Here is a 112138-nt window from a genome sequence, read left to right as displayed (position 1 = left end):
GCGCCAGCGAAAGCGCAGCTGTCCTGCGGCTTCGGCCTCGCGCACGCGGCGCTCGAACAGCTCGACGCCGCCGGGACCTGTTCCCCAGGTGATATGAAACCGAGGAACCGAATTGCCTTGAGAGGTTGCGGACCAGCCGCCTCTCGCTCCGCCCATCCGACGACGGGAAGAAGCGATGGCCCATGGCCTGCAGCCATTCTCGCTTCTCGCCGGCGGCGAAGGCGAGATAGGCGTCCGCCCATGCTTTCGGCCAGAAATCCTCTGGGCGATCGAAGGCTGCCGTTCCCAACCAGTCGCGGCGGGCAAGCTCAAGGTTGTCGCGTGCCCATCCGCCTTTGCTCCGGGGAGTCGATGAGGAAGAGGCCGCTAAAGGACCAAAAGGTTTGGGCCCTGAGATTCTGCTCGGGCTCCTGGTCGATGATCACGACGCTCTTGCCCGCGTCTGCCAGTTCCGTCGCCGCCACCAGGCCCGACAGCCCGGCGCCAATCACAATCACATCCGCTGTCTCTGACATTCGTCCTCCCCCTCAGTCACAGGCGATCTCTATCCGCCCTCCGGCATTTGACCGTTCCACCCAACGGAAGGAAAATCACAACCCTTGTCCGCCCCCATACGAAAAGAGCCCATAACGCGGGCTCCTTCAATCCTTGAGAGGATATCGATCGCTTGCTTGACGTAAAGGATCTTGCCGCCACTGGCTGCCGTGTCAATTGCCAGGACATTGTCCAGCTCAATGCTGTTTTCCTGCAGTTCTGCCATGAGAGCAGGATCCGCCTGGACCGGAGCCTGGGCATCCGCCGTCATGTCAGCGGTCGGACTGCGGAACATCTGCGGGATCGGGTTGTTGGCGTCGTCGCTATCAGCGTTGGCATCGACGCGGACGATGCGGATCATGTCGTTCATGTCCGATGTCGCGGTCGTCGATGCTGTCGTCTGGGCGTAGGAAATGCCGCCGAGCGAAGCGGTGGAAAGAGCAGCGGCGATAGCGAGCGTTACGGCGTTTTTCATGGTAAGTCTCCCTGTTCGGGTTCCGACCGACCAGCCTTTGGCTTAGCCGAACAATTCGCTGTCCGCTGGACACTAGAGGAACACGGCAGGGCCGGATCGTTCCAGAACGAATCAGAGAAGACTTCACGTGCACATATCGAAACCGTCATCTTCGGGTTGTTAGCGACCGGAGATGACGGTTGGATCAGAGCGGCTCAATCAGGCCGCTTCGCGCGTCAGTTCGTCGGCAATGACGGTGTCTAGGTTGAGGAAGCAAACCATCGTCTTTTCTAGCGCCACGATGCCGCGGCAGAAGGCCCGCTGCTGTTCCGGAATGATCTCCGGCGCCGGCTGCAGGTCTTCGGAACGGATGGTCATCATGTCAGAGACCTGTTCGACCAGCAGGCCGACAAGCTTTCCAGCAATGTCGGTGACGATGATCGCCGAACGCTCGGAGGGCTCCGTCATTTTCATGCCGAGGCGGCAGGCCATGTCAATCACGGGAATGACGGCGCCGCGAAGGTTAATGAGACCGAGCACATAAGGGGGGGTGTGGGGCATCGGCGTCACCGGCGCCCAGCCGCGAATTTCGCGGATCGCCATGATATCGATGCAGAATTCCTGGTCCCCGAGATGGAAGGAGACGATTTCGAGATAGGCTCCCGATTGCTTGATGGCGTTGCTCATGTCTGTTCCCCCACCTGCCAATGGGCCCGCGGCTCGTGCCGCAGATGCCGCCATTCAGGCTGCCTTGGATTGTCGGATCGTGATGCGCAGGCGAGAAGGTCTCGGTGACGTCATGTCGGCGTGGCTTCGGCTGACGCCTTGCTCTTCGTCGCAGAGCAGACGTACTCTCTCAAATCCACCTTCGCGCGATCAGCGTGCCATGGAGGGGTTAAGCTTCCGCTAATGCCGAGAGAGGGATCTTTGCGCCGATGCCGATTTCGGCTAGGATCTGCCCATGGAACAGGTTTCGCCATCAGGTCATCGCCTGCCGATCGCGCTTCTCGTCGCGCTTGCCATCACGGGGCTTACCGCGGCAGCCTTCTATGGTTGGATCGCCCACGGGTCGTTGATGATGCTGACACTCGGCGATCTTGGACTGTCCGGCTGCCTTTGAGGGCCTCCTTGCTTTGAGACAAATCAGCGCAAACTCCGGCAGGAGCGGGCAAAGCGTTTGCCAGCAGCGGATGTTTCGCCTAAGCGGGCAGCAATAGAACGCCTGTTATCAATGTAAGGTCGGGTCAAACCATGAAAACGCTGCGCATCGTCCTTTGGGCTGCCGTCGTCGTCCTTGGCGGCGTGCTGGCTTGGCTCACCTTCCAGGTTACGCGCACCCAGGAGCAGATCGCCGAGGCGCCCTTCGGTGTGCCCTTCGAGCTGGTCGCACAGAACGGGGAGCCGATCACCGAGCAGGCGTTCCGGCAAAAGCCCACGGCACTCTTCTTCGGCTTCACGCACTGCCCAGAAGTATGCCCGACGACGCTTTTTGAACTGAACGGCTGGATGCATCAGGTCGATCCGGATGGGACCAAGCTCGCCGGCTATTTCGTCACGGTGGACCCGGAGCGCGATTCGCCAGAACTTCTCGGCCAGTACATATCCAACGTCACCGATCGCGTCACAGGGATTTCTGGTCCGCCGGAAAAGGTCACTGAGATGGCCAAGGGCTTCAAGGTATACTTCAAGAAGGTACCGCTCGACGAGAAGGATCCGGACGGCGACTACACGATGGACCACACGGCGTCCGTCTTCCTGCTGGATGCTGAAGGCCGCTTCGCCGGCACCATCTCCTATGGCGAAAACCCGGATACGGCGGTGAAGAAGCTGCAGAACCTGATCAAGAGCTGATCGGTCGTTTCGGCTTACTTGAAGGAGGCGGGCCTTTGTGGCATCCGAGCCTATTTACAATTGCCGAAAGATCCGACCCTTGAGTGAAATCCGCCTCTACGTCACCGCCAGCGAACGGGATGCCGAGCGCATCCTCGCCATCCTCTCGGAAGTCTTCGGCGAGGAAGATTATGTCGTCGGCACCACCGAGGTGGATGAGAAGCGCGACCTCTGGGAAGCCTCCGTCTACCTCATGGCAGATGAAGAGGATGAGGTCCGTCGGCGTGTGGAGGAGGGGCTCGCGCAGACCTATCCGGACAAGGATATCCAGCGGGAAGTGATCCCGGACGTCGACTGGATTGCGAAATCGCTGGAAGGATTGAAGCCAGTCCGCGCTGGCCGCTTTCTCGTCCATGGCTCGCATGACCGCCACAAGGTCAAGGTCAACGACGTCGCGATCGAGATCGACGCCGGGCAGGCCTTCGGGACGGGACACCACGGCACGACGGCAGGCTGCCTGGAGATGATCCATTCGGTCGCGCGCTCGCGGCCCGTCCGCAATGCGCTTGATCTCGGTACGGGCAGTGGTGTCCTGGCAATCGGGCTGCGCAAGATCCGCAATATTCCGATCCTTGCCACCGACATCGATCCTGTCGCCGTGGAGGTCGCGAAGGAAAACGCCCGCCGCAATGGCGTTGCGAGGGGCCTGCGTTTGGTGACGGCGCCAGGCTTCCATTCGCCGGCCTTCGCCGAAGAGGGGCCGTTCGACCTCATCATCGCCAATATCCTGGCGCGTCCGCTGATCAAGATGGCGCCGCAGCTTGCCGCAAATCTTGCGCCCGGTGGCTCGGTCATCCTGTCGGGCATCCTTGCCGCTCAACGGTGGAAGGTCCTGGCTGCTTATAACGGCGTCAAGCTTCGCCACGTCCGCACCCTGTGGCGTAACGGCTGGGTTACTATCCACCTGCAGCACGGCTAGGCCGGTTCTTTTTGCGTTGCAGCATTGTGCCAGTTGCACGGCTGCACCAGTGGATGAAAGCGCTAGGCAAAGAAAAAGGCGGCACCGGAAGGTGCCGCCTTGAGACCAGGTACCCCTGATCTTGTCCGCGAGCCTTGGGAGGAGAGGCTCAAGCGGAGACTTCGTATTCTGCAGCCTGGAACGGAGGAGGGAGGAGAAACCGGCTCCGGGCTGTTGATCAGAACACGGAGGTCGAAACGCCCTTGCGGCGCAGTTCTTCACGGCTGGTGCCCATGCCGTGGAGCGTCTGGTCGTCGAGGTTCATCAGAACGCCGTTGACGTAACGGCTGGCCTGACGTTCACGCGCTGCGACGACGCGTTCGAAGGCAGTGCGGAAGAATGAGGTAGCCATTTTCTTGATCCTTTCATCGCGGGCGCTGTTGTCGTCCCGTTCGATGATGGGAATATAGCTCCACCGATCGTGCTTAGTCAGAGGGCTTGCCTCAACGGTGTTATGCGTCTCGCGCATAGGCCGCCCGTTTAGCCATCAGTGGCAGTTAGCAGATGCACAATCGCCGTGCAGATCGGGCGCCCTCTGGCGAAATCAGCCGCGAATGGTCTAGTGTCTGCTTCCTTCCTTTTTCATCACCATCCGGATCAGCTGCATGTTTCAGTCCTTCGACACCAAGTCCTCTCCTCAGTTTGCAGGTGAGCGCCTGTCGGCGCTGCGCGCCCGATTCGATGATCTCGGCATAGACGGCTTCCTCGTGCCCCGTGCGGACGAGTACCAGGGGGAATATGTGCCGGCGTCGGCGGAGCGTCTCTCCTGGCTCACCGGTTTTACGGGATCGGCGGGTGTGGCGTTGGTGATGCGCTCCCAGGCAATCGTCTTTGTTGATGGACGCTACACCACCCAGCTTCGGGAGCAGGTGGACGTTAAGGTGATCACCGGTGGGGATCTGGTCAACGAGCCGCCGCATCTCTGGCTCTCGCGCAACGGCAGCAAGGGCTTCCGTCTAGGTATCGATCCGTGGCTGCACACGGCGGCCGAAGTGCGGCGCCTCAGAAAGGCGGTGGAGGAGATCGGCGGCTCCCTCGTCTTCCTCGACGCCAATCCGCTCGATGACATCTGGTCCGATCGTCCGGCAGAGCCGATGGGAGCGGTTACGATCCAGAAGGAGGAGCATGCGGGAACGCTTGCAGCCGAGAAGATCGCAGTGATCGCTGCACAGGTGAAGGAGAAGGGGGCCGCCGCCGTGGTGATCACCGATCCGTCGTCGGTCGCCTGGATCTTCAACATTCGCGGCGCCGACGTGCCGCATACGCCGCATCCGCTAGCGCGCGCCATCATCTCGGCGGACGGCAAGCCTCAGCTCTTCCTGGACGAGCGCAAGACCGGCATCGAGGTGCGCGCCTATCTGGCGCAGCTCGCCGAGCAGTTGCCGCCGGATGCGTTCCTGGCGCGCCTGGAGGATGCGGCGAAACGCGGATCGGTCATGCTGGACGCAGATCTCGCGCCGCTGGCGCTCAGCATCGCGATCGAGGCAGTCGGCGGGCGCGTTATGGAGGCGGGCGATCCGGCCAAGCTTCCACGTGCCTGCAAGAATGCGACCGAGCTCCAGGGCTCTGCAAAGGCCCATCTGCAGGACGGTGCGGCGGTGGTCGAGTTCCTCTATTGGCTCGATCAGCAGCCTGCCGGCAGCGTCACAGAAATTGGCAGCGTCCATGCGCTGGAAAACGCCCGCGTCAGGGTCGGCGAGCGCATGCAGAACCCGCTCAAGGACATCTCCTTCGACACTATTTCCGGTGCGGGCGAGCATGCCGCGATCATGCACTATCGGGTGACGACGGAAAGCGACCGGCGGCTGAACGAAGGTGAGCTCTTCCTCATCGATTCGGGCGCGCAATACATCAACGGCACCACGGACATCACCCGCACGGTCGCCATCGGCGAGGTGCCGGAAGACCGGAAGCGCTTCTTCACCCTCGTGCTCAAGGGCATGATCGCCATCAGCACGGCCCGCTTCCCGAAGGGCACGCGCGGCTGCGATCTCGATCCGCTGGCGCGCATTGCCCTCTGGAAGGCAGGGGGTGACTTCGCCCATGGCACGGGTCACGGCGTGGGCTCCTATCTCTCCGTGCATGAGGGACCGCAGCGCATCTCGCGGCTGTCGACGCAGGAGCTCCTGCCCGGGATGATGCTCTCCAACGAACCGGGCTATTACCGCCCGGGGCAATACGGGATTCGCATCGAGAACCTGATTTTCGTGAAGGATGCGACAGAGACCGAGGGCGGCGACATGCCGATGCTCTCCTTCGAGACGCTCACCTGGTGCCCGATCGACCGCCGCCTGATGGTAGTGGATCTTCTGACGGCAGAGGAGCGCGACTGGCTGGATGCCTACCACAAGGAAACGCGCGAAAAGCTGATGCCGCTGATCGAGGATGCGGCTGTGCGCGACTGGCTCGTGAAGGCAACCGAGCCGCTTGGCTGAACGAGCCCTTAAAGGCCGAGCAGGTGGCGGCAGATCACCACTGCAGCCCATCCGGCCGCCAGCATGATCAACCCTGGGAAGCGCAGGGCAGCAGCAAGCGCCACGAGCATCGCGATCTTGACGTCCCAGCCGCCCTCGAAGAAGGCTGGTGCTACCAGCGTCGTCAGAACGGCCGCCGGGACGGCGTTCAGAGCCGCTTCCATACGTGGCGGAATGCTTCTCATCCGCGTTATCAGTACATAGCCGCCAATGCGCGTGAGATAGGTTGCCACGGCGGCAGCCAGAATCAGCAGCAAGGTCCCGGTATCGAGCGATCCGTTCATCTCAGCGCTCCACGCCGGCGACTGCGGCATCCGGCTCATGCCTGGGCTTCAGCGGCAGCAGCGTCGCGACGATGATGCCGGCGGCAGCACCGAGACTGACATGCCAGGGCGAGCCGACAAAATGATAGGCCGCGACCGATCCGATGGCGCTTGCCAGCACCACGGGTGGAAAGCCCCAGCGGCTGCGGAAGGCGAGCACCATGCCGAGGAAATAGACCGGCAGCAGGATGTCGATGCCGATCGACGCCGGGTCGCCGATCATCTTGCCGAACCAGGCGCCGACCATCGTCGCGATACTCCATGACGCATAGATTACGACGCCGAAGCCGAAATACCAGGAGAAGCTGACGCCCTTGCCGCTTTCGCCCCGACGTACGGCCTCGGCAAACTGCGGATCGACCAATAGGAAGAAAGCGAGCGCCTTCTGCAGCGTCGTGAAGCCGCGGATGAATTTTGCAAGGGCTGCCGAATAAAGGATGTGGCGGAAATTGACGGCGAAGACGGAAAGCACCACCAGCCACGGTTCGACGCGCTGGCCGAAGAGCTCGATGCCGACGAGCTGGCTCGCACCGGCATAGACGGTGGCGCTCATCAGCCAGGTCTCCAGGAAGCTCAGCCCGTTGTCGATGGCGACGGCGCCGAACAGGACGCCGAAGGGAGCCGACGAGAGGGCGATGATGGCGCCGCCCTTCAGGCCCTGTTTGAAGTCATAGCGGTTCATGGGAGATCCTTCTTCCACCCAGCCTTAGGAGCGTGCAGGCAGAGGCACAATTCAATTGCGCTGATGGGTGGATCGATTTTCCTGAAGCATCAGAGGTGCGGCGCGGTTAATCCTTCAGGATCTGCCGGCTCTTGACGATGCCAACGCCCTTTTCCCGCATCTCCTCGATCGCCGCCTTCACGCCCTTCGGGTCGATGCCGCGGCTGGCATCCTCGATGAAGCAGACCTGCACACCGGGCAGCATCTCCACGGCATCGAGCGCGGAGAACTTGACGCAGTAATCGGTTGCCAGCCCGCAGATGTCGAGCTCGTTGATCTGCTGGGCCCGCAGATAGCCGGCAAGGCCGGTCACCGCCGCCTTGTCGTTGTCGCGGAAGGCGGAATAGCTATCGATGGCCGGATTCTCGCCCTTCTGCTGAATGTAGTCGACGTCGTCGATCTTGAGGTCCGGATGGAATTCCGCGTCGGGCGTTTCCTGCACGCAGTGGTCCGGCCAGAGCATCTGCGGCTGGCCGCACAACTCGCCCATCTCGAATGGGTTCTTGCCCGGGTGTTGTGAGGCAAAGCTGCCGTGGTCGGCCGGGTGCCAGTCCTGCGAGGCGACGATCACGTGATACCCACCTTCCTCGATTAGCCGGTTTGCCACAGGCACCACCTTGTCCCCCTCCGGAACCGGGAGGTTGCCACCGGGGCAGAAGCCGTTCTGGATATCGACCAGCAGCAAGGCTTTCATAGGTCGTCTCTCCCTTCGCATCTTTTTTCGCAATTAAACACCGAGGAGAGGTGGATGGACAAGCCTAAGCGGGATGGAAGGGCGCGAAGTACCTCAATAACCTTCGTTCAGCGAGGATATGCCCTGGGAGCCGGTGTAGGCTTGTCGCAGGCTGCTGGGCGCGGCGGCGGAACCTTCCTTGTCAGCTGCCGTAGCAGCGGCAGATCGTCAGACGAGTTTGTTGATGGAGGTATCCGCAGCGGTGAATGGTAAGGCGCATCTCGGCGGGCATGACCCGGCCATTCGAGTGACATGGGAGAAACTCAGAACAAGCTTCTGGCTGGTTCCAACTCTAATGGCGGCCGCAGCGGGGGTCCTGGCCATGGCGGCCACATGGGCCGACCGTCTCTTGATCCACGCGGATCCTGCCGGCATGCCGGTGTTCGTCTTTGTTAGCACGACCAACGGCGCGCGGGACGTGCTCTCGACATTGCTGTCATCCATGATCACGATGACCAGCTTGATTTTCTCTATCACCATGGTCGTGCTGTCGCTGGCAGCTAACCAGTTTGACCCGCGTCTGATCCGCAGCTTCATGTCGAGCCCGCACACGCAGTTCGTGCTGGGACGTTCATCATGACGTCCACGTACTGCCTGATCCAACTCGGATCGGTCGGATCGACCATCCACGACAGAATGCAGGTGTTCCCGAGCGTCAGTCTGGGGCTTCTGCTGATGCTGTAAGCGTCCTCGTCCTGGTGTCCTTGCTCCAATTTCTGGCGTGATCGATTGTCTCGGAAACTCTGATCAAGCGGCTCGGCACGGAGGTCGCGGACATGGTCGCCGAACTCGATGACCTGCCCGAGGATCGCAATCAAGGGACGGCAGGGGCGTTGCCAGAGGATTTCGAGCGAGAGGCGATCTCCTTAGGTCCGCGTACGGAGGCTTTGTCCAGAGCATCGACCTGGACGGGCTAAAGGAGCTCGCCGAAGGTGCCGATGTTCTTATCGCATTCGCTTTCCGACCGGGCGACTATGTCATCTCTGACGGGGGCGGCATCAGCGTCTGCCCGGGCCGAAACTGCACGCCGAGCTTCAGGAGCGCGTCTGCAGGATGATCGCGACCGGCTCCCGGCGAACCGCCAGCCAGGATCCGGGGTTCGCCATCCGTCATCTGGTGGAGATGGTGGTGAGAGCCTCGTCGCCGGGCGTCAATGATCCCTATACGGCGGCAGCGGTGCTGGCGCAGCTCTCCGCCGGCCTGGCGCATCTCATGAAGCGCGCGCTGCCGCAATCCTTCATCACAGGCGCAGATGGACGACTGCGGATCGCCGTTCCCAGTTCGACCTATGCCACCGTTATCGGGGCGGCCTTCAACCTGATCCGGCAGGACGCCGCCGGCAAGTCGTTTGTGATCCTGCATCTCATCGAGGCTATTCTCCGCATCGCAGACCATGTCAGGCTTCCGGAACAGTGCGATGCTCTTGGGGTCAGCTTGATGCAGCTCTGGACGCCGCTCACGGCATCGACGAGTTCGACCGGCGGGCAATTTTGGCGCGTGCGGAGGAGGTGAGAACAGCCATCGATGCCGCACGCGGGCGAGCCGCCAAGCATGCTCCCTCGGCACATCGCACTTGAGGCGGAAGACTGCCGTGACGAGGGCTGCGGGACAAGCCTTGGTCTGCAAAGCTGAGCTGCTGCAACGGAATTTCCACAGGCTGCTCATCCTATAGAACGCAGTTCCTCGAAGGCTGCGGGCGGGTGCCCCATATGGGTGTCAAACGATCGGAGTATCCCATGTCCGTTGTATCCTCATCCCTTAAGCCGAGAGCCGGCAGTCTGCCGCCGCTCGGCGTTCCCGGCCTTGCCGCACTCATCGTGCTCATCGGTGGCACATTGGCGCTCGGCGCCGTTCACGGGCCGGCGCATGGTGCGCTCTTCCTCGTCGGCGGCGCGCTCGGCATCTCGCTCTATCATTCTGCCTTCGGCTTCACCTCCGCCTGGCGGGTCTTCATTTCCGAAGGCCGGGGCAGGGGCTTGCGCGTACAGATGATCCTGCTGGCGCTCACCGTCCTCCTGTTCTTTCCGTTCCTCGCGTCGGGCACGCTGTTCGGCCACGAGGCTCGCGGGTTCGTTTCGCCTGCCGGCACCGGGGTGATCGTCGGCGCCTTCATGTTCGGCGTCGGCATGCAGCTTGGCGGCGGCTGCGCCTCCGGCACGCTGTTTACCGCCGGCGGCGGCAATGCCCGCATGCTGGTGACGCTGTTCTTCTTCATCGTCGGCTCTCTGCTTGCCACCATTCATTTCGACTGGTGGACGAGCCTGCCGGCGCTGCCGCCAATGTCGCTGACCAGCCTCGGCCCCGTCACCGGGATCGCCATCTCGCTGGCGATCTTCGCGGCGATCGCGTGGCTGACGCTCAGGGTCGAAAAGCGCCGCTACGGCAGCCTTGAACAGACCCCGGCCGCGCCGCGCGAAGGCCTTGCCCGTTACCTGCGCGGTCCCTGGCCGCTGGTGGCCGGCGCAATCGCGCTGGCGCTCCTGAACTTCGCAACGCTGGCGCTTGCCGGCCGCCCATGGGGCATTACCTCGGCCTTCGCGCTCTGGGGCGCCAAGGGCGCGCAGTTGATCGGCATTGATCCGTCCGCTTGGGCCTATTGGCAGGCGCCGGGCAATGCCAAGGCTCTGTCGCAGAGCGTCTTTGCCGACGTCACCTCGACCATGGATTTCGGCATCATCGCCGGCGCCATGCTTGCCGCAGCGCTTGCCGGCAAGTTTGCGCCGAACCTCAACATCCCGCTGCGCTCCATCCTTGCCGCCGTGGCCGGCGGCCTCTTGCTCGGCTATGGCGCGCGCATCGCCTATGGCTGCAATATTGGGGCCTATTTCTCCGGCATCGCCTCGGGCAGCCTGCACGGCTATCTCTGGGCGGTTGCGGCCTTTGCTGGCAACGTGCTCGGCGTCAAGCTGCGCCCCTGGTTCTTCCTGGAACGCAGTGCCGTCCACCGCGTCGACGGCTGATCCTGCCACCGCTTCCCGCACCGCTCATGTGGTGCGGGAAGGCCGCTTTCTGACGCCGCCACCACACTGCCGCATTTCCGCTAAACTTCCGGCAGGTTTGCCTTCTAGAGGCAAAGCAGCAATTCAGGGGGCGGGGCGTAAAGATATTGGTTACCACATTTCGTCATTCTCTAATCCAATCGCCTGACGGCATGGGCTTCTCGAGCCGCCGTTCAATGCAGATGGACATGGTCGCGGGCGCGGCTTTGGCAGAATGACTGGGTAATGAGTATCATGGCGCTAGAGATCAACACGTTCGACACCTCCTCCGATTTCTCCCATCCGACACCCCGGCGCACGCGCCCCTCGCGCTTTGCGTTCGCCGGAAAGATGGTGCTTTCGACCGCAGCGCTCGGTGGCCTGTGGATCTTTGCCGCCACCTCGACCGTCAGCAGTTTCGTGCCTTCCTTGTCGTCCTTGCCGGAAAAGCCTCGTTACGATCTGGCGCTGTCCCTGAAGCCGGTAGTAGCGCCACAGCCAGCGGAAGTGGACGAGCCAGCCGCGGTTGCCCTGAAGATCAACAAGTTTGAACGCCTTTACCAGCAGCCGGCAGCACCGAAGGCCGCTCGCCTTGAGGGTGCGCAGCTCGCCGCCGTGGTTTCGAAGCGTCCTGACCCGAAGGCGCTCGCCGCTGCCCTTGGTGCCGCATTCGCCTCAGCGGCCGAGGACGAGAAGTTCGAAACGATCGCCGCCCTTCGTCCTGAGGCGGACGTCGTCAAGCAGATGCTGGGCGAGGCGATGAACCAGACGGTGGCGCTTGCGCCGCGCGTCGAGTTGCCGGAAGCCTCCATTGTCACCGCTTCCATTCCCGCCGACATCACCGAGGAAGAGGACCTGTCGGATGAGAGCGCCATCGAGACCGCTGCGATCGAGGCAGAAGAAGCTGGCCGGACCGCGGAAGTCGCGGCCCTGATGGACGATACGCTGCCGATGGAAGGTCCGCTACCGACGTCGCGCCCGCAAACGGCCGCCAAGGCGCTGGAGGCAATGGCCGTCGCCAAGCTGGCCAAACCGGAGGCCGAGCAAGAGGTCGAAGAGTCTGCTGCGACAGTGCTCGCCTATGCCCGGCCGGACAATCCGGTGAAGTCGCTGCCGAAGGCATCGCCGATCCCGGATCTAGGAACCAAGAAGATCGCGATCTACGACATCACCAACGGCGTTGTGCACATGCCGAACGGCACCAAGCTCGAAGCCCATTCCGGAATCGGCAAGATGCGCGACAATCCGAAGTACACGCATGTGAAGATGAAGGGCCCGACCCCGCCCGGGACCTACAAGCTCTCCATGCGCGAAAAGCCGTTTCACGGCGTGGCGGCCATCCGTTTGACTTCCGTTGATGGCACCCATCCGCAGGGCCGCACCGGTCTTCTGGCGCACACCTATCTCCTGCGCTCGCGCCCCGGCGATTCGCATGGCTGCGTTGCCTTCAAGAACTACGACAAGTTCCTGGCGGCCTTCCGCCGCGGCGAGATTACCCACATGGTCATCGTGCCGGAATATAACGACCGTCTGCCAGGCAAGAGCAACAACCTGCTGGTCAAGCTTTTCGGCGGCAAGGACGCCTAGCCTAGAAGATCCCGCGCCGTTCGCATGAAGATGCGGGCGCCGATCGGGATAAGATCGTCCGGAAAATCATAGTCCGGGTTGTGCAGGGCGGGGTGCGCTTCACCCGCACCAAGATAGAACATAGCCGACTTCGAGACGGTGCCGAACAGGCCGAAATCTTCTGAAGCGCGCAGTGCCTCGCCCGCTTCATGAGCGATGCCTTCCGCGTCCAGAGCCGCCCGCAACAGGTCCGCCGCCTCCGGATCATTGTCGCAATGGCTGAAGATCTCTTGATAGCTAATCTCTACCGCCAGCCCGTCCTTCGCTGCCGCTTCCCTTGCCAGCCGCTCGGCGGAATCCACCAGCGCCTGCATCTGGTCGTTCGTCGTGGTCCGCAGCGTGGCCCAAAGTTCCGCATACCCCGGCGCAATGCCGAAGGCCGGCTCGCCGAGCTGGACATGGCCGACAGTCGCAAGCACCAGATCTCCGCCGCTCACCGAACCGCGGCTCAGATCCGTCAGCGCCGGCATCAGGCTCGCGATCGCCCGCATGGGAGACGTTCCGGTTTCCGGCATGGAGGCATGCGCCGTCTTGCCGGCCAGCGCGATCTTGATGCCGCGCGAGGCGCAGTTCGCGATCCCTTCCTTCAGCCAGACATGACCGAGCGGTAGACCCGGCAGGTTGTGGAGGGCAAAGGCATAATCCGGCCGGATCTCCGCGAAACGCTCGTCGGCAATCACCGCTGCCGCGCCGGCCCCAGTTTCCTCCGCCGGCTGGAAGAGTAGAACGACGCGTCCCCGCTTCGGCCGCTCCTTGGCAAAGCCGCACGCCAATGCCGCAATCGTTGCCGTATGCCCGTCATGGCCGCACATGTGACCCTTGCCCGGGAAACGGGAGCGGTGCGGCAGGTCGGAAATCTCCTCGATCGGCAGCGCGTCGAGCTCGCAGCGGAACAGCACAGTCGGCCCTCTCTCCTCACCTTCGAACACGGCCGCGACGCCGGTGCCGCCGAGACCGGAGATCACCCTGTCCGGTGCCGTGTTGGCCAGGAAGGCCTGCACTTCCGCGGCGGTCGCCACTTCCTCGCCGGAGACCTCCGGCATGCCATGCAGCTTCTGCCGCCAGGCGGTCAGCTCAACGATATCGCGGTTGGTGAGAAACATGGCGGCCCTCCATTGCCCGTCAGCAAGAGGTAATGGGGCAGGTCGGGCAGGGCAAGCGGCAGGCTTCGCATTCTACCATTCGATGCCGATCTTGCCGAAATGCGCGCCGCTTTCTTCGTAGCGGAAGGCATCCGTCAGCTGTTCTAGCGGAAAGACGCGGTCAATCACCGGCTTGAAGAGGCCGGTATCGAGGGCGCGGACGAAACCCTTCTGGTGGCGCCGGTTGCCGACGATGATGCCGGTCAGGATCACTTGCTTGCCCATCAGCGTCGCTGTCGGCACTTCACCGCTGCGTCCCGTCAGGACGCCGATCAGCGTGATGCGGCCGCCGAGCGCCACCGCCTGGATCGACTGCGAAAGCGTGCCCGGGCCGCCGACCTCGACCACATGGTCGACGCCGCGGCCGCCGGTCCAGTCCATGATTTTCTTGCCCCAGTTCTCGTCGCGCGTGTAGTTGAGGGTGAACTCGGCGCCCATCCGGCGGGCTCGCTCCAGCTTCTCGTCGGAGGAGGAGCTGATGGCCACGCGGGCACCCATTGCACGAGCGATCTGCAGGGCGAAGATCGAGACGCCGCCGGTGCCGAGCGCCAGCACCGTGTCGCCGGCTTTCAGGTTGCCGAGCTCCACCAGTGCCCGCCAGGCCGTCAGTCCCGCCGTGGTGATGGTGGCGGCCTCGACGTGGGAGAAGTCCTGCGGCGCATGGGTGAAGGCGGTGGCCGGGCGCACGGCGTAGTCGCAGGCAAAACCGTCGATGCCGTCGCCCGGAACGCGGGAGAAGTCGCCGGAGATCGGCGGCCCGTCCTGCCAGTCGGGGAAGAAGCAGGAGACGACGTGGTCGCCGGGGGAGAACTCGCTTACCCCGTCGCCGACCTCTTCCACCACGCCGGCGCCATCGGCCAACAGCACGCGGCCGTCGCTCGGCATCCTGCCGCTTGCGACGCCATGGTCATGGTAGTTGATCGAACTGCCATGCAGCGCGACGCGGATCTCACCCGGGCCGGGCTTGCCGGGATCGGGCAGGTCGACAAGCTTCAGGGCGTCCAGGCCGCCCGGCGCGGTGACGATGGCTTTCATGGGAAACTCCTCGGCAGAAAGATCGAGGGGCCTCACCTAGCGGCGGAGGGAGAGCGGGCAAGGGGCCTGAATACTCTCTCTTTGCCTGCCCTGCGGCATCAATGGTCGAGGCCGCTGACGATCTCGAACATCTTGCCCATGCTGCCGGTCTCGGCGGCGAAGCGCAGCGGCTTGCAGCGCTCGACCACGACTTCCTGCGCCTCCGGCTGGTTGGTAAGGACGTCCATCACCTCGCGGATGAAGTCGGCAAGCGGCATGGCGGTCGGGTCGTTGGCCTGGCGTTCGCTCATCAGGGTGGTCTGCACGTAAGGCGGCACGATCTCGATCACCTCGACACTCGTGTCATTGAGCTGCCGGCGCAGGCCCATGGAATAGGAATGGATCGCCGCCTTGGTCGCGGAATAGGTGGGGGTCGCCGCCATGGGCACGAAGGCGAGGCCGGAAGAGACCGTGAGGATGGTCGCATCCTGCTGCTTGAGCAGATGCGGCAGGAGGGCTGCGGTCAGGCGGACCGGCCCAAGCAGGTTGGTGGCGATCGTTTCTTCCGCCGTCTGCAGGTAGTCGGGCGCCGTCGTGAGATCCTCGCGCTTCATGATGCCGGCATTGTTGATCACGGCATTGAGGTCCGGGTGCTCGCGCACGAGGCGCTCGGCAAAGGCCTTGATGCCCTCTGCATCGCCGATGTCGAGCGTCATGGCGATCATGCCGGGATTGGCGGCGGAGACCTCTTCCAGCGTTTCCTGGCGTCGACCGGTGATGATCACCTTGTTGCCGCGGGCGTGGAAGGCTTCCGCCAGCGCCCGCCCGATGCCGGAATTGCCGCCGGTGATGAGGATGGTGTTGCCTGTTGTCTTCATGCGTCTGTCTCCGTTCGTGGTTGCGTAACGGGAAGATATGGCGCATGCTTTCCCTTAGAAAGAAGGCACCTGGAAGTTCTATACGCACCAAAAGGGAAGTGTCTGTGTCGCAAGGCGCCGCTGGGAAAGAAAGTTCTCGCTCCACCCGCGAAATCCCGGAGGAAGTCGATCCGGCGATCGAGGAACTGGTGCGCGGCATCATCGGCCAGGTGGCAGACAAGTGGACCATGCTGATCCTGGAAACGCTCGAAGAGCAAGGAACGCTCCGCTTCACCGAAGTCGGCCGCCATGTCGGCGGCATCAGCCAGAAGATGCTGACCAAGACCCTGCGCGACATGGAACGCGACGGCCTCGTTTCCCGCACCGTCCACCCCGTCATCCCGCCGCATGTGGATTATACCCTGACCGACCTCGGCCACAGCCTCGGCGAAGCATTCTGCGGGGTGTGGATATGGGCCGAAAAGCACCACGCGACGATCGAGAGTGCGCGGGCGGCGTTTCGCGAGCGGGAAGGGCAGGGCTAGGCAGGCGTTGGCACGTGATCGTCGCGCAGTGGCTGCCAGACCGAGATCTTCCGGTCGCTCGCCAGCAGATCCGGGAGCGCCGCATGCCATTCCTCACGGTAAGAGCGGCCAAGCTGCACCTGCAACACATCGCCATGACTCCGCCATGTCTCGTGCAACAGCAAGCGATTGTCGTTCTCTGGAGCGGCGTGAAGATTAGCGCTGACGAACATCGCCTCGTGGCGCATAGCGTCCAGCACGCCATTCAAGAGTCTCAGGAAACGGTCGAGCTCGGCTGGCTTCACGTCGAACTCGATCAGATAGGTGACGCTCATCGGACGTCCCTCGCTTGCTGTTGCATCAGGGCCGCCCGTGTCTCTGCATCCGCGGGATAGAAGCACTCCAGCGCCAATTCCGAGAGGGTGACGCTGGTAGCGGTGCTGAACAGGGTCGTAGTGGAGATGAAACGCATCACCTGGTCGCTGTCCGGCAGCCGGAGCTCAAGCGGCACTGCGAGCAGCGAATGGCCGCCTGTCTCCTTTGGTGCTGGCGGCGCGGGATAGGTGGAAAGTTCCGCTAGCAACTCCGCAAGCACAGGGTCTCCTGACCCATCCATCTGCACCCGCAATCGCTCCAGCACGTGATGGCGCCATCCGCCGAGATTTGCGATCCGTGGCGCAAGTCCCTGCGGGTGGAGGCTCAGCCGCAGCACGTTGAGCGGGGGTGCCAGCATCGCAGCGTCGATCCCTTCGAACAGGGCCGTTGCCGCATCGTTCGCCTGGAGCAGCGTCCACCGCCATCGACGGCAATGGCCGGGAACGGCATGTGTCCGGCGAGGATCGCCTGCACGGTCTGCCGGATCTCCTTGAGTTCCGGCGCCTTGTAGGACGCTTCTGGATGGCGAGGTGCATAGCCCGCGGCAAGCAGCAGGCGGTTTTGGGCGCGAAGCGGCATGGAGAGCCGCTGGGCTAGCTTGAGCAAGAGGTCGCGGCTCGGTGATGACCGCCCGCTTTCGACGAAGCTGAGGTGCCGCGCGGAGATCTCGGCGTCGAGCGCGAGGTCGAGCTGGCTCATGCGTCGGCGGCTTCGCCATTCGCGCAAGACGGTGCCGACGGGGGAGGGTGGGCTGGTTAAAGGGTCTTCCTTGGTCATGCGTCGACCCTAGCAGAGGCGCAACCGAATGCGATTACCTCCGGGGTAATTGTTCGGTGCCGACAGCCGGGCCAGCCTTTAGATCCTGATCAAAGAAAGGAACACGGCATGACCGACCACCTTGCCATCGCCAATGCCTATATCGCCCTCTGGAATGAGGCGGACCACGCTGCCCGCACCGCGGCGCTTGCCGAGACCTGGGCCCCGGATGCCCGCTATACCGAGCCGCTGATGCATGGCGAGGGCCCCTCCGGCATTTCCGCCATGATCGCAGCCGCCCGCAGCCACTTCCCCAGCCACCGCTTCGACTTCTTCGGCACCCCCGATGGCCACGGCCCTTTCACCCGCTTCTCCTGGACCCTCGTCTCGCCTGCCGGCGACGAGGTCGCGCGCGGGATGGATGTGGCACGGCTGGACGCGGAGGGACGCGTAACGGAGGTGGTGGGCTTCCTGGCGAGGTAGAAATCCCCTTCACACCCGCTCCACAAACCCCTCCAGCACCCGCTTCTGCCCGGCCTTGTCGAAGTCGATGGTCAGCTTGTTGCCTTCGATCGCGGCAATGTTGCCGTTGCCGAACTTGATGTGGAAGACGCGGTCGCCAAGCGTAAATTGCGAGGGTGTTTCGGCGACGGATTTCGCCACCAGTTCGCCCTCGATGGTGCGGCCGCGCGGGCCGTTCTCGCCGTAGCCGATGCGCTCCACCGCGTGGCCGGAGCGGGTGCCCCAGTTGTCGCGGGTGGCATTCGTCTGGTTGGCCTGGGCCCGCTTCCAGCCGGGGGTGGAATAGGTGTTGGCGAAGGGATCTGCCTTGTCGAAGCGTGACTGGCCGTAGCCGCCGCGCCCGCCATAGCCGCCGTAGTTGCTCTCCGAAGCCGCGACATCGACATGATGGGCCGGCAGTTCGTCGAGGAAGCGCGAAGGCATGGTGGATTGCCACAGCCCATGGATGCGCCGATTGGAGACGAACCAGATGTGGCAGCGGCGCTTTGCGCGGGTGATGCCGACATAGGCGAGGCGGCGTTCCTCCTCCAGTCCCGAGCGGCCGCCTTCGTCCAGCGCCCGCTGGTGCGGAAAGAGGCCTTCCTCCCAGCCGGGTAGGAAGACGGTGTCGAACTCCAGCCCCTTGGCGGAATGCAGCGTCATGATCGAAACCGCGTCGAGGTCCTCGTTCTGTTCGGCGTCCATGACGAGCGAAACGTGTTCGAGGAAGCCGCGCATCGACTCGAAGGCTTCCATCGACCGGATCAGTTCCTTCAGGTTTTCCAGCCGCCCCGGAGCTTCTGCCGACTTGTCGTTCTTCCACATGTCGGTATAGCCGGACTCTTCGAGGATCTGTTCGGCGAGCTCGATATGCGGAGTCTTCTCAAGTCGTTCCTGCCAGTTCCTGAAGCTTTGAATCACGTCGAATAGCGCCTTGCGCGCCTTCGGCTTCAGCTCGTCCGTTTCGATGATCTCGCTTGCGGCGGCCAGCATCGGCACGTCGCGGGCGCGGGCGTAGTCGTGCAGCGTGCGTACCGTGGTGTCGCCGAGGCCGCGCTTGGGCGTATTCACGATGCGCTCGAAGGCAAGGTCGTCGGCTGGCTGGCACACGAGGCGGAAATAGGCCATGGCATCGCGGATCTCGAGCCGCTCGTAGAAACGCGGGCCGCCGACGACACGGTAGTTGAGGCCGAGGGTCACGAAGCGGTCTTCGAACTCGCGCATCTGGAAGGAGGCGCGAACCAGGATAGCCATGTCGTTCAGTGCATGCTTCTTGCCGTCCGCGTCGCCACGCTGCAGCCGCTCGATCTCCTCACCGACGGCACGGGCTTCCTCTTCAGAATCCCAGGCGGCATGCACCTGCACCTTCTCGTCGTCCGGGTCGCTGCGGTCGGTGAAAAGCGTCTTGCCGAGCCGCCCCTCGTTGTGGGCGATCAGGTGGCCGGCGGCGCCAAGGATGTGTTCGGTGGAGCGGTAGTTGCGCTCCAGCTTGATCACCCTGGCGCCCAGGAAGTCCTTTTCAAAGCGCAGGATATTGTCTACCTCGGCGCCGCGCCAGCCGTAGATCGACTGGTCGTCGTCGCCCACGCAGCAGACGTTCTGCGGCACGCCCTTCGGCCGCTGCGCCAAGAGCCGCAGCCACATGTACTGGGCGGTGTTGGTATCCTGGTACTCGTCCACCAGGATGTATCGGAATTTCGCGTGATACTCCTTGAGGATGTCCGGGTGGTCACGGAAGATCGCGATCGGATGAAGCAGCAGGTCGCCGAAATCGCAGGCGTTCAGCGTCTTCAGCCGATCCTGGTAGGCGCGGTAGAGCTCGCGGCCCTTGCCGTTGGCGAAGGCGCGGGCATCGCCCTCGGGAATGTCCTTCGGCGTCAGCCCCTTGTTCTTCCAGTTGTCGATCATGCCGGCGAACTGGCGGGCCGGCCAGCGCTTGTCGTCCAGCCCCTCCGCTTGGATCAGCTGCTTGATCAGCCGGATCACGTCGTCGGTGTCGAGAATGGTGAAGTCGGAGCGGAGACCCGCAAGCTCGGCATGGCGACGCAGGAGCTTCACCCCGATCGAATGGAAGGTGCCGAGCCAGGGCATGCCTTCCACGGCGCCGCCGACGAGCACGCCGATGCGCTCCTTCATCTCGCGCGCCGCCTTGTTGGTGAAGGTGACGGCAAGGATCTGGCTTGGAAAGGCGCGGCCGGTTGCGAGGATATGGGCGATGCGGGTAGTCAGCACGCGCGTCTTGCCGGTGCCGGCGCCCGCCAGCACGAGAACAGGCCCGTCGACGGTCTCGACGGCTTCCCGCTGCTCCGGGTTGAGGCCGGAGAGATAATCGGGTGCGGCACGGTTCTGGTCGCGCGCAGCCATGGCGCGGGCGGCGATTCCGAGGCCTCCGGCAGCCGGCGGGGCGGCTGGCTCGGACGCTCGGCGCTGTTCCGGCTCCTCGTCGAAGAACGGAATGTCGTCGAATACGTTACTCATGCGGCCAATGTAGTGATTCTAACCTGAAAGGCCAGAAAAGATGTTCTGCTTTCATTCCTGTGGTCCCATCCGGGCATGGCGCAATGAAGATGGACCACCCTATGCAGCCGCAATGTCTTCTGCACGCGGACGCCGCAATGCTGACATTTGCGTGAAATACCGGGAGGTTACAAATCCGTAAGGATGCAGACCCCGAATTGCATGTATAGTCCGGCCAAGACATATAGCAGGTTCATTTGTTTATTTTCCTCCACCGGAGACATTCATGCGCCTTTGGAAGCAGCTGCTGCTCAGCCTCGTCGTCATTGCCGTCGCCCTCTGTCTCTGGGCCTTACTGGTGCCGGGCGCCGGTGAGACGCTCGCCAAGATGGGCGTGCCGCAGCCAATCTTGGCCGCACTTTCTCCGCAGGTGGCCGATGGAGCGTCTGAAGGCGCGGGGGCTGGACGTGGCCAGGGTGGCGGACAAGGTGGCGGGCAGGGCAGGGGCCCCGGCGGCGGACGGGCAACGACGGTCGTCACCGAAGATGTCGCAACCGGCACGGTCAACGACCGACTTTCGGCTATCGGTAGCGGCGTGGCCATCCAATCCGTCGTTGTTATGCCGCAGGCCGCCGGCACGATCGAGGAGATCCTGGTCGAGGCCGGCGAGAAAGTTGCCAAGGGCGATGTGCTGGCGCGGCTCGACGACGACGAGCAGGTGATTGCCCGCGACCGGGCACAGGTTGCGCTCCGCAGCGCGACCGAACGCTCGGAATCGCTCAGCAATCTCCGCTCCGTGTCGCGCCTCGACGTGCTCGATGCGCAGATCGCGGAGGAAACCGCAAAACTGGAGCTTGCGGCCGCGGAGCTCAACCTGAAGCGCCGCGAGATCCTGTCCCCGATCGATGGCGTGGCGGGCATCGTGCCGGTCAATGTCGGCGACAACGTCACCACCCAGACCGCCATCGTCACCATCGACGATCGCTCCTCGCTGCTCGTTGATTTCTGGGCCCCCGAACGCTTCGCCACCGCAGTCTCGGTCGATCATCCAGTGGAGGCGACGTCGATTGCTCGCCCCGGCCAGGTCTTCACCGGCGTCGTCCATGCAATCGACAACCGCGTCGATCCCGCCAGCCGCACGCTTCGCATCCGCGCCCGCATCGACAATCCGGACGACGTGCTGCGCGCCGGCATGGCCTTCGATGTCGGCATGCGCTTTGCTGGCGATACCTATCCCGCGGTCGATCCGCTCGCCGTGCAGTGGGATGCGGAAGGCTCCTATGTCTGGCGGGTGGTGGACGGCAAGTCGTTCAAGACGCGGGTCAGGATCATCCAGCGCAACCCTGATGTGGTTCTCGTCGATGCCAACCTCTCCACCGGAGACCCGGTGGTGATCGAGGGGTTGCAGCGTGTCCGCGAAGGCGGCAATGTCCAAATCGCCGGGCAGCCGGACAAGGCGGAGGTCGCCAGCCAATGACGAATGACGAAACTCAGAAGGCCGAGACCGCCGGCCAGAGCTTTACCGCACTCTTCGTCCGGCGCCCGATCCTTGCCGCCGTTCTTAACACGCTTCTCGTGGTGGCCGGCCTTGCCGCGCTGTTCGGCGTGGAGGTGCGTGAACTTCCTGATGTAGACCAGCCGGTCATTACCGTGCGTACGACCTATGACGGTGCCTCGCCGCAGACGATCGACCAGGAACTGACCCAGATCATCGAAGGGGCCGTGGCACGCGTCAGCGGGCTCAAATCGATCTCGTCGGAATCGCAGTTCGGCTCCAGCCGCGTTACGCTGGAGTTTTCCGACACGGCCGATCTTGCCGTCGCCGCCAGCGACGTGCGCGATGCGCTCGGCGGCATCACCAACCAGTTGCCGGACGATGCCGATGAGCCGCGGATCGTCAAGGCGGACGCCGATTCCCAAGCGATCATGCGCATCGCCGTCACCTCCAGCACCATGTCGATGGAAGACCTTACGCTTCTGGTGGATAATGAGGTGACCGACCGTCTTGCCGCCGTCGACGGCGTGGCCGATGTTGAGCTCTATGGTGACCAGGAAAAGATCTTCCGCGTCGACATCAACCAAGCGGCCCTTGCCGGCCGTGGCCTGACGGTCGAGGACATCTCAACGACGCTTTCAACGGCCGCTCTCGACGTACCGGCCGGGTCGCTGGAAAGCAATCGGCAGAATATCGTGGTGCGTGCCACCGCCGACCTCACGACGCCGGAGGACTTCGAGAACGTCCTGATCAAAGATAATATCCGCCTCAGGGATGTCGCGACCGTCACGCTCGGACCGGATGACGGGTCGACCGTGCTGCGCGCCAACGGGGTCCAGGGCGTCGGCCTTGGCATCATCCGTCAGGCCCAGTCCAACACGCTCAGTATTTCGGAAGGTGTCCACGCCGCCGTTGGCGAGCTGCAGCAGAATCTGCCGCAGGGGACGCGTATTGCCGTGACGAGCGACGACGCCGTCTTCATCGAGGGTGCGCTGCACGAGGTGGAGATTGCGCTCGCGCTGTCGGCTTCCGTCGTGCTGATCGTCATCTTCCTCTTCCTGCGCGACTGGCGCGCGACGCTGATCCCTGCGCTCACCATGCCGGTCGCGCTGATCGGCACGCTGGTCGCCATCTATCTGGTGGGATTCTCGATCAACATCCTGACGCTGCTCGCCATCGTGCTCGCAACCGGCCTCGTCGTCGACGACGCGATCGTGGTCTTGGAGAACATCGTGCGCCGCCGCACGGAAGGCATGGGGCCGCGGGCCGCCGCGGTGCTGGGCACGCAGGAGGTCTTCTTCGCCGTGCTCGCCACCACGGCAACGCTGGCAGCGGTCTTCATTCCGCTCTCCTTCCTACCCGGCCAGATGGGCGGCCTGTTCCGCGAGTTCGGCTTCGTCCTCGCTTTTGCCGTGGCGCTTTCCTCCATCACCGCCCTCACACTCTGCCCAATGCTCGCGTCGCGCATGCTAGCAAAGCCGATGGAGGACAGCAATCGCGGCGCACTCGGCTGGCTCGGCGGCAAGTTTGCGAGCCTTTATGCCGGGGTGCTGCGCCGCTGCCTCGATGCACCACTCTTGGTGATCGTGGTGTCTGTCATTATCTCGGCCGCCGCCTATGGCGCCTTCGGCCTCGTGCGTAGCGAGCTGACGCCGCAGGAAGACCGGTCGATGGTGATGCTGCGGCTTTCGGCACCGGAAGGCGTCAGCATCGACTATACCCGCGACCAGCTGCAGCGGATCGAGGAGAACCTTCAGCCGCTTCGTGATTCCGGCGAGATTGAGAACATCTTCTCCATCTCCGGCTATGGCAGCAGCACCAATAGCGGCTTCATGGTGCTGACGCTCGCGCCCTGGGACGAGCGCGTGCGCAGCCAGAACGAGATCGCACAGGACGTGAATGCGGCAGCCCAGAAAGTGCCGGCGCTGCGCGGATTTGCCATCCAGTCGAACAGCCTGGGCATCCGCGGCGCCGGCAATGGACTGCAGATGGCTATGGTCGGCAGCGATCATGAGAAGCTGACGGAAGCCTCCATCCAGCTCGTTTACAAGATGGAGGACAGCGGTCTGTTCGATACGCCCCGGCTGTCCAACGAGCCGACCCAGGCGCAGCTTTCCGTCGCCTTTGACCGCGAGCGCGCCTCCGATCTCGGCATTGACATCACCGGGCTTTCAGCCGCCCTTCAGTCGCTGCTCGAGGGCCGCTCGATCGTCGATGTCTTCGTCGACGGCGAAGCGCTGCCGGTGAAGCTCACCTCCAATACCCGACCGATCGACGATCCGACGGATCTTGAAAACATCTTCCTGAAGGCCGGCGACGGCAGGATCGTGCCGATGTCGACCATCGCCACACTGCGGGAAGGCGCCGTTGCGCCCGAGCTTGCGCGCGAGCAGCAGCTGGCCGCCGTCTCCTTCTCCGGCAACCTCAAGGACGGCGTGACGCTCGGGCAAGCGGTGCAGGCGGTGGAGGAAATGGCTGAGCCGCTGCTGCCGCCGGGCTCACGCCTGATGCCGCTTGCGGAAGCGGCGACGCTAGAGGAAAACTCCTCCGGCATGCTGATGACCTTCGGTTTTGCCATCGCCATCATCTTCCTCGTGCTGGCCGCGCAGTTCGAGAGCGTGCTCTCGTCGCTGATCATCATGTCGACGGTGCCGCTCGGCCTTGCCTGTGCCGTCTTCGCGCTGGTGCTGACCGGCTCCAGCCTCAACGTCTACAGCCAGATCGGCCTCGTCCTCCTCGTCGGAGTCATGGCCAAGAACGGCATCCTGATCGTCGAGTTCGCCAACCAGTTGCGCGATCGCGGGGCGGGCGTGCGTGAGGCCATCGAGCAGGCCTGCAGCATTCGTCTGCGTCCGGTGATGATGACGATGATCGCCACCGTCATCGGCGGCGTGCCGCTGATCCTGGCGCAGGGTGCGGGGGCGGAAGCGCGTATTGCGCTAGGCTGGGTCATCGTCGGCGGCCTTGGGCTTGCAACGGCCGTGACGCTTCTGATCACGCCGGTCACGTATCTGCTGATTGCCCGCTTCGCCAAGCCGCATGTCCATGAGGAGCGGCGCCTCCACCAGGAACTGGCGACGGCGACGCGGGCGCAGGCGAACGAAGATGGCGAGCGGCCGCTGCTTGCCGCGGAATGAGTTGATCGGCCGGCGATCACATCTGCGGAACATAGTCTGACCCTGTTGGTTGGCGACAAGCGAACCAACAGGAGTTCTTCATGTCACAGCTGACGGACCAATTCATCGACGCCCTCCACCGGCTGGAAGGAGATCGCGACTTAAACGCCATGGCATCCCTGTTTTCCGAGGATGCAGAGGTGGCTAATCCTCTGATCCATCGCGAAAACGGCGGAGCACGTGCCGCCAAGGAATTTTGGTCGCAGTATCGCGACGCCTTCGATGACATCCGCTCCGATTTCAGGAGCGTCCGCGACACGGATGGCGTCGCCTTCCTCGAGTGGCACAGCGAAGGCTCGATTGACGGCCAATCCTTTCATTATGACGGCGTCAGCGTGATCGAAGAGGCCGATGGCAAGATCATAGCGTTCCGCACCTATTTCGACACCCGCCACATCCCCAACGCCCACACCCGTAGCGGCAATGGCGATGCGGCAGGCTCTACACGGAACGGAAACGCTGCTTCCGCAGGTTCGCAAGGCCAGGGCGGCGAAGCCGGTCGCGACGAGGTGGTGGAAGCGCAACGCGAGGCCGCCGAACAACGCGCCGACGGCGGCTATAGCTGAGCGGGACAAGCGAGGGCAGGTCGCAATGGGCCCGTGCACGCTGGCTGCGTGATTCAGTCAAGGATGCTGCAAGACAGCGGGCGGCATGTGGCGCTACCCATTTCGCCTCGCTTGCCGTCCAACGCTTGTGGACTTAGTATGTCGTAAGCCAAAGGAGCACACTGCAGCTAGTGTGTCCCTTGACGCTTCTCTTCTTTCGGAGGCATAGGCTCTGAAGCTTGATGTCAATCGGGCGGCGGAGGACGGGGTCGCCCGCGCGGCCACTGCTGAAAAGCAACGGCTGTGGAAGAGCAAAAATGCCGCGGGGATCTGCGCGGAAAACGAACACATCGAGAAGCACGGTCTACCGCTGCCCAATCTTCGGCAGTTTTGAGTGGCGCGTTTCGGCGTCTACCGGTCGAAGCACAGCACGCTCCTGTTACTCGACCTGCAGTCCGCTTTTCTAGACGAATTGAAGATGACAATGAGGGTAAGCCAAAACAGCACCCCGACCCGTATATCAACCACTTAACCCCATCCAGATTCACCTCACCTCAACCTGGGCCCATACTCCCCGTCCCGCCGCGGATACACCAGGTGGCGTCCTGGCGAGGTGGGGCCGGCGCTGATAGTGAAGGGACGACGTGCACCTTCATCACCAGGGTCCGCGGAAAATGGTCTCCCTCCGGCGGCCGGGGCGGAAGAAGCGCAGTCGGACCGACGTTCTTCCGATTCCCGTTATCGCGCCGGGCGTGCCTGTGAGGAACACAGGATGACGGGGCCGCGCCCTGCGGCGTTCGACGGGTGGAAACACTTTTACGGTCGCGCGGCGCAGGTGGATGACGAAGTTCAAGGGCAGTCATGGCATGAATTGCGTAAGCTGAGGGCGCCCATGACCCTTCCTCGGAAGGCGGCGTTACTGGTCCCACAAACCCCGCCATCGCAGAGAGACCGAAGTCGCGGGCACAAACCCGCCGAACCGGGCGCTGAGAGGTGCAATATAAAATTATCTTACGAGGCAGCTTTCAGCGCCCCTTCCGATTTGGAATTCGGAGATCGCCAAGGGAGGAGTGTGTCTTGCCGTCATCCTTGGGCGAACGCAGTGAGACCCGAGGACAGGGGACGAGTGTGTCCTGTCCAGCCACAATCAAGAATCCTCCAGGTCCAAATACGGTCACGACGGCATTCGCGCCTGCCCCTGCGCTGTTCTGGACAAACACCCCCACGTCGCCTAACCACTGAGCAGAAGTGCATGCGGGGAGACGATGCGATGGCGGTGAAGGATGTTCGGCCGGGGGTGAGGAACGAGGAGGGGATCGCGACGGTCCTCGGGCTTCTGAAGCAGCAGTTCGGCGAACGCTTCCAGACGGGCCAGTCCTTCCGCGAGCAGCATTCGCACACAACTACGTATCTGCCGTCGCAGCTTCCGGACGGGGTCGTGTTCGTCGAAAGCGCCGAGGACGTGAAGGCGATCGTCCGCGCCTGCGCCACCCATCGCGTTCCAGTGATTGCCTTCGGGACCGGCTCATCGTTGGAGGGGCAGGTCAATGCGCCGAGCGGCGGCATCTCGATCGACTTCTCCCGCATGAATCGCGTACTCGCCGTCAATGCCGAGGATCTCGACGTGGTGGTCGAACCCGGCGTCACCCGCGAACAGCTCAACACCGAACTGCGCGACACCGGCCTCTTCTTCCCGATCGATCCCGGTGCCAATGCGTCGATCGGCGGAATGGCCGCAACACGCGCGTCGGGAACGAACGCCGTGCGCTACGGGACGATGAAGGACAACGTCCTCTCGCTCACCGTCGTGACGGCCGACGGTGAAGAAATCCGCACCGCGCGGCGTGCCCGCAAGTCGTCCGCCGGATACGATCTGACGCGGCTTTTCGTTGGCTCAGAAGGGACGCTTGGCATCATCACCTCCATAACGCTTCGCCTGCAGGGGATCCCGGAGAAGATCGGCGGCGGCGTCTGCGCCTTCCCCACGGTGAAGGCTGCCTGCGACGCGGTGATCATGACGATCCAGATGGGCGTCCCAGTCGCCCGCATCGAGCTTCTCGACCAGATGCAGATGCGCGCCTGCAATGCCTATTCCGGCCTCTCCTATGCGGAGAAGCCGACGCTCTTCGTCGAGTTCAATGGGACGGAGCAGACGGTGGCGTTGCAGTCGGAGCAGTTTTCCGTGATCGCCCGGGAATGCGGTGGCGAAAGCTTCAGTTTCACCGCCAATGCGGAAGAGCGTAGCCGCCTCTGGAAAGCCCGACACGATGCCTACTGGGCGTCGCGGGCGCTGGCGCCGCAGCTGAACGGCCTGTCGACCGACGTCTGCGTTCCGATCTCGCGGCTGGCCGATTGCATGGTCGAAACCCAGGCGGACATCGAGGAGCACGGCTTCCTGGCGCCGATCGTCGGGCATGCTGGGGACGGCAATTTCCACGTGCTGATCCTGTTCGACGACAAGGATCCAGCCGATGTCGCTCGCGCGGAGGCCTTTGTCGCGCGGCTGAACGCCCGGGCGCTTTCCATGGGCGGCACCTGCACCGGCGAGCACGGCATCGGCCAGGGCAAGATGAGCTTTCTGGAACAGGAGCTCGGCGGTGCGGTTGATCTCATGCGGGCGATCAAGAAAAGCCTCGATCCGCAGAACATCTTCAATCCCGGCAAGATCTTTGCGCCGGCCGAGGGCATTGCCGATGCTTGACTCGCCTATGCCTCGGATGAAACTAGTGTTTTCCGGAACACAGGGAGCTTAGGCCTTGCTGGGGCGCATCCTCTTGACCTTCGGCGGACTCCTGGTCGTGGCATTGTTTGCCGCGCTGCTGGCGCCGTTCTTCGTCGACTGGAGCGATTTCCGCGTGGAGTTCGAGCAGCGGGCAAGCCGCATACTCGGCAAGAAGGTGACGGTCCATGGTGAGGTCGAGGCCGGCATCCTTCCATTTCCATCGGTGACGCTGTACGATGTGCGGGTCGGGCAGGACCAGGACGGCCAGCCGCAGGCGTCGGCCGAGCAATTTTCCATGGACATGGAGCTTGCGCCTTTCCTTTCCGGCGAGGCGCGCATCTTCGACATGCGCATCGACCAGCCGAAGGCGCGTGTCCGCATCCTTGAAGACGGGACGCTGGACTGGATGCGCGGCAGCCGGGCCGACATACCGTTGCGCACCGTGGTGATCGAGGATGTGCATATCACCGGCGGCTCGATCGAACTGATCGACGAGCAGAGCGGCCAGACGCGCCAGTTGCAGGGCCTGAACGCCGACCTGTCGGCCGGCTCGCTCGCCGGTCCGTGGCGCGGCGAAGGATATGCATCGCTCGATGGCGAAGAGGCGGCATTCACGCTGTCGACGGGGGAGGCGGACCGGACGGAGCAGAGCGTGCCGCTCAGGCTCAGGCTCCTGCCGGACGCGGCACCCATCGCGCTAACGCTCGATGGCGATCTCGCGCTCTCTGAAGACCGGCCGGCCTATGACGGCCGGTTTGCCCTCGATTTCCTGCAGGAAGAGGACGAGACGGAACCGATGGAAGCGCCGCCACCGGGACCGCGGTTGAAGGGCAAATTCGAACTGACCAATGAGCGAATCCGGGTGCCGGAATACCGGCTTGAGGTGGGGCCGCTGAACGATCCTTACGTCGTCACCGGTGAGGCGACGCTCGACACCGGCGAGCAGCCGGAGTTCCTGCTGACGGCGGACGGCCAGCAGATCGACGTCAACCGGCTCGGTAAGGGTGGGCGAGCCAAGACTGGACGCGATGCAGCTGCCTCCGCTCAACGCCGCATTCAGGCCTTCATCGACATTGCCGCCCAGATCCCGATCCCGCAGGTGCCGGGTCGCGCAAGCTTACGTCTGCCTGCGGTCGTGGCAAACGATACGACCGTCCGAGATATCCAGATCGAAGTGCGTCCCGCAGGCTCCGGCTGGACGGTCGACAGATTTGCGGCAACACTTCCTGGCCGAACCCAGGTCGAGGCCAAGGGCGCGCTGATGCTGGAGGACCGCATCTCCTTCGTCGGCGACATGCTGCTGGCGTCCAACCAGCCGTCCGGGCTTGCCGACTGGCTGTCAGGCTCGGTGGACCCGGCCATCCGGCAGCTGCGCAGCGCCGGCTTGTCGGCGCGCGTGAACCTCACGCCCGAACTGCAGCGCTTCAAGGATCTCGAACTCGCGATCGGTCCTGCGACGTTGCGCGGCAGCGTCGAACGGCACGCGCCGCCGGAGGCGACACCATCTCTGACCGTCGATCTCGCAGGTAATGAGATCGATCTCGACGCGATGCGAGCGCTCGCCTCGCTGATCACCGGCGACGATGCGGGCGCAGACGTGCTGGACCATACGGTCGCCGCCAGCCTGAAGGCGGAGCGGTTCACGGCCTTTGGGATCGCGGCCGAAGATGTGGACACGGTGTTCAAGCTTTTTGAAGGCGCGCTGTCGCTTGAGCGGTTGTCGGTCGGCGACCTGGCCGGAGCGGCCATCACCGCCAGCGGCAATCTCTCCGGCTCCCTGCTGGCCTATGAAGGCACCGGATCGGTGACGTTCCGCGCGCCCGATCCTGCGCTATTCCTGGTCATGTTACGCAATCAGCTTCCGAGACACCCGCTTCTCGAGCGCTTGGCGGAAAGCGCGCGCTGGTACTCCGGCACGGAGCTTTCGGCGGACATCACCGTCGGTGGCGACACAACAGGGGCGGCCGCTCGGATTACTGGCACCAGCAATGGCAGTGCGGTTTCGGCCGAGCTTGCCATGCCGACGCTGTTCGACGTGACGGCCGGCACTGACTTCTCGCTTTCGATGCAGCTTCAGAACAAGCAGGCCTCGGTTTTGTTCGGTCAGGCGGGATTGGAGCCGCTGCCGCTCGGCGAGGATGGCGCCGGGCGGCTGTCGCTCGATGTCCGCCAGGAAGGCGACGCTCCGGCGACAGTTGCCCTCGGCTATGACACTGACACGACGCATCTTGATCTGAACGGCTCCTTCAACCTGGCAGCCCAAAATTTCGCCACCGGTACGGGTAGCGTGACTCTGCGCTCGCAAGATCTCGAGCCCTATCTGCTGATGACCGGCTTCGGCCTGCCGCAGTTCGGCACCGGGTGGCCGGTGGAGCTCGCTGCAAACCTGGCGGTGACGCCGGAGGCCGTTCACGTGCTCGAGCTCGCGGGCCAGGTGGCGGGAAACACCGTTGCCAGCGAGTCACTCGTGATCGAGCGCACCGCCAGCGTGGCGACGCTTGCCGGGGATCTTTCGGTGGACACGCTCGACCTCGCCTGGCTCGGCGAGGCTGCCTATGGCGCGCTTGCCGATCCGGCGACCGGAGCACTGTCAGACAAGCCATTCTCCCTGCCGATCTTCGGAACGGCCGAAGCGCGGCTGCAGGTTCAGGCGAACACGTTCAGGCCCGGGGCCCTCGGCGATGTTACCGACTTTGCGGGTACCATCACCCATCGCAACGGCGGGATCGCGATCGAGGATGCCTCAGGCTCATGGCAGCGTGGGCGCATCTCCGGCCGGCTTGCCATGTCAAACGGCGAGGGGACCGGCATCTTCCAGACGCGCCTTGCCATCGAGAACGCGGATCTTGCCTCCATGGTATGGCAGGTTGGTGATGCGCCGGTTGCCACCGGCCGGCTGAACGGCACCATTTCGGCCGAGGCGACGGCGCAATCGCCGGCGCAGCTGATGGGCGCGCTCAATGGCTCGGGCGAGCTGCAGCTCTCGGATCTGGTTGTCCAGGGGATCGAGCCCGCCGCACTCCCGGCAGTGCTGGTACAGGTCGACCAGATCGAGGGTGAGCTGACGGAAGAGAAGGTACGGCCGGTCGTCGAGCAGCTCGTCCGCACCGGAGAGGCAAGGCTTGGCTCAGTCACGGTGCCCTTCACCATCACCGAGGGCGAGGTGAGGGCACAGAATGTCGCCGCCGCAGCCGGCGAGACGCGGTTGGCCGGCGAGGTCCGGATCGACCTCCTCCAAGACGCGCTGCGCGGGGAGCTTGCCGTGATCTACGCTCCGGGAGACGAGGGGCTTGCCGGCGGGGAGCCGGCGGTGCGCCTCACCTATTCGGGCAATGTGTCCGATCCGGCGGTTCAGATGAGCGTCGCGCCGTTGACGAACTTCCTGTCGCTGCGGGCCTTTGAGCGCGAGCGCCGTCGTGTTGAGGCTTTGCAGGCGAGCGTCCTGGAAAAGCAGCGGCTGCGCCGCGAGGTGGCGCTCTACCGCTATCAGGCCGCCGAGCGCGAGGCTGCACGTCTGCGCGCCGAGGCAGAGGAGCAGGCGCGGCGCGAAGAGGAGGCACGGCGCCAGGCGGAGGCTGCCGCACGGGCCGAAGAGGAGAGGGCGACTGCCGCCGCACGGGCGGCCGAGGAAGAGCGTTTGCGCCAGGAGCAGCAGAGGTCGCCGGCCTTGAGCGTGCCGCCCACGCAGGACGTGTTCCGCCAGGACCTGCCGCCGCTGACCACGACGCCCAGTATTCAGAACCTGCCGGGCGTGCAGCCTTAAACAGCGTTCTCCGCCTGGCTCTGCTGGCCCTTCAGCCAGCGCAGGACGTAGACCCGAAGTGCCGATGACAGGTTGCTGTCGGACGCGCGGTCGTCGTCGACTTCCGCAATCAGGCCGGCAATGCTGAGATTGCGTTGACCGGCAATACGTTTCAGCTCGTCCCAGAACTCGTCTTCAAGCGAGAAGCTGGTGCGATGCCCATGGAGCGTTGCAGAATGTTTGCGTATCACCAGCGCCTCCCTTCGAAGCGAAGCTGCTACTCTCACCATTCAAGCATTCAGCCCTGCGGCGCCTGCGCTGCCGTCTTTCAGTCCCGATCCGCCGGCTTTTCCAGGCGGCCCTGATTTAAAGCCCGCTCCGCCTTGTCGTTAAGCGTCTTCGTCAGCGTTTTCTCGGCCTTAGTGCGGCCGAAGGACAGGCGGTTCTGTTCCGCCTGCTTCTCCTTTTCCCCGCGCTGTTTCGTCTTGCGAAACTGGCGAAGGTTGACGACATCGCCGCTCATGGCCGCCGCCGTCGCTACTGCTTCTTGCGGAAGGAATCGAGCGAGACGACGGACGCGGGCTTCTTTTCCTCACCGGCGGCCGCTTCGCCTGCCTCGGCGCGCGAGGCGGCTTCGACCGGGATCGCCGTGATCTCGGCGTCGGACTGTTCGTCCTCCTCCGTCAGCGGCACCTCGAATTCCAGTTCGAAGTTCACCGACGGGTCGTAGAAGCCGCGGATGGCGTTGAACGGGATCACCAGACGCTCCGGCGTGTCGGAAAAGGAAAGGCCGATCTCGAACTGCGTGTCGGACACCTTCAGGTCCCAGAACTGGTGCTGGATGACGATCGTCATCTGCTCCGGATACTTCGACTTCAGATGCTGCGAGATGCGCACACCCGGTGCACCGGTCAGGAAGGTGATGAAGAAATGATGGTCACCGGGCAGCCGAGCCGTTGCCGCGACCTCCGCCAATACTTTGCGGATGACGCCGCGCAGTGCGTCCTGTGCCAAGATATCATAGCGGATGTGATCCTGCCCCATGCGGTTCTTCTCTCATTTCATTAAGTATCGAAGCTTGCTTATGCCACGCCGGCGAAGCGCGGAAAAGCGTTCGCAGCATTGTCATTGTACATAAATTAATCGAAAGGGAGAAGGTGAAGGCTTCTGTTGCCAGGTGCCTTCGGACCCCGCCTAGAAGTGCGACCCCCTAGGGCTTGATTTGAAGTGTCACACCGCCATTAGGCAGCGAGACGAGCTTCCGCATAGTTGTCGTTTGCAACTACAATTTTGACCCGATAACGGCGGAATCATGCCGAGCAAAAGTACGATCTTTACACCCTTGTCGATCCTATTTCGCCCCCATCAAAAGCCGGTCTGAAAAGACCGACCGGTTTTTGGTGGAGGCGCCGGGTACCGCCCCCGGGTCCAATAGGTTTATTACACCGACCATTTATTGCCATAGCCGGACCGAAATCCGGCAAGCCAGATATAGGACTTTGATTATCGGCTGAAAAGGGGATCGGCGCCGAATTCTGAGACACGCTTGTCCCCATGACGGCTGGAGGATCGCGGGGATAAGTTGTCACGAGCAGCCTGTGAGCTTGGAGCGGAGGGCGGGAAAGCCTAGAGTGCTGCGACAGCAGAATCGGCGGCGGCAGCATGAAGCAATATCTCGACCTTCTTCAACACGTCCTTGAGCATGGCATCGACCGGGGCGACCGGACGGGGACCGGCACGCGCTCGATCTTCGGCTACCAGATGCGCTACGACCTGCAGCAGGGGTTTCCGGTGCTGACGACCAAAAAGCTGCATCTGCGCTCCATTATCCACGAACTGCTTTGGTTCCTGCGCGGCGACACAAATATTGAGTATCTGAAGGAGAACGGCGTTTCGATCTGGGACGAATGGGCCGACGAGGAAGGAAATCTCGGGCCTGTGTACGGGGCGCAATGGCGGTCCTGGCCAGCTTCGGACGGGCGCCGCATCGACCAGATCGCCAATGTGGTGGAGAGCATTCGCAAGAACCCCAATTCGCGCCGGCACATCGTCTCGGCATGGAACCCGGCGGAAGTTGACGAGATGGCGCTGCCACCCTGCCACTGCCTGTTCCAGTTCTATGTCGCGGACGGCAAGCTCTCGTGCCAGCTCTACCAGCGCTCGGCCGATATCTTCCTCGGCGTGCCCTTCAACATCGCCTCCTACGCGTTGCTGACGATGATGGTGGCGCAGGTGACTGGGCTGGAGCCGGGCGACTTCGTCCACACACTGGGCGACGCGCATCTCTACGCCGATCACTTCGAGCAGGCGAAGCTGCAACTGACCCGGACGCCGAAGCCGCTGCCGCAAATGCGGATCAGCCCGGACGTTACCGATCTCTTCGCGTTCCGCTTCGAGGACTTCACGCTGGAAGGCTACGAGGCCGATCCCAGCATCAAGGCACCGATCGCCGTATGAGCCGCGTTCCAGTCTCCATCGTCGTCGCAGTGTCCGAAAACGGGGTGATCGGTCGCGACGGCGGCATGCCGTGGCGCCTTTCGACCGATCTGAAGCGATTCAAGGCGCTGACGATGGGCAAGCCGATCGTCGTGGGGCGGAAGACTTTGGAGTCCTTCGGCGGCAAGCCGCTTCCAGGACGGCCGCATGTGGTGGTGACCCGAAATGCCGATTTTGCCGTCGACGGTGCTGTGCGGGCGCAGTCGGTGGAGGACGCTCTTGCCGTGGCGCAGCAGATAGCGGCCGACACCAATGCGACCGAGGTGAGCGTGATCGGTGGCGGAGAGATCTATCATCAGGCTCTCGATGTGGCCGACATTCTCTATGTGACGCATGTCGATACCACCATTCCCGATGGTGATACGACCTTCCCCCCGATCGATCCCGCGATTTTTGAGAAGCGCGAGGAAGCGGCATATCCTGCGGGTGAGAAGGACAACTTCCCGACGCGTTTCGCCGTTTATGTCCGCCGCGCTGCGGCAAACTGAAACATTTCGTTACCAAACACCCGGAAGTTAATGAGGCGTCGTTGAAAGCGCCTGTTCCGCTCCCTATAACGGGGGCAGACAGGCGGGGGAGCATTGCTGCTCCCGTGCGGTGGGAGCGACAATCAAAGAGGTTTTGATGCCCTGGAGCAATCAGAATGGCGGCGGCGGCCCGTGGGGCGGCGGCGGCGGAAATAATCAAGGGCCCTGGGGGGGCGGCGGTGGTCCGAATCGCCCGCGCGGCGGCGGTAGCGGAGGCAACGGCGGCCCCCCGGATCTGGAGGATATCATCCGACGCAGCCAGGACCGGCTGAAGAGCGTGGTCCCCGGCGGTTTCAACGGCGGCGTGTTCGTCATCATCATCCTGGTCGTGATCGCGTTCCTGGCGATCCAGTCCGTTTACACGGTGCAGCCAGACGAGCGCGGCGTCGAGCTTCGCTTCGGTGAGCCGAAGGAAGAGATTTCGATGCCGGGCCTGCACTTCCACTTCTGGCCGTTCGAGACGGTCGAGATCGTGAAGGTGACGGAGCAGCAGCAGAACATCGGCGCTGCAGGCAGTGCGCAGTCCTCTGCGGGGCTGATGCTTTCGGGTGACCAAAACATCGTGAACGTGCAGTTCTCGGTCCTCTACACCGTGAACGAGCCGAAGAATTACCTGTTCAACCTTGAAAACCCAGCGGGTACGCTGCAGCAGGTGGCCGAAAGCGCAATGCGCGAGGTCGTCGGACGACGCCCTGCGCAGGACATTTTCCGCGACGATCGTGAGGGTATCTCGACCGAGGTGCGGGCGATCATCCAGGGAACGATGGACACTTACGGCGCTGGCATCTCCATCAACGCGGTGCCGATCGAAGACGCGGCTCCGCCGCGCGAGGTTGCGGATGCGTTCGAAGAAGTGCAGCGCGCCGAGCAGGACGAGGATCGCTTCGTGGAAGAAGCCAATCAGTACGCCAACCAGCAGCTCGGTCAGGCCCGAGGCCAGGCGGCTCAGGTTCGCGAAGAGGCGGCCGCCTACAAGGACCGCGTCGTCAACGAGGCACAAGGTGAAGCGCAGCGTTTCGTCTCGATCTACAATGAATATGCTACGGCGCCGGAAGTGACGCGCCAGCGCATCTTCCTGGAGACGATGGAAGCTGTGTTGAAGAACTCCAACAAGATCATCATCGACGAGCAGCAGGGCATCGTTCCCTATCTGCCGCTCAATGAGATCAACCGCGCAGCCGGCCAGCAGCAGGGAGGCAACCAATGAGTCCGAACCGTCTCCCGGCGATCCTGATCGGCATCGCCATCGTTTTCTTCCTGATCTACTCCTCAGTGTTCGTCGTGAACGAGCGCGAGCAGGCGATCGTCGTCCGCTTCGGTGAGATCCAGGATGTGAAGACCGAACCCGGCATCTACTTCAAGCTGCCCTTCGCCTTCGCTGACGCCGACCGCGTGCAGTATGTCGAAGACCGCGCGCTGCGCTTCGACCTGGACGACATCCGCGTGCAGGTGCGCGGCGGCGCATTCTACGAAGTCGACGCCTTCGTCGTCTACGAGATTAGCGATCCGCGGCGCTTCCGGGAGACCGTCTCCGGTGACCGCGAGGCAGCCGAGTCCCGTCTTCGTACCCGTCTCGATGCAGCCCTGCGCCGCGTCTACGGTCTGCGCAACTTCAGTGCCGCGCTTTCCGACGAGCGCTCGCAGATGATGCAGGAAGTGCACTCGCAGCTGCGTGACGCAGCGGAATCCCTCGGAATCACCGTCCGGGACGTCCGGATCCGTCGCACGGATCTGACGCAAGAGGTCTCGCAGCAGACCTTTGAGCGGATGCGGGCAGAGCGTCTTGCGGAAGCCGAGCTCATTCGTGCGCGCGGTAACGAGCAGGGCCAGACACGGCGCGCGATCGCCGATCGTCAGGTCGTCGAGATCGTTTCCGCGGCCCAGCGCGATTCGGAAATCATCCGAGGCGAAGGCGATGCCGAGCGCACGCGGATCTTTGCCGACGCTTTCGGCCGCGACCCGGACTTCTTCGACTTCTACCGCTCGATGCGCGCCTATGTCGCCTCGCTGGTCGACAGCGGCACCACCTTGGTGCTGTCGCCGGACTCTGCGTTCCTGAAGTTCCTCAACAGCCCCAACGTGGCGGCTGCTGCGGCTCGGGTTTCGCCGGAACAGCAGGCAAATCCTGCGGCGCCGGCGGCTCCGGCACCGGCCCCCGCGACACCGGCGCCGGAGGCACCTCCGGTATCCGGCAGCACGGCGGCGCCGGCCGGGACCGGCACAGGCGGATAAGGATCAAAGAGGCGGCTTCGGCCGCCTCTTTCGTTGAAGAGGCAGCCTATGGGCTCGGGCTGTCTCACAAAAAGGTAATTTCGCCGGTCTTCATTCCGCCCTATCTTGTGGCGACAGTTCCGCGCGATCCAGAAGCGCAGTCACCCGAAACGGGGCAGGCATTGAAGGGGAGGCCAGATTGGCTCAGTCGGTTCTATTGTCGTTGAAGAAGTCGGTTGCGGTAATTTCCATGGTCGGAATGGCCGGGGGCGCTTTGGCGCAGACGCCCGCACCGCCGGCGACGACGCAGGCTCCGGCTGCGCCGGCACCCGATGCCGCCCCACCTAGCCCGCAGGGTGTCGAACCCCCCATCGCCCAGGAAGGGATCGAGCCGGAGGCGATGTTGCCCGCGCCGCCGACCGCAGCGCCCACTGTCAACGTCCAGCCGTCAGCGGGGCCAGCAATCGCCTCCGGTCCGGCGTCCGTCGCCGACCTGACCGAGGGACTTTTGGACGCCGTCGTCAACATTTCCACGTCCCAGAGCGTTGCCAACCAGGGTGCGGGGCCGCAGACGCCGCAGGTACCGGAGGGCGCACCCTTCGAGGAGTTCTTCGACGACTTCTTCGATGGCGAGGGACCCGAGGGTAGCCAGAAGGTCAATTCTCTCGGTTCCGGCTTCGTCATCGATCCTTCCGGCTATGTCGTTACCAACAACCACGTCATCGAAGACGCGGACGACATCGAGGTCGTGTTCCCGGACGGCAGCAAGCTGAAGGCAGAACTCGTCGGCACCGATACCAAGACGGATCTTTCCGTCCTGAAGGTCGAGCCGAAGGCGCCCCTGAAGGCGGTGCATTTCGGTGATTCGCGCCAGATGCGGATCGGCGACTGGGTGATGGCGATCGGCAACCCCTTCGGCCTCGGCGGATCGGTCACGCTCGGCATCATCTCGGCGCGCGGCCGCAACATCAATGCCGGTCCCTATGACAACTTCATCCAGACGGACGCCGCGATCAACAAAGGCAATTCCGGCGGGCCGCTGTTCAACATGCGCGGCGAGGTCATCGGCATCAACACCGCGATCATCTCTCCTTCCGGCGGTTCGATCGGAATCGGCTTTGCCGTTCCGACCGAGCTTGCGGAAAACATCGTCAACCAGTTGATCGAATTTGGCGAAACGCGCCGCGGCTGGCTCGGCGTGCGCATCCAGCCGGTAACGGACGAGGTGGCAGAAAGTCTGGGGCTCGACCGTGCACGCGGTGCGCTTGTTTCCGGCGTGGTCGAGGGCGGTCCGATCGCCAACGGTGAGATCAAGGCGGGCGACGTGATCCTGCGCTTCGACGGACAGGCGGTCGGCGAGATGCGGGACCTGCCGCGCGCCGTCGCCGAGAGCCCGGTCGGCAAGGAGGTCGACGTCGTGGTCCTGCGCGACGGTAAGGAGCAGACGGTGAAGGTGACCCTTGGCCGGCTGGAGGACAGCACCGACGAAGTTGCTGAGACGGATGAGACCGTTGAGCCGGAAGATGGCCAGGCGCCGGAAGACGACGGGACGGAACAGCAGGATGGGGCCGAGCAGGGGCCGGTGGAAATTCTCGGCATGACGCTCGCCGCGCTCGATGAGGAGCAGCGCCAGGCGTTCGGCATCGCCGAAAGCGTCGAGGGCGTGGTGGTAACAGCCGTCGAGGACGGGTCGAAAGCGGCCGAGAAGGGGTTGAAGCCCGGCGACGTGATCGTCGAGGTCGGCCAGGATTTCGTCGACGCGCCGGCGGCAGTGAGCGAACGAGTTGATGCATTGAAGTCGGAGGGGCGGCGCAATGCTCATCTGATGGTCGCGGATCCGACCGGCGCGCTCCGGTTCGTGGCCGTTCCGGTGGAATGATCAGCCGGTAGCGACACCCTCCGCCACGGCGGCATAAACGACGTGGCGTTTCAGGTGCGGATGCGTGTCAGGCACCCGGGGGTGGATGAAATCCATGTCGCGGCATCGGCGCATGCCGATCCGTTCCATCACCGAGGTCGAGCGCCGGTTCGACTCGACGGCAAAGGCTAGCAGGGCCGGGATGGACTTCTCCCGAAAGGCAAGCTGGAGCAGTGCGCCGGCCGCTTCCGTGACATAGCCCCGTCCCCAGAAGCGGGTGGCGAGCCGCCAACCGATCTCAACCGTTTCCGCCGGAAAAATCTCGGGCATGTTGGCGAGTGAGAGGCCGCAGAAGCCGATCGGCTCGGCGGTGTCCTTCACCTCAAGGGCATAGAAGCCGAGGCCGGTGTCCTGGATGGAGCCGTTGATCCTTTCCAGAAGCGCATCGGCTTCCGCGTGGCTGCGGCGGAAGGCGAAGAACTCCATGACCTTGCTGTCGGCGTTGATCTCGCGGAACAGGTCGCGGTCGCTCTCGATCCAGCTGCGGACCAGCAGTCGTTCGGTCTCAAGGATGATCGACGGCTGGTCGGTAAGGGTCATGGTACAACGAAGTCCGTCTTGCGGTAGCCCTGGATGTAGAGCAGCGCGGTGAGGTCGCCATGGTCGATGCGCATACGTGCTTGTGCGGCCACCGTCGGCTTGGCGTGCAGGGCAACGCCCGAGCCGGCGAGGTTGAGCATGCCGAGGTCGTTGGCGCCGTCGCCAACGGCGATGACGTCATCGGTGGAGATTCCGAGACGGGCGGAAATGTCGTTGACGGCATCGATCTTCGCCTGCTTGCCGAGGATTGGTTCAGCCACTTCACCGGTGAGGATGCCGTCCTCTGCGAGCAGGATATTGGCGCGGTTTTCGTCGAAGCCGAGGCGGGCGGCGATCGGATCGGTGAAGACAGTGAAACCGCCGGAGACGAGCGCGGTGTAGCCACCCTTCGCCTTCATCGTGGCGATGAGTTCCGCACCACCGGAGGTCAGCGTGATGCGCTTGGCGATGACGTCGTCGACGACGGAGACGGGCAGGCCCTCGAGCAGCGCCACGCGCTCGCGCAGCGCCGGTTCGAAGGCGATCTCGCCGTTCATGGCGCGTGCCGTGATGGCGGCGACCTTGTCCTTCAGCCCGACCACATCGGCAAGTTCGTCGATGCACTCCTGGCCGATCATGGTGGAATCCATATCGGCGATCAGGAAGCTCTTGCGGCGGGCTTCGGCGTCCTGCAGCACGAGATCGATCGGTTGACTCGCAATCAAGGCCTGCAGATTTGCCTCGGCGGCAGCCGCGTCCCCTCCCTCTCGGAGGACGATATCGCAGGCCACGCCGTCTGCCAGCCAGTAGAGCCCCGCCGCCTGCACCGCCTCGGCAGCACGCTCCCCGAGGGAGGAGGAGAGAACGGGGTTTGACGGATGGGCGATGAGCGTGGCAACGAGAGCCATATGAGCGACCTTGCAAGAGACTGTGACGCGATCCTGATAACGGGCCCGACTGCCAGCGGCAAGTCGGCGCTCGCGCTTCGGCTGGCAGCCGAGACGGATGGCGTGGTCATCAACGCCGACAGCATGCAGGTCTATGATACGCTGAGAGTGCTGACGGCGCGTCCTTCGGAGGAGGAGATGGGCGGCATTCCGCACCATCTCTACGGGACCGTGCCTGCCACGACCGTTCATTCGACCGGAGCATGGCTGAGGGATGTCGCGACGGTCCTGCCGCGCTTGAAAGCCGAGGGGCGCTTGCCGGTCTTCGTCGGCGGGACCGGGCTCTACTTCAAGGCGCTGACCGGGGGGCTCTCCGACATGCCGGAGATCTCGCAGGAGATCCGCTGCCGGGTCAGGCTGCGGCTGAAGGAGGAGGGAGCCGACGCCCTGCACCGCGAACTTTCCGCACGCGACCCTCGCATGGGGGAGGCGCTGGAGCCGGGCGACGGCCAGCGGATCGTGCGGGCGCTCGAGGTGCTGCAGGAGACGGGGCGTTCGCTTTCCGATTTTCATGGCAAGACCGGTCCGGTGATCATCGACCCGGAGCGGGCGCGCAAGATCGTCGTGCTGCCGGACCGGGAGGTCCTGCGACGGCGGATTGATCAGCGTTTCGAGCAGATGTTCGACAGCGGTGCAGTTGACGAGGTAAAGGCCCTGTTGGCGCTTCATCCCGATCCGGACGTTCCCGCCATGAAGGCAATCGGGGTGGCGCAGGTCGCGCAGATGCTTGCGGGCCGGATGACGCCGCAGGAGGTCGTGGAGCGGGCTTCAGCGCTCACCAGGCAGTACGCCAAACGCCAGAAGACGTGGTTCCGCAACCAGATGGACGACGGCTGGACGAGGATTGATCCTGCCGATCCTCATTCCTTGTCATAGAGGCTGTTGAGCGGCTTCTTCAGGAGGCTGTCGCGCAGTGATCCCTCGCGGCGAAGGGAATTGGAGCGCAGGCCGCTCTCGCTGCCGAAGGAGCGGTAGCCCGTGGACGGGCGATCTTGAGTCTCCTCCGGCGAGACACTAGACGGACGATCGTAGAGCGAGGGCCGCGGGGCTTCAGTCAAGCGGGTGCGCGGCAGCATGTCGGGACGATAGGGCTCCGGCGCCGCCGGATCGATCGGTGAGGGGCGCGGTTCGCGGCGGTGATTGACGTCGCTTGCCCAGCGGTCAAGTTCGGTTTCCGCGGGAACGGGCGAGAGGCCCGACGTGTCTTCCCTGAAGTCTTCGCGATCGTCGTAGTTGCGGTCCTCGAAGCTCTGCTTGAACGCGTTAATGTCCGGGCCGTTGATGGAGCGCATCCGCGCCACGACCGTCCGCAGGTCAACGGTATCGGGCGTGTCTTCGTCTCCCTTGTTGGCGACGCCATGGGCCTTGGGTAGATATTTCTGCTCGACACGCGAGAAGCGCATGCGCATCGGCACCGAGATGGCTTCGCCGAAGGCGATCGCCTCGCCATTGCCGATCGACGACAGGAAGCTGGTTGTCGACATCGAGGAGTTCGGGATCGCCGAGCGGATGATCTCCTGATCCCGGTCGTTTGAGAGACGCATGGCAAAGAGCGTCGAACACTGCGACAGGATCGTCTGGTCGAGCTCGCCCGGGCGCTGCGTGATGACACCAAGCGACACCCCGTATTTACGGCCTTCTTTGGCGATGCGAGCGATCGCCTGCCGTGTCGGGAAGAAGCCCCGATCCGGATCGGCGGGCACGTAGCGGTGCGCCTCCTCGCAGACCACGAGCACGTGGATCGCGCCATTGCTCCACAGCGCCAGCTCAAAGGCCATCCGGCAGAGGATGGAGGCGACCGAGTTAACGACTTCCGACGGGATGCCGGCCAGCTGAAAGGTCGAGATCGGCTTGTCTCCGCCCGGAATGCGGAAGATGTGCGCGATCGTCTCCATAATCGTGTCTTGGATCGTGTTGTTGGAGAACATGAAGTGATAGCGCGGGTCGTTGATCGCCGACATGATGCGCATCTTCAACGTCCGCAGCGTCGGCTTTTCACCACGGCCTTCCAGGCGGCCGATGCGCTCGTCGATCAGGGCGAGGAGGTCGGCCATGCGGTAGGGGACCGGCGTGTCTGCGGTGATGGAGCTTTTTTCGGTGCTGCGACGCATGAGGGCGGAATCGCCACCGCGGAAGGCGCGCTTGGCCTCAGGGATCAGATCGCGGAGAATATCCAGTTCCTCGGCGATAGACGGGCGACCGCGATAGAGAACTTCGGCGAATTCCTCGAGCTTCATCAGCCAGAAGGGCAGGTCCAGCGTGTCGGTGTCAATGACGACGGCATGTTCCGGGAAGGCGGCGGCGAATTCATTGTGCGGATCGAGGATCAGCACCCGAAGCTTCGGGTCGGCCTCGATCGCCTTGTGGAGGAGCAGTGAGACGGCTGTGGACTTGCCCACGCCGGTGGAGCCGACAATCGCGAAGTGCTTCGACAGCATGGAGGGGATGTGGATCGCTGCGTCGATCGTTTCGTCCTGGGTCAGCTTGCCGATGACGCAGGTGTCGTTCTTGCCGGTGTCGTAGATTCGCAGGAGGTCCGCCCCGCGAATGCGGTGGGCGACGGCGCCGAGATAGGGATAGCGGGAAATGCCGCCGGAGAATTCCTCGCGGCCGTCTTCGCCGACGCGAACCTCACCTAAAAGCTCAGTTTCGATCTGGAAGCCGTTGTTCTCGCGCTCTCCCCACGTATCCTTTTCGGTGTGCATGGAATAGGCGAGCGCGACGACGCGGTTGCGCCCGACATTGATGGAGATGAGCCGCCCGACAGACCAGAGCTCCGTCAGATCGGTTTCGCCGAGCTCCGCCACGGCCGCAATGGTGGCGCGGGCGCCATTGCAGGCGACGACGCGGCCGAGCATGCGGTTACCCGCCCGATTGGCATCCCGGCGGTCATGCTCCCCAGCGGACACGGAGCGATGAAGATCGTTGTTCAGCAAGACGTCCCCCAATCATCGGGTGACGGCATGGCGTTAGCCACCCCGCCGAATCGCAAACATTCCCGCAGGCTAGGGTATGGCGCTTAACAAGTGGTGTAGCCTTGGTTTTTTGTTCCGAGGCGAGGCAGAAGCGGGCGGATCGGGCAATTTTCGGTGCAACTTGCGTTGACGAAGCGCAACAATCTGTCTAACACTTCGCCTCATGACGATTTCAAACGCACTTATCGTGGTGGGAACGCGCATGGGCAGGATGGTGTAACCATCCGGCGTTAGCCACCCATGCGCGGAAAGACAGGCTCCTCAAGGGGCCTTTTTTTATGCCCGATGCAAAGCCATAAATCCCAAGAGCAGACAGCAGCAAGTGGACCGAGACATGACGGATAGCAACAATCAGATGACCGGCGCGGAGATCGTTCTGAGGGCGTTGAAGGATAACGGCGTGGAGCATGTCTTCGGCTATCCGGGCGGTGCTGTGCTGCCAATCTACGACGAGATCTTCCAGCAGGACGATATCGAGCACATCCTCGTCCGCCATGAGCAGGGTGCTGGCCATGCGGCGGAAGGGTATGCCCGCTCGACCGGCAAAGTGGGTGTCATGCTGGTAACCTCCGGTCCCGGTGCGACGAACGCCGTCACGCCGTTGCAGGACGCGCTGATGGATTCAGTCCCGCTGGTCTGCCTGTCCGGTCAGGTGCCGACGACGCTGATCGGTTCGGATGCCTTCCAAGAATGCGACACGGTCGGCATCACCCGGCCCTGCACCAAGCACAACTGGCTGGTGAAGGACGTCAACGAGCTGGCGGGGATCATCCACGAGGCCTTCCGGATCGCACAGACGGGGCGCCCGGGTCCAGTCGTCGTCGACATCCCGAAGGACGTCCAGTTCGCCACCGGCACCTACACACCGCTCGGCGAGACGCCGGTCAACAAGAGCTACAAGCCGAAGATGCAGGGCGACCTCAATGCCATCCAGGCCGCGGTCGAGCTGATGGCGAGCGCCAAACGGCCGGTCCTTTATACCGGCGGCGGCGTCGTCAATTCAGGACCGGAAGCCTCGCGGCTGCTGCGCGAGCTGGTAGAGCTGACAAACTTCCCGATCACGTCGACGCTGATGGGGCTCGGCGCCTATCCGGCTTCGGGCAAGAACTGGCTGGGGATGCTCGGCATGCACGGCTCCTACGAGGCCAACATGGCCATGCACGACTGTGACGTCATGGTCTGCATCGGCGCGCGCTTCGATGACCGCATAACCGGGCGGCTGAACGCGTTTTCGCCGAACTCCCGCAAGATCCACGTCGACATCGATCCGTCGTCGATCAACAAGAATGTCCGCGTTGACATCCCGATCCTGGGCGACGTCGGACATGTGCTGGAGGATATGGTGCGCCTGTGGCGGGCGCTGCCGAAGAAGCCGGAGAAGAGCCAGACGCAGGAATGGCACGAGAGCATCGACCGTTGGCGGGCGCGTAACTCCTTCGCGTTCAAGCCATCGAACGACGTCATCATGCCGCAGCACGCGATCCAGCGACTCTACGAGTTGTCGAAGGGCCGCGAGACCTATGTGACCACCGAAGTCGGCCAGCACCAGATGTGGGCGGCGCAGTTCTTCGGATTCGAGGCTCCAAACCGCTGGATGACCTCTGGCGGCCTCGGCACCATGGGCTACGGCCTGCCGGCAGCGATCGGCGTGCAGGTGGCGCATCCGGACGCCCTCGTCATCGACATTGCCGGAGACGCCTCCATCCAGATGTGCATCCAGGAAATGTCCTGCGCCATCCAGTACAATCTGCCGGTCAAGATCTTCATCCTCAACAACCAGTACATGGGCATGGTGCGCCAGTGGCAGCAGTTGCTGCACGGCAACCGGCTGTCGAACTCCTACACGGAAGCCATGCCGGACTTCGTCAAGCTGGCGGAGGCCTATGGCGCGATCGGCATGTATTGCGACGATCCGAAGGAGCTGGACGAGAAGATCGAGGAAATGATCGCCGTGAAGAAGCCGGTGATCTTCGACTGCCGCGTTGCCAACCTCGCCAACTGCTTCCCGATGATCCCGTCCGGCAAGGCGCATAACGAGATGCTGCTGCCCGACGAGGCCACCGACGAAGCCGTTGCTTCGGCAATCGACGCGAAGGGGCGGCAGCTCGTTTGAGCCTTCCTCTTGTTAGAGTCATTCCTGAAATAGTGGACGCAAATCAATGAACGCGCATCAACAACCGACGGGCTCAGCCTACTTCATCACGCCGGAGACGGCCAAGGCGGAGAACCACACGCTCTCCGTCCTCGTCAGCAACGAGCCTGGCGTGCTTGCCCGCGTCATCGGCCTCTTTTCGGGCCGCGGCTACAACATTGAGAGCCTGACGGTATCGGAGACGGAGCACGAGGCGCATCTGTCGCGCATCACCATCGTGACGCGCGGCACGCCGGCTGTTCTGGAGCAGATCAAGGCGCAACTGGAGCGGATTGTGCCGGTGCACCGGGTGGTGGACCTGACGGTCAGGGCGCAGAGCCTTGGCCAGGAGCGGCCGATCGAGCGCGAAGTGGCGCTGATCAAGGTGGTGGGATCGGGAGAACACCGCGCTGAGACGCTGCGGCTCGCCGATGCCTTCCAGGCAAAGGTGGTGGATGCGACCGTCGAGCACTTCATCCTCGAAATTACCGGAAAGTCCTCCAAGATTGACCAGTTCGTGGCGATTCTGAAGCCGCTCGGGCTGATCGAGATCTGCCGTACCGGGATCGCAGCGATGAACCGCGGCCCGCAGGGGATGTAGTCAGATCATCTCCAAAGGCGTGGGGCGGCTCGGTGGCGGGAAGGCCGCGTCGAGCGCTTCGAGGTCCTCGTCCGTGAGCTCGAGGTAGGCTGCGTCGCGATTCTCCTCAATCCTCTGCGGATGCGAGGACTTCGGGATCGGGATCACGCCCTCGCGTTCCAGCAGAAAGGCGAGCGCCACCTGCGCTGGCGTGGCCTGGTAGGCCTTGGCGATGTGGACCAGCGTGTCGTTGCGGATCAGCCGGCCTTGCTCGATCGGGGAATAGGCCATCACGGCGATGTTTCGTTCCTGACACCATGGGAGCAGCTCGTATTCCACGCCACGCCGCGACAGGTTGTAGAGCACCTGGTTGGCGACACAGTTCTCGCCGGCCGGAACTTCCATCAGTTCCTGCATGTCCGCGAGGTCGAAGTTCGAGACGCCCCAGGCACCGATCTTGCCCTGTTGGCGAAGCTCTTCGAATGCCTCCACCGTTTCCGCAAGCGGATATTGCCCCCGCCAGTGCAGCAGGTAGAGATCCAAGTGGTCGGTACCCAATCGTTGCAGGCTGCGTTCGCAGGCGGCGATGGTGCCGTCGCGGCTGGCGTTCCAGGGATAGACCTTGCTGACGAGGAAGACTTCGTCACGACGGCCGGCGATCGCCTCGCCGACCACGTGCTCGGCGCCGCCTTCGCCGTACATCTCGGCCGTATCGATCAGTGTCATGCCGATGTCGAGGCCGGCCTTCAGCGCCGCGATCTCCCGTTCACCAAGGTGCGGGTCCTCGCCCATCTTCCATGTGCCGAGGCCCAGGGAGGGGACGGTGACGCCGTTTCTAAGGGTGACGGTGAGGGGGAAATCGGCGGCCATCTGCGAGTCCTCTTTCGGTCGATACCCGCGTTACATAAGGCGAAAGGGCAAGCTGCCAAGCCGGCTTGCCGCTTTGGCGAATCCGGCCTAAAACCTGCCCAACGCCGCCCGTGAAAAGAGGTGGTGCAAGACATCAACCTGATTGGCGCCCGGAGAAACTATGTCGCTGGAAACGTTTCTGGCCCTGGTCCTGTTCGCGTTCACGACCTCGATCACGCCTGGGCCCAACAACATGATGCTCTTTGCATCAGGGGTGAACTTCGGTTTCCTCCGGACGATCCCGCACATGCTGGGTATCGGGGTGGGCTTCCTCTCGCTCCTGATCGGCGTGGGCCTCGGCCTCGGCGCGCTGATGCAGAGCGTGCCGATCGTCTACACGCTGCTGAAGTTTGCCGGTGGCGCCTATCTCGTCTGGATCGCGTGGAAGATCGGCACGTCGCGGCACCTGTCCGAGGGCAAAACGGGTGCACGCCCGATGACTTTCCTCGGTGCGGCGGCGTTCCAGTGGGTGAACCCGAAGGCCTGGGTGATGGCGGTAACCGCGATGGCGACCTATACCAATCCGGCAGCCTATATTCCGACGGTACTGCTGGTGGGATTTGCCTTCGCCCTCGTCAATCTTCCGAGCGTTTCCACCTGGGCCGGCTTCGGCTCTGCGCTGCGAGACTGGCTGTCGGTGCCGGTGCGGCTGAAATGGTTCAACATCACCATGGCTGTGCTTCTCGTCATCAGCCTCTGGCCGATGCTCAAGTAAGGAGGCTGTGATGCACAACCACCATCAGGACCATGATCACGACCACGATCACCATCACCATCATGACAACCGCTATTCCGACATGCAGGCACGGGTGCGCTCGCTGGAAACGGTGCTGACCGAGAAGGGGCTGATCGATCCGGCGGCGATCGATGCGATCGTCGAGACCTATGAAACCAAGGTGGGGCCGCGCAATGGGGCACGGGTGGTCGCAAAGGCCTGGAGCGATCCGGGTTTTTCGGATTGGCTCAAGCAGGACGCCACGGCCGCCATCGCCAGCCTCGGCTTCACCGGTCGGCAGGGGGAGCACATGCGGGCGGTGTTCAACACACCGGAGACGCACAACCTCGTCGTCTGCACGCTCTGCTCCTGCTATCCCTGGGCTGTCCTCGGCCTGCCGCCGGTCTGGTACAAGGCCCCGGCCTATCGTTCGCGGGCAGTGATCGATCCGCGAAGCGTGCTGGCGGAATTCGACGTCACGCTGCCGGAGGATACGAAGATCCGCGTGTGGGATTCGACGGCAGAGCTTCGCTATCTGGTGGTGCCGATGCGGCCGTCGGGAACCGAAGGCCTGGACGAGGAGAAGCTTGCCGATCTGGTGACGCGTGACTCGATGATCGGCACCGGGCTAGCGCTCGCTCCTGAGAATGCGCGATGAACGGTCCACACGATCTCGGCGGGCAGATGGGCTTCGGCCCCGTCGCGCCGGAGCCGGATGAGCCTTATTTCCATGCGAATTGGGAGAAGCGTGCGCTAGGGATCACGCTCTCCTGCGGGGCATTCGGCGCCTGGATGATCGACGAGAGCCGGCATGCGCGGGAGAACGTCCCGCCCGGCGACTACCTGAAGGCCAGCTATTACGAGATCTGGATCCGCGCACTGGAGACGCTGCTGGAGCGGCATGGGTTTGCGACGGCGCAGGAAATCGAAGCAGGCCACAAGCTGCAGGAGCCTCCGAGGCCGAAGCGGGTGCTGACGGCGGAGATGGTGCCGGGCGTCCTGGCGCGGGGCGGCCCGTGTGATCGTCCGGTGGCGACCGCGCCGCGGTTTGCTGCGGGCGACCGGGTGCGGACGCGCAACTTCAATCCAGAGACCCATACGCGGCTGCCGCGCTACGCACGGGGAAAGTCCGGCGTGGTGGAGGCGGTGCAGGGCTCCTTCGTGTTTGCCGACGACAACGCCCATGGCCGAGGCGAAAACCCGCAGTGGGTTTACACGGTGGTGTTCGATGCGGGAGAGATCTGGGGCGAGGGCGCCGATCCATCGCTGACCGTCTCGATCGATGCGTGGGACAGTTATCTTGAGCGCGTGTGAGGTGAGGTCTCAGCTCGCCCAGTCACCGGGGCTGCCGCGTTCGGCGGAAGGCGACCCGGTGTTTCCGGAACCCTGGACGGCGGAAGCTTTCGCCATGACCGTGCACCTGCACGAGAAGGGCGTCTTTTCCTGGAGCGAGTGGGCGGAGGCTCTTTCAGCCGAAGTGCACAAGCCCGGGCGAGCAGAAGACGGCAGCGATTATTTCGACTGCTGGGTGGAAGCGCTGTCGGGGCTTCTGGTGATAAAGGGCGTGACCGACGCTGACGCCATCTTTGGTCTACAGAAAAGCTGGCAGCGCGCGGCGGAGGCGACGCCGCATGGCGCACCAATCGCGCTTGCCAATGATCCGTTGTCCCGCCCGATTTGATCCTCTTTCGTTCTTTTCAGTTGCGGTGAGGCGCAGAATCCTGCCATGTCGCAGCCATGCAATTCGCTCCGCAACAGGACGAGGCCCTGAAGGCCGTTTCCCGCTGGTTGAAGGACGGGCGCCAGCCGGTCTTCCGGCTCTTCGGCTATGCCGGCACGGGCAAGACGACGCTTGCCAAGCACTTCGCCGAGAATGTCGATGGTGAGGTAATGTTTGCCGCCTTTACCGGCAAGGCTGCGCAGGTGCTGCGTTCACGCGGCGCGCGCAACGCCAAGACGATCCATTCGCTGATCTACCGGCCGCGGGGCGAGGAGACGGTGGAGGACGAGGAGACCGGCAAGACGTCGATGTCGCCGATGTTCACCATCAACCGGCAGAGCCCGGTCGCCAAGGCGGCTCTGATCGTCATCGATGAATGCTCCATGGTCGACGAGCAGCTTGGCCGCGACCTGATGAGCTTCGGCACGCCGATCCTGGTGCTGGGCGATCCCGGTCAGCTTCCGCCTGTTTCCGGCGGCGGCTTCTTCACCGAGCAGGAGCCGGACTATCTGTTGACGGAGATTCACCGGCAGGCACGCGACAACCCGATCATCCAGCTCGCCATGAACGTCCGCGAGGGCAACGAGATCATGTATGGCGACTACGGCACCGCACAGGTGATCTCGCGCAACGAGGTCAACCAGTCGCTGGTGCTGGAGGCGGACCAGGTGCTGGTCGGCACGAACAAGACACGCAAGCGCTACAATCAGCGGCTCCGAGAGCTGAAGGGTTTCAGCACAGGTCACCCGCAATCCGGCGACAAGCTGGTGTGCCTGAGAAACGACCAGGTGAAGGGGCTTCTCAACGGCTCGCTCTGGCAGGTGATGAGCTCGTCGCGGGAAACGGTGAAGCCCGGCATCAACCTGATGATCCGGCCGGAAGACGACGACATGGATCGAGGTGCTGCGAAGATCAAACTCCTGAAGGCGGCCTTCGAGGATGTCGACGGGGAGATTCCATGGTCGACCCGCAAGCGCTACGACGAGTTCGATTATGGATACGCGCTGACGGTGCACAAGGCTCAAGGGTCGCAGTGGAACAATGTCGTGCTCTTCGACGAGAGCTGGGCGTTCCGCGACGCCCGCGAGCGCTGGCTTTACACCGCAATCACCCGTGCGGCGGAGACGATCACCATCGTGAAGTGAGCAGGCGTCAAGTGAGCGGGCATCAAAACTTTGAGTGGCCCGATCTGCGAAAGCCGTTGGTCTCCGACGGTTCGTTGGCGTAAGCAGAAGGTATTGTTCTAAATGGAATTCCTGCCATGACCACCACCCTTTCCGTCAACATCAATGCCGTCGCCATGCTGCGCAACCGGCGTGACCTGCCGTGGCCAAGTCTGGAGCATCTGGGGCGAATCGCGCTGCAGTCGGGTGCGAGCGGGTTGACGGTACATCCGCGGCCGGACCAGCGGCATATCCGCTTCTCCGATCTTCCTGTGATCCGGGCGCTGATCGACGACGAGTTTCCCCAGGCCGAATTCAACATCGAAGGGTATCCCAGCGAGGATTTCCTGGCGCTGTGCGAGCGGACGGAGCCGGAGCAGGTTACGCTGGTGCCGGACGATCCAAGCCAGGCGACCTCCGATCACGGCTTCGATTTCCGCGCTCAGGGAGAGATGCTGAAGCCGATCGTGGCGCGGCTCAAGGCGAAGGGCACGCGGGTTTCCCTGTTCGCCGACGGCGATGGCGACGTGGAGGTGGTGCGGCTGGCGAAGGCGACCGGCGCAGACAGGATCGAACTTTACACGGGCCCCTATGGCGGCTGCTACGATAGCTCGGAGCGGGCGGCTGAGATCGTCGAGAAGCTCGGCCAGACGGCGGACGCCGCGCACGCGGAAGGTCTGGGCGTCAACGCAGGCCATGATCTGACGGTCGCCAACCTGCCGATGCTGGTGCAGCGCATCCCTTACCTTGCGGAAGTCTCGATCGGTCACGGGCTGACGGCGGACGCACTGGAGTTCGGCATGGCGGAGACCGTCCGTCGTTTCCGCCGCGCCTGCGGCCAGACGGTTTAAGCCGAGACCAGCTTCGCTTTGGTGAGTTCCAATTCCCAGGTCTGCCCGACACATTCCGGACCGAACATGCGGTGTCTCTCCTTGGAGACAAGCCTGAAGCCGGCCTTTTCGTAGATGTGGATCGCCGCCGTCAGCATGTCGTTGGTCCAGAGCGAAAGCGTCTTGTAACCGGCAGCTGTGGCGAAGCGGATGCATTCCTCGACCAGCCTTCGCCCGAGCCCTTGGCCGCGCACCTGCGGGTCGAGGTAGAGCAGGCGCAGCTTGGCAGTGTCGCCGCCACCATCGGCCAAGAGCACGGAGCCGACGCGCCCGCCGTCCTGTTCGGCGATCCAGCTTCTCTCTCGCTTCGGGTTGAAGCTGGCGATGAACTTGCCGGCGACCTCCGCGATCAATCCTTCGAACTTCTCGTTCAGTCCGTATTCTCGCGCATAGGCGACCGCCTGTGTTTCGATCAACCACCCCATGTCGCCGATGCGATAAGGCCGCAGCACGATCGGTGCCGGCACTGCGGCGGCGGGGGCCAGGAGCGTCTCGATCGTCTGCATTGCGCCAATCAACTCGGCTTGCCTGCTCTTGTCTAGCTGCGTCAGATCCTCCTCGATCCGGGCGCGGGAGCGGGCGGCGAGCGTCTTGTAGACGTCGAGCCCGCGCTCCGTGATCGACAGGATTTGACTGCGGCGGTCGGTCTCGTCGGGTGCGCTGTCCACCAGGCCTGCCAGCCGGAACTTCTTCAGGATGCGGCTGAGATAAGCAGGGTCGAGACCTAGATCGCGATTGAGTTCCGTCGCCGAGATACGCTGGTGCGCAGCAAGCTCATAGAGGATGCGGCCATCGGTCAGCGTGTAGGGGGTGTCGAGATAGTCCCGCGCCAGAACGCCGATCCGGTTGGTGTAGAAGCGGTTGAAGGCGCGAATGGTATCTATGGCGTCAAGTGCGGACATTGATGAAGCCTCCTCAGTAGAGGCTTCATCCTCCCTTTATTTGACCGAGTCAATCAAATCAAGCGGCCGCCTGTTCTTGATTGAAGGTGCTGGTAGCGAATTCCACAGCTGCGCGGGCATGGACCGCGGTGGAATCGACGCCAGGAAGCGGCAGGTGGTCCGGATCGAGGAGCAGGCAGATCTCGGTGCAGCCGAGAATGACGCTGTCGGCACCTTCGCTTTTGGATTTCTCGATCATCGCCAGAGCCCGCCCACGGGAGCTCCCCTTCACCTTTCCGGCGCAGAGCTCGTCGAAGATGATGTCGTGCATCGCCTCACGGTCTTCGGCATCGGGAACGAGGACGTCCAGGCCAAGTGCCTTCATCCGCTCCGCATAGAAGCCGTGCTCCATCGTATAACGGGTGGCGAGCAGGAGAGGGCGGTTCAGCTGCCGCGCCTTCAGCGCCTTTGCCGTTTCGTCGATGATGTGGAGGAGCGGGATGCCGATGCCTGCCGCGACCGGCGGCGCGACCAAGTGCATGGTGTTGGTGCAGATCAGCACGCAATCGGCACCGGCTGCCTCGAGGCGCTTTGCGCTACCCGCCAACGCTTCCGCCGCGAGATCCCAGCGGCCGGCCTTCTGCAGCGCGACGATGTGCTCGAAGTTCACCGAATGGAGAAGCACGTCGGCCGAGGCGAGGCCGCCGAGGCGATCGCGAACCATCTCGTTGATCAGGCGGTAGTAGACCGCCGTGCTTTCGAAGCTCATCCCGCCGACCAGTCCAATGCTCTTCATGCCGTTTCTCCCTCTGGTGATGACGATGATCCTATGGCGCTTTCGTCGGTTGAAGCGTGCAAATTTGACTATCCCATCACGTCCAGGCGCACCTAGGTTGCGTGCTTAGGAGAAATCGTGCACTTCTGAAGCAGAACTCCGAGGGAATGGAATGCTTGACACGCGCGATCGCAAAATTCTGGAGCTGCTGCAAAGGAATGCATCCACCCCCATAGCCGACGTGGCGGAGCAGGTTTCACTCTCGCCGTCGGCCTGTTCGCGGCGCATTCAGCGGCTGGAGGAGGCCGGATATATCCGTGCCCGGACGGCGCTTCTGGACCGGGAAAAGCTGGGGGTGCCGACGACGGTCTTTGCGCTGGTAAAGACAGCCCATCATTCCGACGACTGGATCGAGAGCTTCCGCAAGGCGATCAGCGATATCGGGGAGATCGTCGAGGCACACCGCCTGACGGGGAGCTATGATTACATCCTGAAGGTCGTGCTGCCGCGCGTGGAGCACTACGACGTCGTGTATCGCCGGCTGGTCAAGCGGATCGAGCTCTTCGACGTTTCCGCCTTCATCTCGATGGAGGTGCTGAAGAGCGGTGAGGCGCTGCCGGTGGACTACGCCGAGTAAGTCGGGAGGCTCCCGGTCCGGGAAGCCGCCCGAAGGCTCAGGCCAGAGCGCTCTTGTTCTCTTCGAAGAAGCTCTTCAGAGACCGGGGCTTACGGCCGGTCAGCGTTTCGAAGTCGTTCGTCACTAGGTCAAAGTTACCGGCCCGGATATTTGCCTCGGCCGATGCCAGCATGGTAACGACGAAATCCGGAAGGCCGGCTGCCGCAAGACCCTGCTTCAACTGCTCATTCGTCACATCTGCCACCTGAAGCGGCTTGCCTGTCGATGCCGATGCGAGCGCTGCAATGTCTCTTGCTGAAAAACTCTCGGGTCCCGTGAGCGTCAGGATCGCATTGCCGGCTGGCGGGTTCGCCAGTGCCGTGGCGGCCGCCAATGCGCAGTCGTCCCGCCAGATGTTGGAAAGTTTACCGTCTCCCATCGCGCTGTGCCAGGTGCCGGTCTGCAGATTATGCGGCATCGACATCAGGTAATTGTCTGCATACCAGGCATTGCGCAGGATAGTGTAAGAGAGCCGAACGCCGCCTTCGTCAACATTCTGCCCTCTCTCACGCTGCCGGGGCGGAGCATGTCCTCAGTCCCGCGAAGGCAGTGCCTTGTCGCTGCGGCATTGGGCAAGCCTCAGCTGGTCGACGGACAGGATGCTCGTGATCCTTTCGTCGCCGTCGGTTTCCACCGACATGCAGACACAGGCGTAGCCGTAAGAGGGGCCGTTGATCTCGATGAATTCACCCTCAGTTAAATCCGGGATCAACTCCATTCCCTCCGGGCCTTCGGGGCGATCAGGATCCTGCGTCATGATCGTCCAGCTTTTTTGACTGTCCTCCAGCCACCAATTGCGCGGAGTTGGATTGTCGATCCAGCCGCACCGGGTTTCTGCAGCGAGCACAAGTGAGGGAAGGGCAATGCTAAATGCCACAGCAATGGACGCCAATGATGCAGGAGATGACATTCGGCAGATTCTCCGTGGGATGAATTGCTTGCTTCGCCTCAGAGCGCAAAGCTCACCAGCGATTTCACCAGCAGTGACACATAATTTCGCTTGACCCACAACACCCATTTCACCATAACTAGCGCAAGAACCGTACCGTACGGTACCTAGTGGAGTGAGTGCCGTGATTTCCGATGCTGGCCAGATGCCGGAGTTTACGCCGCGCCAGAACGAGGTTCTGGAGCAGGCGCTGCGTTTGCTTGTGGAGGGCGGCGACAAGGCTCTGACGACGTCGGGGCTGGCGCGGGCGGCCAACTGCTCGAAGGAGAGCCTCTACAAGTGGTTCGGCGACCGCGACGGGCTGCTGGCGGCGATGATCGCCCATCAAGCGAGCAAGGTCCGCACCTTTGAGCGCGGCAAGGAGCGGCTGACGGCGGAGAACCTGCGCGAGCATCTGGAGACCTTCGCGCGCGACCTGCTCGAGGTGCTTTCGGGGGACATCTCGCTGGCGCTGAACCGCTTGGCAATCGGGCAGTCCAGCCGCGATGGCTCCAAGCTTGGCAAGCTGCTCGTTGAGCACGGCCGCCGGCAGATCGATCGCCGGGCGATCGCTCTGATGAACGCCGGCAAACGCGAAGGCCTGCTGCGCTTCGATGATGCCGACGACGCTTATCACACGCTTTACGGCCTGGTGGTTTCCGACCTGCATGTGCGCATGCTGCTTGGGGAGCCGGGGCTGAAGGACAATGCCCGGCAGGCGGAAAGGGCGGTTTCGGCCTTCCTTTCGCTGCACGGCGCTCGACAGGAATCGGGGGAGGCGTTGCGCTTCTCTTCGGGACGATGAAGACCAGCAACAACGAACACGCATAGGGAAGGACAAACACGATGCGCGTCTATTACGATCGCGATGCCGATCTCAACCTGATCAAGTCGAAGAAGGTCGCCATTATCGGCTACGGATCCCAGGGCCGCGCCCATGCGCTGAACCTGAAGGATTCCGGTGCACAGAACGTGGCGATCGCGCTGAAGGCCGGTTCTCCCACCGCCAAGAAGGCAGAAGCCGACGGCTTCAAGGTGATGACGGTTGCCGAGGCTGCCGGGTGGGCCGACCTGATGATGATGGCAACGCCGGACGAATTGCAGGCCGACATTTACAAGAACGACATCGCCGGCAATATCCGTGACGGTGCGGCAATCGCCTTCGCCCATGGCCTGAACGTCCATTTCGGCCTGATCGAGCCGAAGGCTTCGGTCGACGTCGTGATGATTGCGCCGAAGGGCCCGGGCCATACGGTTCGCGGCGAGTATCAGAAGGGCGGCGGCGTGCCGTGCCTGGTCGCGGTTCACCAGAACGCGTCCGGCAATGCTCTTGAACTCGCGCTCTCCTACGCCTGCGGCGTCGGCGGTGGGCGTTCGGGCATCATCGAGACCAACTTCAAGGAAGAGTGCGAAACCGACCTCTTCGGGGAGCAGGTCGTTCTCTGCGGCGGTCTCGTCGAGCTCATCCGCGCTGGCTTCGAAACGCTGGTCGAAGCCGGTTACGCGCCGGAAATGGCCTACTTCGAGTGCCTGCACGAAGTGAAGCTGATCGTCGACCTGATCTACGAAGGCGGCATCGCCAACATGAACTACTCGATCTCCAACACGGCCGAGTGGGGCGAATACGTCACCGGACCGCGCATCATCACGGAAGAAACTAAGGCCGAGATGAAGCGCGTGCTGAAGGACATCCAGACCGGCCGCTTCACCTCCGAATGGATGCAGGAATACCGCTCCGGGATGGCGCGCTTCAAGGGCATCCGCCGCATGAATGACAGCCACCAGATCGAGGAAGTCGGCGAAAAGCTGCGCGGCATGATGCCGTGGATCGGCAAGAACAAGCTGGTCGACAAGACGGTGAACTAAGACCAAGGATCGGAAGCGGAGCTAGCGCTTCGCTTCCGGCTTCGGCACGTAGGTAACGTGCGGCAGGCTTTCGAAGTGTGCGTCGCAGGTCAGAAGGTCCGCGTCCTGCAGACGAGCCGTTGCGTAAATGATGGCATCGGCCGTCGCCAGCTTGAACTCGAGCGATAACCGGGCAGCCTCCTTGGCGACACTGGTGTCGAGAACGACGACTTGGCCGAAGGTGCTGTAGGCGAGGAAGGTGCGCGCCTCGCTGCTGCCGCGCTCCCGCTCTAGCCATTTCAAGACTTCCAGTTGAACAATGGTCGGAATGATGCAGTCGGTGATGTCCGGGATCTGCGGATTCAGCATGCGGCCCAGGTCGGTCTTGGTAAGCCACTCGATCCAGACGGAGCTGTCGATGACGAGCGTCATCAGTAGCGATCGTCGCGGTCGCGATAGCCTGAGGTGTCGGCGCCTTCGGCGATGCCGTGAAGTTCCTCGCGCGTCGGAACCGGTACGAGGACGATGCCCTTGCCTTCCGGGACGAAGACGAACTTCTGCCCAGGTTTCCAATTTTGTCGATCGCGCACCTCTTTCGGGATGGAGATCTGAAACTTCGACGAGAGGGTTGCTGTGGCCACTGTCTTACTTTGGCTAGATCGATGCGCTTTATGTAAGATAATACATGTTACGCGGCATGAAAAGTGAACCGTTGAATTTCATTCGGACCGATAGGTCAGTATTGCTTACCTATCGGAAATAAAGTAGTGCTGGCGGCAACAAAATTGAAACATGAGGAAACATCCGGTGCTTGATTGGGAACATATCTTTGCCACGCGGTCTTCCAGGATGCGTGCGTCCGAAATCCGGGAGCTGCTGAAGCTCCTTGAGCAGCCGGACATCATCTCGTTCGCCGGCGGCATTCCGGACCCGGCGCTGTTTCCCGATGCCGCGTTCAAGGATGCCTATTCCGAGATCTTCTCCGGGCCGCAGGTAAATGCAGCACTCCAGTACTCCGTGAGCGAAGGCTACAAGCCGCTGCGCGAATGGCTTGTCGGCGAGATGCAGAAGATCGGCATCGAGTGCAGCGTCGACAACGTCTTCATCACCTCGGGTTCGCAGCAGGCGCTGGATTATCTCGGCAAGCTCTTCCTGTCGCCGAGCGATACGGCGCTCGTGACATGGCCGACTTATCTCGGTGCGCTGCAGGCGTTCAATGCCTATGAGCCGACCTATGACCAGCTGTCGCTGAATGGCAACCGCACGCCGGAAGGCTACCGCGAAGCTGCTGCTAAGGCCGGTGGCGCCGTGAAGTTCGCCTATCTTTCGCCGGACTTCGCCAATCCGACGGGAGAGACAGTGGATCGCGCGTCGCGTAAAAAGCTGCTCGACCTCGCCGACGAGCTCGACGTTGCCCTCATCGAGGATGCCGCCTACCAGAACCTGCGCTTCGACGGCGAGCCGGTGCCGCCGATCATGGCGCTCGACATTTCTCGCAACGGCGGCATTGAGAACACCCGCACGATCTATAGTGGCAGCTTCTCGAAGACCTTGGCGCCTGGTCTTCGTGTTGGCTTCGTGGTCGCGGCGATGCCGGTAATCCGCAAGCTGGTGCTGATGAAGCAGGCGGCGGATCTGCATTCCTCCACCATCAATCAGATGGCGGTCGCGACCGTTGCGCAGCGGATCTTTCCGGAGCAGGTGGCCAAGATCAAGAAGGCCTACAGCGCCCGTCGCGACAGCATGCTTTCGGCGCTCTCCCGTCACATGCCGGCCGGTGTCAGCTGGACGAAGCCGGAAGGTGGGATGTTCGTCTGGGTACGGCTGCCGGTCGGCATGGATGGGGCAGAACTTCTGGCGCGCTCGATCCAGACCGAGAAGGTCGCCTTCGTTCCCGGCCGTGCCTTCTATGCCGACGGTTCCAACAGCAATACGCTGCGGCTTTCCTTCTCCTGCGCCAACGAGGCGATGATCGAGGAGGGGATCAGCCGCCTCGGCCGCCTGGTGAGCAACGCCGTGGCGGAGGCCGCCTGACAATCAAAAAAGGGGAAAGCGCCAGCGGGCGCTTTCCCCGCTCCACAGCATATGATCGTGCTGTCACATAGCTGTTAGACGGCTGTGGTTTAGCGAGGGACAACCCAGCAGAAGGATTGTCCCATGAAGAAGATTGTCTCCGCCCTGTCCGTTCTCGCCGCCACGGCGCTTGTTGCCGGTACCGTCGAAGCCGCGGACCTCGTGATCTACACGAGCCAGCCGAACGAGGACGCCCAGGCGACCGTCGATGGTTTCAAGGCCGCCAATCCCGATCTCGACGTCGAATGGGTCCGCGATGGAACGCCGAAGATCATGGCCAAGCTGATGGCCGAGATCGAGGCCGGCAATCCGGTTGCCGATCTCCTGCTGATCGCGGACACGGTGACGCTCGAGCGCATGAAGCAGGCCGGCCAGCTGATGGCCTACAAGTCGCCGGAGGCTGAAAACTTCGACGCGGCCCTCTATGACGCCGACGGCAACTACTATTCCACTAAGCTGATCACAACCGGCATCATGTACAACACCCAAGCCGGCATGAAGCCGACCAGCTGGAAGGACCTTGCTAAGCCAGAAGCCAAGGGCCTTGTCGCCATGCCGAGCCCGCTGACGTCCGGTGCAGCGCTCATCCATGCCCAGACGCTGACCGGCGTCGACAGCCTCGGCTGGGACTACTACCAGAACCTGAAGGACAATGGCGCCGTTGCCTCCGGCGGCAATGGCGGCGTGCTGAAGTCGGTCGCCTCCGGCGAGAAGGCCTACGGCATGGTCGTCGACTACTTGCCGATTCGCGAAAAGGCCAAGGGTGCCCCGGTCGAGTTCGTATTCCCCGAAGAGGGTGTGTCGGCTGTTACGGAACCGGTCGCCATCCTGTCCTCGACCAAGCACGAGGAAGCCGCCAAGAAGTTCATCGACTACATCCTCTCCGAAGAGGGCCAGAAGGTGCAGCTCGATCTCGGCTACATCCCAGCCCGCAACGGACTCGGCGTTCCGGAAGGTTTCCCGGCACGCGAGGAGATCAAGATTCTGCCGCTCGATCCGGCCGCAGCCCTGAAAAACTCGGATGAGGACCTGAAGCGGTTCACCGAGATCTTCGGCAACGCCGGCTGATCCGGCACCCGCAGATGCCATCCTACAAGATGTCGGGAAGCAGCCAGCCGCGCTGGCTGTTTCCTTTTGTGGCAACCGTCATATTCATCCTCAGCGTGCTGCCGCTGGCCAGGCTGGCGGCGACCGGGTTCACATCGGCCCTGCGTGGCGACGCCGGGCAGTTGCTTGCCGACCCTGCCTTGTGGGATGCGGCGCTGAACACGCTGACGACCTCCTTCCTCGGCATGAACGCAGCCGTGATCCTTGGCGGCAGCTTCGCGATCCTTCTGACGCTCTTCGATGTGCGGGGCAGGGCGGCGCTCGGCTTTCTGTTCATGCTGCCGATGATGATTCCGCCGCAGGTTACGGCGCTGTCCTGGATCGGGCTGACGGGACCCTCGAGCACGCTTTTGAAAGCCATCGGGATGGCGCCGCCGCTTGGCAGCCCGCAGCCGCTCTACTCGATCGGCGGAATTGCGCTGCTGTTTGGCGTGCAGCATGCGCCGCTCGTCTACCTTGCCATGCGCGTCGGCCTGCTGGCGTTGCCGAGGGAAGGCGTGGAGGCTGCGCGATTGGCGGGGGCCTCCTGGTGGCGGGTGCTTCTCGACATCGTCCTGCCGCTTGCCATGCCGGGCCTCGTGGCCGGGGCTGCAATCGCTTTCGTTTCCGGCGTCGGCAATTTCGGCATTCCGGCGATCCTCGGCATCCCGGCATCGATCTATACGCTGCCGACGCTCATCTACTCGAAATTCGCGAGCTTCGGGCCGGCGACCTTCTCCGACATATCCATCATCTCGGCGCTGATCACGCTCCTCGCCGTCGGAGGGCTTTCCGTCGAGGCACGGGTGCTGCGCGGGCGGGAGTTCCGGACCATCGGCCCCTCGGGGCAGGCAGCGCTTTTCCGGCTCGGCCCTTTGCGGCTGCCCGCGGAGCTCCTGCTCTGGTTCGTAACCTTTGTCATTCTTGCGCTGCCGTTCCTGGCGCTCCTGGCCGGCTCGCTGGCGCCCGCCTATGGCGTACCGCTGACGGCGGAGACGGCGACGCTGCATGCCTATGAGGAGGTGCTGTTTCGCCAGTCGGTGACGCGGACCGCCTTTGCCAACTCCATCTCGCTGGCGCTGGCGAGCGCCTTCGGTCTTCTGCTCATCTCCGTCCTCCTCGGCTACTACATCGTGCAATCCCGCAGCCGCATGGCGGGGTTCATCGCGGCGCTGGCGGAGATCCCTTATGCGTTGCCGGGGATCGTGCTGGCGGTGTCCTTCATCCTGCTTCTGGCCGCGCCCCTGCCGGTCCTCGGCGTGTCCATCTACGGAACCATCTGGATCATCCTTATCGCCTACCTGTCGAGCTTCCTTGCCGTCAGCCTGAAGCCCGTCGTCAGCGCCTACCGGCAGCTCGATCCGTCGTTGGAGGAAGCGGCCCGGCTTTCGGGGGCGGGTTTTTACCGGCGCATGCGCGACGTGACGGTGCCGCTGATTGCGCCGGCTGCGGGTTCTTCCGTAATTCTCGTCTTCCTGATCGCCTGCAATGAGCTGACCGTTTCCGCGCTCCTCTGGTCCGCCGGCACCCAGACGCTCGGCGTTGCGATTTACAATCTGGACGACAGCGGCAGCTTCGACCTGGCTGCCGCCCTTTCGGTGCTCGTGGTGGTAATGGTGGTGATCCTCATGCTTTCGCTCGAACTGATGGCCCGGCGGCTGCCGGTGGGAGCCCTGCCATGGCGCCGCTGATCCTCAACAGCCTCGAGAAGCGCTTCGGCAGCGGTGCGCCGGCGGTGCGCGATCTTTCGCTGACCGTGCAGGAGGGGCGCTTTTTGGCACTGCTCGGTCCCTCCGGCTGCGGCAAGACGACCGTCCTCAGGATGATCGCCGGCTTCGAACAGCCGAGCGATGGATCAATCCTGCTCGGCGAGCGGCTGTTGGCCGATGCGGCGACGATGCTGCCGCCCGAGCGGCGCAACATGGCCATGGTCTTCCAGTCCTATGCGCTGTGGCCGCATATGACGGTGGCGGAGAATGTCGGCTATCCGCTGAAGGTGCGCAAGGTCGCAAAGGAAAAGGCACGGCAGAAGGTGCGCGAGGCGCTGTCGGCGGTGCGGCTGGACGCGTATGCCGATCGGCGGCCGGCGGCCCTTTCCGGCGGGCAAAGGCAGCGCGTGGCGCTGGCCCGTTGCCTGGTGACGGAGCCGGACGTGGTTCTGCTCGACGAGCCGCTCGCCAATTTGGACCGCCATCTTCGCCAGGAGATGGAGGAAACTTTCCGGGAATTCCATGCCCGTTCCGGTGCCACGATGATCTATGTGACGCATGACCAGAGCGAGGCCATGGCACTGGCGACGGATGTTGCGGTGATGTCGGAAGGAAGGCTGCTGCAGATGGCACCGCCAGAGGAGATCTATGCGCGGCCGGAGGGGCTGGTGATCGGTGGGCTGGTGGGGCAGGGGTCCATCCTGTCGCTGGCATTGCCGAGGACGTCTTCGCGATCGCTCGATTGGCCAAGCCTGCGGGTGGCCCTGGATGGTTCTGTGGCAGAGGGTACCGAGCCAGCGCATGTGTTGGTGCGGCCGCAGGACGTGCTCCTGGACGACGCTGGACTTACGGGCCGCGTCACGTCCTCCTTCTTCGAGGGGGAGCGCTATGCTCTACGGATCCAGCTTGCAGACGGTCAGTCCCTGCGCGCCTTCTCTCGCCAGCCGGTCCGTCAAGGGGATGCTGTCGGGGTCGTCCTGCAGGCGGGCTGGCGGTTGTGAGGCGGGGCGGCAGCGGGCATAACGGCTGCCTCACATCCGGGATCGTCGCATGTCCGTTCGCCTTGCCACCTTCAACATCGAAAATCTCATCACCCGCTTCGACTTCTCCGGCTTCCGCAACCAGTTGCGGCAGGACCGGGTGCTTCGCCTCTACGACGTCAACGACAAGGAAGCCTACAAGCAGATGGAGCAGGCGAGGGTGATTGCCTCGACTGACGATACGCGGCAGCTTTCGGCGCTGGCGATCGCCGATGCGGACGCCGACATCCTGTGCCTGCAGGAGGTGGACAACATGCCGGCGCTGCACGCCTTCGAATACGGCTATCTCTTCCGCATGGTGGGCAACGGCTATATCCAGAAATATCTGATCGAGGGCAATGACAGCCGCGGCATCGACGTTGCCGTGCTGATGCGCGAAAAGACCAGGACCGGGGAGGTGATCGAGCTCGTCGACATTTGCAGCCATGCCATGCTGACCTATGACGATCTCGACCTCTTCAACGACGCGCTGGCTGCAGGCTCGCTCAACCGCCACGACAAGCTTTTCAAACGGGATTGCCTGGAGCTCGACATCCGCATCGGTGGCCGGCCTCTCTCGCTCTATGTCGTCCATTTCAAGTCTATGGGGAATGCTCGGGGCGAGAGTGACGGGCGCCTTTCCACGATGGCCGTGCGCGAGGCCGAGGCGAAGGCGGTGCGCCGGATCATCGAGCGGAAGTTTGGCCAAGACCGCACGGCGAAAGCAAACTTCGCCATCTGCGGCGACATGAACGACTATCAGGAGAAGGTCGTGGTCTCCGGCACGCGCCGCTCCGGTCATTCCTTCGACTACGAGAGCGAGGAGGAAAGCGCGCTCAACGTGTTCAGCGGCGACGGTTTCGCCGAAAACGTCGTACAGAGGCGCGATGCGATGGACCGGTGGACGCTCTATCATTCGCGCGGCCCGCAGGAGCAGCATCTCTGCCAGCTCGATTATGTCTGGCTGTCGCCTGCGCTGGCCTCACGCAATGCGAAGATGATCCCCGAGATCATCCGCAACGGTCAGCCTTGCCGCACGCCGTTTCCGCCGGGCCAGGAGGTGGAGCGCTATCCCCGCATCGGCTGGGATCGGCCCAAGGCGTCCGATCACTGCCCGGTGGTGGTCGATCTGGCGCTCTGAATACCTCTTTGGGTTCATGGGCAGGAGCGGACGAGGCGGTTGCGCATGAGGTCGCTGTCGTGCAGGTTGGGTCAGAGCAGCAATGACAGGAGGGGGCTTTGGCGCGGCGTTACGGGATCTATGACGTGTTCACCGACAAGATGCTGGCGGGGAACCCGCTGGCGGTGATCTTCGACGGTGAAGGCTTGGATGACGAGGCGATGCAGGCCATCGCGCGGGAAATGAACCTCTCGGAAACCGTCTTCGTCCAACCCGCGGCAAACCCGGCCCATACCGCAAAGCTGTGTATCTTCACGCCCACCCGAGAGCTGCCCTTTGCCGGCCATCCGACGGTCGGGACTGCCGTTGCACTGGGGGAACTCCAGCATGGCAGCGATGGCGACATCGACATGGTGTGCGTGCTGGAGGAAAAGGTGGGGCCGGTCCGTTGTGCGGTGCGCCTTCGCCGGCAGAGCGCCGGCTTCGCGGAATTCGACCTGCCGAAGACGCCGGTGCCGATCGACCTTCCGCTCGACCGGCAGGGGCTGGCGGACGCGCTCAGCCTCAATGCCGGGTCGATAGGTTTCGAGAACCATCTCGTGTCCGTCTGGAGTGCCGGGGTGCCGTTCGTGATGATCCCGGTCCACAACCTTACCAGTGTCCAGAGCTTGGACTTCGACGCGTCGCTGTGGGAAAAGGTGGCCCCATTTGTCGAGGGCGGACTGGCTTCGGCCTACGTCTACTGCCGAGGCGCGGTCAACCATCAGGCCCGCTTCCATGCCCGCATGTTCTCGCCGGACATGGGCATTGCCGAGGATCCGGCGACCGGATCTGCAGTCGCGGCGCTTGCCGGCGCCATTCACCAGTTCGATGCGCTCCCGGATGGGCACCACCCGATCCTGGTCGAGCAGGGCGTGGAGATGGGGCGGCCCTCCTACATCCACCTGCATGTCGATGTGAAGGAAGGACTGATTGCCAAGGCGCGCATCGGCGGGCAGGCGGTGCGGCTGGCGCGCGGTACGCTTGAGCTCTGATTTTCCTGTGCAATGACGGCGGGATGAGCCGATTTCGCATGCGCCAATTATTTTGAAGGAAGCGCTGGACAAGCCGTTCGTTCCCCTTTATACGCGCTCACACCGGCGGGCGCTGAGGCGCTCCGGACGGTCTCTCGGGTGATTAGCTCAGTTGGTAGAGCAGCTGACTCTTAATCAGCGGGTCGTAGGTTCGAGCCCTACATCACCCACCATTTCAAGCGCTTAGGTGCCGTTCTCTCCAGCTGTTTTACAGCTTTCTCCATCTTTACAGTTTTATTCCGTCTTCGTTTCGCGACGGATGGCGTCGATGACCTCCTGGCCGGCCAAAGAATGCTTGCGGATGATCGATTCGGCATCATCCTGCGAATCGCCTGAAATCTCCGATACCAGCTTGACTTCTCAGCGTGCGACCTGCCGAGGTTCGCATAGGCGTAGGTGATCGCCGTCCCGCGCAAGTCGTGGAAGGTGACGCCCTTATTGTAGAGCCTCGCCATCTCCTTCCCCCATGACGCCCTGAACCTGCTAGAGGTCCAATTCTGGCCGAATGAGTTCACAAGGATCCGCTGTCGGTTCTTCTCCTTGGCGTCTCGCAGCACCGGCATGATGTCCGGCGCCGCTACCACGCGCACCCGCGCTCCCGTCTTTCCCTGCTTGATCGATACCCGCTCTCCATCGAAAGTCAGCATCGGCATCGTCAGGATGTCTGCTTGTCGCTGCATGGTCCACAGCGCGATCTGCGCCACCTTCCCGATGTGCGGAGCGGCTTGCGTGAGGAGTTTATTCAACTGGCATCCGACCAGATGATGTCCCGCCTCGTGCCCTCATGCAGCCGCTCGACGCGCTCTAGTGGGTTTCTCAGGATTACCTCGTTACCTTTGGCCCATGCGAAGATGCGGGAGAGGAGGGCGATGTGCATGTCTGCTGAGCGCGGGGCATCCTTCATCGTGTCGCGCCAGTTCAAGAAGATCTTCCGGCTGCCGCGGGCTTCCATCGTTCGGATCGAGAACGTCTCGAACTCCTGCCTGATCGCTCCAAGCTGTCGTTCATAGTCGCGGCGTGTCGCCGGGGAAGGCGCGTGAAGTGAGGCGACTGGAGGAATTCGTCCACCAGCGAGCCGATCGTGCCAGCGTTCGCTTCCTTCTGCCAGTCCTTCGTCAGTCGGATGTATTTCTTGGTAAAAGCCTTTGTGCCTGGCTTCGCCATTTTGCGTGGGGCGCCTTTGCCCCGCCACGCATAGTAGTAGACGAGCGGCTCCTGGCCCTTCTTCCTGATCGTCACCTTATGCACGCCGACGAGCTTCCCTTGCATTTACCCACCTCTGCAGCTCCGCCTCTGGAGTGTCTTCTTCCTGTTTCTTAAAGGCGAAGCCGTTGGGCGAGAACTCAATCTCACTCGTTGGGTGCATGATCACCCGGACGCCGTGCATCGCCGCCGCGGCAGCAGCATCGGCTGTTTCGATTTTGGTGTAAGTGCGGGCTTGGCTCATGGGCGTCTGTCCATATTGTTTCCACAGGCCTCGTCCCCGGACGCCCTCGATTGGGGCCGTCGGCCGGCGGGAATCAATTCGCGGAAATTAAGTTCTCCAATCCCATGATTGCTTCCCCCACCTGCCCGCCCTGGAGGCGACATTTTCGTCATCATAACATCCGAACGGTGGGTCGGATCGCACGTTAAATCGACTGAGCTGTGGATAGTCGGGCAGAGGTCTGGCGCTCCGTCTGCGGTGCGATAAGTTCCCTGCACAGACAGGAGGGGCCGTTGACCACGCGATACTTTTTCAATCTCCTTCTCCTGGATGACTACGTGGTCGACCACGAAGGCGTTGAGGCTCCCAATTTGGAGGAAGCGAAGCGCGGCGCTTGTGAAATTCTGCAAGAATTTGCGTTCGACGCCCAACTTGAAGCGGAAACGGGGCTGACGGTTTCCAGCATCGAGATTTGTGACGGTGGCGGCCGCGTTCTCGCGCGCGTTGACACTGCCGAAGCGCTGGCTGGATTGATGTTTTACCGCGTTCCTTCTTTCGAGAGCAAAACCTGGCACTAGACTCTCCTCACTCATCTGGAGGGCGGGGGCCGTATCGAAGTCGTCGTAGCTGGGATCTATGATGCCTTCGCCACCGCACTCTTCGCAGGTCTCGTCGCCGTAGCCGCAGATGCAATCCCCCGGCCAGCAAGCGCAATCATGATAGCCGCGCCCGCTGCATGCCCGGCACTTCGTAAGCCTCTCAATCATGCTGCTTTTCTCACGGTTGCGGCTCGGGAAAACTTGCCGAAAGGCAGGTCACAGAAGCAGTCGGAGACCTCGAGCAAAAGGCTGTACTTCGCCTTGGCGGCTGAGATGGCGACGACCGTCTGAGTTTGGCCCAGATAGGTCGCGGCATAGATCCGGTGCTGATCGCCGATTTCTTTCAGGTGCTGCTTGAGAGCTTGCCGTCGCTCTGCAGTGACGTGATAAAACGCCATCCCGCCAGGCGCGCCTTTGCCGTTCCGGCTCCAGAACGGCGAGGCCTCATACTCCTTCGCTGTCTTGCTGTCAGGATCAACGGCAAAACGGTTCCGATGGCTCACGACCAGCGGATCAACAGGCCTGCCAAGGGCGTGGTCGATGTGATCCATCGCCTTGTCTCTGAGATCTCGGTTGACCTGGCGGCTCATCCTTCCGGGCCCTCCGTGGTGGCGGCGGGCGGAAGGGCGTCAACCAGATAATCGCGAAGCTCGACTACTTCGGAGGCTGCCAGGGCGACGAACGGGCCCCTCTCGTCGTACTGCAGGTCTTCCTCCTTAGGACCATTGCGTTGCCGTTCCGGTCCAAGGATAGGTGCGCGCCCTGTATTCCAAACTGTCGGCCAGTCCAGCCGCCAGCCGTGCTTAGCGTTTTCCGCCTTGTAGGCGTCGATACCCACCAGAGCCTCCACTGATGTGCCCGTCGATTTCAGCGAGGGAGCAGGTGGGAACGCGTCTCCTATTTCACAGTTCGGAGCGATAGGATGATAGGAAAAGACATGCCCAGGTATTACTTCAACGTCCGAAGCCATGATGCAGTTGACAAAGATCCCGAGGGAGCTGAACTCCCCTCCTTCGAAGCCGCCCGCAATGAAGCCGTCCAGGCCGCTCGGGAGATAATCGCTGAAAAGGTTCTGTCCGACGACGTTATAGACGGGCAGTCCTTTGAAATCACCGCTGAGGACGGAACCGTGCTCGGAGCGGTGCCGTTTCGATCGGTTCTCCGGCTCGACTGACGCCCCCATGAGCGTGTGGGGAACTTGGCCGCCCGGAACTGATTGCTCGCCGTGATGTTCATCAAAGACCTCATGAATAGTCTCCAGTCTAGCCCGCCCACAAGGCGGGCTTTTTTTGACCCCCAGATTCGGTACGGGGGCGGACATAGACAATGTCTCGCCGAGTGATAATTTTCTTTTGGCGTCGGCCGTAGTCGTGCCGGCGGCTAGCGGCTTTGGTTTTTGTTCCGGCTGATGTGTTGAGGGAGGTGCGGTGTTGGTTGCCTCGACCTTTGCAGGCGCCTCCACCTCTGCTGAGTTGAAGCAAGTTCTTCTCCGCTGGGCGAAGCGATACACTCCTGATGACACGATCGCTGAGCGGATCGCCCAGCGAGCAGCGCTTGTCGCCACAGCAGACGCTGAAATCCCCTTCGATCCCGATCTGGAGCGACAACTTTTCACGGTACTGCATGCGGTTGCACTCGATGAACTCGGATTAACGGGTTGTGGAGCCGCTGGATGATGACCCACCACTTGTGATGAGGGTGAGGGGGTGCCAGCACGCTAGCCACCGGCCCGCCCTCCCAGATCCTCGACCGAGCACTCCAGCACCTCACACAGCCACGACTTGGCCTGCGCTATGTGCACCTGTGCCTGTCGATGGAGTACGACCCGAAGCCGTACAGGTCGAGCGGGCGGATTATTGATCCGACGGAGCCGACGCGCATTGGCCTCGTGGATCCGCGCACGACTGATGGGGAGCTATTGCTGCCGGAGCGCTTCACCCGTGAGGCGGTCGAGGCTCTGAAGGTGTTCAAGGGCTCCTATGGCTATGCTGGCCAATACCAGCAGCGGCCGACGGCACGCGAGGGCGGGCTGTTCAAGCGTCAGTGGTTCGAGGACAAGATCATTCGGCAGGCGCCACCCGGTACCCGCTGGGTGAGGCACTGGGACTTTGCAGCTACGAAGAAAACGACAGCTGCCAGAACTACCGGTGCCAAGCTGGGAAAGGCGCCTGACGGCTCCTACGTTGTCGGCCATGTCGTCACCACACAAGATGAGGGCGACGCGGTTCGCCGACCTGATCAAGACGACTGCGGAGCTCGACGGAACGGACGTGATGATCAGTCTGCCGCAGGACCCGGGGCAGCTCGGCAAGGTGCAGGCAAAGGATTACGTTTCGATGCTCGCCGGGGTGGATGGTGAAAGCCGATCCGGAGACCGAGGACAAGGTGACGAGAGCGGAGCCATTCTCATACAGTGCGAAGCCGCAACGTGCTATCTAGTGCAGGGAGCATGGAACGAGGCCTATCGCGACGAGCTATGCCTCTTCTCAGGCGGGGCGTTTAAGGACCAGGTGGATGCCACCTCAGGGGCATTTGGCAGGCTTGTGGGCAATCGAGAGTCAAAAACCACAACGACCTCGTTGAAGGGACTGTACTGATCAGTGAGCGGTAGGCTCCGCCTCCCTTTGGCCTTTGATGGCACGCCAGGCAGGTGAGAAGACGTAGCCGGCAATGGGTATGAGTGCAGCGCCAATTGCTAGCCCTACCAAGCCGTAGCCGGCCGACTCCACCGCCCATGCAAGCACAGCTGCAGCGTTGGGCACTGCATGCGCAGCTACTTCCGCTGTGTGGTGGATAAACTGACCGATCCCGGCTAGGCCAAAGCCTTCAAGCCCATGCACAATGATACCACCGCCGACCCAGATCATCGCGGCGGTGCCCACTACGCTCAGACCTGACATCAAGACCGGCATGCCTTTGACCAAGCCACGGCCGAGACTGCGAGCGATACCATCATTGTTGGCCGCGAGCGAGAGCCCGAAATCGTCAGCCTTCACAAGCAACGCAACGACGCCATAGACAGCGAGGGTGATGCCGAAGGCTACAAGGACCAGGATGATCGCCTGAGCGATGAGGCTTTCGTCGGGTAACTCCGCAAGGGCTATGGCCATGATCTCGGCAGACAGGATGAAGTCCGTCTTGATTGCGCCGGCAACCTTCTCATCTTCCAGCGTCTTGGGATCTACCGCTGCCGACGCCAAGTGCGCTTCGTGCTCATGCGCCTGGTGTGGCAGCAGGAGGTGATAGACCTTCTCGGCTCCTTCGTAGCAAAGGTAGGCGCCGCCGATCATCAGCAACGGGGTGATGGCCCATGGCAGGAAGTAACCAAGGGCGAGCGCCGCGGGCAGCAGGAACAGGAGCTTGTTCTTGATCGAGCCCTTGGCGATCTTAAACACAATCGGCAGTTCGCGATCGGCGGAAAAGCCTTGGACATAGCGAGGAGTGACGGCGGCGTCGTCAATGACGGCGCCCGTGGCCTTGATGCCGGCCTTCATTGCCATTCCGGTGACGTCGTCGACTGATGCGGCTGCAACTTTAGCAAGGCCAGCAACATCGTCCAAAAGTCCTAGCAAACCGATGCTCAAGGTGTTTCTCTCCTGAGTGCATAAACAACACAGACATGATGCTAGCTAAGCATCTCCGACAATTACCGTCACAGTTCCCGTGCCGCCGCAATCAGCGCAGGGCCTGCCGCTTTGCTCGCCGCTGGCAGCAAACGCGAGGCAGATGTGTTCGGCCGATTGCTTCGAACCGGGTTCTGTCTCGTCTCCTGGCAGCCTCTGTGACGTCTGGTTGATGGGTTGATCATTGCCTGTCATCGCCGACTCCCTGATTTGCACCAGCAACAACAAATCTCCCGGCATTGTTCCGGGCACACGAGGTTCTGAACCTGATGACCTATCCGTCGACACCAAGCACCCAGCTTACATTGAGCGTGCTGACGGATGGTCGCTGATGCGCGACACCACCGCCGGCGAGAAGGAAGTAAAGGGGGCGGGGAGGGCGGGGACACAGTACCTTCCGCAGCCGTCCGGCTTTAAGGCCCAGGATGACGGCGGCCAGGCGCTATACGCGCCTACCAGAAGCGGGCGCAGTTTCCGGAGATCGTTCATCCGACAATCCACGGCATGGCTGGGTTATTCACCGCACCGAGGCGCAGATCGAAATGCCGGCGGCAATGCAGCCACTTTGGGAGAAGGCGACGAAGGATGGGCTGCCGCTCGCGGCGCTCTGGACGAGCCGCAAGCTCAACACCTGGTCAGACCAGACCGACATCGAGACGATCACCCGCAAGATCAACGGCGGGAAGAACGGGCTTGTCGACCGGATGGACTACTTCGGCCGCCTGGCCCTTTGCTACGCAGTGCGGAATTCCGGTGCTCACGGTGGGGGCAGTCGCTTGGACCCGCCAGTGTACGACTATCTTGAAGCGAGTTTCTCCGTGGTTGCGGAGCTAGAGAAGGCGGTATATAAGGCTTGAATCATAATGATCGCTTGGATTTCATTGTCTTGCGAGCCGCCGCGTGAGCAGGCGGATGCTGGCGACGAGGATCCAGGCTTCGGCTGAGGCGATCGTTCTCTCGAAGTCTCTGGCCAGTCGGCGGCATCGCCCGAGCCATGGGAAAGTCCTCTCCACAACCCATCTGCGCGGCAGCACTTCGAAGCCCTTTGCCTTATCCGTTCGCTTGACGGTCTCCAGCGCAAAACGTCCGATCCTTTTAAACGCACCCTTCAGCTTCGGGCCAGCATAGCCACCATCTACAAAGACATGGCGAAGCCACGGCCATCGCTTCACGATGGACTTGAGGATCTCTGCGGCACCGTCGCGGTCTTGGATCGCTGCGCTGTGGACGACCAAGCCGACCAAGAGCCCGCTGGTGTGGGTCACGATGTGGCGCTTGCGGCCGCTGATCTTCTTACCGGCATCGAAGCCCCGGATGCCGCCGCTTTCGGTGGTCTTGACGGACTGGCTGTCGATGACGCCGGCGGACGGGCTTGCCTCCCGGCCCTCTTGCTCCCGGGCCGCCGTGACGAGCGTGTTGTTGATGGCGCGAAGCACGCCCATGTCGCGCCAGGCGTAGAAGTAGTTCTGCACCGTGGTGAAGGGCGGGAAGTCCTTCGGCAGCATGCGCCACTGGCACCCGGTCGCGGCCATGTAGAGGATCGCATTCACCACCTCGCGCAGGTTTGCTAGTCGCGGCCGTCCGAGCGGCTTTGGCGCAGGTCTGCGGCGCGATCAGCGCCCATTCAACGTCGCTCAGATCACTTGCGTACGAGTGGCAACGCGGGCATAGTCGCAGCGGAGTAGTATTCTCCCCAAGTTCCATTCAAAGTTGGCCATGAGGTGGAACGTTGCGGAAACAATTGTGGCTAACTGCTCTCTCAAGCGGTTGCTTTACATGGCTCTTTTCAGGCCCTCCGGACTCGAAGTCGCGACGTGGAATGGATTGTATCGGAAGCACGGGCCATTCACCCACAGCTTTGCTCGCCGCTGCGATGGCCTGTAGCGCGGCTGCTGCGTGAGCGGGTGGACAGACGAGCCCACGCGCTAATCAACTAATCAGCGCTCTAAGCTCCATCTCCTGCCTCACGCCGTGCTCATAAAGCTCAACAAGCTCAGCGGCGATATGCTGCGCGTCTACGTCCGATCGCTCGATCCCTCGCCAATCGCAAGCTGCGTCGAGGACCCGTGCGAGGACATCCAGGTCAGAAGGAGAAAGGGGTCTCTGATTGGGTAGGTGCTTTAGCATAGTGCGAACTTTGGGCGGCGCCACATGAACGGCAGATGAACCGCAGCGGGATGCTCAGGGACTTAAGTCCTACGGCGCCTCTGCAAAGGTCTGATCAAGGAACGGGACTGGCAAGCTCACGTTGAGTTGCCAGCCACAACCTGAGGAGATGGCCATGAAGAAGATTATCATCGCAGCCGCGTCGCTTGTTCTCGTCGGCACCGCAGCTATCGCGCAAGAAGGCACCGCAAGCGGCGCAGCAGGTGGTGCAGTTACGGGCGCCATCGTGGGCGGCCCGGTTGGTGCAGCTGTCGGCGGCATTGCAGGTGCGGTTCTTGGAACGGCCATCGATCCGCCACCGGAGCGTGTTGTTACCTATGTTCGTGAACAACCGATGCCAGCTGAGCCTGTAATGGTGCAGACAGAGGTCGTGGTTGGGCAGCCGCTTCCACAGACTGTTGTGCTGACGCCGATCCCAGAGGCGCCTCAATACGCCTACACCTACGTCAACGAACGCCGTGTGATCGTCGACCCGCAGACCTATACGGTGGTCCAGGTACTGGATTGATCCGGCCGTAGATCGCAATTGTAGCCCGGCGCAGCCTGCGTCGGGTTATTCGGTCTTCCGACGTTCAGCGAATTGACGTAAGCGCGGAGGAAGACCTTGGCTCTCCATGTGCCGCCACTCGGAGAGCGAGATGAACTTGGCCGCAATGCGCTGTCCACAGCTGTCGAATTCGGTGCGATGTGACTCTTAATCAGCGGGCCGTAGGTTCCGAGCCCTACATTACCCACCAATCTCTTCGTTGAAGTTGATAAGTAGGGCTCAGCGCCGATCGCTGGTCCGCAGCGATCAGACGTTTGTTCCGACGTTCTTTGCGTCTTATTTCCGTGTATCTCGCTGATGGCTGGCGCTCAACTTCTTCGACTTGTCATGCTCCTCAATTTACAAAGATGAGCTTCCGGTGAAACTTTTTCCGGGGAGCGGAGAGAAGGGCGGGAACTCTCCTACACGCAGCTTGTTCGCGGGGCGCAACAGCCTAACGAGAGAGGAGACTGCGATGTTCTTCAGGACCAACAAGTTCCAGTACAATGCGAAGCCGTCGGCACCGGACCCCTTGTATGCACAGAAGCTGCAGGAGGTTCTCGGCGGTCAGTGGGGCGAGATTAGCGTGATGATGACCTACCTCTTCCAGGGGTGGAATTGCCGAGCTCCGGCCAAGTACCGTGACATGATTCTCGACATCGGTACGGAAGAGATCGCGCATGTGGAAATGTTGGCGACGATGATTGCCCGCCTTCTGGAGACGTCTCCGGTGGAGGTGCGCGAGGACGCCGCGAAGGACTCCGTCATCGGCGCTGTCATGGGCGGTGCTCGGGTGGAGGACGTCATTGTCGGCGGCATGAACCCGCAGCATGCGATCGTAGCAGGCATGGGGGCCACCCCAACCGACAGCGTCGGCTATCCCTGGAATGCACGCTACACCATCTCTTCCGGTAATTTGCTGGCCGACTTCCGCTTCAACGTGACAGCCGAATCGCAAGGTCGCCTGCAGGTGTGCCGCCTGTACGAGATGACCGATGATCCCGGCGTGCGCGACATGCTGTCATTCCTGATCGCGCGCGATACCATGCACCAGAACCAGTGGCTGGCAGCTATCAAGGAACTTGAGGAAGACGGCCTCGATCAGACGCCAGCGCCAATGAGCTTTCCCCAGGAGAAGGAGCTGTCCCAGGTGGCGTATCAGTTCTGGAACTGCTCGGAAGGCACGGAGAGCCGACAGGGACAGTGGGCCGAAGGCCCGACGCCGGACGGCAAGGGGCAGTTCGAATATCTCGCCGATCCGCAGCCGCTTGGCGAAGAGGTGACCGAGCTTTCTCAGCTCGATCCGCGGCTACACGGCACGCCGAAGAAGCCGATGCCGCCGGTGTCTTCTTAAGGGAGGTGCCGCGAAGGGAAGGGGGCGTCGGCATCTTTCCGGAAGGCGGTGATCTGTCGCTGACCCGATCGCAGACTGCGAACATACGAAAGGGCCGGTGCGCGATCTGTACCGGCCCTTTTCAGAGATCGGCGATGTGCCCAAACCTCAGTGCAGGATCTGGCTGAGGAAGAGCTTGGTGCGCTCGTGCTGCGGATTGTCGAAGAACGCAGCGGGTTCGTTTTCTTCGACAATCTGGCCCTGGTCCATGAAGATGACTCGGTTGGCGACCTGGCGGGCGAAGCCCATCTCATGGGTCACGCAGAGCATGGTCATGCCTTCTTCCGCAAGGCTGACCATCGTGTCGAGCACTTCCTTGATCATTTCCGGGTCGAGGGCGGAAGTCGGCTCATCGAAGAGCATGATCTTGGGGCTCATGCAGAGCGAGCGGGCGATCGCCACGCGCTGCTGCTGACCGCCGGAGAGCTGGCCGGGATACTTGTTCGCCTGCTCGGGGATCTTCACCCGCTCCAGATAGTGCATGGCAATCTCTTCGGCTTCCCGCTTCGGCATCTTGCGGACCCAGATCGGTGCCAGCGTGCAGTTCTCCAGGATCGTCAGATGCGGGAAGAGATTGAAGTGCTGGAACACCATGCCGACCTCGCGGCGAACCTCGTCGATTTTCTTCAGATCGTTGGTAAGCTCGATGCCATCGACGATAATGGTACCCGACTGGTGCTCCTCCAGGCGGTTGATGCAGCGGATCATCGTCGACTTGCCGGAGCCGGATGGGCCTGCGATGACGATGCGCTCGCCGTTCATTACCTTGAGGTTGATGTCGCGCAGCACGTGGAAATCACCGTACCACTTGTTCATCTTGATGATGTCAACGGCGGCATCCGTGGCGGAGACGGAAGACGTCCTGGGTTGGGCTTCAGCCATTGTTTTCCCCTTTGATCTTTATCGTTTGTGGCCGGTTTCGAGATGGCTTTCCATGAAGGCGGAATAGCGCGACATCCCGAAGCAGAACAGCCAGAATATGAAGCCGGCGAAGATGAGGCCGGTGATCGGCGTGACGGGCGTGATCCAGTCGGTGTCGGTGAAGTTCAGACGAACGATGCCGAGCAGATCGAACATGCCGATGATCGAAACCAGCGAGGTGTCCTTGAACAGACCGATGAAGGTGTTGACGATGCCCGGGATCACGAGCTTCAGCGCCTGCGGCATGATGATCAGCCGGATCTTCTGCCAATAGCTGAGGCCCAGCGAATCGGCGCCTTCGTACTGCCCCTTCGGAATGGCCTGCAGGCCACCGCGCACCACTTCGGCCATATAGGCGGAGGCAAACAGCGCCACGCCGACCAGAGCTCGCAGGAAGTTGTCGATCGTCCAACCCGTCGGCAGGAAGAGCGGCAGCATCACGTTGGCCATGAAGAGGACGGTGATCAGCGGCACGCCGCGGATGACTTCGATGAAGGTCACGCAAAAGAGGCGGATCACCGGGAGGTCCGATTTTCGGCCAAGCGCCAGCAGGATCCCGACCGGCAGCGACACCGCAATGCCAACGAAGGACAGGATCAGGGTTACCATCAGGCCGCCCCAGAGCGGCGTCTCTACCCTCTCCAGGCCGAAGGTCCCACCATGTAGCAGGAAGAAGGCGAGGATCGGGAAGACCACGAAGAGCGCCAGCGCGTTCCAACCCTTGTAGGGCAGCCGCGGCGTGAGGATCGGCGCCAGCAGGCCGATGAACATCACCGTCACCAGGATCGGGCGCCAGCGCTCCTCGATCGGATAACGGCCAAACATGAACTGCTGGAAGCGGTCGCCGACAAAGGCCCAGCAGGCGCCGTTCCAGCTGTCAGGTTGGACACCGCCTTGGGCCATGGTCAAGCATGCTTCGCGGTTTTCACCGCTCCAGACGGCCTCGAAGAACAGCCAGCTCAGCATGCCAGGCACGCTCCAGAGGAGAAGCGCGACGGCGAGAACCGTGAGGACAACGTCCATGGGCGTTGCCAGCAGGTTGGCGCGGATCCATCCGATGGCACTGCCCGAGCGCTGAGGTGCCGGCCGCGGTGGAAGAAGGTCGGCTCTGACGAACCCGATTTCTTGCGTGCTCATGCTCTTACCTCTCCACCAGCGCCATCTTGGCGTTGAACCAGTTCATGAACAGCGAGGTGGCGATGCTGATGCTGAGATAAACCACCAGCCAGATCGACACCACCTCGACTGCCTGTCCGGTCTGGTTCATCGTCGTGCCTCCGGTGGAAACGAGTTCCGGGAAGCCGACTGCGACGCCGAGCGACGAGTTCTTGGTCAGGTTGAGGTACTGGCTGGTGAGCGGCGGAATGATGATCCGCAGCGCCTGCGGCACGACCACGAGGCGCGTGATTTTCGACGGCTGCAGGCCGAGCGCACCCGCGGCTTCGCTCTGTCCCTTCGGCACGCCCTTGATGCCGGCACGGATCGTCTCGGCGATGAAGGATGCGGTGTAGAAGGAGAGGGCGAGATAAAGCGCCACGAATTCCGGGGCGATGTTGCCCCCGCCGGTGAGGTTGAACCGCCCGGCGACCGGATAATCGAAAGTAAGCGGCATGCCGGCGAGGAAGAAGGCGAGAACAGGCAGCCCGACGATCAATGCCAATCCGGTGGAGACAGTGCGGAACTGCTGACCGGTAGCGGCCTGCCGCGCCTTTGCCCACCGTGCGATGGCGAGCGCAGCAACGATCCCGATGACAAGGGCGATCGGAATGAGGATGGCGCCGTCGCCCCAGATGGGCTTTGGAAAGGCCAAGCCGCGATTGTTCAGATAGCTGCTGAAGGGTAGCTCAAGCGATTCGCGCACCTGCGGCAGCGCTCCGAGCACGCCCTTGTACCAGAAGAAGATGATCAGCAGCACCGGGATGTTGCGGAAAATCTCGACGTAGACAGTACAGAGCTTGGCGATCAGCCAATTGTGCGACAGGCGGCCGATGCCGATGATGAAGCCGATGATCGTGGCGGTGATGATGCCGAGAAAGGCGACCAGCAGCGTGTTCAGAAAGCCGACGAGGATCGCGCGTCCATAGGTCGAGTCGCTCGTGTAGGGAATGAGCGTCTGGCCGATGTCGAAGCCGGCGCGGCCGCTCAAGAAGCCGTAGCCCGAAGCGGTATTGGCACGCCGGAGGTTTTCAGTCGTATTGTCGAAAATCCACCAGCCAACGATGAGTACGATGGCGAGCGTCAGCGCCTGGAAGAATAGCCCGCGAAATTTGGGATCGTAGATGTAGGATGCCAAAGTTCGACCTGCGGGCGGCGCAGTTACAGCGTGATCGGTCATGCCGGCCCTGTCCCCTTGCGACCTCTTTTGAGGTCTTTTCTTTTATTTTATTTACATCTGTGGGCGAGGCGGAGACCGCCTCGCCCGAACTTCTTATATCAGCGGATCGGCGGAGCGTACTGCAGACCACCCTTGGTCCACAGGGCGTTAAGGCCGCGCTCGATCTTCAGAGGCGTCTCCATGCCGATGTTGCGTTCGAACACTTCGCCGTAGTTACCCACCTGCTTGATGATGTTGTAAGCCCAGTCGTTGGTGAGGCCGAGGTCCGTGCCGATCTTCGTGTCAGCCTCGACGCCGAGGAAGCGGCGGATGTCCGGGTTCTCGGAGTTCTTCATCTCATCGACGTTTTCCTGCGTGATGCCAAACTCCTCGGCCTGAACCATCGCATAATGCGTCCAGCTGGTGATGTCGAACCACTGGTCGTCGCCCTGTCGGACGGCCGGACCAAGCGGTTCTTTGGAGATGATTTCCGGCAGGATGACGTGATCGTCCGGGTTCGACAGGGACAGGCGCAGTGAGTAGAGACCCGACTGGTCCGTCGTGTAGACGTCGCAACGGCCGGCCTGGTAGGCGGCGTTCACTTCTTCAAGCTTCTCGAACACGACCGGCTTGTAGTCGAGGTTATTCGCCTTGAAGTAGTCCGCGAGATTCAATTCGGTGGTGGTGCCGGACTGGACGCAGACGGCAGCGCCGGAGAGTTCAAGCGCAGACTTCACGTCGAGCGCCTTGGGCACCATGAAGCCCTGACCGTCATAGTAGTTGACGGGACGGAAGTTCAGGCCGAGCGAGGTATCGCGACTGATCGTCCAGGTGGTGTTACGGGCAAGCACGTCGCCTTCACCCGACTGCAGGGCCGTGAAGCGTGTCTGAGCGGTGGTGGGGGTGAACTTCACCTTGGACGGATCGTTGAAGATGGCGGCAGCCAGCGCGCGGCAATAGTCGACGTCGAAGCCGGTCCAGTTGCCCGAGGAGTCCGGCGCGGCAAAGCCTGCTAGACCCGTGTTCACCACGCACTGGACGAAACCCTTCGCCTTGACGTCATCGAGTGTGGCAGCCGAGGCAGCGGAGCCCAAGCCGAGGACTGCTGCGCCAATCGTGGCTGACAGAAGCGTCTTTTTCATTTTCCCAACCTTTATCTTGTGTTTTTTAATTTCGCCGCCCCTGCGCCCCCAGTGAGCATAGTGCAACGTCCCGCTAACCTCCCGGTGCGGGAAGCGCTATCACAGTCGCAAACGACGTCATGGTCAAGCCTGCGGTCGTGAGAATGTGGCCAAAAGGCGTCCTTCATGCTTAATCTGCTCGCTCTTCCGACAAAGTTCCAAATTTTAGGCGAGAGGTGCCGAAAGCTGCGGCAGCTCCGGAGCGGCGCCATGGCCATTAAGCAAGATCAACTGCCGGTTCAACGGCTTGACCTGGTTCGGATGAGATAGCAACATCGCCGCCTTCCGATGAAACGAGAGCTCTCCCGCAGATGAAAAACAAGGCATCCCTGTCCGGCGACGCAGGCGTCAACACGCGTCTGGCCCATATCGGGCACGACCCGCAGTCCTATCACGGTTTCCTCAATCCCCCGGTCGTCCACGCCTCCACAGTCCTGTTTCCGGATTGCCGGACGATGGAGAAGCGCGACCAGAAATATACCTACGGCACGCGCGGGACGCCGACGACGGATGCCTTGTGCGAGGCTCTGGATGAGCTCGAGGGCTCTGCAGGCACCATTCTTGTTCCGTCCGGATTGGCGGCGATCTCCGTGCCGTTCCTCGCATTCCTGTCGGCCGGCGACCACGCGCTGATCGTCGATTCGGTCTATGCACCGTGCCGGCAGTTCTGCGACACGATGCTGACGCGGATGGGGGTCGAGATCGAGTATTACGATCCGGAGATCGGCGCCGGCATCGAGACCTTGATCAAGCCGAACACGAGGCTCGTCCATACCGAAGCGCCTGGTTCGAACACCATGGAGATGCAGGACATCCGAGCAATTTCAGACGCTGCTCATCGCCATGGCTGTGTGGTGACGATGGACAATACCTGGGCGACGCCGCTTTACTTCCGGCCGCTGGATTTCGGCGTCGATGTGTCGATCCACGCAACGACCAAATATCCGTCCGGCCATTCGGACATCATTATGGGATCGGTGTCGGCCAATGCGGCACATTGGCCGCAGCTGAAGGATGCGGCACTGACCATGGGCATCTGCGGCGCGCCGGATGATTCCTATCTTATCCTGCGCGGACTGCGGTCCATGGGCGTGCGCCTCGAGCACCACCAGCGCAGCGCCCTCGATGTTGCCCATTGGCTTGAGGGCAGGGATGACGTGGCGCGCGTCCTCCATCCGGCGCTCCCGAGTTTTCCCGGCCACGACATCTGGAAGCGCGACTTCAAGGGCGCGAGCGGCGTCTTCTCCTTTGTGCTCAAGGTCAATGACCCGAGCCAGTTCAAAGCGAAGGCACATGCACTTCTGGACACGCTGACGCTCTTCGGGCTGGGCTATTCCTGGGGCGGCTATGAAAGCCTTGCGGTGCCGGTGAACCTGTTGGACCGCAGGATCCGCAGGGCGCCGACCGACGGGCCGGTGATCCGGTTGCAGATCGGGCTCGAGGATGTCGCCGATCTCAAGAAGGACCTGAAGGCGGGATTTGCGGCCGCCGCGGCGGCCTGATCAGGCGCCGCTGCGATAGCCGTAGAGCCAGTCGAAATCCGCCGCGAGCGATTGCGGCGGACGCAGGGAAAGGACGATATCGCGGCCAAGGCGGGTCGGACCGCGGGCGTGATAGGCAAACCGGTTGAACATGCCGCGGGAGCGGACGCGCGTGATGCGCGGAACGCGCTCGCCCTCAAAGGCGCTGAGCGCCTGGGGAAGCATAAGAGCACTGCCCGCATGGGAGGCGAGTGCAAACGCGTCCTCGATTGCCATCGCTGCGCCCTGGGCGGCGAAAGGCATCATGGCGTGCGCGGCATCGCCGATGAGGACAGTGTCCCTGCCGTTGTGCCAGCGGCCGGGGATCATCTGATAGAGCGGCCAGAAGGTTGGAGCAGGGGCATCGGCGAGCAGATCAAGGATCCTCTTGTCCCAGGCCCTAAACTGCGACAGCAGCATGCGGCGCTGTACTTCGGACGATTTCGCCTCCCAGGTCTCGCCGGGGCTTATCCCAGAGGCAATGGCGACAATGTTGAAGCCGCCGAGGTCGTTCAGCGGGTAGCAGACGAGGTGCGCGGACGGTCCGAGGAAGGCGCAGACGGCGTTGCGCGAAAGGAAGGATGGTGCTTCCTCTGTCGCGATCGTGAAGCGCCAGGCGACGTTGCCGGAAAAACTCGGCTCGGGGCCGTTGGCGATGCGGTGGCGCGTCTCGGACCAGACGCCGTCTGCGCCGACCAGCAGATGGTTCTCTTGCGAGCACCTTTCGGCGACGTCGCCGGCAGACAATTGGCTACCGAGTGTCAGGGTGCAGAGCGGTTGCGCCTGTACCGTTTCCAGCAAGGCCGCTTGAAGCGTTGCGCGATGCAGGACGCCGTAGGGCGCGCCCCAGCGCGTTCGCGCGAAGCCGCCCGCGGGAACCTGTGCAATCGGGCGAAGGTTGGTGCCCGAGACGAGGCTGATGTGATCCGGTTCGCACCAGACCCGCTCCACCTTTTCGAGAACTCCGAGCGTGCCGAGGATGCGCGAGGCGTTGGGCGAGATCTGCAGTCCCGCGCCCACCTCGGTGAGCGCCGGCGCCTGCTCGACGACTTCGCAAGCAATGCCTTTACGGGCGAATGAAAGCGCGGCCGCAAGGCCGGCGATCCCCGCTCCGATGATCGTGACGATTTCCGTCGGCATGTTCAAATGCCGGACGGTCCGCTTACGCCGCCTTGACGTGGAAGACGCAGCCCGCAGGGTCGGTCTGCTCCGGCTTCAGGGCCGGGTTGTAGCGGTAGAGCGTCGAGCAGTAGGAGCAAACCTTTTCCACGTCGTCACCCATGTCGATGTAGATATGCGGGTGGTCGTAAGGGACGGACGCGCCGGTGCACATGAACTCCTTCACGCCGATCTGGATCACCCGGTGACCGCCGTCGTTCTGGAAGTGTGGGATGCCGTGCCCAGCCATAATCGTCTCCAATGCTTTAAGTTTGCGCCGGACATTATCGCCCAAGCGGGCGAATGTGTAGTGGAAAAACCGCCGCAGCGGGGATGGAAACGAGGCCACCTCCGGCTTACATCCCGCAGACCTTCCCAAGGCCCGAGAAGAAAGCCGCCCTTCATGAACCTCAATACCCCCGCATTTTCCTCCTTCACCCATGATGGCCTCCAACTCTCCTATTTCGACGAGGGAAATCCTGCGGGTGATCCCGTGTTGCTGATCCACGGATTTGCCTCCAGCGCACTGGTCAACTGGATCCACCCAGGCTGGCTGAAGACGCTGGGAGAGGCCGGCTACCGGGTGATTGGCATCGACAACCGCGGCCATGGCCGCAGCGACAAGCCGGGTGATCCGGAGGCCTATCGGCCCTGGGTGATGGCGGAGGATGCCGCAGCTCTCCTCGATCACGTGCGGATCCCGGAGGCTCATGTGATGGGGTATTCGATGGGCGCGCGCATTTCCGTGTTCCTGGCGTTGAACCATCCCGAACGCATGCGTTCGCTGGTGCTTGGCGGGCTCGGCAGCGGGATGACCGAAGGGGTCGGGGAGTGGGACCCGATCGCGGATGCGCTGACCGCCCCGTCGCTTGACGATGTCTCGCACGAGCGGGGGCGGATGTTCCGCGCCTTTGCGGAGCAGACGAAGAGCGATCGCGAGGCGCTTGCCGCCTGCATCCGCGGATCACGCGATCTTGTCTCCGAGCAGGATATGGCCCGCATCGAGGCGCCAACGCTGATTGCGGTGGGAACCAAGGATGACATTGCCGGTTCGCCGCAAAAGCTGGCAGCCCTGATGCGGCATGCGACGCCCCTCGACATTCCGGGCCGCGACCACATGCTCGCCGTCGGCGACCGGGTATTCAAGCAGGCGGTGCTCGATTTCTTCGGAGCGCTCTGAGCGAGATCAATTGCCCTTGAAGCTGACCATCAGCGAAAAGCGATGTTGCGGGCGTTGGTCTTCCTGTAATGTTCTTTTATATAATGGCTCTGCGCAACCGAGGAGACGGCCATGGCCGCAAGAACCGACATCCGACCGAACGAGCCCGTGGCCAGCGTCGACCCGATCTGGGACACGATGCGTCAGGAAGCGCGCGCGGCGGCCGAGAACGATCCGCTGCTGGCCGCCTTTCTCTATTCCACGGTCCTCAATCACTCCTCGCTTGAGGACAGCGTCATCCACCGCATCTGCGAGCGTCTGGACCACCCTGACATGCAGGCTGTGCTGCTTCGCCAGACTTTCGCCGAGATGATGATCGACTGGCCGGAATGGGGTTCGGTCCTGAGGGTCGATATACAAGCCGTCTATGATCGCGATCCGGCATGCCTGCGCTTCCTCGAGCCGGTCCTCTACTTCAAGGGCTTCCACGCCATCCAGACGCACCGGCTGGCGCATTGGCTTCTGGCGCGGGGCAGGCGGGATCTTGCACTCTACCTGCAAAGCCGCGCGTCGAGCGTCTTCCAGACGGACATCAATCCTGCTGCGCGGATCGGCAAGGGCATCTTCCTCGACCACGCCACAGGCCTTGTCGTCGGCGAGACGGCGGTCATCGGCGACAACGTCTCCATCCTGCACGGCGTCACCCTTGGAGGTACTGGCAAGGAGGGCGCCGACCGTCATCCGAAGATCGGCAATGGTGTCCTCATCGGGGCCGGTGCCAAGATCCTCGGCAATATTGAGATTGGTTCCTGCTCGCGCGTCGCCGCGGGTTCGGTCGTGCTGACGGCCGTTCCGTCGAAGACCACGGTCGCGGGCGTGCCGGCGAAGGTCGTGGGCGAAGCGGGCTGCTCTGAGCCGGCGCGCCTAATGGACCAGATGCTCGGCGCTGATCAATAAAATCATCGATAGAGACGCGTTTGCCGCCGGCACGAAAACTGCCGGACAGCCAACCTCGCCTTTACTTTCGCCGCCATGCCGTGGCACAAGCGCCGAAACCGAACCGCTGACGGAGAAGAAGAAGTGAAGCCAGAAGAAATCAAGAAGCTGGACGGCTATTTCAAGCGGATGTTCAACCCGCAGATGACGGTCAAGGCGCGCCCGCGGAAGAACGATTCCGCCGAGGTCTATCTGGGCGAAGAATTCCTTGGTGTGGTCTATGTCGACGACGAGGACGGCGACCGCTCCTACAACTTCTCGATGGCAATCCTCGACGTCGATCTCTGATTTCCGCCAAAGCAGTTATTTTTGTGCGCCGCACAATGCTCTTGACTTGCCGGCCTCTCTGACCTTTCATGAGCAAATCCGAATGGACAGGGGGCCTCGCTATGTTCAATTTCGATGATGCCAACCGCAAGAGCAGAGAGACAATGGAAGCGATGCTGAAGAGCTACGCGGAAGTTGCGAACGGCTACCAATCCATCGCCGCCGAGGCGACGGACTTTTCGCGCCGGTCCTTCCAGGACATGGCATCCTTCATGGAACAGCTGACTTCGGTCCGTAGTGTGGAAGAGGCCTACCAGCTTCAGGCCACCTACATGAAGTCGTCCTACGACGCGTTTGTGAGCGAGGCGACGAAGATGAGCGACCTCTGTGCCGATCTGGCGAAGGCTGCGTGTAGGCCTTACGACAGGAAGGTGGCGCCCATCCCATCCTCTACGGCGATAGTGGCGGCGGATGCAGCCTGACCGTCCATAGACGTGAATTAAATGTGAATCAAATAAAGACCGGCGGGTTGCCCTGCCGGTCTTTCTGTTTCCGGCGCGCCAATCTTTTTGCTGCCGACACGGCCGCTGCGTGGAATAGTGATTGCGCCCCGGCATGAGGGGCTTAAAATCGGCACCGGACGCACTAAGTTATGAGCGAACTGATGTCCGGCACCTGCAGTTACCTAAAGGGACCCGGATGATTAGGGAATGAATGAAATGATCGCACGGCCGATCTTGATGCAAGACGAAAAGAACGGCGACGGAGACAACGCAAATCGCGGCACGTCCGTCATAACCCGCACCAAGCCGAAGACGAAGAAACCGAACCTGTATCGCGTGCTTCTCCTCAATGACGACTATACTCCAATGGAGTTCGTCATCCATATCCTGGAGCGGTTCTTCCAAAAGGATCTTGAGGCGGCGACGCGGATCATGCTCCACGTGCACAACCATGGCGTGGGGGAGTGTGGAATATTCACGTACGAGGTGGCGGAGACGAAGGTGAGCCAGGTTATGGACTTTGCCCGGCAGCACCAGCATCCTCTCCAGTGCGTGATGGAAAAGAAGTGAGGAACCCACGTGCCAACTTTTTCGCCTAGTCTCGAAAAGGCGCTACACCAGGCACTGACCTATGCGAACGAGCGGCATCACGAATATGCCACGCTCGAGCATCTGCTGCTGGCTTTGATCGACGATGCCGATGCAGCCGCCGTCATGGGTGCTTGTAACGTCAACCTGGATGCCCTGCGCAAGACGGTTGCCGACTACGTCGACAACGAGCTTGCCAACCTGATCACCGGTTACGACGAGGACTCGAAGCCGACATCCGGCTTTCAGCGCGTCATCCAGCGTGCGGTGATCCATGTCCAGTCTTCCGGTCGCGAAGAGGTGACCGGCGCCAATGTGCTGGTTGCAATCTTTGCCGAACGGGAAAGCCATGCGGCCTTTTTCCTGCAGGAGCAGGAGATGACCCGCTATGACGCCGTCAACTATATCTCGCACGGAATCGGCAAGCGCCCCGGCTCTTCGACCTCGCGCCCACCGCGCGGTGCAGAAGAGAGCGATGCGGATGCCAAGCCCATGCGCGATCAGGAAGAAGGTCCGGGCAAGAAGCCCGCAGACGCACTCAAGGCCTATTGCGTCAACCTGAACGAGAAGGCCAAGGACGGCAGGATCGACCCGCTGATCGGGCGGAACTCCGAGGTCAACCGCACAATCCAAGTGCTGTGCCGTCGCTCGAAGAATAACCCGCTTTATGTCGGTGATCCGGGCGTGGGCAAGACCGCGATCGCCGAAGGCCTTGCCAAGCGGATCGTCGAGGGCAAGGTGCCCGAGGCGCTGCAGAATGCAACGATCTTCTCGCTCGACATGGGCACGCTGCTTGCCGGCACCCGCTATCGCGGCGATTTTGAAGAGCGCCTGAAGCAGGTGGTGAAGGAGCTCGAGGAGTACCCGGGCGCCGTTCTATTTATCGACGAGATCCACACGGTCATCGGTGCGGGCGCGACGTCCGGCGGGGCGATGGATGCGTCCAACCTGCTGAAGCCCGCTCTGTCGTCCGGCGCAATCCGTTGCATCGGCTCGACAACCTACAAGGAATACCGACAATTCTTCGAAAAGGACCGGGCGCTCGTCCGCCGCTTCCAGAAGATCGACGTCAACGAGCCCTCGATCGACGACGCCATCGAGATCATGAAGGGGCTGAAGCCGTATTTCGAGGAGTATCATAAGCTTCGCTACACGAACGAGGCGATCAAGTCGGCTGTAGAGCTTTCGGCACGGTATATCTCCGACCGTAAGCTGCCCGACAAGGCAATCGACGTGATCGACGAGACGGGTGCGGCCCAGATGCTGTTGCCAACCTCGAAGCGGCGCAAGCTGATCACCGAGAAGGAAATCGAAGCGACGATCGCCACGATGGCCCGCATCCCGCCGAAGACGGTTTCCAAGGACGACGAGATGGTTCTCGCCAACCTGGAGAAGGAGCTGCGGTCGGTGGTCTACGGGCAGGACAAGGCGATCGAGGCGTTGTCGACCTCCATCAAGCTGGCCCGTGCCGGCCTGCGGGAGCCGAACAAGCCAATCGGTGCCTATGTTTTCTCGGGCCCGACGGGCGTCGGCAAGACCGAGGTTGCCAAGCAGCTGGCGTCGTCGCTCGGCGTGGAACTGCTGCGCTTCGACATGTCGGAATACATGGAGCGGCACACGGTCTCGCGCCTGCTCGGTGCACCTCCAGGCTATGTCGGCTTCGACCAGGGTGGTCTGCTGACCGACAGCGTCGACCAGCATCCGCACTCCGTGGTCCTGCTCGACGAGATCGAGAAGGCGCATCCGGATATCTTCAATATCCTGCTGCAGGTCATGGACCACGGCTCGCTGACGGACCACAACGGCAAGAAGATCGACTTCCGCAACGTCATCCTGATCATGACGACCAATGCGGGCGCATCGGAAATGGCCAAGGCCGCCATCGGCTTCGGCTCCTCAAAGCGTACCGGTGAGGACGAGGAGGCGCTCAACCGCCTGTTTACGCCGGAATTCCGCAACCGTCTCGACGCGACGATCCCGTTCGCGCCGCTGCCGACGGAGGTTATCCATCAGGTCGTTCAGAAGTTCGTCATGCAGCTGGAAACGCAGCTTTCGGAGCGGAACGTCACGTTCGATCTGGATCCCTACGCAGTCGCGTGGCTGGCGGACAAGGGTTACGACGAGCGGATGGGCGCACGGCCGCTCGCCCGAGTGATCCAGGAGCACATCAAGAAGCCGCTTGCGAACGAGATCCTGTTCGGCAAGCTTCGCAAGGGTGGCGTGGTTCACGTCACGGTCGGCAAGAAGGACGATGGCTCCGAAGGTCTGCTGCTGGATTGCGTTCCGGAAGCAGCACCCGTGAAGCCGAAGCCCGAAGCCGAAGTGGAAGAAGCTTCCGAAGATGCAAAAGCTAAGGCGAAGAAGTCGAAGTCGGGCAAGAAAGCCTCCGGCAAGGATGACGGCGATGCCAGCGCGACCGCGGAGACGGACGTAACCGTTCTCGAAGACGCGCCGAAGGCGACGGCGCGCAAGGGCGGTATCGTACCACGGGTACCAAAATCGAAATAACGTATCGCGAAAGAGAAATGCCGGGCACAATAGGCCCGGCATTTCTGATTCTGCGGCCTGTCCGCTTTCGATCCCGGCATCTCATGTCTCCAAGCAGTGATCACCAGCCTGCGTTCTTCTGGTTTCTTTCCGGAATGCGGGGCATTACGTCGCTGCCTGCCCTGATCCTGATGACCTCCTTTGTCGGCTTCAGCGCCTTCGCCTTCGAGGCGGGTATTACGCGGAGCGAAGCGATCTTCATGACGATCTCGATCTGGGCCCTGCCGGCGAAGATGATCCTTGTGGGCATGATGGCGAGTGGTGCCCATGTTGCCGCGTGCTTCCTTGCCGTCACCCTTTCGTCGATCCGGATGATGCCGATGGTAGCTTCGATCGTGCCGGAAATGCGCAACGAGAAGACGCCCACCTGGCTGTTGCTGGTGCTGTCCCACTTCGTCGCCATAACCGCCTGGGTCTTTGCAATCCAGCGGCTGAAGGACGTGCCGCGGCAATATCGCACCACCTTCTTCGCCGGCTTCGGCATCACGCTGACGCTTACCAACACATTGATTGTCGCCGTCTGCTACGGGCTGGTGGAGGCGTTTCCACCGGTTGTTTCCGGTGCGCTCTTCATGCTGACGCCGGTCTATTTCCTGGCGTCGATCTGGGCGACGGCCCGGCATCTAGTGGTGAAGCTTGCCTTCATCATCGGCGTCGTCGCAGGTCCGCTGATGGCGCTGGTGGCGCCGGATTTCGACGTCCTCTATGCGGGGATCGGCGGTGGGACGGTGGCCTATCTGGTGGAGCGCTTCGTCATCAGACCGCGAAAGGCTGCGCAGTCGGGGGTAGCGAATGAGCGGTGAGTGGTGGTGGACCTACGTGGTCATCGCGGTAGCCGGCTGGCTGGCGACCGACATCTGGCGCTGGATGGGCGTCCTGACGGGTAATCGGCTGGACGAGGATTCCGAGGCGCTGCAATGGGTGAGGGCGGTCGCAACCGCTCTGGTCATGGCGGTGACGGCAAAGCTAGTCGTCTTCCCGACCGGCACCCTTGCCGGTTCCCCGCTCTGGCTGCGCATCGGCGCGGCGGCTATCGGCTTCCTTGCCTTCCTGCTTGCGGGGCAGCGCGTCGGCGTGGCGGTGGTGACCTCCACGCTGTTACTCGGTTTCGGCCTCTACTGGCTCGGCGTCTGACAACGCTTAACCAGCGGGTTCAGCCGGCGAGGGCGGCCCGTACTTTCTCGGCATTGGACTTCAGGACGTCGCCATCTTCCATCGTGCCGGAATGGGGCTTCAGCATCTGGCCCTCGTGGCGCGGGATGACGTGAAAATGCAGGTGGTAGACTGTCTGGCCAGCTGCCGGCTCGTTGAACTGGATGATGGTGATGCCATCCGCCTCGAAGGCTTCCTTCGCTGCACGCGCCATCTTCTGGACAACCTGAATGGTCTTGGCCAGGATCGCCGGGTCTGCGTCGAGAAGGTTGCGCGAGGGTGTCTTGGGAACGACGAGAAGGTGTCCTGGTGCCTGCGGCATCACATCCATGAAGGCAATTGTATGGTCGTCTTCGTAGACGCGATGGGATGGGATCTCGCCCCGCAGGATCTTCGCAAAGATGTTGCTGTCGTCATATTGAGCAGTCATTGGCTCTCCTCTCCGTCGTCGTCTCGTCTAACGTGATGCTGGCGCTCGCCCTTGCGGAAGGGGCTGTGCGCTTCGAGATATTGGCCGATTTGCTCGACCTCGTGGCGCTCGCGCTCAAGATAGTCCGCAATCGCCTTCCGCAGGCCCGGATGCGCGATGTAGTGCGCAGAATGGGTGGTGACCGGCAGGTAGCCGCGGGCGAGCTTGTGCTCCCCTTGAGCGCCGGCCTCCACCCGCTTCAAACCCTTGGCGAGCGCGAAGTCGATCGCCTGATGGTAGCAGACCTCGAAATGCAGGAACGGGTGATCTTCGGTGCAACCCCAATGGCGCCCGTAGAGGGCATCGCAGCCGATGAAGTTGATGGCGCCCGCGATGTAGCGGCCATCCCGCTTCGCCATGACCAGAAGGATGTCTTCCGGCATGCGTTCGCCGATCAACGAGTAGAAGCTGCGGGTAAGATAAGGGCGGCCCCACTTGCGGCTGCCGGTATCCATGTAGAAGGCGAAGAACTGATCCCAGATGTCTTCCGTCAGGTCGCTGCCGGTCAGCCACTCAATTGTAATGCCGTTCTCCAGCGCCGCTCGCCGCTCCTTCTTCAAGGCCTTGCGTTTGCGCGAGGCGAGCGTTCCCAGGAAAGCATTGTGGTCGGCATAGCCCTCGTTGATGAAGTGGAACTGCTGATCGGTCCGGTGAAGGTAGCCGGTGTCGTCGAAGAATGGCAGCTCTTCCTCCGGCAGGAAGGTCACGTGCGCGGAGGATACGGCTAGCTGGCGTGTCACCTCCTGGAGACCGGCCGCAAGCGTTGCCTGGACGGTTTCCTGCGGCTGTCCGCTTGCTGCAAGTAGCCGCGGGCCTGTCGCCGGCGTGAAGGGAATGCTGCACTGGAGCTTCGGATAGTAGCGCCCACCGGCGCGCTCGAACGCATCGGCCCAGCCGTGGTCGAAGACATATTCGCCCTGGCTGTGGCTCTTCAGGTAGCCGGGGATGGCACCCAGTAGGTTACCATCCTCGTCTTCCAGAAGAACGTGGTGCCCGAGCCAACCTGTCTTGGCGGTCGCCGAGCTGGATTCCTCCAGCGCCGAGAGGTAGGCATGCGAGACGAACGGATTGTAATATCCGTCCGCAGACCTGGACGTGCCGGCAAGCTGCGACCAGCGCTCCTTGTCGATTGCAGCGAAAGTCTTCTCAATGCGAAGGGAAAGGGTTCCGGTCATCCTATGCGGTAGCGATCTCCCGAGGGTCGAAACCTTCGAAGGTCATCTGGTCTGCATAAGTATAGGTATGGTCTCGCGCCTTTTCATCCCTCACGGTCCAGGTGATGACTGGTATGCCCGCCTGTCTCTGCGCGGTGACGAAGCTGTTGGGCAGGTGAGCGTGAGCGTAGGAGATGAAATCCAGGCCAAGCCGCATGGCTTCGTCATGACGGAAGAAATCCTCCGGCTTCTCGCCCTCCGCCGTCAGGCCGACGGGGATGGAGGTGCCTGCCGCCTTCAGCTCCTTCAGGATGTGGTGGTCGAAGCTCATCAGCGCGACCTTGCCCTCGTACCCCTCCAGGTCCTCAAGTATCGCCTCGACGAAGCCGTCATCCTCGCCCGGGCGGCCCTTCACCTCGATCACCAGCGGCACCTTTCCATCGACGAGCTTCAGCATCTGCTTGAGCGTCGGAATGCGGTCGGATGTACCGCCGACGGCGAGCATGCGGAGCTCGGCGGATGTCCGCTCCCGCACATCACCCTTGATGCCGCAGAGGCGTTCAAGCGTGTGATCATGGAAGACCACCGGGACGCTGTCGGAGGCCAGCTGCAGGTCGCATTCGATGGCGAACCCGGCGTCTATCGCGCGCGAGAACGCGGAGAAGGTGTTTTCCCAAACCGTCTCGTTCGTGTCATGGTAGCCGCGGTGGGCCACCGGCACGTCCTTGATCCAGTCGGCAGAGGTCATGCTTCGATCTCGATAATTGCGTCGATCTCGACCGAGGCGTTGAACGGCAGTGCTGCCATACCGACAGCTGCACGGGCGTGCTTTCCAGCATCGCCGAGGATGTCCGCGATCAGGTTGGATGCGCCGTTGATGACGAGATGTTGTTCGGTAAACTCAGGCACCGAGGCGACGAAGCCGTTGAGCTTGAGGACCCGGCGAACACGTCCGAGGTCGCCATCGAGTGCAGCCTTCGCCTGGGCAAGGATGTTGATGGCGCAGAGTTCGGCGGCGCGCTGCGCCACGGCGACATCGACATCCCGACCGACAAGGCCGGTGACCGCAACCTTGCCGCTCTCCATCGGCAACTGGCCGGACAGGTAGAGGATATTGCCGCTGATCGCGAACGGGACATAGTTCGCAGCCGGTGCTGCAGCTGCGGGAAGGGTTATCCCCTTCTCCTTCAGACGACCCTCGATGGCTTCGGACATCTTCCACTCCAGTTTTATTGTCAACGTCTCAAAAATCCTGCATTCAAGGCCCTAACCTTGCTGGATGGCGTTCTTATAACATCAGCGGTGAGTCCAACAGGAGATAATGAATGTACTATTCGGGACCCGCGGCGATCCTGGCGCTCGGAATCGCTGCCGGAGGGACAGTGCCGGCCTGGGCCGGCGTGGAGGGAGCAGCGGGGCTGCTGCCGCACCGGGCTGTCTACGACCTCACACTGAAGGATGCCTCCGACAGGTCAGGCATCGAAGGCATGAGTGGCCGGATGGTCTACGAGTTCACCGGCTCCGCCTGCACCGGCTTCGCCACCAACTTCCGTTTCGTAACTCGCATCAATACCGGCGAGGACACGCGGCTGACCGACCAGCAGACCAAGACCTTCGAGGATACCGAAAAGGGCGAATTCCGCTTCGAGACCAAGTCCTTCACCGACGAGCAAATGGACAAGGAGGTGGCAGGCGAAGCCCGGGAAGAGGATTCCAAGGTCAAGGTCGAGATAGAGCGTCCGGATCCGCGCCGACTGGAGCTGGTGTCCAGTACCTTTCCGACCGAACACATGCTGGAGGTCATCAAGAGCGCCCGCGAAGGCAAGCGCTTCTTCGAGACGCGCATCTTCGACGGCTCCGAGAATGGCGACCAGAGCATGATCACCAACACGGTGATCGGGCCGCAGCAGACGCCCAAGGACGCACCGGCATCCGACGACGCGGATAAGGCCGGGGAATTTTCAGAAGCGGCATATTGGCCGGTGACGATTGCCTACTTCAACGAAGGCGGGGCAGGGGATGCGACTCCGGTCTACTCAATGTCCTTCAAGCTCTATGAAAATGGCATTACGCGCGATCTCACCATGGATTATGGTGACTTCGTGCTGAGCGGCAGCCTCTCCAGGCTGGAGGTTCTCGACAAGCCAAAATGTGATCCGAACCAGCCACGCCCCTAAGACAAACCTGACCGGCCAATCGAAGGAAGTGACGCGTGAGCATCGAATTCCTCCTCACCTCGCTCGTCATCGTGGCTTCGCCCGGAACGGGCGTGATCTACACACTCGCTGCAGGGCTCTCCCGTGGCGCCAGGGCCAGCATCGCGGCTGCCTTCGGTTGCACGCTTGGGATCGTTCCGCACATCGCCGCGGCGGTGACCGGACTTGCTGCGGTGCTGCATGCCAGTGCACTTGCCTTCGAGATCATCAAGTATCTCGGCGTCGCCTACCTTCTCTACATGGCCTGGCGGACGATCAGAGACCGCGGCTCGCTGAACGTCGATGAGGAAAGTGCGCCACGATCGGCTCGGCAAACGATTACCTCCGGAATTCTGATCAACATCCTCAACCCAAAGCTTTCGATCTTCTTCTTCGCCTTTCTGCCGCAGTTCGTCAGCCCTGAGCAGGCGAACGCGCTTCCGATGATGCTGGCGCTGAGCAGCGTGTTCATGGCGCTCACGTTCATTGTCTTCGTCGGCTACGGGACATTTGCCGCCTCCATGCGCTGTCACGTCATTTCGCGGCCGGCGGTAGTCAACTGGATGCGGCGGACGTTCGCTTCCGCCTTCGTTGCGATGGGCGCGAAGCTCGCTTTGGCCGACCGCTGACGCTGCGAGAGGTCTTGCCGATCCCTTTGGCTGCCGCTATTGCGGCGGCCAAAGGATCGGATTGAAGAATGTCAGGAACCAACAGCGAGCGCCAACTCATTGCCGAAGGGCCAGCGATCATCCTGGTCGAGCCGCAGCTTGGCGAGAACATCGGGATGGTGGCGCGCGCCATGGCCAATTTTGGCCTGGCAGAACTGAGGCTCGTCAACCCGCGGGACGGCTGGCCGAGCGAGAAGGCACGGGCGGCTGCTTCTAAGGCCGACCATGTCATCGACCAGACGACCGTCTACGAGACGCTCGACGACGCCATCCGCGACTTGAACTTCGTCTATGCGACGACCGCGCGCGAACGCTACGGCTTCAAGCCGGTCCGGGCGCCGGTGATCGCCGCCTCGACGCTGCGCGAGAAGTTTCGTGCCGGCGAGAAGACGGGGATCCTTTTCGGCCGCGAGCGCTGGGGTCTTACCAACGAGGAGGTGGCACTGGCCGACGAGATCGTCACCTTCCCGGTCAACCCCGCCTTCGCCTCTCTGAACATTGCCCAGGCCGTGCTGCTGATGTCCTACGAGTGGATGAAGACGGGGCTGGAGGACGTATCGGCCACGCCATTCCAGCCGGTCGAGCAGCGACCGTCGACCAAGGAGCAGGTATTCGGCCTGTTCGAACATCTCGAAGAGGCACTCGATGCCCGCGGCTATTTCCACCCGCCCGCGAAAAAGCCCAAGATGATTGACAACCTCCGCGCGGTGATCTCCCGTCGCGGCTTCAGCGAGCAGGAAATCAGTGTGCTTCGCGGCGTGATCTCCTCGCTGGATCGCTTCCCGCGGCGCTGGCCCAAGAAGCCGGAAAGCGAGCGGGAGAAGCCGGAGAATGACGACGTCTAGTGCAAGACCGGTGCTGATGTTCGATTCGGGCATCGGCGGCCTGACCGTGCTGCGCGAAGCGCGCGTGCTGATGCCGGAGCGGCGGCTCGTTTATGTCGCAGACGATGCAGCCTTTCCATATGGTGGCTGGGAGGAGGGCAGGCTGCGCGAGCGGATCGTCAGCCTGTTCGCAGACTTGATTGCCAAGCACGACCCGCAAATCGCGGTCATCGCCTGCAACACGGCCTCCACCCTGGTTTTGGCGGATCTAAGGTCGGCTTTCCCCGATACCCCGTTTGTCGGCACAGTACCGGCGATCAAGCCCGCCGCCGAGCGCACCCGCTCCGGTCTCATCTCGGTGCTGGCGACCCCCGGCACGGTGAAGCGGCAATACACCCGCGACCTGATCGGCGAATGGGCGGCCAAGGTGCATGTCCGCCTTGTGGGAAGCGAGCGCCTCGCGGGGCTTGCAGAAACCTACATGCGCGAAGGCTTCGTCGGCGAGCAGGCGGTACGAGACGAGATCCTGCCCTGCTTCATCGAGCAAGACGGTTTGCGAACAGACATCGTCGTGCTCGCCTGCACGCACTATCCGTTCCTCGTCAACCGGATGCGCAAGACCGCACCATGGCCGGTGGACTGGATCGATCCCGCGGAGGCGATTGCGCGGCGAGCCTTGTCGCTCCTGCCGCAGAACGCTCGTGCGGACGCACTTCCCTCCGAGCCTGATATCGCGTGCTTTACTTCGGGCAAGCCGGATCCGGCAATCCAGCGGCTGATGCAGGGTTTTGGGCTGCGGGTTCTCTAGCTCGCAATAGGATCTTGCAAATCGGGTCCTTCGGTGGCTTCCTCAGGCCTTCTGTCTGGAGCTTGAACCCATGCCTATCGAGAACTGGCTTGCCTTCGTCGCCGCGTCCGCCGTGCTGCTCGCAATCCCTGGCCCGACCGTCCTCCTGGTGATCTCATACGCTCTCAGCCATGGTCGGCGCGTTGCATCCGCGACGGTTGCCGGAACGGCACTCGGCGACTTCACCGCGATGACGGCCTCCATGCTGGGGCTTGGCGCGCTGCTGGCAACGTCAGCGACGCTGTTCACGTTGCTGAAGTGGATCGGCGCCTGCTATTTGATTTACCTCGGCCTGAAACTTTGGCGTGCGCCGACGCGGAATGATCTGGCCGTAGGTGAGGACAAGGTCACGTCCGAGCGCCCGTTTAAGATCTTCCTGCAAGCGTATGTGGTGACGGCGCTCAATCCGAAGAGCATCATCTTCTTCGTTGCCTTCCTTCCGCAGTTTCTCGATCGCAACGAACCTCTGCTCGTCCAGATGGTGATCTTCGAGATCACCTTCCTCACCCTGGCGACGTTGAACGCTGCGCTGTATGGACTGCTGGCATCGCTGGCGCGCAACCAGATCCGCAAGCCTGCGGTTCAGCGCCTGGTCAACCGGACAGGCGGAACGCTGATGATCGGTGCCGGACTTCTGACGCTGGGTTGGAGGCGGGCGGTCACCTGAGGCCATATCGCCTGTGAACAAGTCGTGTTGAGTGGCGAAAACCACCCGCAGCCGTGCTATAGCCCTTCTCCTTGCGCGGCGAGCGATTCCCCGCCGAGACTGAGCATACGAGGTTAGTGCATTGCAGGTCGGCATCGATATGGGCACCGTGACCGGGGGTGCCCCGGCCAAGCTCGATATCGAGGAGCTTCTGGCGACGCGCCTTTTGGTGCAGGGAAATTCAGGTTCCGGTAAGTCCCACCTTCTCAGGCGGCTGCTGGAGCAATCCGCGCCGTGGGTTCAGCAGGTCATCATCGATCCCGAAGGCGACTTCGTCACCCTGGCCGAGAAGTACGGGCACATCGTGGTCGACGGCGACCGGACCGAGGCCGAGCTCGCCGGCATTGCTACGCGCATCCGCCAGCACCGCGTGTCCTGCGTGCTGACGCTCGAAGGTCTCGACATCGAGGAGCAGATGCGCGCCGCCGGCACGTTCCTGAACGGCCTCTTCGATGCCGATCGCGAGCACTGGTATCCGGTGCTTGTCGTTGTGGACGAGGCGCAGATGTTCGCGCCCTCCGTCGGCGGTGATGTATCGGAAGAAGCGCGCAAGATGTCACTCGGTGCAATGACCAACCTGATGTGCCGCGGGCGAAAGCGCGGGCTGGCCGGTGTGATCGCGACACAGCGCCTTGCCAAGCTCGCCAAGAACGTGGCGGCGGAGGCGTCCAACTTTCTGATGGGCCGCACCTTCCTCGATATCGATATGGCGCGCGCGGCCGACCTCCTCGGCATGGACCGCCGCCAGGCGGAGATGTTCCGCGACCTGAAGCGCGGAAACTTCGTGGCGCTCGGGCCTGCGCTTTCGCGCCGGCCGCTGCCGATCGTAATCGGTCCGGTGGAAACCTCGGCGCGGTCCTCCAGCCCCAAGCTGATGCCGCTGCCGGATGCGCCGCAGGACGTCGAGGACCTGATCTTCACGCCCGATCCAGAGGAATTCACCCGACCCATCACGCGGCGGGCGCCGCCCGCGCCGCGTCCAACCACCGACATCCTGGCTGAGCTTTGCCGTTCGACGCCTGCAGCGGTTCCGATGGCGACGGAGCCCTCACGCCCCGCGCAGCCGGAGCTTTCTCCGGAGGAGCGAGACGAGCGCCTGAATGCGGTGCTCTCCGAAATCATTGACGATCCGCAGGCTGCCTATCGCACCGACGCCGTGCTCTACCAGGATTTCCTCGTGCGTGCCCGCATGCGCCGGCTGCCCGGGCCGCCGATGGCGATGAGCGAGTTTCGTCGGCGCGTGGCGATCTCGCGGGCAGGGGTCGACAAGGAAACATCCGAGACGCCCGGCTGGCAGACGGCGCTCGAGCTTTCGGTGCGCGTGTCCGACGATCTGCAGGGCGTCTTCCTGATGCTCGCGAAGGCGGCGCTGCTGGCCGAGCCATGCCCGCCGGATATGCGGCTTGCCAGGGCGTATGGCACCCATTCGGCGCGCCGTGCCCGGCGCCTGCTCGGCTATTTCGAGGAGCAGGGGCTGATCGTCGTCCACTCCGATTTCTCCGGCAAACGTATCGTCGCCTTTCCGGATCTGGACGTGCAGACATCACCAGGCGCGCCGGACGCGCCGGATGAGGAGCCGGTGGAAAGGCGCGACGCTGCGGAATAAGCGTTCGCGCGTTGCCTTATCTGGAAGAGCAGCCTAAGCCGCACGCTCCTCCCAGACCTTGACCAGTTCGACAATTGCCCGGACCGAGGTCTCCATGTCCTGCACGCTGATCCATTCGAGCGGCGAATGGTAGGCGTGGCCGCCGGTATAGATGTTGGGGCAGGGGAGGCCCATGAAGGAAAGGCGTGCGCCGTCGGTGCCGCCGCGGATGCTGTCGATCTTCGGCTCCAGCCCGATTCGACGCGTGGCCTCCATCAGGTTCTCCATCACTTCCGGATGCCGGTTGAGAACTTCTTTCATGTTACGGTACTGCTGCTTGACTTCGAAGCGGTAAGTCGAGCCGGGATAGGCCGCCAAAACCTCCTCCGTGAGCGTCTTCAGCAGGTCTTCCTTCTGCGTCAGTCCGTCCTCCTCGAAATCGCGGATGATGAAGCTGATCTTTGCGCCCTCCATCGCACCGCAGATCGAGATCGGGTGAATGAAGCCTTCCCGGCCTTCGGTCGTCTCCGGGGCCTGATCCTGTGGCAGCCGGGCAACAATTGCGCTGGCGATCTTGATGGCGTTCTCCATCTTGCCCTTGGCTGTGCCCGGATGGATGGGGACGCCGGAGATCTCGATCGTCACGCCATCGGCGGAGAAATTCTCGCTCTGGATCTCGCCGACCGTGCTGCCGTCGAGCGTGTAGCCGAAGTCGGCGCCGAGCTTCTCGAGGTCGACCTTGTCGGCGCCGCGGCCGATCTCTTCGTCGGTGGTGAACAGGAGCTTGATCGGCCCATGCTTGATTTCGGGGTGCGCGAGCAGGAACTGCGCGGCCGTCATGATCTCAGCGATACCGGCCTTGTCGTCGGCACCGAGCAGCGTCGTGCCGTCGGTGGTGACGATGTCATGGCCGAGCTGCGCCTTCAGTTCCGGATGCTCCTCAACCTTGATGACCTGGTTCGGATCCCCAACGAGGTTAATGTCGCCACCCTGATAGTTGCGCACGATTTGCGGCTTGACGCCGGTGCCGGTGAAATCGGGGGCAGTGTCCATGTGCGCGCAGAAGCAGATGGTTGCGACTGCCTTCTCTGTGTTGGCGGGGATCGTGGCGTAGACGTTTCCGTGCTCGTCAAGATGGGCGTCGTCCAGACCAAGCGCCCGCAGTTCCTGTTCGAGGAGCCGGCCGAGGTTCTTCTGCTTTTCCGTCGAGGGCTGAGATGTCGAGGCGGCGTTGGATTGCGTATCGATGACGACGTAGCGGAGGAAGCGGTCGAGGACGGTAGCATTGGGAAGCGGCATGGACGGGATCCGTTCTTTAGGTGATGGACGGACAGCTTAGACCGCAGATCTGTGGGCGGGAATGCCGCTTTACGAAAATGCTTCGCGCCGGGGCAACCGGCGCGGAGCGGATAGGCAGGTTATTCCGCCGCCTTGATCTGAGCCGGCTTGTCGCGGGTCGCCCAGAGCGAGCCGATAATGCCGGCCGCGAGGATCGCGAGCGTCACGCCGAGCGAGACCATCGGCGGGATCTTTGCCAGGCCCAGCATGTCGGCCACGAAGATCTTGGAACCGATGAAGATCAAGACGACGGAGAGCGCATACTTAAGATAGGCGAAGCGGTGGATCAGGGCGGCGAGCGCGAAATAGAGCGCGCGCAGACCGAGGATTGCGAAGATGTTCGACGTGTAAACGATGAACGGGTCAGTGGTAATGGCGAAGATCGCGGGGATGGAGTCGACCGCAAAGACAAGGTCTGCGAACTCGATCAGGATCAGCGCCAGCATCAGCGGCGTCAGAAATGTCTTCAGCTTGCCGGTTTTTGGATTAGGCTCCCGGACAAGGAACTTCTCGCCATGCAGTCGATCGGTCACCGGCAGGCGCTTGCGCAGCAGCTTCAGGACCGGGTTGTTCTCCACGTCATAAGGCTCGCTGCTCGAGAACAGCATCTTGATGCCGGTGATGATCAGGAAGGCGGCAAAGAGGTAGAGCACCCAGCCGTAGTTGTCGACGGCGGCCGCGCCGGCCGCGATCATGATGCCGCGCAGGACGATGACGCCGAGGATGCCGTAAAGCAGGACACGGTGCTGATATTGGCCGGGGATGGAGAAATAGCCGAAGATCATCGCGATGACGAAGATGTTGTCCATCGCGAGGCTTTTCTCGATGACGAAGCCGGTGAGATATTCGAGGCTGGCCTGCTGGCCGAACTGACTCCACACGAAGCCGGCAAAGAGAATGCCGAGCGTCATGTAGAAGCCCGACATCAGGAGGCTTTCCTTGATGCCGATCTCTTTGTTCTTCTTGTGGAGGACGCCGAGATCGAGTGCGAGTAGTCCGATCACGGCTGCGACAAAGGCGAGCCACATCCAGACGGCGGCCCCCTGGAAATCAACCCATAGGAAATCCATGACATATCCATGCCGGATCAAGGTTGATCAGAAGCACCGACATCACGGTCGATCCGGCGATACACGTCAGAGGGGCCCGGTGCTCGCGATCACTTGGAGGTACGCCGATTGTTGTTCAAGTGCACGACACGATAAATTTCCGTGAGCCTGTCGTTCGGGTGTTGGGCGGTTGCTCTCCTCCCATCGCTGTTGACATTTTCATGACGACCCCCTAAAGACCGCGCCAGCACCGGGTGGCAACGCCCGGTGTTTCATTTGACATGTCCCGTGGTTTTCTCCGGACGCTTTCGTGAGAAACCTGTCAGGATCCCCAAAATGGGGTTCAGAGGAGGGCGTGTTTCCTTGATCCGGTTCCTTAAGGACCTGGTGTAGACCATTGAAAGGAAATACGATGAGCAAGCGCGCGTCGTCCAAGTACAAAATCGATCGCCGTATGGGCGAAAACATCTGGGGCCGTCCGAAGTCCCCGGTCAACCGTCGTGAATACGGCCCGGGCCAGCACGGCCAGCGCCGCAAGGGCAAGCTTTCTGACTTCGGTGTGCAGCTGCGCGCCAAGCAGAAGCTGAAGGGCTATTACGGCGATGTCCGTGAGAAGCAGTTCCGTGCGATCTACGAAGAAGCCAACCGCCGCAAGGGTGACACCGGCGAGAACCTGATCGGCCTGCTCGAGTCGCGTCTCGACGCGATCGTCTATCGCGCCAAGTTCGTGCCGACGATCTGGGCTGCCCGTCAGTTCGTCAACCACGGCCACGTGACCGTCAACGGCGTGAAGGTCAACATCGGTTCCTACCGCTGCAAGGCTGGCGATGTCATCGAAGTCCGCCAGAAGTCCAAGCAGCTGGTTTCGGTTCTGGAAGCTGTTCAGCTCGCCGAGCGTGACGTTCCGGACTACATCGATGCTGATCACAGCAAGATGACCGCCACCTATGTTCGCGTTCCGAGCCTTTCTGACGTGCCTTACGCCGTCATAATGGAACCGAACCTCGTCGTCGAGTTCTACTCGCGCTAATAAAGAAGGGCCCGGTATCGGGCCCCGCTTTCTGGCCTTGGCCGGGAATTGAAGCCGCGTCAGCTCGACGCGGCTTTTTTCATGACGCCAAGGTTCTTGTCGAGCGACTCGCCGGTCGCGACTGGCGCTTCCTTCGGGCCCTCACCCATGCGGTTCCAGGCATCGAGGCCCGCGATCTTGTAGGCCTCGGCGAGCGTCGGATAATTGAAAGTGTTCTCGACGAAGTAATCGACCGTTCCCTTCAGGTTTAGCACCGCCTGGCCGATGTGCACCAGTTCGGTCGCGCCTTCCCCAACGATGTGGACGCCGAGCAGGCGACGGGTCTTGCGCGAAAAGATCATCTTCAGGAGGCCGGTATCGAGCCCCATGATGTGGCCGCGCGATGTTTCGCGGAAATGGGCTATCCCTGTTTCATAGGGGATGCCTCGTTCGATGACTTCCTCTTCCGTAAGCCCGCAGGTCGAGATCTCCGGAACGGCGTAGATACCATAGGGGAAATACTGCGGCGGCTCGCTTGCCGGTGCGCCGACAGCGTGGCGGGCGGCAATCCGTCCCTGTTCCATCGAAGTCGAGGCAAGGCTCGGGAAGCCGACGACATCGCCTGCGGCGTAGATGTGCGGCACGGATGTCTGGAAGGTCTCGGGGTCGACCTTCAGCCGCCCGCGGCTGTCGGCTTCCAGCCCAGCGGCGGGCAGATTGAGGGTGTCGGTGGCGCCCATGCGTCCGGCCGCAAAGAGCACCGTCTCGGACTGCAGCACCCGGTGATTGCTGAGCTCGATCCGGCACTTGCCGTTCTCGTCCTTCTCGATCTTCTCGACCGTCTGACCGAAAATCAGCTTCATGTTGCGGTCGCGCAGCTGGTAGGTGAAGTCCTCGACGATCTCCTTGTCGATGAAATCGAGCATGCTCTGGCGTGGCTCCACCACGGTAACCTGCGTGTCCAGCGCACTGAAGATGGTGGCGTACTCAATCCCGATCACGCCTGCGCCAACCACGATCAGGGAGCGCGGTACCTGCTTGATCTCCAGCAGCTCGTCGCTGTCGATGATCGCGGCGCCGTCGAAGGGAATGTTGGTTGGCCTATAGGGGCGGGTGCCTACGGACAGGAGGATGGAGGTGGCGCTGACATGCATGACCTCGCCATCCGTCTTCTCGACCTCGAGCGTGTTGGGATCGGTAAACTTCGCTGTGCCGCGGATGTGTTGCACGCGGTTGCGGGAAAACTGATGCTCCAGCACCTCGACCTCGTGGTCGAGCGTGATCAGCAACCGTCGGCGTAAGTCGTCGGCGCTGATGTCCTGCTTCACACGATAGGACTGGCCGTAGAAGCCGCGCTCGCGCCAGCCGGAGAGGTTGAGGGCCGTTTCGCGGAGCGTCTTCGAGGGGATCGTTCCGGTGTGGACGGAGACGCCACCGACGCGACGGCCGCGCTCGATGACGAGAACGCTTTTTTCCAGTTTTGCGGCCTGGATGGCGGCGCGGCGTCCCGCCGGTCCGCTGCCGACGACGATGAGGTCGTAGTGATTCATGGATTGCTCCGCTTGGTCATTCCGGCGGCGACCGCCGCTGCTGCTGCATCAGTATCAGGCTTGTCTTACGGTTTGATTGAGGCGCCTGGAGGAAAACGGTCGAAGGCCGCCTTTGTTCGCATTGCGGCTGGGAAAGGCGAGGGCGGAGCCTTAGATCAGCCTCAGCCGCTTCAGGGTGGCGTGGCCGTCCTTGCCGATGATGATGTGGTCGTGGACGGTGATGCCGGCTTGCCGTTTCGATGATCGTGCGGGTCATATCGATATCGGCGCGCGACGGTGTCGACTCGCCACTCGGATGGTTGTGGACGAGGATGATGGCGGTTGCAGAAAGCTCCAGCGCACGGCGGACCACCTCGCGCGGATAAACCGGCGTATGGTCCACCGTGCCCGCCCCTGGATCTCGTCGGCTATCAGGGTATTTCGCTTGTCGAGGAAGAGGATCCGGAACTGTTCTCACGAGTCATAGACGATGGGCGCGTGGCAACCGTCGATGACGGAGACCAGGAGGAGAGAACCTGCTTGCCGCGAAGCTCGCTTTTCAGCATCCGGTGCGCGACCGTGGAAACAAGCTTCAGATCGAGGGCTACCGCTTCGCCGATGCCGTCGACCTCCTGGAGAAGCGAGGTGAGGGCACCGAAGACGCCTGCCAGCGCGCCGTCGCCGTTCGTGCCCTCAGCCGGTCCCGATGCCCGTGATAATGAGCCTGCTTCTCTTCCGGCTTTGCCAGCAGCCCGCGCTTCAGCGTTGCGGGGTTCAGCGTTGCGGGGTTCAGCGTTGCGGGCTTCGGAGGCTGCTCCGCAAAGAAGCCGCGTTCGTCCAGGCCCTCATCCATGGCTGGCATTGCACCGTCATCGGGAGGGGCGGGACGATTGTTCATCGGCTATCCCTTCAAGGGCGGCAGGCCAGGGCGGTCGAGGCCGGCTGGCGAAAGCGTGAAGATTTCGCAGCCGGTGGCGGTGACGCCGACGGCATGCTCGTATTGCGCCGACAGCGAGCGGTCGCGCGTGACGGCCGTCCAGCCGTCCGACAGCACCTTTACGTGCGGCTTGCCGAGATTGATCATCGGCTCGATGGTGAAGATCATGCCCTCGCGCAGCTCTGGTCCTTCATCGGCACGGCCATAATGCAGGATGTTCGGCGTGTCGTGGAAAAGGCGTCCTACGCCGTGGCCGCAGAAATCGCGGACGACGGAGCAGCGTTCTGCCTCGGCATAGGTCTGAATCGCCTGGCCGATGGCGCCTGTCCGGGCACCTGGCCGGACCGCTGCGATCCCGCGCAGCAGGCACTCGTAGGTGACTTCCAGCAGGCGTTCGGCAGCGCGCTTGATCTGTCCGACGGGATACATGCGGCTTGAATCGCCATGCCAGCCGTCAAGGACGTAGGTGACATCGACGTTGACAATCTCGCCTTCCTTCAGCGGCTTGTCGTCCGGCATGCCATGACAGACGACATGGTTGATGGAAGTGCAGACGGAGTATTTGTAGCCGCGGTAGTTCAACGTCGCCGGCAGCGCACCGTGGTCCATTCCGAACTGGAAGACGAAGCGGTCGATCTCGTTGGTGGTCACCCCGGGTTTGACGATCGAGGCCAGTTCATCCAGGCAGCGCGCCGTCAGCAGGCTCGCCTTGCGCATGCCGGCAAAGTCCTCTGCGCTGTAGAGGCGAATTGCGCCCGTATTCTTCAGCGGCGCCGCCAACGCGTCGATATAATTCACCATCTGCTCGTTCTCGTTGCCTGACCGTTCATAACGCACACGCCCGCAGTTCGTCTATTGCGACCAGGTCGGTCGCGACGATTTCTTGCGGCGCTACGCGGCAGCGAAGGGCATAGGCTTCCACGCCTTGCTTTGCTGCGCGCCGGAAGCCCTCGACATAGGTCGGATCGAGGTCTTCGCAAAGGCTCATCGCATCACAATCGGATCGTTGGATGATATAGAGCATGATGGCACGATGACCTTGCGTCACCATCCGCGCCATCTCTTCCAGATGCTTCGTGCCGCGCTTTGTGACTGTATCCGGAAATTCGGCGAGACCAGCCTTGCGGATGAAGTGCACGTTCTTCACTTCGACATAGGCATCCGGGCGGCCAGGCTCCGTCAGAAGGATGTCGATGCGGGAATTCGTGCCATATCGTTGCTCACGACGGAGGGTGCCGTAGCCATCGAGCGATGGGACAAGGCCCGCCAGGAGCGCCTCTTCGGCCAGACGGTTCGGCAGCCCGGTGTTGATGCCGACCAGTGTCCTGTCCGCCTCCACCATCTCCAGCATGTGGCGGTACTTTCGCGTTGGGCTGTCGTGGAGCGACATCCAGATGCGGGAGCCGGGCCTCGTCAGGCCGCGCATCGATCCGGTGTTGGGGCAGGAGCCGGTAATCGGCGTGCCGTCATCGAGCACGGCATCAAACAGGAAGCGCTTGTAGCGCTGAACGAGCGTTGCGGGTACAAGCGGCGGATCGAACCTCATTATCCGCGGCTATACCCGCTCCAGAACAAATGTGCCAGGCGCATCGGCTATTGCGTTGAGCGCATCCCCGCCCGGCTTGCGAGCAGCGACGCGCACCCCATTCCGCTTCTCGATCCAAGCATGCCAGTGCGGCCACCAGGACCCCTTCGTTTCTCGCGCCTTCTTCACCCAGTCATCGAATCCGCCGATCGGCTTTCCGTTGGTCCAGTACTGGTACTTCTGCTTTTCGGGCGGGTTGACGACGCCTGCAATATGGCCGGAGCCGCTCAGCACGAACTCGACACGCCCGCCGAAGAGCGAGGAGCCTTTAAACACGGAGCGAGGCGGCGCGATGTGATCTTCGCGGGTGGCGAGGTTGTAGATCGGGATCTTGACGTCCTTCAGCGAGATGACCTCGCCTGCGAGCTTCATCTCGCCCTTGCTCAGCGTGTTGTCGAGGTAGCAGTTGCGCAGGTAGAACGCGTGATTGGCGGCAGCCATGCGGGTGGAATCGGCGTTCCAGTAGAGAAGGTCGAAGGGCATCGGCTCTTTGCCCATCAGGTAGTTGTTGACGACATACGGCCAGATGAGCTCCGAGGCGCGCAGCATGTTAAAGGCGGTGGCCATTTTGGACCCGGACAGATAGCCGGTCTTGTGCATCTGCTTTTCGATCGCCGTCAGCTGCTCCTCATCAACGAAGACCTTCAAATCGCCGGCAAGCGTAAAGTCGACCTGTGTCGTCAGGAAGGTGGCCGAGGCAATCCGGCTGTTCTTGCGGCGGACATGCAGGGCGAGGGTTGCCGCAAGCAGCGTGCCGCCGACGCAATAGCCGATGGCATTGACCTTTTCCTCCCCCGTCGCCTTCTCCACCGTCTCGAGCGCGAAATCGACGCCTTCCTCGATATAGGCCTCCCAATCCTTCGCCGCGTGCCGAATGTCGGGATTGACCCATGAGATGACGAAGACGGTGTGTCCCTGCTCCACGCACCACTTGATGAAGCTCTTCTGTGGCGTCAGATCCAGGATGTAGAACTTATTGATCCATGGCGGCACGATCAGCAGGGGCCGCTTCAGCACGGTCTCCGTGCTCGGGTCGTACTGGATGACTTCGCAGAGATCGCTCTGGGCGATCACCTTGCCGGGAGTGAGGGCGAGGTTCTCCCCGATCTTGAACTTCGTATGGTCGGTGTGCCGCAGCCGCAGTTCGCCGCCGCCAGCCGCCATGTCTTCCGCAAGCATCCGCATGCCCTGGACGAGATTGGCGCCGCTGCTGGCCACCGTCTCGCGGTAAACCTCTGGATTGGTCAGCGCGAAGTTGGCGGGCGACAGGGCAGCAGTCATCTGCCGGATGTAGAAGGCCGCCTTATGGCGCGTATGTTCGTCGAGCCCCTCCGCCTCGGCTACCAGCTTTTCGGCCCAGGATGCAGTGACCTGATAGACCTGTCGGAGGAAGGCGAAGAAGGGGTTCTTGATCCATTCCTCGTGAGCGAAGCGCTTGTCCTGCGGCAGGTTCTCGGGCTCTGCTACCTCCTGACCGGCAAACTTCGAGAGGGTCCGCGTCCAGATCGCCATATAGCTGGAGAAGAGCAGCGACTGTGCTTCAAGCGTCCGTTTCGGATCCGAGACCCAGTACTGCGCCACCTCGGAAAGTGTCTTCACCATATCGGTGACGGGATCGGCCGAGGGGTCGGTGGGCTCTCCGGCCTCACGGGCATCCAGCCATTGGGACGCGGCCTGACCAACGTGTTCGAGCGCACGCGCCAGGTTGACGGCGAGCGCCGCCGGATCCTTCACCATATAGGCTTCGACGGACTGCGGATCAAAGCCGGGGAAGGTTTGCTCCCCCGACTGCTTCTCCTCCCTCTTGTCAGTCAACCGGTCCTCCGCGACAGAAGTGTTCTTGTGGTTTGATTTCTTTTGTACATAGTGCCGGAAAATGCTTACAAGTGCCAGCGAATGACGCCGCGCGCGTCGACTTTTTGAACGCCGAAAATTGGGCGGATGCGATGGAAGAACTGAGGCGCCGGGCGGCTTCGCTGCCCCTATTCCTGTGTGTCGGCACGCTGCCGATTCTCCTGGCGGGCTGCAACAGCTTTGCGCTCGACGACGGGATACCGAACACGGCGCCGCAGGCAATCGTGGTATCGGGGCAGGGCGCTCCCGAAGGCCGGCCGCTCGCCAAGCGCAACACGGGCACCTATCCAACCTTCGGCCCGCAGCTGACCGCCGCCAACACGCAGATCGCGGACGAGCAGGCGGCCGGTACGGAGGCTCAACTTTCGGCGCTGGCGCAAGCACGTGCCAATGGACATGTGTCGGAAGCGGAGTACCAACAACGGCTGGCAGAACTGCGCAGGCTCGCGGCACAGCATGCCGCCGAAGCGGAAGCTGCAATCGCCAATTAGCGCTTGCCTTTCGGGCGGTTTGGTTTCAAACCACGAAATCGCCGATTTGGGCGATATCCCCGCGCGGTCAGATACCGCGCGTGCTTCCACGGGGAGATTTATGGAAGAGTTTCACAAGGTCCGCCGACTGCCGCCCTATGTCTTCGAACAGGTCAACCGTTTGAAGGGGAGCGCGCGAGCGGCGGGCGCCGACATCATCGATCTCGGCATGGGCAACCCCGACCTGCCGACGCCCAAGGCGATCGTCGACAAGCTGTGCGAGGTGGTTCAGGACCCGCGCACCCACCGCTATTCGTCGTCAAAGGGCATTCCGGGCTTGCGCCGGGCGCAGGCTGCCTATTACGCCCGCCGGTTTGGCGTGAAGCTCAATCCCGAGACGCAGGTCGTCGCCACCCTCGGCTCCAAGGAAGGCTTCGCCAACATGGCGCAGGCAATCACCGCACCCGGTGATGTGATTCTCTGCCCCAACCCGACCTATCCGATCCACGCCTTCGGCTTCCTGATGGCAGGCGGCGTGATCCGTTCGATGAACGTCGAGCCGGACGAGAGCTTCTTCGGCCCCCTGGAGCGGGCGGTTCGCCACTCGATCCCGAAGCCGCTGGCGCTGATCATCAACTATCCGTCCAATCCGACGGCGCATGTGGCGTCGCTCGATTTCTACAAGGATGTGATCGACTTTGCCCGCAAGCACGAGATCATCGTGCTGTCGGACCTTGCATACTCCGAGATTTACTTCGACGAGAACAATCCGCCGCCATCGGTTCTGCAGGTGCCGGGCGCAATGGATGTTGCGGTCGAGTTCACCTCCATGTCGAAAACCTTCTCGATGCCCGGTTGGCGCATGGGATTTGCCGTCGGCAACGAGCGACTGATTGCGGCGCTGACGCGGGTGAAGTCCTACCTCGACTACGGGGCGTTCACGCCGATCCAGGTTGCTGCAACCCATGCGCTGAACGGGGATGGCTCGGATATCGCCGAAGTGCGCAATGTCTACAGGCGCCGGCGCGACGTCATGGTCGAGAGCTTCGGCAAGGCCGGCTTCGAAGTGCCGCCACCCGCGGCGACGATGTTCGCCTGGGCGAAGATCCCCGAGAAGTTCCGCCATCTCGGCTCGCTCGAATTCTCAAAGCTTTTGGTCGAGAAGGCCGATGTTGCGGTCGCGCCCGGCGTCGGCTTCGGCGAGATGGGCGATGACTACGTCCGTCTGGCGCTGGTGGAAAACGAGCACCGCATCCGCCAGGCGGCGCGCAACATCAAGAAGTTCCTCTCCACGGCGGACGAAACCATGCACAACGTGATTTCGCTCAACACCCGCCGCTAGTCTCGGCGGCCGGTTCACGGGCGCCTCCCAATATCCAGGAAGTTCATCATGGCAGACGCCCTCAAAGTCGGCATTGCGGGTCTTGGTACCGTCGGTGCCTCGCTCGTCCGGATCATCAGAGAGCGGGCAGAAGAGCTTGCGGTGACCTGCGGACGGGCGATCGAGATCGGCGCATTGAGTGCCAGAGACCGGTCGCGGGACCGGGGCGTGGACCTTTCCGATATCACCTGGTTCGGCTCCGCCGAAGCGATGGCGACCGAAGCCGACATTGACGTCTTCGTCGAGTTGATCGGTGGCGCTGAAGGGGCGGCTGACCAAGCCGTTCGGGCCGCGCTCGAGCGGGGTCTCCACGTGGTGACGGCCAACAAGGCGCTGCTCGCAAAGCATGGCGTTGAGCTGGCCGCACTCGCGGAGGAAAAGGGCGTCCTTCTGAACTTCGAGGCTGCCGTTGCGGGCGGCATCCCAGTCATCAAGGCGCTACGGGAATCGCTGACCGGAAACAAGGTATCGCGCGTCTACGGCATCATGAACGGCACCTGCAATTACATCCTGACGCGGATGGAAAAGGAAGGGCTGAGCTTCCAGGACTGCCTGCGGGAAGCACAGCGTCTCGGATACGCTGAAGCCGATCCGACCTTCGACATCGAGGGGAACGATACGGCGCACAAGCTGGCCATCCTGACGACGCTCGCCTTCGGCACGCAGATCGCGGCGGATGAGATCTATCTCGAAGGCATCAGCAACATCTCGATCCAGGACATCGAGGCGGCGGCGGATCTCGGATACCGCATCAAGCTGCTCGGCGTGGCGCAGAAGACGGAAAGTGGCATCGAGCAGCGGGTTCATCCGACCATGGTGCCGCGCGATACCGTGATCGCTCAGGTCGACGGTGTAACGAATGCCGTGGCGATCGAGTCGGATATCCTCGGCGAATTGTTGATGGTCGGCCCCGGCGCCGGCGGAGACGCCACGGCATCTGCCGTCCTTGGCGACATTGCCGACATCGCCAAGAGCCGTCCCGGGGAACAGCGGGTGCCGGTTCTCGGGACGCCCGCCAAGGCACTGGCTCCTTATGTAAAGGCGCGGATGAGAAGCCATGAGGGCGGTTACTTCATCCGCCTTACCGTCGCCGATCGCACCGGCGTTTTCGCCAGCGTCGCCAGCCGTATGGCCGAAAACAACATTTCGCTGGAATCGATCGTCCAACGCGCGAGCCCTCAGCCGCAGGCCGCGGCGGGCTCCAAGACGATCATCCTCGTGACGCATGCCACGACGGAGGAATCGGTTCGCAACGCGGTGACGGCAATCAAGGGCGAGAGCTATCTCGTCGGCGAGCCGCAGGTCATCCGCATCGAGCGGCCGAAGGCGTTCTAGCCTCGTTCTGTTTGCTGACATCGCGCGCAAGATCATCAGCAATATGCGAGTGTGTCTTGCAGTTAAAGTGATTCCGTTTCTCCGGGGGATGGTCTAGTAAAGCTTCATGACCGTGAGGCACCTTCCCACCATTCCCTCGACCGATACTCAAGTCGATCCGGTACCGCGCGCGTTCCTGAACGTGGAGCGTTCTGTCTGCAATCAGCGCTGGGTCTCGCGTCTCGACCAAGCAGCGCAGAACCGGGCGCTCGCCATTTCTCAGGTTCACGGTATCCCCGATCTCGTCGCCAGAGTTCTTGCCGGGCGTGGCGTCGAACTCGACAAGGCGCCGGCTTTTCTCGACCCGACAATCCGCTCGTTGATGCCGGAGCCTTTCACGCTGACCGACTGCGAGAAGGCTGCCGCGCGGCTGTCGCACGCAATCAAGCGAGGCGAGAAGGTGGCGATCTTTGGCGACTATGACGTGGACGGTGCGTCATCTTCGGCGCTTCTGCACCGGTTTCTCGCGCACTTCGGGCAGGACGCCGAGATCTACATCCCGGACCGCATTTTCGAGGGCTACGGCCCCAATCCGCCGGCGGTCCGTCAGCTGATTGCGAACGGCGCGAGCCTGATCGTCACCGTCGACTGCGGTTCGACGAGCCACGATGCGCTGGCGGCGGCGCAGGAGGCAGGCTGTGACGTCGTGGTGATCGACCATCACCAGTTGTCTCACGCGCTTCCGCCCTGCTATGCGCTCGTTAACCCGAATCGGGAGGACGACCTGTCGGGGCAGGGGCATCTTTGTGCCGCCGGTGTTGTCTTCATGGTGCTCGTGGCAACAGCCCGGATGCTGCGGGAGCGGGGCCACCCGTTGGCCGCCTCGCTTGATCTCCTGCGCTGGCTGGACCTCGTGGCTCTTGCGACAGTTTGCGACGTCGTACCGCTCAAGGGTCTCAACCGAGCCTTCGTGGTCAAGGGTCTGATTGCGGCCCGCCACATGAACAATGCCGGTCTGGCAGCGCTGTTCAAGAAGGCTGGCCTTGGAGGGCCCGTGACGCCCTATCATTTTGGCTTTCTGGTTGGTCCCCGGATCAATGCTGGCGGTCGCATCAGTGACGCGGCTCTCGGTAGTCGTTTGCTGACGCTTGACGATGCTGCCGCAGCCGAGGAAATCGCGGGACGGCTGGACGAGCTCAATCGCGAACGCCAGGCGATGGAGCAGGCGATGCTGGCGGAAGCCGAAGCCGAAGTGATGGCGGAATATGGCGATGGGGAAACGGCGAGCGTGCTGGTGACGGCGCGCGACAATTGGCATCCGGGGATCGTCGGTCTGCTGGCGGCGCGCCTGAAGGAGAAGTTCAAGCGGCCGGCCTTCGCAATCGCCTTCGATCCTTCCGGCAAGGGCACGGGCTCCGGTCGGTCGATCAACGGCTTCGACATGGGCAAGATGGTGCGCGCTGCGGTGGATCAAGGCCTGCTCGTCAAGGGTGGAGGCCACGCAATGGCTGCCGGCCTGACCGTGGAGAAACCGAAGCTCGGTCAGTTGCGCGGGTTCTTCGACGAGGCCACAGGCGAAGTCGTTCCCGGCCTCGTTGCAAATCATGTGCTGAAGATAGACGGAGCGCTTTCTGCATCCGGCGCAACGCTGGACCTGTTTGATCAACTGGAGCAGGCTGGGCCCTATGGTTCGGGTCACCCGCAGCCGATCTTTGCGATGCCGGCGCACCGGGTGAAGGACGCGCGTCTGATCGGCACCGCGCATGTGAAGGCGGTGCTTCAGGCGGCCGACGGTACCTGTGTCGATGCGATTGCCTTCCGGGCAGCAGAGACGCCGCTCGGCAACCTGCTCTTGAACGGGCGTGGAACTCAGCTGCACGTCGCAGGCTGTTTGAGCGGAGATCAGTGGCAGGGAAACCGGCGCATACAGCTGCGCATCCTGGATGCGGCGCCAGCCGCTTGACCGTTGAATTTCAAGAAGAAGTGGCACGCCCTAGGGGAGTCGAACCCCTCTTTCCAGAATGAAAATCTGGCGTCCTAACCGATAGACGAAGGGCGCGTGCGCGGTGTGGCGCCCTTATAGTCAGGGCTCGGATTCCCCGCAAGCGGGAATTTGCGGTTTTCGTCACAAAAAGACAAAAAGGAAGACGGGGAAGAAGGTTCAAAGACATCGCTGCTTGAGAAGGCAAGCGCGAGGTAAATCAGGAGCTTAATAAAGGGGAAGGTGGCACGCCCTAGGGGAGTCGAACCCCTCTTTCCAGAATGAAAATCTGGCGTCCTAACCGATAGACGAAGGGCGCGT

The 112138-nt window shown here is 62.4% G+C and carries 112 protein-coding genes, 3 tRNA genes, 1 other RNA gene and 5 pseudogenes (1 of these 121 only partly in view); 68 read left to right on the top strand and 53 right to left on the bottom strand.

Annotated elements, in window-relative coordinates; genetic code table 11:
- From MUU54_RS06055 to MUU54_RS06045, 3 genes and pseudogenes are all read right to left on the bottom strand, one after another.
- A pseudogene (locus tag MUU54_RS06055) lies at positions 1-515 on the bottom strand (FAD-binding protein); its annotated part reaches 945 nt to the left of the window's first position; the annotation flags it as partial.
- A 29-nt stretch (positions 516-544) separates the two neighbouring features.
- Positions 545-1009: a hypothetical protein gene (locus MUU54_RS06050; RefSeq protein ID WP_247243130.1), complete on the bottom strand. Its 465-nt coding sequence runs from the start codon at positions 1007-1009 to the stop codon at positions 545-547.
- Between the two features lie 198 nt (positions 1010-1207).
- Positions 1208-1675: a chemotaxis protein CheW gene (locus tag MUU54_RS06045; RefSeq protein ID WP_239997310.1), complete on the bottom strand. Its 468-nt coding sequence runs from the start codon at positions 1673-1675 to the stop codon at positions 1208-1210.
- Positions 1676-1949: 274 nt separating this feature from the next.
- Here MUU54_RS06045 and MUU54_RS06040 point away from each other — a divergent pair, with 274 nt between their 5' ends.
- The 3 genes from MUU54_RS06040 (at position 1950) to MUU54_RS06030 (ending at position 3797) form a co-directional block, all read left to right on the top strand.
- Positions 1950-2108: a hypothetical protein gene (locus MUU54_RS06040; RefSeq protein WP_247243129.1), complete on the top strand. Its 159-nt coding sequence runs from the start codon at positions 1950-1952 to the stop codon at positions 2106-2108.
- Between the two features lie 131 nt (positions 2109-2239).
- Positions 2240-2839: an SCO family protein gene (locus MUU54_RS06035; protein WP_247243128.1), complete on the top strand. Its 600-nt coding sequence runs from the start codon at positions 2240-2242 to the stop codon at positions 2837-2839.
- A gap of 79 nt (positions 2840-2918) precedes the next feature.
- The gene (locus MUU54_RS06030; protein WP_247243127.1) at positions 2919-3797 is read left to right on the top strand and encodes a 50S ribosomal protein L11 methyltransferase; all 879 of its coding nucleotides are present in this window, start codon (positions 2919-2921) and stop codon (positions 3795-3797) included.
- 217 nt (positions 3798-4014) lie between these two features.
- Here MUU54_RS06030 and MUU54_RS06025 read toward each other — a convergent pair whose 3' ends face one another.
- Positions 4015-4305, bottom strand: a complete 291-nt coding sequence (locus MUU54_RS06025; protein WP_247243282.1) for a hypothetical protein — start codon at positions 4303-4305, stop codon at positions 4015-4017.
- 136 nt (positions 4306-4441) lie between these two features.
- On the opposite strand from MUU54_RS06025, the gene MUU54_RS06020 reads away from it, so the two are divergent.
- Positions 4442-6271: an aminopeptidase P family protein gene (locus tag MUU54_RS06020; RefSeq protein WP_247243126.1), complete on the top strand. Its 1830-nt coding sequence runs from the start codon at positions 4442-4444 to the stop codon at positions 6269-6271.
- Positions 6272-6279: 8 nt separating this feature from the next.
- Here MUU54_RS06020 and MUU54_RS06015 read toward each other — a convergent pair whose 3' ends face one another.
- The 3 genes from MUU54_RS06015 to pncA all read right to left on the bottom strand — a co-directional run bounded on the left by MUU54_RS06015 (position 6280) and on the right by pncA (position 8048).
- A complete protein-coding gene (locus MUU54_RS06015) occupies positions 6280-6594 on the bottom strand; it encodes a branched-chain amino acid transport AzlD family protein (RefSeq protein WP_247243125.1) in 315 nt (104 codons plus the stop codon).
- 1 nt (position 6595) lies between these two features.
- Positions 6596-7315 (bottom strand): AzlC family ABC transporter permease, encoded by a 720-nt coding sequence (locus MUU54_RS06010; protein ID WP_247243124.1) that lies wholly within the window; start codon positions 7313-7315, stop codon positions 6596-6598.
- A gap of 106 nt (positions 7316-7421) precedes the next feature.
- Positions 7422-8048 carry a bifunctional nicotinamidase/pyrazinamidase gene (gene pncA / locus MUU54_RS06005; RefSeq protein ID WP_247243123.1) on the bottom strand — a complete coding sequence of 209 codons (627 nt, stop codon included), beginning with the start codon at positions 8046-8048 and terminating at the stop codon, positions 7422-7424.
- 223 nt (positions 8049-8271) lie between these two features.
- On the opposite strand from pncA, the gene MUU54_RS06000 reads away from it, so the two are divergent.
- The 5 genes and pseudogenes from MUU54_RS06000 to MUU54_RS05985 all read left to right on the top strand — a co-directional run bounded on the left by MUU54_RS06000 (position 8272) and on the right by MUU54_RS05985 (position 12652).
- Complete coding sequence (locus MUU54_RS06000; protein ID WP_247243122.1) at positions 8272-8667, top strand: DUF2254 family protein; 396 nt, start codon at positions 8272-8274, stop codon at positions 8665-8667.
- 282 nt (positions 8668-8949) lie between these two features.
- Positions 8950-9144: pseudogene (locus tag MUU54_RS25245) on the top strand (hypothetical protein); the annotation flags it as partial.
- Positions 9093-9599: a DUF2254 family protein gene (locus MUU54_RS05995; protein ID WP_312038805.1), complete on the top strand. Its 507-nt coding sequence runs from the start codon at positions 9093-9095 to the stop codon at positions 9597-9599. The pseudogene MUU54_RS25245 and the gene MUU54_RS05995, both read left to right, overlap by 52 nt.
- A gap of 224 nt (positions 9600-9823) precedes the next feature.
- Positions 9824-11047 (top strand): YeeE/YedE family protein, encoded by a 1224-nt coding sequence (locus tag MUU54_RS05990; protein ID WP_247243120.1) that lies wholly within the window; start codon positions 9824-9826, stop codon positions 11045-11047.
- A gap of 264 nt (positions 11048-11311) precedes the next feature.
- Positions 11312-12652 (top strand): DUF2778 domain-containing protein, encoded by a 1341-nt coding sequence (locus tag MUU54_RS05985; protein WP_247243119.1) that lies wholly within the window; start codon positions 11312-11314, stop codon positions 12650-12652.
- On the opposite strand, the gene MUU54_RS05980 is transcribed toward MUU54_RS05985, so the two are convergent.
- The 3 genes from MUU54_RS05980 to MUU54_RS05970 all read right to left on the bottom strand — a co-directional run bounded on the left by MUU54_RS05980 (position 12649) and on the right by MUU54_RS05970 (position 15725).
- Positions 12649-13794 (bottom strand): amidohydrolase, encoded by a 1146-nt coding sequence (locus MUU54_RS05980; protein ID WP_247243118.1) that lies wholly within the window; start codon positions 13792-13794, stop codon positions 12649-12651. The genes MUU54_RS05985 and MUU54_RS05980 overlap by 4 nt on opposite strands.
- Positions 13795-13866: 72 nt before the next feature.
- A complete protein-coding gene (locus tag MUU54_RS05975; protein WP_247243117.1) occupies positions 13867-14868 on the bottom strand; it encodes a zinc-dependent alcohol dehydrogenase family protein in 1002 nt (333 codons plus the stop codon).
- Positions 14869-14966: 98 nt separating this feature from the next.
- Positions 14967-15725 carry an SDR family oxidoreductase gene (locus MUU54_RS05970; protein WP_247243116.1) on the bottom strand — a complete coding sequence of 253 codons (759 nt, stop codon included), beginning with the start codon at positions 15723-15725 and terminating at the stop codon, positions 14967-14969.
- Positions 15726-15829: 104 nt separating this feature from the next.
- On the opposite strand from MUU54_RS05970, the gene MUU54_RS05965 reads away from it, so the two are divergent.
- The gene (locus MUU54_RS05965) at positions 15830-16249 is read left to right on the top strand and encodes a winged helix-turn-helix transcriptional regulator (protein WP_247243115.1); all 420 of its coding nucleotides are present in this window, start codon (positions 15830-15832) and stop codon (positions 16247-16249) included.
- Here the strand turns inward: MUU54_RS05965 and MUU54_RS05960 are convergent.
- Together MUU54_RS05960 and MUU54_RS05955 are read right to left on the bottom strand one after the other, a co-directional pair.
- Positions 16246-16563: a putative quinol monooxygenase gene (locus tag MUU54_RS05960; RefSeq protein WP_247243114.1), complete on the bottom strand. Its 318-nt coding sequence runs from the start codon at positions 16561-16563 to the stop codon at positions 16246-16248. The two genes, MUU54_RS05965 and MUU54_RS05960, sit on opposite strands and share 4 nt — an antisense overlap.
- A pseudogene (locus MUU54_RS05955) lies at positions 16560-17380 on the bottom strand (helix-turn-helix domain-containing protein). Before MUU54_RS05955 ends, MUU54_RS05960 begins: the two are co-directional and overlap by 4 nt.
- A gap of 108 nt (positions 17381-17488) precedes the next feature.
- Between MUU54_RS05955 and MUU54_RS05950 the strand changes: the two are divergent.
- Complete coding sequence (locus tag MUU54_RS05950) at positions 17489-17842, top strand: nuclear transport factor 2 family protein (protein ID WP_247243113.1); 354 nt, start codon at positions 17489-17491, stop codon at positions 17840-17842.
- Positions 17843-17851: 9 nt separating this feature from the next.
- On the opposite strand, the gene MUU54_RS05945 is transcribed toward MUU54_RS05950, so the two are convergent.
- On the bottom strand, positions 17852-20338 hold the full coding sequence (locus MUU54_RS05945) for an ATP-dependent helicase (RefSeq protein ID WP_247243112.1): 2487 nt from the start codon (positions 20336-20338) through the stop codon (positions 17852-17854).
- 265 nt (positions 20339-20603) lie between these two features.
- Here MUU54_RS05945 and MUU54_RS05940 point away from each other — a divergent pair, with 265 nt between their 5' ends.
- The 6 genes from MUU54_RS05940 (at position 20604) to MUU54_RS05915 (ending at position 32018) form a co-directional block, all read left to right on the top strand.
- Entirely contained in the window at positions 20604-21794 is a 1191-nt protein-coding gene (locus tag MUU54_RS05940) for an efflux RND transporter periplasmic adaptor subunit (protein ID WP_247243111.1), read from the top strand.
- Complete coding sequence (locus MUU54_RS05935; RefSeq protein ID WP_247243110.1) at positions 21791-24949, top strand: efflux RND transporter permease subunit; 3159 nt, start codon at positions 21791-21793, stop codon at positions 24947-24949. Before MUU54_RS05940 ends, MUU54_RS05935 begins: the two co-directional genes overlap by 4 nt.
- A gap of 80 nt (positions 24950-25029) precedes the next feature.
- A complete protein-coding gene (locus tag MUU54_RS05930; protein WP_247243109.1) occupies positions 25030-25554 on the top strand; it encodes a nuclear transport factor 2 family protein in 525 nt (174 codons plus the stop codon).
- A gap of 211 nt (positions 25555-25765) precedes the next feature.
- Positions 25766-25927, top strand: a complete 162-nt coding sequence (locus MUU54_RS24520) for a type II toxin-antitoxin system CcdA family antitoxin (RefSeq protein ID WP_281433240.1) — start codon at positions 25766-25768, stop codon at positions 25925-25927.
- 876 nt (positions 25928-26803) lie between these two features.
- Entirely contained in the window at positions 26804-28234 is a 1431-nt protein-coding gene (locus tag MUU54_RS05920) for an FAD-binding oxidoreductase (RefSeq protein WP_247243270.1), read from the top strand.
- Positions 28235-28289: 55 nt separating this feature from the next.
- A complete protein-coding gene (locus tag MUU54_RS05915; protein ID WP_247243108.1) occupies positions 28290-32018 on the top strand; it encodes an AsmA family protein in 3729 nt (1242 codons plus the stop codon).
- Here the strand turns inward: MUU54_RS05915 and MUU54_RS05910 are convergent.
- The 4 genes from MUU54_RS05910 to ssrA all read right to left on the bottom strand — a co-directional run bounded on the left by MUU54_RS05910 (position 32015) and on the right by ssrA (position 33518).
- Positions 32015-32248, bottom strand: coding sequence for a ribbon-helix-helix domain-containing protein (locus MUU54_RS05910; protein ID WP_247243107.1), 234 nt, complete (start codon positions 32246-32248; stop codon positions 32015-32017). The two genes, MUU54_RS05915 and MUU54_RS05910, sit on opposite strands and share 4 nt — an antisense overlap.
- 77 nt (positions 32249-32325) lie before the next feature.
- Positions 32326-32520: a DUF4169 family protein gene (locus tag MUU54_RS05905; RefSeq protein ID WP_247243106.1), complete on the bottom strand. Its 195-nt coding sequence runs from the start codon at positions 32518-32520 to the stop codon at positions 32326-32328.
- A 14-nt stretch (positions 32521-32534) separates the two neighbouring features.
- A complete protein-coding gene (locus MUU54_RS05900) occupies positions 32535-33041 on the bottom strand; it encodes an SspB family protein (RefSeq protein WP_247243105.1) in 507 nt (168 codons plus the stop codon).
- Positions 33042-33153: 112 nt separating this feature from the next.
- Positions 33154-33518, bottom strand: a transfer-messenger RNA (tmRNA) gene (gene ssrA, locus MUU54_RS05895).
- Positions 33519-33659: 141 nt separating this feature from the next.
- Between ssrA and MUU54_RS05890 the strand changes: the two genes are divergently transcribed.
- The 5 genes from MUU54_RS05890 (at position 33660) to MUU54_RS05870 (ending at position 39110) form a co-directional block, all read left to right on the top strand.
- Positions 33660-34454 carry a thymidylate synthase gene (locus MUU54_RS05890; RefSeq protein WP_247243104.1) on the top strand — a complete coding sequence of 265 codons (795 nt, stop codon included), beginning with the start codon at positions 33660-33662 and terminating at the stop codon, positions 34452-34454.
- Positions 34451-34981, top strand: a complete 531-nt coding sequence (locus tag MUU54_RS05885) for a dihydrofolate reductase (protein ID WP_247243103.1) — start codon at positions 34451-34453, stop codon at positions 34979-34981. Before MUU54_RS05890 ends, MUU54_RS05885 begins: the two co-directional genes overlap by 4 nt.
- Before the next feature lie 136 nt (positions 34982-35117).
- Positions 35118-36227 carry an FtsH protease activity modulator HflK gene (hflK, locus tag MUU54_RS05880; protein WP_247243102.1) on the top strand — a complete coding sequence of 370 codons (1110 nt, stop codon included), beginning with the start codon at positions 35118-35120 and terminating at the stop codon, positions 36225-36227.
- Positions 36224-37252 carry a protease modulator HflC gene (hflC, locus tag MUU54_RS05875; protein ID WP_247243101.1) on the top strand — a complete coding sequence of 343 codons (1029 nt, stop codon included), beginning with the start codon at positions 36224-36226 and terminating at the stop codon, positions 37250-37252. Before hflK ends, hflC begins: the two co-directional genes overlap by 4 nt.
- 229 nt (positions 37253-37481) lie before the next feature.
- Complete coding sequence (locus MUU54_RS05870) at positions 37482-39110, top strand: Do family serine endopeptidase (RefSeq protein ID WP_376742059.1); 1629 nt, start codon at positions 37482-37484, stop codon at positions 39108-39110.
- Here the strand turns inward: MUU54_RS05870 and MUU54_RS05865 are convergent, their stop codons facing one another.
- On the bottom strand, positions 39111-39689 hold the full coding sequence (locus MUU54_RS05865) for a GNAT family N-acetyltransferase (protein WP_247243100.1): 579 nt from the start codon (positions 39687-39689) through the stop codon (positions 39111-39113).
- Positions 39686-40576 (bottom strand): phosphoserine phosphatase SerB, encoded by an 891-nt coding sequence (gene serB / locus MUU54_RS05860; RefSeq protein ID WP_247243099.1) that lies wholly within the window; start codon positions 40574-40576, stop codon positions 39686-39688. The genes MUU54_RS05865 and serB overlap by 4 nt, the downstream gene beginning before the upstream one ends.
- Here serB and miaA point away from each other — a divergent pair, their 5' ends adjacent.
- Entirely contained in the window at positions 40577-41491 is a 915-nt protein-coding gene (gene miaA / locus MUU54_RS05855; protein WP_247243098.1) for a tRNA (adenosine(37)-N6)-dimethylallyltransferase MiaA, read from the top strand. It begins immediately after the preceding gene.
- On the opposite strand, the gene MUU54_RS05850 is transcribed toward miaA, so the two are convergent.
- Entirely contained in the window at positions 41476-43551 is a 2076-nt protein-coding gene (locus tag MUU54_RS05850) for an ATP-binding protein (RefSeq protein ID WP_247243097.1), read from the bottom strand. The two genes, miaA and MUU54_RS05850, sit on opposite strands and share 16 nt — an antisense overlap.
- Positions 43552-43924: 373 nt before the next feature.
- On the opposite strand from MUU54_RS05850, the gene MUU54_RS05845 reads away from it, so the two are divergent.
- Together MUU54_RS05845 and ilvN are read left to right on the top strand one after the other, a co-directional pair.
- Positions 43925-45703: an acetolactate synthase 3 large subunit gene (locus MUU54_RS05845; RefSeq protein WP_281433232.1), complete on the top strand. Its 1779-nt coding sequence runs from the start codon at positions 43925-43927 to the stop codon at positions 45701-45703.
- Between the two features lie 46 nt (positions 45704-45749).
- On the top strand, positions 45750-46322 hold the full coding sequence (gene ilvN / locus MUU54_RS05840) for an acetolactate synthase small subunit (protein ID WP_247243096.1): 573 nt from the start codon (positions 45750-45752) through the stop codon (positions 46320-46322).
- Here the strand turns inward: ilvN and MUU54_RS05835 are convergent, their stop codons facing one another.
- Positions 46323-47171, bottom strand: coding sequence for an aldo/keto reductase (locus MUU54_RS05835; protein ID WP_247243095.1), 849 nt, complete (start codon positions 47169-47171; stop codon positions 46323-46325).
- A 160-nt stretch (positions 47172-47331) separates the two neighbouring features.
- Between MUU54_RS05835 and MUU54_RS05830 the strand changes: the two genes are divergently transcribed.
- From MUU54_RS05830 to MUU54_RS05805, 6 genes are all read left to right on the top strand, one after another.
- Positions 47332-47925: a LysE family translocator gene (locus tag MUU54_RS05830; protein WP_247243094.1), complete on the top strand. Its 594-nt coding sequence runs from the start codon at positions 47332-47334 to the stop codon at positions 47923-47925.
- Between the two features lie 10 nt (positions 47926-47935).
- Entirely contained in the window at positions 47936-48583 is a 648-nt protein-coding gene (gene nthA / locus MUU54_RS05825) for a nitrile hydratase subunit alpha (protein WP_247243093.1), read from the top strand.
- Positions 48580-49239, top strand: coding sequence for a nitrile hydratase subunit beta (nthB, locus tag MUU54_RS05820; protein WP_247243092.1), 660 nt, complete (start codon positions 48580-48582; stop codon positions 49237-49239). Before nthA ends, nthB begins: the two co-directional genes overlap by 4 nt.
- Positions 49226-49606 (top strand): nitrile hydratase accessory protein, encoded by a 381-nt coding sequence (locus tag MUU54_RS05815; RefSeq protein ID WP_247243091.1) that lies wholly within the window; start codon positions 49226-49228, stop codon positions 49604-49606. Before nthB ends, MUU54_RS05815 begins: the two co-directional genes overlap by 14 nt.
- Before the next feature lie 56 nt (positions 49607-49662).
- Positions 49663-50790, top strand: a complete 1128-nt coding sequence (locus MUU54_RS05810) for an ATP-dependent DNA helicase (RefSeq protein WP_247243090.1) — start codon at positions 49663-49665, stop codon at positions 50788-50790.
- A 116-nt stretch (positions 50791-50906) separates the two neighbouring features.
- Entirely contained in the window at positions 50907-51659 is a 753-nt protein-coding gene (locus tag MUU54_RS05805) for a pyridoxine 5'-phosphate synthase (RefSeq protein WP_247243089.1), read from the top strand.
- On the opposite strand, the gene MUU54_RS05800 is transcribed toward MUU54_RS05805, so the two are convergent.
- Complete coding sequence (locus MUU54_RS05800) at positions 51656-52600, bottom strand: bifunctional helix-turn-helix transcriptional regulator/GNAT family N-acetyltransferase (protein WP_247243088.1); 945 nt, start codon at positions 52598-52600, stop codon at positions 51656-51658. The genes MUU54_RS05805 and MUU54_RS05800 overlap by 4 nt on opposite strands.
- Positions 52601-52658: 58 nt before the next feature.
- Positions 52659-53375, bottom strand: a complete 717-nt coding sequence (locus MUU54_RS05795; protein WP_247243087.1) for an aspartate/glutamate racemase family protein — start codon at positions 53373-53375, stop codon at positions 52659-52661.
- A 151-nt stretch (positions 53376-53526) separates the two neighbouring features.
- On the opposite strand from MUU54_RS05795, the gene MUU54_RS05790 reads away from it, so the two are divergent.
- On the top strand, positions 53527-53991 hold the full coding sequence (locus tag MUU54_RS05790; RefSeq protein ID WP_247243086.1) for an Lrp/AsnC family transcriptional regulator: 465 nt from the start codon (positions 53527-53529) through the stop codon (positions 53989-53991).
- A gap of 37 nt (positions 53992-54028) precedes the next feature.
- Here MUU54_RS05790 and MUU54_RS05785 read toward each other — a convergent pair.
- Together MUU54_RS05785 and MUU54_RS05780 are read right to left on the bottom strand one after the other, a co-directional pair.
- A pseudogene (locus tag MUU54_RS05785) lies at positions 54029-54502 on the bottom strand (Rossmann-fold NAD(P)-binding domain-containing protein); the annotation flags it as partial.
- A gap of 60 nt (positions 54503-54562) precedes the next feature.
- Positions 54563-54940, bottom strand: a complete 378-nt coding sequence (locus MUU54_RS05780) for a DUF4087 domain-containing protein (protein WP_247243085.1) — start codon at positions 54938-54940, stop codon at positions 54563-54565.
- 184 nt (positions 54941-55124) lie between these two features.
- Here MUU54_RS05780 and MUU54_RS05775 point away from each other — a divergent pair, with 184 nt between their 5' ends.
- Entirely contained in the window at positions 55125-55763 is a 639-nt protein-coding gene (locus MUU54_RS05775) for a TetR/AcrR family transcriptional regulator (RefSeq protein ID WP_247243267.1), read from the top strand.
- 41 nt (positions 55764-55804) lie between these two features.
- Positions 55805-56824 (top strand): ketol-acid reductoisomerase, encoded by a 1020-nt coding sequence (gene ilvC / locus MUU54_RS05770; RefSeq protein WP_247243084.1) that lies wholly within the window; start codon positions 55805-55807, stop codon positions 56822-56824.
- A gap of 21 nt (positions 56825-56845) precedes the next feature.
- Here ilvC and MUU54_RS05765 read toward each other — a convergent pair whose 3' ends face one another.
- Positions 56846-57235 carry a type II toxin-antitoxin system VapC family toxin gene (locus MUU54_RS05765; protein WP_247243083.1) on the bottom strand — a complete coding sequence of 130 codons (390 nt, stop codon included), beginning with the start codon at positions 57233-57235 and terminating at the stop codon, positions 56846-56848.
- On the bottom strand, positions 57235-57444 hold the full coding sequence (locus MUU54_RS05760) for an AbrB/MazE/SpoVT family DNA-binding domain-containing protein (protein WP_247243082.1): 210 nt from the start codon (positions 57442-57444) through the stop codon (positions 57235-57237). The genes MUU54_RS05765 and MUU54_RS05760 overlap by 1 nt, the downstream gene beginning before the upstream one ends.
- A gap of 166 nt (positions 57445-57610) precedes the next feature.
- Between MUU54_RS05760 and MUU54_RS05755 the strand changes: the two genes are divergently transcribed.
- The 7 genes from MUU54_RS05755 (at position 57611) to MUU54_RS05725 (ending at position 65056) form a co-directional block, all read left to right on the top strand.
- Complete coding sequence (locus MUU54_RS05755) at positions 57611-58837, top strand: aminotransferase-like domain-containing protein (RefSeq protein ID WP_247243081.1); 1227 nt, start codon at positions 57611-57613, stop codon at positions 58835-58837.
- A gap of 123 nt (positions 58838-58960) precedes the next feature.
- Complete coding sequence (locus MUU54_RS05750) at positions 58961-59944, top strand: ABC transporter substrate-binding protein (protein WP_247243080.1); 984 nt, start codon at positions 58961-58963, stop codon at positions 59942-59944.
- A gap of 14 nt (positions 59945-59958) precedes the next feature.
- Positions 59959-61653 carry an ABC transporter permease gene (locus MUU54_RS05745; RefSeq protein ID WP_247243079.1) on the top strand — a complete coding sequence of 565 codons (1695 nt, stop codon included), beginning with the start codon at positions 59959-59961 and terminating at the stop codon, positions 61651-61653.
- Positions 61641-62672, top strand: coding sequence for an ABC transporter ATP-binding protein (locus MUU54_RS05740; RefSeq protein WP_247243078.1), 1032 nt, complete (start codon positions 61641-61643; stop codon positions 62670-62672). Before MUU54_RS05745 ends, MUU54_RS05740 begins: the two co-directional genes overlap by 13 nt.
- 49 nt (positions 62673-62721) lie before the next feature.
- Positions 62722-63831, top strand: coding sequence for an endonuclease/exonuclease/phosphatase family protein (locus tag MUU54_RS05735; protein ID WP_247243077.1), 1110 nt, complete (start codon positions 62722-62724; stop codon positions 63829-63831).
- Between the two features lie 98 nt (positions 63832-63929).
- The gene (locus MUU54_RS05730; RefSeq protein ID WP_247243076.1) at positions 63930-64844 is read left to right on the top strand and encodes a PhzF family protein; all 915 of its coding nucleotides are present in this window, start codon (positions 63930-63932) and stop codon (positions 64842-64844) included.
- Positions 64845-64980: 136 nt separating this feature from the next.
- Positions 64981-65056, top strand: a tRNA-Lys gene (locus tag MUU54_RS05725).
- On the opposite strand, the gene MUU54_RS05720 is transcribed toward MUU54_RS05725, so the two are convergent.
- The 3 genes from MUU54_RS05720 to MUU54_RS05710 all read right to left on the bottom strand — a co-directional run bounded on the left by MUU54_RS05720 (position 65042) and on the right by MUU54_RS05710 (position 66330).
- Complete coding sequence (locus MUU54_RS05720) at positions 65042-65629, bottom strand: site-specific integrase (RefSeq protein WP_247243075.1); 588 nt, start codon at positions 65627-65629, stop codon at positions 65042-65044. The genes MUU54_RS05725 and MUU54_RS05720 overlap by 15 nt on opposite strands.
- On the bottom strand, positions 65626-65805 hold the full coding sequence (locus tag MUU54_RS05715; protein ID WP_247243074.1) for a hypothetical protein: 180 nt from the start codon (positions 65803-65805) through the stop codon (positions 65626-65628). Before MUU54_RS05715 ends, MUU54_RS05720 begins: the two co-directional genes overlap by 4 nt.
- Before the next feature lie 318 nt (positions 65806-66123).
- Positions 66124-66330, bottom strand: a complete 207-nt coding sequence (locus MUU54_RS05710) for a hypothetical protein (RefSeq protein ID WP_247243073.1) — start codon at positions 66328-66330, stop codon at positions 66124-66126.
- Positions 66331-66602: 272 nt separating this feature from the next.
- Here MUU54_RS05710 and MUU54_RS05705 point away from each other — a divergent pair, with 272 nt between their 5' ends.
- Positions 66603-66887, top strand: coding sequence for a DUF6894 family protein (locus MUU54_RS05705; protein WP_247243072.1), 285 nt, complete (start codon positions 66603-66605; stop codon positions 66885-66887).
- 185 nt (positions 66888-67072) lie between these two features.
- Here the strand turns inward: MUU54_RS05705 and MUU54_RS05700 are convergent, their stop codons facing one another.
- On the bottom strand, positions 67073-67498 hold the full coding sequence (locus MUU54_RS05700) for a hypothetical protein (protein WP_247243071.1): 426 nt from the start codon (positions 67496-67498) through the stop codon (positions 67073-67075).
- Positions 67495-67746 (bottom strand): hypothetical protein, encoded by a 252-nt coding sequence (locus MUU54_RS05695; RefSeq protein ID WP_247243070.1) that lies wholly within the window; start codon positions 67744-67746, stop codon positions 67495-67497. Before MUU54_RS05695 ends, MUU54_RS05700 begins: the two co-directional genes overlap by 4 nt.
- 84 nt (positions 67747-67830) lie before the next feature.
- Between MUU54_RS05695 and MUU54_RS05690 the strand changes: the two genes are divergently transcribed.
- From MUU54_RS05690 to MUU54_RS05680, 3 genes are all read left to right on the top strand, one after another.
- On the top strand, positions 67831-68082 hold the full coding sequence (locus MUU54_RS05690; protein ID WP_247243069.1) for a DUF6894 family protein: 252 nt from the start codon (positions 67831-67833) through the stop codon (positions 68080-68082).
- Positions 68083-68335: 253 nt separating this feature from the next.
- Positions 68336-68584 carry a hypothetical protein gene (locus MUU54_RS05685; protein ID WP_247243068.1) on the top strand — a complete coding sequence of 83 codons (249 nt, stop codon included), beginning with the start codon at positions 68336-68338 and terminating at the stop codon, positions 68582-68584.
- A gap of 137 nt (positions 68585-68721) precedes the next feature.
- Positions 68722-69267 carry a hypothetical protein gene (locus tag MUU54_RS05680; protein ID WP_247243067.1) on the top strand — a complete coding sequence of 182 codons (546 nt, stop codon included), beginning with the start codon at positions 68722-68724 and terminating at the stop codon, positions 69265-69267.
- A 238-nt stretch (positions 69268-69505) separates the two neighbouring features.
- On the opposite strand, the gene MUU54_RS05675 is transcribed toward MUU54_RS05680, so the two are convergent.
- Positions 69506-70492: a DUF808 domain-containing protein gene (locus tag MUU54_RS05675; RefSeq protein ID WP_247243066.1), complete on the bottom strand. Its 987-nt coding sequence runs from the start codon at positions 70490-70492 to the stop codon at positions 69506-69508.
- 464 nt (positions 70493-70956) lie between these two features.
- On the opposite strand from MUU54_RS05675, the gene MUU54_RS05670 reads away from it, so the two are divergent.
- A complete protein-coding gene (locus tag MUU54_RS05670) occupies positions 70957-71388 on the top strand; it encodes a hypothetical protein (RefSeq protein WP_247243065.1) in 432 nt (143 codons plus the stop codon).
- A gap of 21 nt (positions 71389-71409) precedes the next feature.
- On the opposite strand, the gene MUU54_RS05665 is transcribed toward MUU54_RS05670, so the two are convergent.
- Positions 71410-72235 (bottom strand): IS5 family transposase gene (locus MUU54_RS05665; protein WP_247243064.1). Its coding sequence is split into 2 segments (ribosomal slippage): positions 71410-72136 and positions 72135-72235, totalling 828 coding nucleotides; the frame shifts between segments, so codons are not numbered across the junction.
- A 577-nt stretch (positions 72236-72812) separates the two neighbouring features.
- Here MUU54_RS05665 and MUU54_RS05660 point away from each other — a divergent pair.
- Both MUU54_RS05660 and MUU54_RS05655 read left to right on the top strand, forming a co-directional pair.
- Complete coding sequence (locus MUU54_RS05660) at positions 72813-73205, top strand: DUF1236 domain-containing protein (RefSeq protein WP_247243063.1); 393 nt, start codon at positions 72813-72815, stop codon at positions 73203-73205.
- A gap of 493 nt (positions 73206-73698) precedes the next feature.
- On the top strand, positions 73699-74577 hold the full coding sequence (locus tag MUU54_RS05655; protein ID WP_247243062.1) for a manganese catalase: 879 nt from the start codon (positions 73699-73701) through the stop codon (positions 74575-74577).
- 147 nt (positions 74578-74724) lie between these two features.
- On the opposite strand, the gene MUU54_RS05650 is transcribed toward MUU54_RS05655, so the two are convergent.
- From MUU54_RS05650 to MUU54_RS05635, 4 genes are all read right to left on the bottom strand, one after another.
- Positions 74725-75498 carry an amino acid ABC transporter ATP-binding protein gene (locus tag MUU54_RS05650; protein WP_247243061.1) on the bottom strand — a complete coding sequence of 258 codons (774 nt, stop codon included), beginning with the start codon at positions 75496-75498 and terminating at the stop codon, positions 74725-74727.
- Positions 75499-75516: 18 nt separating this feature from the next.
- Positions 75517-76674 (bottom strand): amino acid ABC transporter permease, encoded by a 1158-nt coding sequence (locus MUU54_RS05645; RefSeq protein ID WP_247243060.1) that lies wholly within the window; start codon positions 76672-76674, stop codon positions 75517-75519.
- A 4-nt stretch (positions 76675-76678) separates the two neighbouring features.
- Positions 76679-77872, bottom strand: coding sequence for an amino acid ABC transporter permease (locus MUU54_RS05640; RefSeq protein WP_247243059.1), 1194 nt, complete (start codon positions 77870-77872; stop codon positions 76679-76681).
- A gap of 98 nt (positions 77873-77970) precedes the next feature.
- Complete coding sequence (locus tag MUU54_RS05635) at positions 77971-78993, bottom strand: amino acid ABC transporter substrate-binding protein (RefSeq protein ID WP_247243058.1); 1023 nt, start codon at positions 78991-78993, stop codon at positions 77971-77973.
- A 350-nt stretch (positions 78994-79343) separates the two neighbouring features.
- Between MUU54_RS05635 and MUU54_RS05630 the strand changes: the two genes are divergently transcribed.
- Positions 79344-80534: a cystathionine beta-lyase gene (locus tag MUU54_RS05630; protein WP_247243057.1), complete on the top strand. Its 1191-nt coding sequence runs from the start codon at positions 79344-79346 to the stop codon at positions 80532-80534.
- Here MUU54_RS05630 and MUU54_RS05625 read toward each other — a convergent pair whose 3' ends face one another.
- Together MUU54_RS05625 and MUU54_RS05620 are read right to left on the bottom strand one after the other, a co-directional pair.
- A complete protein-coding gene (locus MUU54_RS05625; protein ID WP_247243056.1) occupies positions 80535-81692 on the bottom strand; it encodes an FAD-dependent monooxygenase in 1158 nt (385 codons plus the stop codon).
- Between the two features lie 22 nt (positions 81693-81714).
- Complete coding sequence (locus tag MUU54_RS05620) at positions 81715-81960, bottom strand: zinc-finger domain-containing protein (RefSeq protein ID WP_247243055.1); 246 nt, start codon at positions 81958-81960, stop codon at positions 81715-81717.
- A 153-nt stretch (positions 81961-82113) separates the two neighbouring features.
- Here MUU54_RS05620 and MUU54_RS05615 point away from each other — a divergent pair, with 153 nt between their 5' ends.
- The 8 genes from MUU54_RS05615 to MUU54_RS05580 all read left to right on the top strand — a co-directional run bounded on the left by MUU54_RS05615 (position 82114) and on the right by MUU54_RS05580 (position 88904).
- Positions 82114-82890, top strand: a complete 777-nt coding sequence (locus MUU54_RS05615; RefSeq protein ID WP_247243054.1) for an alpha/beta fold hydrolase — start codon at positions 82114-82116, stop codon at positions 82888-82890.
- Positions 82891-83001: 111 nt separating this feature from the next.
- Positions 83002-83826, top strand: a complete 825-nt coding sequence (cysE, locus tag MUU54_RS05610) for a serine O-acetyltransferase (RefSeq protein ID WP_247243053.1) — start codon at positions 83002-83004, stop codon at positions 83824-83826.
- Positions 83827-83949: 123 nt separating this feature from the next.
- Complete coding sequence (locus MUU54_RS05605; protein WP_239997437.1) at positions 83950-84153, top strand: DUF3126 family protein; 204 nt, start codon at positions 83950-83952, stop codon at positions 84151-84153.
- A gap of 101 nt (positions 84154-84254) precedes the next feature.
- A complete protein-coding gene (locus MUU54_RS05600; protein ID WP_247243052.1) occupies positions 84255-84614 on the top strand; it encodes a phasin family protein in 360 nt (119 codons plus the stop codon).
- Positions 84615-84851: 237 nt separating this feature from the next.
- Positions 84852-85205 (top strand): ATP-dependent Clp protease adapter ClpS, encoded by a 354-nt coding sequence (gene clpS, locus MUU54_RS05595; protein ID WP_239997783.1) that lies wholly within the window; start codon positions 84852-84854, stop codon positions 85203-85205.
- A 9-nt stretch (positions 85206-85214) separates the two neighbouring features.
- The gene (gene clpA, locus MUU54_RS05590) at positions 85215-87731 is read left to right on the top strand and encodes an ATP-dependent Clp protease ATP-binding subunit ClpA (RefSeq protein WP_247243051.1); all 2517 of its coding nucleotides are present in this window, start codon (positions 85215-85217) and stop codon (positions 87729-87731) included.
- Positions 87732-87814: 83 nt separating this feature from the next.
- Positions 87815-88573, top strand: a complete 759-nt coding sequence (locus tag MUU54_RS05585; RefSeq protein WP_247243050.1) for an AzlC family ABC transporter permease — start codon at positions 87815-87817, stop codon at positions 88571-88573.
- Positions 88563-88904 carry a branched-chain amino acid transport AzlD family protein gene (locus MUU54_RS05580; protein ID WP_247243049.1) on the top strand — a complete coding sequence of 114 codons (342 nt, stop codon included), beginning with the start codon at positions 88563-88565 and terminating at the stop codon, positions 88902-88904. Before MUU54_RS05585 ends, MUU54_RS05580 begins: the two co-directional genes overlap by 11 nt.
- 19 nt (positions 88905-88923) lie before the next feature.
- Here the strand turns inward: MUU54_RS05580 and MUU54_RS05575 are convergent, their stop codons facing one another.
- Genes MUU54_RS05575 through MUU54_RS05560 form a run of 4 tightly spaced genes read right to left on the bottom strand, consistent with a single transcriptional unit; the run spans position 88924 to position 91760 of the window.
- A complete protein-coding gene (locus MUU54_RS05575) occupies positions 88924-89352 on the bottom strand; it encodes an HIT family protein (protein ID WP_247243048.1) in 429 nt (142 codons plus the stop codon).
- Positions 89349-90566: a GNAT family N-acetyltransferase gene (locus MUU54_RS05570; protein WP_247243047.1), complete on the bottom strand. Its 1218-nt coding sequence runs from the start codon at positions 90564-90566 to the stop codon at positions 89349-89351. The genes MUU54_RS05575 and MUU54_RS05570 overlap by 4 nt, the downstream gene beginning before the upstream one ends.
- Position 90567: 1 nt before the next feature.
- Entirely contained in the window at positions 90568-91293 is a 726-nt protein-coding gene (locus MUU54_RS05565; RefSeq protein ID WP_247243046.1) for a glycerophosphodiester phosphodiesterase, read from the bottom strand.
- Positions 91290-91760 (bottom strand): RidA family protein, encoded by a 471-nt coding sequence (locus MUU54_RS05560; protein WP_247243045.1) that lies wholly within the window; start codon positions 91758-91760, stop codon positions 91290-91292. Before MUU54_RS05560 ends, MUU54_RS05565 begins: the two co-directional genes overlap by 4 nt.
- A gap of 110 nt (positions 91761-91870) precedes the next feature.
- Between MUU54_RS05560 and MUU54_RS05555 the strand changes: the two genes are divergently transcribed.
- From MUU54_RS05555 to MUU54_RS05530, 6 genes are all read left to right on the top strand, one after another.
- Positions 91871-92722, top strand: coding sequence for a cell envelope integrity EipB family protein (locus MUU54_RS05555; protein WP_247243044.1), 852 nt, complete (start codon positions 91871-91873; stop codon positions 92720-92722).
- Between the two features lie 35 nt (positions 92723-92757).
- Entirely contained in the window at positions 92758-93369 is a 612-nt protein-coding gene (locus tag MUU54_RS05550; protein WP_247243043.1) for a LysE family translocator, read from the top strand.
- A gap of 68 nt (positions 93370-93437) precedes the next feature.
- On the top strand, positions 93438-94253 hold the full coding sequence (locus tag MUU54_RS05545) for an RNA methyltransferase (protein ID WP_247243042.1): 816 nt from the start codon (positions 93438-93440) through the stop codon (positions 94251-94253).
- A complete protein-coding gene (murI, locus tag MUU54_RS05540; RefSeq protein ID WP_247243041.1) occupies positions 94240-95040 on the top strand; it encodes a glutamate racemase in 801 nt (266 codons plus the stop codon). Before MUU54_RS05545 ends, murI begins: the two co-directional genes overlap by 14 nt.
- A gap of 70 nt (positions 95041-95110) precedes the next feature.
- The gene (locus tag MUU54_RS05535) at positions 95111-95746 is read left to right on the top strand and encodes a LysE family translocator (RefSeq protein ID WP_247243040.1); all 636 of its coding nucleotides are present in this window, start codon (positions 95111-95113) and stop codon (positions 95744-95746) included.
- Positions 95747-95867: 121 nt separating this feature from the next.
- Positions 95868-97391, top strand: coding sequence for a helicase HerA domain-containing protein (locus MUU54_RS05530; RefSeq protein ID WP_247243039.1), 1524 nt, complete (start codon positions 95868-95870; stop codon positions 97389-97391).
- Positions 97392-97424: 33 nt separating this feature from the next.
- Here the strand turns inward: MUU54_RS05530 and pepT are convergent, their stop codons facing one another.
- Together pepT and MUU54_RS05520 are read right to left on the bottom strand one after the other, a co-directional pair.
- Positions 97425-98669, bottom strand: a complete 1245-nt coding sequence (pepT, locus tag MUU54_RS05525; protein WP_247243038.1) for a peptidase T — start codon at positions 98667-98669, stop codon at positions 97425-97427.
- Between the two features lie 119 nt (positions 98670-98788).
- Complete coding sequence (locus MUU54_RS05520) at positions 98789-99778, bottom strand: TerC family protein (protein WP_247243037.1); 990 nt, start codon at positions 99776-99778, stop codon at positions 98789-98791.
- 391 nt (positions 99779-100169) lie between these two features.
- Here MUU54_RS05520 and rpsD point away from each other — a divergent pair, with 391 nt between their 5' ends.
- Complete coding sequence (gene rpsD / locus MUU54_RS05515) at positions 100170-100787, top strand: 30S ribosomal protein S4 (RefSeq protein WP_247243036.1); 618 nt, start codon at positions 100170-100172, stop codon at positions 100785-100787.
- 59 nt (positions 100788-100846) lie between these two features.
- Here the strand turns inward: rpsD and sthA are convergent, their stop codons facing one another.
- From sthA to MUU54_RS05490, 5 genes and pseudogenes are all read right to left on the bottom strand, one after another.
- Positions 100847-102316: a Si-specific NAD(P)(+) transhydrogenase gene (gene sthA / locus MUU54_RS05510; RefSeq protein WP_247243035.1), complete on the bottom strand. Its 1470-nt coding sequence runs from the start codon at positions 102314-102316 to the stop codon at positions 100847-100849.
- Between the two features lie 150 nt (positions 102317-102466).
- Positions 102467-103193: pseudogene (gene radC, locus MUU54_RS05505) on the bottom strand (RadC family protein).
- 3 nt (positions 103194-103196) lie between these two features.
- Positions 103197-104033 carry a type I methionyl aminopeptidase gene (gene map, locus MUU54_RS05500; RefSeq protein WP_247243034.1) on the bottom strand — a complete coding sequence of 279 codons (837 nt, stop codon included), beginning with the start codon at positions 104031-104033 and terminating at the stop codon, positions 103197-103199.
- A gap of 25 nt (positions 104034-104058) precedes the next feature.
- Positions 104059-104778: a DNA/RNA nuclease SfsA gene (sfsA, locus tag MUU54_RS05495; protein WP_247243033.1), complete on the bottom strand. Its 720-nt coding sequence runs from the start codon at positions 104776-104778 to the stop codon at positions 104059-104061.
- 9 nt (positions 104779-104787) lie between these two features.
- On the bottom strand, positions 104788-106632 hold the full coding sequence (locus MUU54_RS05490; protein ID WP_247243032.1) for a PHA/PHB synthase family protein: 1845 nt from the start codon (positions 106630-106632) through the stop codon (positions 104788-104790).
- Between the two features lie 71 nt (positions 106633-106703).
- On the opposite strand from MUU54_RS05490, the gene MUU54_RS05485 reads away from it, so the two are divergent.
- The 4 genes from MUU54_RS05485 (at position 106704) to recJ (ending at position 111799) form a co-directional block, all read left to right on the top strand.
- Complete coding sequence (locus MUU54_RS05485) at positions 106704-107162, top strand: hypothetical protein (RefSeq protein ID WP_247243031.1); 459 nt, start codon at positions 106704-106706, stop codon at positions 107160-107162.
- Positions 107163-107262: 100 nt separating this feature from the next.
- Positions 107263-108483, top strand: a complete 1221-nt coding sequence (locus MUU54_RS05480; RefSeq protein WP_247243030.1) for an LL-diaminopimelate aminotransferase — start codon at positions 107263-107265, stop codon at positions 108481-108483.
- Between the two features lie 48 nt (positions 108484-108531).
- A complete protein-coding gene (locus tag MUU54_RS05475) occupies positions 108532-109857 on the top strand; it encodes a homoserine dehydrogenase (protein ID WP_247243029.1) in 1326 nt (441 codons plus the stop codon).
- Positions 109858-109963: 106 nt separating this feature from the next.
- On the top strand, positions 109964-111799 hold the full coding sequence (gene recJ / locus MUU54_RS05470) for a single-stranded-DNA-specific exonuclease RecJ (protein ID WP_247243028.1): 1836 nt from the start codon (positions 109964-109966) through the stop codon (positions 111797-111799).
- 21 nt (positions 111800-111820) lie between these two features.
- On the opposite strand, the gene MUU54_RS05465 is transcribed toward recJ, so the two are convergent.
- Positions 111821-111895 (bottom strand) — tRNA-Glu (locus MUU54_RS05465).
- A 166-nt stretch (positions 111896-112061) separates the two neighbouring features.
- Positions 112062-112136 (bottom strand) — tRNA-Glu (locus MUU54_RS05460).
- Between the last annotated feature and the right edge of the window lie 2 nt (positions 112137-112138).

It is taken from the genome of Pseudorhizobium tarimense, from assembly GCF_022968135.1.
Taxonomy (GTDB): Bacteria; Pseudomonadota; Alphaproteobacteria; order Rhizobiales; family Rhizobiaceae; genus Neorhizobium; species Neorhizobium tarimense.
Note: the sequence above shows the minus strand (reverse complement) of the source record. Positions and strands in the feature narration are given on the sequence as shown.

Coding starts and splice junctions, on each gene's coding strand:
- MUU54_RS05615 (WP_247243054.1), top strand. CDS start 82,114: ATGAACCTCAATACCCCCGCATTTTCCTCCTTCACCCATGATGGCCTC.
- MUU54_RS05905 (WP_247243106.1), bottom strand. CDS start 32,520: ATGAGCGGCGATGTCGTCAACCTTCGCCAGTTTCGCAAGACGAAACAG.
- pepT (WP_247243038.1), bottom strand. CDS start 98,669: ATGCCGCTTCCCAATGCTACCGTCCTCGACCGCTTCCTCCGCTACGTC.
- MUU54_RS06000 (WP_247243122.1), top strand. CDS start 8,272: ATGGAGGTATCCGCAGCGGTGAATGGTAAGGCGCATCTCGGCGGGCAT.
- MUU54_RS05750 (WP_247243080.1), top strand. CDS start 58,961: ATGAAGAAGATTGTCTCCGCCCTGTCCGTTCTCGCCGCCACGGCGCTT.
- nthA (WP_247243093.1), top strand. CDS start 47,936: ATGCACAACCACCATCAGGACCATGATCACGACCACGATCACCATCAC.
- MUU54_RS05945 (WP_247243112.1), bottom strand. CDS start 20,338: ATGAGTAACGTATTCGACGACATTCCGTTCTTCGACGAGGAGCCGGAA.
- MUU54_RS05735 (WP_247243077.1), top strand. CDS start 62,722: ATGTCCGTTCGCCTTGCCACCTTCAACATCGAAAATCTCATCACCCGC.
- MUU54_RS05870 (WP_376742059.1), top strand. CDS start 37,482: ATGGTCGGAATGGCCGGGGGCGCTTTGGCGCAGACGCCCGCACCGCCG.
- MUU54_RS05980 (WP_247243118.1), bottom strand. CDS start 13,794: ATGTTTCTCACCAACCGCGATATCGTTGAGCTGACCGCCTGGCGGCAG.
- MUU54_RS05740 (WP_247243078.1), top strand. CDS start 61,641: ATGGCGCCGCTGATCCTCAACAGCCTCGAGAAGCGCTTCGGCAGCGGT.
- MUU54_RS05680 (WP_247243067.1), top strand. CDS start 68,722: ATGGAGTACGACCCGAAGCCGTACAGGTCGAGCGGGCGGATTATTGAT.
- MUU54_RS05805 (WP_247243089.1), top strand. CDS start 50,907: ATGACCACCACCCTTTCCGTCAACATCAATGCCGTCGCCATGCTGCGC.
- miaA (WP_247243098.1), top strand. CDS start 40,577: ATGAGCGACCTTGCAAGAGACTGTGACGCGATCCTGATAACGGGCCCG.
- MUU54_RS05480 (WP_247243030.1), top strand. CDS start 107,263: ATGGAAGAGTTTCACAAGGTCCGCCGACTGCCGCCCTATGTCTTCGAA.
- MUU54_RS05710 (WP_247243073.1), bottom strand. CDS start 66,330: ATGAGCCAAGCCCGCACTTACACCAAAATCGAAACAGCCGATGCTGCT.
- map (WP_247243034.1), bottom strand. CDS start 104,033: ATGGTGAATTATATCGACGCGTTGGCGGCGCCGCTGAAGAATACGGGC.
- MUU54_RS05800 (WP_247243088.1), bottom strand. CDS start 52,600: ATGTCCGCACTTGACGCCATAGATACCATTCGCGCCTTCAACCGCTTC.
- recJ (WP_247243028.1), top strand. CDS start 109,964: ATGACCGTGAGGCACCTTCCCACCATTCCCTCGACCGATACTCAAGTC.
- hflC (WP_247243101.1), top strand. CDS start 36,224: ATGAGTCCGAACCGTCTCCCGGCGATCCTGATCGGCATCGCCATCGTT.
- MUU54_RS05635 (WP_247243058.1), bottom strand. CDS start 78,993: ATGAAAAAGACGCTTCTGTCAGCCACGATTGGCGCAGCAGTCCTCGGC.
- MUU54_RS05830 (WP_247243094.1), top strand. CDS start 47,332: ATGTCGCTGGAAACGTTTCTGGCCCTGGTCCTGTTCGCGTTCACGACC.
- MUU54_RS06010 (WP_247243124.1), bottom strand. CDS start 7,315: ATGAACCGCTATGACTTCAAACAGGGCCTGAAGGGCGGCGCCATCATC.
- ilvN (WP_247243096.1), top strand. CDS start 45,750: ATGAACGCGCATCAACAACCGACGGGCTCAGCCTACTTCATCACGCCG.
- MUU54_RS05585 (WP_247243050.1), top strand. CDS start 87,815: ATGTCTCCAAGCAGTGATCACCAGCCTGCGTTCTTCTGGTTTCTTTCC.
- serB (WP_247243099.1), bottom strand. CDS start 40,576: ATGGCTCTCGTTGCCACGCTCATCGCCCATCCGTCAAACCCCGTTCTC.
- MUU54_RS05700 (WP_247243071.1), bottom strand. CDS start 67,498: ATGAGCCGCCAGGTCAACCGAGATCTCAGAGACAAGGCGATGGATCAC.
- MUU54_RS05570 (WP_247243047.1), bottom strand. CDS start 90,566: ATGACCGGAACCCTTTCCCTTCGCATTGAGAAGACTTTCGCTGCAATC.
- nthB (WP_247243092.1), top strand. CDS start 48,580: ATGAACGGTCCACACGATCTCGGCGGGCAGATGGGCTTCGGCCCCGTC.
- MUU54_RS05790 (WP_247243086.1), top strand. CDS start 53,527: ATGCTTGACACGCGCGATCGCAAAATTCTGGAGCTGCTGCAAAGGAAT.
- MUU54_RS06040 (WP_247243129.1), top strand. CDS start 1,950: ATGGAACAGGTTTCGCCATCAGGTCATCGCCTGCCGATCGCGCTTCTC.
- MUU54_RS05645 (WP_247243060.1), bottom strand. CDS start 76,674: ATGAGCACGCAAGAAATCGGGTTCGTCAGAGCCGACCTTCTTCCACCG.
- MUU54_RS06025 (WP_247243282.1), bottom strand. CDS start 4,305: ATGCGCGAGACGCATAACACCGTTGAGGCAAGCCCTCTGACTAAGCAC.
- MUU54_RS05990 (WP_247243120.1), top strand. CDS start 9,824: ATGTCCGTTGTATCCTCATCCCTTAAGCCGAGAGCCGGCAGTCTGCCG.
- MUU54_RS05795 (WP_247243087.1), bottom strand. CDS start 53,375: ATGAAGAGCATTGGACTGGTCGGCGGGATGAGCTTCGAAAGCACGGCG.
- MUU54_RS05930 (WP_247243109.1), top strand. CDS start 25,030: ATGTCACAGCTGACGGACCAATTCATCGACGCCCTCCACCGGCTGGAA.
- MUU54_RS06050 (WP_247243130.1), bottom strand. CDS start 1,009: ATGAAAAACGCCGTAACGCTCGCTATCGCCGCTGCTCTTTCCACCGCT.
- MUU54_RS05560 (WP_247243045.1), bottom strand. CDS start 91,760: ATGTCCGAAGCCATCGAGGGTCGTCTGAAGGAGAAGGGGATAACCCTT.
- MUU54_RS05650 (WP_247243061.1), bottom strand. CDS start 75,498: ATGGCTGAAGCCCAACCCAGGACGTCTTCCGTCTCCGCCACGGATGCC.
- MUU54_RS05640 (WP_247243059.1), bottom strand. CDS start 77,872: ATGACCGATCACGCTGTAACTGCGCCGCCCGCAGGTCGAACTTTGGCA.
- MUU54_RS06045 (WP_239997310.1), bottom strand. CDS start 1,675: ATGAGCAACGCCATCAAGCAATCGGGAGCCTATCTCGAAATCGTCTCC.
- MUU54_RS05620 (WP_247243055.1), bottom strand. CDS start 81,960: ATGGCTGGGCACGGCATCCCACACTTCCAGAACGACGGCGGTCACCGG.
- rpsD (WP_247243036.1), top strand. CDS start 100,170: ATGAGCAAGCGCGCGTCGTCCAAGTACAAAATCGATCGCCGTATGGGC.
- MUU54_RS05545 (WP_247243042.1), top strand. CDS start 93,438: ATGTCAGGAACCAACAGCGAGCGCCAACTCATTGCCGAAGGGCCAGCG.
- MUU54_RS05690 (WP_247243069.1), top strand. CDS start 67,831: ATGATAGGAAAAGACATGCCCAGGTATTACTTCAACGTCCGAAGCCAT.
- MUU54_RS05920 (WP_247243270.1), top strand. CDS start 26,804: ATGGCGGTGAAGGATGTTCGGCCGGGGGTGAGGAACGAGGAGGGGATC.
- MUU54_RS05960 (WP_247243114.1), bottom strand. CDS start 16,563: ATGAGCGTCACCTATCTGATCGAGTTCGACGTGAAGCCAGCCGAGCTC.
- MUU54_RS05600 (WP_247243052.1), top strand. CDS start 84,255: ATGTTCAATTTCGATGATGCCAACCGCAAGAGCAGAGAGACAATGGAA.
- MUU54_RS05985 (WP_247243119.1), top strand. CDS start 11,312: ATGAGTATCATGGCGCTAGAGATCAACACGTTCGACACCTCCTCCGAT.
- MUU54_RS05660 (WP_247243063.1), top strand. CDS start 72,813: ATGAAGAAGATTATCATCGCAGCCGCGTCGCTTGTTCTCGTCGGCACC.
- MUU54_RS05970 (WP_247243116.1), bottom strand. CDS start 15,725: ATGAAGACAACAGGCAACACCATCCTCATCACCGGCGGCAATTCCGGC.
- MUU54_RS05630 (WP_247243057.1), top strand. CDS start 79,344: ATGAAAAACAAGGCATCCCTGTCCGGCGACGCAGGCGTCAACACGCGT.
- MUU54_RS05835 (WP_247243095.1), bottom strand. CDS start 47,171: ATGGCCGCCGATTTCCCCCTCACCGTCACCCTTAGAAACGGCGTCACC.
- MUU54_RS05865 (WP_247243100.1), bottom strand. CDS start 39,689: ATGACCCTTACCGACCAGCCGTCGATCATCCTTGAGACCGAACGACTG.
- MUU54_RS05655 (WP_247243062.1), top strand. CDS start 73,699: ATGTTCTTCAGGACCAACAAGTTCCAGTACAATGCGAAGCCGTCGGCA.
- MUU54_RS06020 (WP_247243126.1), top strand. CDS start 4,442: ATGTTTCAGTCCTTCGACACCAAGTCCTCTCCTCAGTTTGCAGGTGAG.
- MUU54_RS05555 (WP_247243044.1), top strand. CDS start 91,871: ATGTACTATTCGGGACCCGCGGCGATCCTGGCGCTCGGAATCGCTGCC.
- hflK (WP_247243102.1), top strand. CDS start 35,118: ATGCCCTGGAGCAATCAGAATGGCGGCGGCGGCCCGTGGGGCGGCGGC.
- sfsA (WP_247243033.1), bottom strand. CDS start 104,778: ATGAGGTTCGATCCGCCGCTTGTACCCGCAACGCTCGTTCAGCGCTAC.
- MUU54_RS06035 (WP_247243128.1), top strand. CDS start 2,240: ATGAAAACGCTGCGCATCGTCCTTTGGGCTGCCGTCGTCGTCCTTGGC.
- MUU54_RS05670 (WP_247243065.1), top strand. CDS start 70,957: ATGACGGCGGCCAGGCGCTATACGCGCCTACCAGAAGCGGGCGCAGTT.
- MUU54_RS05625 (WP_247243056.1), bottom strand. CDS start 81,692: ATGCCGACGGAAATCGTCACGATCATCGGAGCGGGGATCGCCGGCCTT.
- MUU54_RS05950 (WP_247243113.1), top strand. CDS start 17,489: ATGACCGACCACCTTGCCATCGCCAATGCCTATATCGCCCTCTGGAAT.
- pncA (WP_247243123.1), bottom strand. CDS start 8,048: ATGAAAGCCTTGCTGCTGGTCGATATCCAGAACGGCTTCTGCCCCGGT.
- MUU54_RS05900 (WP_247243105.1), bottom strand. CDS start 33,041: ATGGGGCAGGATCACATCCGCTATGATATCTTGGCACAGGACGCACTG.
- murI (WP_247243041.1), top strand. CDS start 94,240: ATGACGACGTCTAGTGCAAGACCGGTGCTGATGTTCGATTCGGGCATC.
- MUU54_RS05845 (WP_281433232.1), top strand. CDS start 43,925: ATGACGGATAGCAACAATCAGATGACCGGCGCGGAGATCGTTCTGAGG.
- MUU54_RS05535 (WP_247243040.1), top strand. CDS start 95,111: ATGCCTATCGAGAACTGGCTTGCCTTCGTCGCCGCGTCCGCCGTGCTG.
- MUU54_RS05885 (WP_247243103.1), top strand. CDS start 34,451: ATGAGCCGCGTTCCAGTCTCCATCGTCGTCGCAGTGTCCGAAAACGGG.
- MUU54_RS05575 (WP_247243048.1), bottom strand. CDS start 89,352: ATGACTGCTCAATATGACGACAGCAACATCTTTGCGAAGATCCTGCGG.
- MUU54_RS05765 (WP_247243083.1), bottom strand. CDS start 57,235: ATGACGCTCGTCATCGACAGCTCCGTCTGGATCGAGTGGCTTACCAAG.
- cysE (WP_247243053.1), top strand. CDS start 83,002: ATGGCCGCAAGAACCGACATCCGACCGAACGAGCCCGTGGCCAGCGTC.
- MUU54_RS06015 (WP_247243125.1), bottom strand. CDS start 6,594: ATGAACGGATCGCTCGATACCGGGACCTTGCTGCTGATTCTGGCTGCC.
- MUU54_RS05745 (WP_247243079.1), top strand. CDS start 59,959: ATGCCATCCTACAAGATGTCGGGAAGCAGCCAGCCGCGCTGGCTGTTT.
- MUU54_RS05520 (WP_247243037.1), bottom strand. CDS start 99,778: ATGGATTTCCTATGGGTTGATTTCCAGGGGGCCGCCGTCTGGATGTGG.
- MUU54_RS05565 (WP_247243046.1), bottom strand. CDS start 91,293: ATGACCTCTGCCGACTGGATCAAGGACGTGCCGGTGGCCCACCGCGGC.
- clpS (WP_239997783.1), top strand. CDS start 84,852: ATGATCGCACGGCCGATCTTGATGCAAGACGAAAAGAACGGCGACGGA.
- MUU54_RS05775 (WP_247243267.1), top strand. CDS start 55,125: ATGCCGGAGTTTACGCCGCGCCAGAACGAGGTTCTGGAGCAGGCGCTG.
- sthA (WP_247243035.1), bottom strand. CDS start 102,316: ATGAATCACTACGACCTCATCGTCGTCGGCAGCGGACCGGCGGGACGC.
- MUU54_RS05780 (WP_247243085.1), bottom strand. CDS start 54,940: ATGTCATCTCCTGCATCATTGGCGTCCATTGCTGTGGCATTTAGCATT.
- MUU54_RS05580 (WP_247243049.1), top strand. CDS start 88,563: ATGAGCGGTGAGTGGTGGTGGACCTACGTGGTCATCGCGGTAGCCGGC.
- MUU54_RS05475 (WP_247243029.1), top strand. CDS start 108,532: ATGGCAGACGCCCTCAAAGTCGGCATTGCGGGTCTTGGTACCGTCGGT.
- MUU54_RS05975 (WP_247243117.1), bottom strand. CDS start 14,868: ATGAAAGCCATCGTCACCGCGCCGGGCGGCCTGGACGCCCTGAAGCTT.
- ilvC (WP_247243084.1), top strand. CDS start 55,805: ATGCGCGTCTATTACGATCGCGATGCCGATCTCAACCTGATCAAGTCG.
- MUU54_RS05810 (WP_247243090.1), top strand. CDS start 49,663: ATGCAATTCGCTCCGCAACAGGACGAGGCCCTGAAGGCCGTTTCCCGC.
- MUU54_RS05890 (WP_247243104.1), top strand. CDS start 33,660: ATGAAGCAATATCTCGACCTTCTTCAACACGTCCTTGAGCATGGCATC.
- MUU54_RS05935 (WP_247243110.1), top strand. CDS start 21,791: ATGACGAATGACGAAACTCAGAAGGCCGAGACCGCCGGCCAGAGCTTT.
- MUU54_RS05940 (WP_247243111.1), top strand. CDS start 20,604: ATGCGCCTTTGGAAGCAGCTGCTGCTCAGCCTCGTCGTCATTGCCGTC.